This is a genomic window from Actinophytocola sp. KF-1, assembly GCF_054661535.1.
In genome coordinates, this window is sequence record NZ_BAAFVK010000003.1 from 173,015 (window position 1) to 288,357 (window position 115,343).

At 73.3% G+C, this 115,343-nt stretch carries 86 protein-coding genes and 1 pseudogene (2 of these 87 running past the window's edge); 48 read left to right on the top strand and 39 right to left on the bottom strand.

What is annotated here, in order from left to right:
• The 5 genes in view from ACYQ77_RS10795 to ACYQ77_RS10815 are tightly spaced (at most 36 nt apart) and all read right to left on the bottom strand, a layout consistent with a single transcriptional unit that may run on beyond the window.
• On the bottom strand, nucleotides 1-1,006 hold the 5' portion of the coding sequence (locus ACYQ77_RS10795; RefSeq protein WP_459709955.1) for an MFS transporter. The gene continues 242 nt to the left of window position 1, outside the view; 1,006 of the gene's 1,248 nt are visible here — the first part of the coding sequence; it begins with the start codon at nucleotides 1,004-1,006; its stop codon lies beyond the left edge, outside the window.
• Nucleotides 1,003-2,217: a phenylacetate--CoA ligase family protein gene (locus tag ACYQ77_RS10800; RefSeq protein ID WP_459709957.1), complete on the bottom strand. Its 1,215-nt coding sequence runs from the start codon at nucleotides 2,215-2,217 to the stop codon at nucleotides 1,003-1,005. The genes ACYQ77_RS10795 and ACYQ77_RS10800 overlap by 4 nt, the downstream gene beginning before the upstream one ends.
• A complete protein-coding gene (locus ACYQ77_RS10805) occupies nucleotides 2,217-3,242 on the bottom strand; it encodes an ATP-grasp domain-containing protein (protein ID WP_459709958.1) in 1,026 nt (341 codons plus the stop codon). Before ACYQ77_RS10805 ends, ACYQ77_RS10800 begins: the two co-directional genes overlap by 1 nt.
• A complete protein-coding gene (gene paaI / locus ACYQ77_RS10810; protein ID WP_459709960.1) occupies nucleotides 3,239-3,679 on the bottom strand; it encodes a hydroxyphenylacetyl-CoA thioesterase PaaI in 441 nt (146 codons plus the stop codon). The genes ACYQ77_RS10805 and paaI overlap by 4 nt, the downstream gene beginning before the upstream one ends.
• A 36-nt stretch (nucleotides 3,680-3,715) precedes the next feature.
• On the bottom strand, nucleotides 3,716-5,512 hold the full coding sequence (locus ACYQ77_RS10815; protein WP_459709962.1) for an AfsR/SARP family transcriptional regulator: 1,797 nt from the start codon (nucleotides 5,510-5,512) through the stop codon (nucleotides 3,716-3,718).
• 254 nt (nucleotides 5,513-5,766) lie between these two features.
• On the opposite strand from ACYQ77_RS10815, the gene ACYQ77_RS10820 reads away from it, so the two are divergent.
• The 5 genes from ACYQ77_RS10820 to ACYQ77_RS10840 all read left to right on the top strand — a co-directional run bounded on the left by ACYQ77_RS10820 (nucleotide 5,767) and on the right by ACYQ77_RS10840 (nucleotide 10,118).
• Nucleotides 5,767-6,114 (top strand): RidA family protein, encoded by a 348-nt coding sequence (locus tag ACYQ77_RS10820; protein ID WP_459709964.1) that lies wholly within the window; start codon nucleotides 5,767-5,769, stop codon nucleotides 6,112-6,114.
• A 137-nt stretch (nucleotides 6,115-6,251) separates the two neighbouring features.
• The gene (locus ACYQ77_RS10825) at nucleotides 6,252-7,511 is read left to right on the top strand and encodes a glucarate dehydratase family protein (protein ID WP_459709966.1); all 1,260 of its coding nucleotides are present in this window, start codon (nucleotides 6,252-6,254) and stop codon (nucleotides 7,509-7,511) included.
• Nucleotides 7,512-7,601: 90 nt separating this feature from the next.
• Complete coding sequence (locus ACYQ77_RS10830; RefSeq protein ID WP_459709968.1) at nucleotides 7,602-7,904, top strand: DUF6403 family protein; 303 nt, start codon at nucleotides 7,602-7,604, stop codon at nucleotides 7,902-7,904.
• A complete protein-coding gene (locus ACYQ77_RS10835) occupies nucleotides 7,897-9,225 on the top strand; it encodes a hypothetical protein (protein WP_459709970.1) in 1,329 nt (442 codons plus the stop codon). The genes ACYQ77_RS10830 and ACYQ77_RS10835 overlap by 8 nt, the downstream gene beginning before the upstream one ends.
• Complete coding sequence (locus ACYQ77_RS10840; RefSeq protein WP_459709972.1) at nucleotides 9,222-10,118, top strand: hypothetical protein; 897 nt, start codon at nucleotides 9,222-9,224, stop codon at nucleotides 10,116-10,118. Before ACYQ77_RS10835 ends, ACYQ77_RS10840 begins: the two co-directional genes overlap by 4 nt.
• Nucleotides 10,119-10,729: 611 nt before the next feature.
• Here the strand turns inward: ACYQ77_RS10840 and ACYQ77_RS10845 are convergent.
• Entirely contained in the window at nucleotides 10,730-11,446 is a 717-nt protein-coding gene (locus ACYQ77_RS10845; RefSeq protein ID WP_459709974.1) for a sulfite exporter TauE/SafE family protein, read from the bottom strand.
• 29 nt (nucleotides 11,447-11,475) lie between these two features.
• The gene (locus ACYQ77_RS10850) at nucleotides 11,476-12,381 is read right to left on the bottom strand and encodes a LysR substrate-binding domain-containing protein (protein WP_459709976.1); all 906 of its coding nucleotides are present in this window, start codon (nucleotides 12,379-12,381) and stop codon (nucleotides 11,476-11,478) included.
• 70 nt (nucleotides 12,382-12,451) lie between these two features.
• Between ACYQ77_RS10850 and kdgD the strand changes: the two genes are divergently transcribed.
• Genes kdgD through ACYQ77_RS10870 form a run of 4 tightly spaced genes read left to right on the top strand, consistent with a single transcriptional unit; the run spans nucleotide 12,452 to nucleotide 17,158 of the window.
• Nucleotides 12,452-13,366 carry a 5-dehydro-4-deoxyglucarate dehydratase gene (gene kdgD, locus ACYQ77_RS10855; RefSeq protein ID WP_459709977.1) on the top strand — a complete coding sequence of 305 codons (915 nt, stop codon included), beginning with the start codon at nucleotides 12,452-12,454 and terminating at the stop codon, nucleotides 13,364-13,366.
• Nucleotides 13,363-14,946: an aldehyde dehydrogenase (NADP(+)) gene (locus ACYQ77_RS10860; RefSeq protein ID WP_459709979.1), complete on the top strand. Its 1,584-nt coding sequence runs from the start codon at nucleotides 13,363-13,365 to the stop codon at nucleotides 14,944-14,946. Before kdgD ends, ACYQ77_RS10860 begins: the two co-directional genes overlap by 4 nt.
• Nucleotides 14,943-16,265, top strand: coding sequence for an enolase C-terminal domain-like protein (locus ACYQ77_RS10865; protein WP_459709981.1), 1,323 nt, complete (start codon nucleotides 14,943-14,945; stop codon nucleotides 16,263-16,265). The genes ACYQ77_RS10860 and ACYQ77_RS10865 overlap by 4 nt, the downstream gene beginning before the upstream one ends.
• Nucleotides 16,262-17,158, top strand: coding sequence for a 2-hydroxyacid dehydrogenase (locus ACYQ77_RS10870; RefSeq protein ID WP_459709983.1), 897 nt, complete (start codon nucleotides 16,262-16,264; stop codon nucleotides 17,156-17,158). Before ACYQ77_RS10865 ends, ACYQ77_RS10870 begins: the two co-directional genes overlap by 4 nt.
• Here the strand turns inward: ACYQ77_RS10870 and ACYQ77_RS10875 are convergent.
• Nucleotides 17,142-17,756 carry a DoxX family protein gene (locus ACYQ77_RS10875; RefSeq protein WP_459709985.1) on the bottom strand — a complete coding sequence of 205 codons (615 nt, stop codon included), beginning with the start codon at nucleotides 17,754-17,756 and terminating at the stop codon, nucleotides 17,142-17,144. The two genes, ACYQ77_RS10870 and ACYQ77_RS10875, sit on opposite strands and share 17 nt — an antisense overlap.
• A 33-nt stretch (nucleotides 17,757-17,789) precedes the next feature.
• Nucleotides 17,790-17,936: a hypothetical protein gene (locus ACYQ77_RS10880; RefSeq protein ID WP_459709987.1), complete on the bottom strand. Its 147-nt coding sequence runs from the start codon at nucleotides 17,934-17,936 to the stop codon at nucleotides 17,790-17,792.
• A gap of 323 nt (nucleotides 17,937-18,259) precedes the next feature.
• On the opposite strand from ACYQ77_RS10880, the gene ACYQ77_RS10885 reads away from it, so the two are divergent.
• Genes ACYQ77_RS10885 through ACYQ77_RS10895 form a run of 3 tightly spaced genes read left to right on the top strand, consistent with a single transcriptional unit; the run spans nucleotide 18,260 to nucleotide 20,099 of the window.
• Nucleotides 18,260-18,598: a YciI family protein gene (locus ACYQ77_RS10885; protein WP_459709989.1), complete on the top strand. Its 339-nt coding sequence runs from the start codon at nucleotides 18,260-18,262 to the stop codon at nucleotides 18,596-18,598.
• Nucleotides 18,595-18,927: a YnfA family protein gene (locus ACYQ77_RS10890; protein WP_459709991.1), complete on the top strand. Its 333-nt coding sequence runs from the start codon at nucleotides 18,595-18,597 to the stop codon at nucleotides 18,925-18,927. Before ACYQ77_RS10885 ends, ACYQ77_RS10890 begins: the two co-directional genes overlap by 4 nt.
• Nucleotides 18,924-20,099 carry an RNA polymerase sigma factor gene (locus ACYQ77_RS10895; RefSeq protein WP_459709993.1) on the top strand — a complete coding sequence of 392 codons (1,176 nt, stop codon included), beginning with the start codon at nucleotides 18,924-18,926 and terminating at the stop codon, nucleotides 20,097-20,099. Before ACYQ77_RS10890 ends, ACYQ77_RS10895 begins: the two co-directional genes overlap by 4 nt.
• A 1-nt stretch (nucleotide 20,100) precedes the next feature.
• On the opposite strand, the gene ACYQ77_RS10900 is transcribed toward ACYQ77_RS10895, so the two are convergent.
• From ACYQ77_RS10900 to ACYQ77_RS10910, 3 genes are read right to left on the bottom strand one after another with little or no spacing between them, the layout of a single operon-like run.
• On the bottom strand, nucleotides 20,101-20,436 hold the full coding sequence (locus ACYQ77_RS10900; protein ID WP_459709995.1) for an STAS domain-containing protein: 336 nt from the start codon (nucleotides 20,434-20,436) through the stop codon (nucleotides 20,101-20,103).
• A complete protein-coding gene (locus ACYQ77_RS10905) occupies nucleotides 20,433-21,494 on the bottom strand; it encodes a cobalamin B12-binding domain-containing protein (protein WP_459709997.1) in 1,062 nt (353 codons plus the stop codon). Before ACYQ77_RS10905 ends, ACYQ77_RS10900 begins: the two co-directional genes overlap by 4 nt.
• On the bottom strand, nucleotides 21,491-23,086 hold the full coding sequence (locus tag ACYQ77_RS10910) for a PP2C family protein-serine/threonine phosphatase (RefSeq protein ID WP_459709999.1): 1,596 nt from the start codon (nucleotides 23,084-23,086) through the stop codon (nucleotides 21,491-21,493). The genes ACYQ77_RS10905 and ACYQ77_RS10910 overlap by 4 nt, the downstream gene beginning before the upstream one ends.
• A 368-nt stretch (nucleotides 23,087-23,454) precedes the next feature.
• On the opposite strand from ACYQ77_RS10910, the gene ACYQ77_RS10915 reads away from it, so the two are divergent.
• Genes ACYQ77_RS10915 through ACYQ77_RS10960 form a run of 10 tightly spaced genes read left to right on the top strand, consistent with a single transcriptional unit; the run spans nucleotide 23,455 to nucleotide 50,739 of the window.
• Nucleotides 23,455-26,880, top strand: coding sequence for an AMP-binding protein (locus ACYQ77_RS10915; RefSeq protein ID WP_459710000.1), 3,426 nt, complete (start codon nucleotides 23,455-23,457; stop codon nucleotides 26,878-26,880).
• Nucleotides 26,877-27,632, top strand: coding sequence for a thioesterase II family protein (locus ACYQ77_RS10920; RefSeq protein WP_459710002.1), 756 nt, complete (start codon nucleotides 26,877-26,879; stop codon nucleotides 27,630-27,632). The genes ACYQ77_RS10915 and ACYQ77_RS10920 overlap by 4 nt, the downstream gene beginning before the upstream one ends.
• Nucleotides 27,629-29,968, top strand: coding sequence for a lantibiotic dehydratase (locus tag ACYQ77_RS10925; protein ID WP_459710003.1), 2,340 nt, complete (start codon nucleotides 27,629-27,631; stop codon nucleotides 29,966-29,968). The genes ACYQ77_RS10920 and ACYQ77_RS10925 overlap by 4 nt, the downstream gene beginning before the upstream one ends.
• Nucleotides 29,965-32,226, top strand: coding sequence for a lantibiotic dehydratase (locus ACYQ77_RS10930; protein WP_459710005.1), 2,262 nt, complete (start codon nucleotides 29,965-29,967; stop codon nucleotides 32,224-32,226). Before ACYQ77_RS10925 ends, ACYQ77_RS10930 begins: the two co-directional genes overlap by 4 nt.
• Nucleotides 32,223-35,666, top strand: coding sequence for an amino acid adenylation domain-containing protein (locus ACYQ77_RS10935; protein ID WP_459710007.1), 3,444 nt, complete (start codon nucleotides 32,223-32,225; stop codon nucleotides 35,664-35,666). Before ACYQ77_RS10930 ends, ACYQ77_RS10935 begins: the two co-directional genes overlap by 4 nt.
• 20 nt (nucleotides 35,667-35,686) lie before the next feature.
• Nucleotides 35,687-41,065, top strand: coding sequence for a type I polyketide synthase (locus tag ACYQ77_RS10940; protein ID WP_459710008.1), 5,379 nt, complete (start codon nucleotides 35,687-35,689; stop codon nucleotides 41,063-41,065).
• A 24-nt stretch (nucleotides 41,066-41,089) separates the two neighbouring features.
• A complete protein-coding gene (locus ACYQ77_RS10945; protein ID WP_459710010.1) occupies nucleotides 41,090-42,043 on the top strand; it encodes a TauD/TfdA family dioxygenase in 954 nt (317 codons plus the stop codon).
• On the top strand, nucleotides 42,043-42,225 hold the full coding sequence (locus tag ACYQ77_RS10950) for an MbtH family protein (protein WP_459710012.1): 183 nt from the start codon (nucleotides 42,043-42,045) through the stop codon (nucleotides 42,223-42,225). The genes ACYQ77_RS10945 and ACYQ77_RS10950 overlap by 1 nt, the downstream gene beginning before the upstream one ends.
• Nucleotides 42,222-45,263 (top strand): non-ribosomal peptide synthetase, encoded by a 3,042-nt coding sequence (locus ACYQ77_RS10955; protein ID WP_459710013.1) that lies wholly within the window; start codon nucleotides 42,222-42,224, stop codon nucleotides 45,261-45,263. The genes ACYQ77_RS10950 and ACYQ77_RS10955 overlap by 4 nt, the downstream gene beginning before the upstream one ends.
• A gap of 4 nt (nucleotides 45,264-45,267) precedes the next feature.
• Complete coding sequence (locus tag ACYQ77_RS10960) at nucleotides 45,268-50,739, top strand: amino acid adenylation domain-containing protein (protein ID WP_459710015.1); 5,472 nt, start codon at nucleotides 45,268-45,270, stop codon at nucleotides 50,737-50,739.
• 99 nt (nucleotides 50,740-50,838) lie between these two features.
• On the opposite strand, the gene ACYQ77_RS10965 is transcribed toward ACYQ77_RS10960, so the two are convergent.
• Nucleotides 50,839-51,444: a class I SAM-dependent methyltransferase gene (locus ACYQ77_RS10965; protein ID WP_459710016.1), complete on the bottom strand. Its 606-nt coding sequence runs from the start codon at nucleotides 51,442-51,444 to the stop codon at nucleotides 50,839-50,841.
• 111 nt (nucleotides 51,445-51,555) lie between these two features.
• Between ACYQ77_RS10965 and ACYQ77_RS10970 the strand changes: the two genes are divergently transcribed.
• The 7 genes from ACYQ77_RS10970 to ACYQ77_RS11000 all read left to right on the top strand — a co-directional run bounded on the left by ACYQ77_RS10970 (nucleotide 51,556) and on the right by ACYQ77_RS11000 (nucleotide 59,732).
• Nucleotides 51,556-51,984: a DoxX family protein gene (locus tag ACYQ77_RS10970; protein WP_459710018.1), complete on the top strand. Its 429-nt coding sequence runs from the start codon at nucleotides 51,556-51,558 to the stop codon at nucleotides 51,982-51,984.
• A 169-nt stretch (nucleotides 51,985-52,153) separates the two neighbouring features.
• Nucleotides 52,154-52,891 carry an AfsR/SARP family transcriptional regulator gene (locus ACYQ77_RS10975; protein ID WP_459710019.1) on the top strand — a complete coding sequence of 246 codons (738 nt, stop codon included), beginning with the start codon at nucleotides 52,154-52,156 and terminating at the stop codon, nucleotides 52,889-52,891.
• 72 nt (nucleotides 52,892-52,963) lie between these two features.
• Complete coding sequence (locus ACYQ77_RS10980; protein ID WP_459710021.1) at nucleotides 52,964-53,161, top strand: DUF6229 family protein; 198 nt, start codon at nucleotides 52,964-52,966, stop codon at nucleotides 53,159-53,161.
• An 11-nt stretch (nucleotides 53,162-53,172) separates the two neighbouring features.
• On the top strand, nucleotides 53,173-55,968 hold the full coding sequence (locus tag ACYQ77_RS10985) for a type 2 lanthipeptide synthetase LanM family protein (protein WP_459710023.1): 2,796 nt from the start codon (nucleotides 53,173-53,175) through the stop codon (nucleotides 55,966-55,968).
• Nucleotides 55,969-56,291: 323 nt separating this feature from the next.
• Nucleotides 56,292-56,504: a hypothetical protein gene (locus tag ACYQ77_RS10990; protein WP_459710024.1), complete on the top strand. Its 213-nt coding sequence runs from the start codon at nucleotides 56,292-56,294 to the stop codon at nucleotides 56,502-56,504.
• Nucleotides 56,501-58,387 (top strand): ABC transporter ATP-binding protein, encoded by a 1,887-nt coding sequence (locus ACYQ77_RS10995; protein ID WP_459710026.1) that lies wholly within the window; start codon nucleotides 56,501-56,503, stop codon nucleotides 58,385-58,387. The genes ACYQ77_RS10990 and ACYQ77_RS10995 overlap by 4 nt, the downstream gene beginning before the upstream one ends.
• Nucleotides 58,380-59,732 carry an FAD-binding oxidoreductase gene (locus ACYQ77_RS11000; RefSeq protein ID WP_459710028.1) on the top strand — a complete coding sequence of 451 codons (1,353 nt, stop codon included), beginning with the start codon at nucleotides 58,380-58,382 and terminating at the stop codon, nucleotides 59,730-59,732. Before ACYQ77_RS10995 ends, ACYQ77_RS11000 begins: the two co-directional genes overlap by 8 nt.
• Before the next feature lie 250 nt (nucleotides 59,733-59,982).
• Here ACYQ77_RS11000 and ligA read toward each other — a convergent pair whose 3' ends face one another.
• A complete protein-coding gene (gene ligA / locus ACYQ77_RS11005; protein WP_459710029.1) occupies nucleotides 59,983-61,974 on the bottom strand; it encodes an NAD-dependent DNA ligase LigA in 1,992 nt (663 codons plus the stop codon).
• A gap of 97 nt (nucleotides 61,975-62,071) precedes the next feature.
• Between ligA and ACYQ77_RS11010 the strand changes: the two genes are divergently transcribed.
• Both ACYQ77_RS11010 and ACYQ77_RS11015 read left to right on the top strand, forming a co-directional pair.
• Nucleotides 62,072-62,947 (top strand): bile acid:sodium symporter family protein, encoded by an 876-nt coding sequence (locus tag ACYQ77_RS11010; protein WP_459710031.1) that lies wholly within the window; start codon nucleotides 62,072-62,074, stop codon nucleotides 62,945-62,947.
• 88 nt (nucleotides 62,948-63,035) lie between these two features.
• Nucleotides 63,036-63,527 (top strand): SRPBCC family protein, encoded by a 492-nt coding sequence (locus tag ACYQ77_RS11015; protein WP_459710032.1) that lies wholly within the window; start codon nucleotides 63,036-63,038, stop codon nucleotides 63,525-63,527.
• A 16-nt stretch (nucleotides 63,528-63,543) separates the two neighbouring features.
• Here the strand turns inward: ACYQ77_RS11015 and ACYQ77_RS11020 are convergent, their stop codons facing one another.
• The 3 genes from ACYQ77_RS11020 to ACYQ77_RS11030 form a co-directional block, all read right to left on the bottom strand.
• A complete protein-coding gene (locus tag ACYQ77_RS11020; protein WP_459710034.1) occupies nucleotides 63,544-64,068 on the bottom strand; it encodes a DUF742 domain-containing protein in 525 nt (174 codons plus the stop codon).
• 20 nt (nucleotides 64,069-64,088) lie between these two features.
• Entirely contained in the window at nucleotides 64,089-65,603 is a 1,515-nt protein-coding gene (locus tag ACYQ77_RS11025; RefSeq protein ID WP_459710035.1) for an NCS2 family permease, read from the bottom strand.
• A gap of 161 nt (nucleotides 65,604-65,764) precedes the next feature.
• Nucleotides 65,765-66,811, bottom strand: coding sequence for a DUF2330 domain-containing protein (locus ACYQ77_RS11030; protein WP_459710037.1), 1,047 nt, complete (start codon nucleotides 66,809-66,811; stop codon nucleotides 65,765-65,767).
• Between the two features lie 124 nt (nucleotides 66,812-66,935).
• Between ACYQ77_RS11030 and ACYQ77_RS11035 the strand changes: the two genes are divergently transcribed.
• Nucleotides 66,936-67,886 carry a TIGR03885 family FMN-dependent LLM class oxidoreductase gene (locus tag ACYQ77_RS11035; RefSeq protein ID WP_459710039.1) on the top strand — a complete coding sequence of 317 codons (951 nt, stop codon included), beginning with the start codon at nucleotides 66,936-66,938 and terminating at the stop codon, nucleotides 67,884-67,886.
• Nucleotides 67,883-69,496, top strand: coding sequence for an alpha-amylase family protein (locus ACYQ77_RS11040; protein ID WP_459710040.1), 1,614 nt, complete (start codon nucleotides 67,883-67,885; stop codon nucleotides 69,494-69,496). Before ACYQ77_RS11035 ends, ACYQ77_RS11040 begins: the two co-directional genes overlap by 4 nt.
• Here ACYQ77_RS11040 and ACYQ77_RS11045 read toward each other — a convergent pair.
• Nucleotides 69,486-71,090, bottom strand: coding sequence for an ankyrin repeat domain-containing protein (locus ACYQ77_RS11045; RefSeq protein ID WP_459710042.1), 1,605 nt, complete (start codon nucleotides 71,088-71,090; stop codon nucleotides 69,486-69,488). The two genes, ACYQ77_RS11040 and ACYQ77_RS11045, sit on opposite strands and share 11 nt — an antisense overlap.
• A 216-nt stretch (nucleotides 71,091-71,306) precedes the next feature.
• Here ACYQ77_RS11045 and ACYQ77_RS11050 point away from each other — a divergent pair, with 216 nt between their 5' ends.
• Nucleotides 71,307-72,380: a M23 family metallopeptidase gene (locus ACYQ77_RS11050; protein ID WP_459710044.1), complete on the top strand. Its 1,074-nt coding sequence runs from the start codon at nucleotides 71,307-71,309 to the stop codon at nucleotides 72,378-72,380.
• Here ACYQ77_RS11050 and ACYQ77_RS11055 read toward each other — a convergent pair whose 3' ends face one another.
• Both ACYQ77_RS11055 and ACYQ77_RS11060 read right to left on the bottom strand, forming a co-directional pair.
• Nucleotides 72,381-73,604, bottom strand: a complete 1,224-nt coding sequence (locus ACYQ77_RS11055) for a serpin family protein (RefSeq protein WP_459710045.1) — start codon at nucleotides 73,602-73,604, stop codon at nucleotides 72,381-72,383.
• Nucleotides 73,605-73,646: 42 nt separating this feature from the next.
• Nucleotides 73,647-75,014 (bottom strand): hypothetical protein, encoded by a 1,368-nt coding sequence (locus tag ACYQ77_RS11060; RefSeq protein ID WP_459710047.1) that lies wholly within the window; start codon nucleotides 75,012-75,014, stop codon nucleotides 73,647-73,649.
• A 153-nt stretch (nucleotides 75,015-75,167) separates the two neighbouring features.
• On the opposite strand from ACYQ77_RS11060, the gene ACYQ77_RS11065 reads away from it, so the two are divergent.
• From ACYQ77_RS11065 to ACYQ77_RS11085, 5 genes are read left to right on the top strand one after another with little or no spacing between them, the layout of a single operon-like run.
• Nucleotides 75,168-75,620: a hypothetical protein gene (locus ACYQ77_RS11065; RefSeq protein WP_459710048.1), complete on the top strand. Its 453-nt coding sequence runs from the start codon at nucleotides 75,168-75,170 to the stop codon at nucleotides 75,618-75,620.
• Nucleotides 75,620-76,999: a hypothetical protein gene (locus ACYQ77_RS11070; protein WP_459710050.1), complete on the top strand. Its 1,380-nt coding sequence runs from the start codon at nucleotides 75,620-75,622 to the stop codon at nucleotides 76,997-76,999. Before ACYQ77_RS11065 ends, ACYQ77_RS11070 begins: the two co-directional genes overlap by 1 nt.
• A complete protein-coding gene (locus ACYQ77_RS11075) occupies nucleotides 76,996-78,345 on the top strand; it encodes a VWA domain-containing protein (protein WP_459710051.1) in 1,350 nt (449 codons plus the stop codon). The genes ACYQ77_RS11070 and ACYQ77_RS11075 overlap by 4 nt, the downstream gene beginning before the upstream one ends.
• Before the next feature lie 11 nt (nucleotides 78,346-78,356).
• Nucleotides 78,357-79,478: an ATP-binding protein gene (locus ACYQ77_RS11080; RefSeq protein ID WP_459710053.1), complete on the top strand. Its 1,122-nt coding sequence runs from the start codon at nucleotides 78,357-78,359 to the stop codon at nucleotides 79,476-79,478.
• Complete coding sequence (locus ACYQ77_RS11085) at nucleotides 79,475-82,225, top strand: DUF5682 family protein (protein ID WP_459710055.1); 2,751 nt, start codon at nucleotides 79,475-79,477, stop codon at nucleotides 82,223-82,225. The genes ACYQ77_RS11080 and ACYQ77_RS11085 overlap by 4 nt, the downstream gene beginning before the upstream one ends.
• A 91-nt stretch (nucleotides 82,226-82,316) precedes the next feature.
• On the opposite strand, the gene ACYQ77_RS11090 is transcribed toward ACYQ77_RS11085, so the two are convergent.
• The 3 genes from ACYQ77_RS11090 to ACYQ77_RS11100 form a co-directional block, all read right to left on the bottom strand.
• Complete coding sequence (locus ACYQ77_RS11090; protein WP_459710056.1) at nucleotides 82,317-83,219, bottom strand: glycoside hydrolase family 11 protein; 903 nt, start codon at nucleotides 83,217-83,219, stop codon at nucleotides 82,317-82,319.
• Nucleotides 83,220-83,445: 226 nt separating this feature from the next.
• Nucleotides 83,446-84,603 carry a hypothetical protein gene (locus tag ACYQ77_RS11095; RefSeq protein WP_459710058.1) on the bottom strand — a complete coding sequence of 386 codons (1,158 nt, stop codon included), beginning with the start codon at nucleotides 84,601-84,603 and terminating at the stop codon, nucleotides 83,446-83,448.
• An 11-nt stretch (nucleotides 84,604-84,614) separates the two neighbouring features.
• On the bottom strand, nucleotides 84,615-85,712 hold the full coding sequence (locus tag ACYQ77_RS11100) for a hypothetical protein (RefSeq protein ID WP_459710060.1): 1,098 nt from the start codon (nucleotides 85,710-85,712) through the stop codon (nucleotides 84,615-84,617).
• A gap of 89 nt (nucleotides 85,713-85,801) precedes the next feature.
• Here ACYQ77_RS11100 and ACYQ77_RS11105 point away from each other — a divergent pair, with 89 nt between their 5' ends.
• Nucleotides 85,802-87,271: an outer membrane protein assembly factor BamB family protein gene (locus ACYQ77_RS11105; RefSeq protein ID WP_459710062.1), complete on the top strand. Its 1,470-nt coding sequence runs from the start codon at nucleotides 85,802-85,804 to the stop codon at nucleotides 87,269-87,271.
• Between the two features lie 18 nt (nucleotides 87,272-87,289).
• Here ACYQ77_RS11105 and ACYQ77_RS11110 read toward each other — a convergent pair whose 3' ends face one another.
• Complete coding sequence (locus tag ACYQ77_RS11110; RefSeq protein WP_459710064.1) at nucleotides 87,290-88,189, bottom strand: MBL fold metallo-hydrolase; 900 nt, start codon at nucleotides 88,187-88,189, stop codon at nucleotides 87,290-87,292.
• 92 nt (nucleotides 88,190-88,281) lie between these two features.
• On the opposite strand from ACYQ77_RS11110, the gene ACYQ77_RS11115 reads away from it, so the two are divergent.
• The 4 genes from ACYQ77_RS11115 to ACYQ77_RS11130 all read left to right on the top strand — a co-directional run bounded on the left by ACYQ77_RS11115 (nucleotide 88,282) and on the right by ACYQ77_RS11130 (nucleotide 94,179).
• Nucleotides 88,282-89,271 (top strand): helix-turn-helix domain-containing protein, encoded by a 990-nt coding sequence (locus ACYQ77_RS11115; RefSeq protein WP_459710065.1) that lies wholly within the window; start codon nucleotides 88,282-88,284, stop codon nucleotides 89,269-89,271.
• A 90-nt stretch (nucleotides 89,272-89,361) separates the two neighbouring features.
• Nucleotides 89,362-90,951: a S8 family peptidase gene (locus tag ACYQ77_RS11120; RefSeq protein ID WP_459710066.1), complete on the top strand. Its 1,590-nt coding sequence runs from the start codon at nucleotides 89,362-89,364 to the stop codon at nucleotides 90,949-90,951.
• A 93-nt stretch (nucleotides 90,952-91,044) separates the two neighbouring features.
• The gene (locus tag ACYQ77_RS11125) at nucleotides 91,045-91,527 is read left to right on the top strand and encodes a hypothetical protein (protein ID WP_459710068.1); all 483 of its coding nucleotides are present in this window, start codon (nucleotides 91,045-91,047) and stop codon (nucleotides 91,525-91,527) included.
• Between the two features lie 132 nt (nucleotides 91,528-91,659).
• Entirely contained in the window at nucleotides 91,660-94,179 is a 2,520-nt protein-coding gene (locus ACYQ77_RS11130) for a CHAT domain-containing protein (protein ID WP_459710070.1), read from the top strand.
• Here ACYQ77_RS11130 and ACYQ77_RS11135 read toward each other — a convergent pair.
• Nucleotides 94,136-97,117 carry a hypothetical protein gene (locus tag ACYQ77_RS11135; protein ID WP_459710072.1) on the bottom strand — a complete coding sequence of 994 codons (2,982 nt, stop codon included), beginning with the start codon at nucleotides 97,115-97,117 and terminating at the stop codon, nucleotides 94,136-94,138. The two genes, ACYQ77_RS11130 and ACYQ77_RS11135, sit on opposite strands and share 44 nt — an antisense overlap.
• Nucleotides 97,118-97,272: 155 nt before the next feature.
• On the opposite strand from ACYQ77_RS11135, the gene ACYQ77_RS11140 reads away from it, so the two are divergent.
• Nucleotides 97,273-98,319: an MASE1 domain-containing protein gene (locus ACYQ77_RS11140; RefSeq protein WP_459710074.1), complete on the top strand. Its 1,047-nt coding sequence runs from the start codon at nucleotides 97,273-97,275 to the stop codon at nucleotides 98,317-98,319.
• Between the two features lie 6 nt (nucleotides 98,320-98,325).
• On the opposite strand, the gene ACYQ77_RS11145 is transcribed toward ACYQ77_RS11140, so the two are convergent.
• The gene (locus ACYQ77_RS11145; RefSeq protein WP_459710076.1) at nucleotides 98,326-99,273 is read right to left on the bottom strand and encodes an aldo/keto reductase; all 948 of its coding nucleotides are present in this window, start codon (nucleotides 99,271-99,273) and stop codon (nucleotides 98,326-98,328) included.
• On the opposite strand from ACYQ77_RS11145, the gene pdxR reads away from it, so the two are divergent.
• Nucleotides 99,272-100,714, top strand: coding sequence for a MocR-like pyridoxine biosynthesis transcription factor PdxR (gene pdxR / locus ACYQ77_RS11150; RefSeq protein ID WP_459710078.1), 1,443 nt, complete (start codon nucleotides 99,272-99,274; stop codon nucleotides 100,712-100,714). The two genes, ACYQ77_RS11145 and pdxR, sit on opposite strands and share 2 nt — an antisense overlap.
• A 71-nt stretch (nucleotides 100,715-100,785) precedes the next feature.
• Here pdxR and ACYQ77_RS11155 read toward each other — a convergent pair.
• The 4 genes and pseudogenes from ACYQ77_RS11155 to ACYQ77_RS11170 form a co-directional block, all read right to left on the bottom strand.
• Nucleotides 100,786-101,209: pseudogene (locus tag ACYQ77_RS11155) on the bottom strand (leucine zipper domain-containing protein); the annotation flags it as partial.
• A 108-nt stretch (nucleotides 101,210-101,317) separates the two neighbouring features.
• Nucleotides 101,318-102,475, bottom strand: coding sequence for a tyrosine-type recombinase/integrase (locus ACYQ77_RS11160; RefSeq protein ID WP_459710080.1), 1,158 nt, complete (start codon nucleotides 102,473-102,475; stop codon nucleotides 101,318-101,320).
• A gap of 23 nt (nucleotides 102,476-102,498) precedes the next feature.
• Entirely contained in the window at nucleotides 102,499-104,454 is a 1,956-nt protein-coding gene (locus ACYQ77_RS11165) for an SGNH/GDSL hydrolase family protein (protein ID WP_459710082.1), read from the bottom strand.
• Nucleotides 104,451-104,960 carry a hypothetical protein gene (locus ACYQ77_RS11170; protein ID WP_459710084.1) on the bottom strand — a complete coding sequence of 170 codons (510 nt, stop codon included), beginning with the start codon at nucleotides 104,958-104,960 and terminating at the stop codon, nucleotides 104,451-104,453. The genes ACYQ77_RS11165 and ACYQ77_RS11170 overlap by 4 nt, the downstream gene beginning before the upstream one ends.
• 195 nt (nucleotides 104,961-105,155) lie before the next feature.
• Here ACYQ77_RS11170 and ACYQ77_RS11175 point away from each other — a divergent pair, with 195 nt between their 5' ends.
• Complete coding sequence (locus ACYQ77_RS11175; RefSeq protein ID WP_459710086.1) at nucleotides 105,156-106,226, top strand: response regulator receiver protein; 1,071 nt, start codon at nucleotides 105,156-105,158, stop codon at nucleotides 106,224-106,226.
• 54 nt (nucleotides 106,227-106,280) lie between these two features.
• Entirely contained in the window at nucleotides 106,281-107,360 is a 1,080-nt protein-coding gene (locus ACYQ77_RS11180) for a monodechloroaminopyrrolnitrin synthase PrnB family protein (RefSeq protein ID WP_459710088.1), read from the top strand.
• Here the strand turns inward: ACYQ77_RS11180 and ACYQ77_RS11185 are convergent.
• The 9 genes from ACYQ77_RS11185 to ACYQ77_RS11225 all read right to left on the bottom strand — a co-directional run.
• Nucleotides 107,347-107,985 (bottom strand): alpha/beta hydrolase family protein, encoded by a 639-nt coding sequence (locus ACYQ77_RS11185; protein WP_459710089.1) that lies wholly within the window; start codon nucleotides 107,983-107,985, stop codon nucleotides 107,347-107,349. The genes ACYQ77_RS11180 and ACYQ77_RS11185 overlap by 14 nt on opposite strands.
• A gap of 11 nt (nucleotides 107,986-107,996) precedes the next feature.
• A complete protein-coding gene (locus ACYQ77_RS11190; protein ID WP_459710091.1) occupies nucleotides 107,997-110,048 on the bottom strand; it encodes a xanthine dehydrogenase family protein molybdopterin-binding subunit in 2,052 nt (683 codons plus the stop codon).
• The gene (locus ACYQ77_RS11195) at nucleotides 110,045-111,034 is read right to left on the bottom strand and encodes an FAD binding domain-containing protein (protein ID WP_459710092.1); all 990 of its coding nucleotides are present in this window, start codon (nucleotides 111,032-111,034) and stop codon (nucleotides 110,045-110,047) included. Before ACYQ77_RS11195 ends, ACYQ77_RS11190 begins: the two co-directional genes overlap by 4 nt.
• Nucleotides 111,031-111,513 (bottom strand): 2Fe-2S iron-sulfur cluster-binding protein, encoded by a 483-nt coding sequence (locus ACYQ77_RS11200; protein ID WP_459710094.1) that lies wholly within the window; start codon nucleotides 111,511-111,513, stop codon nucleotides 111,031-111,033. Before ACYQ77_RS11200 ends, ACYQ77_RS11195 begins: the two co-directional genes overlap by 4 nt.
• 36 nt (nucleotides 111,514-111,549) lie before the next feature.
• Nucleotides 111,550-112,545: an inorganic phosphate transporter gene (locus ACYQ77_RS11205; protein ID WP_459710096.1), complete on the bottom strand. Its 996-nt coding sequence runs from the start codon at nucleotides 112,543-112,545 to the stop codon at nucleotides 111,550-111,552.
• A gap of 4 nt (nucleotides 112,546-112,549) precedes the next feature.
• Nucleotides 112,550-113,170: a DUF47 domain-containing protein gene (locus tag ACYQ77_RS11210; RefSeq protein WP_459710098.1), complete on the bottom strand. Its 621-nt coding sequence runs from the start codon at nucleotides 113,168-113,170 to the stop codon at nucleotides 112,550-112,552.
• 105 nt (nucleotides 113,171-113,275) lie between these two features.
• On the bottom strand, nucleotides 113,276-114,376 hold the full coding sequence (locus ACYQ77_RS11215) for a helix-turn-helix domain-containing protein (protein WP_459710100.1): 1,101 nt from the start codon (nucleotides 114,374-114,376) through the stop codon (nucleotides 113,276-113,278).
• Between the two features lie 78 nt (nucleotides 114,377-114,454).
• Complete coding sequence (locus tag ACYQ77_RS11220; RefSeq protein ID WP_459710102.1) at nucleotides 114,455-115,102, bottom strand: hypothetical protein; 648 nt, start codon at nucleotides 115,100-115,102, stop codon at nucleotides 114,455-114,457.
• A gap of 98 nt (nucleotides 115,103-115,200) precedes the next feature.
• Nucleotides 115,201-115,343, bottom strand: the end of a protein-coding gene (locus ACYQ77_RS11225; protein ID WP_459710104.1) for an ATP-binding protein. It continues 2,773 nt past the right edge of the window; the window shows 143 of its 2,916 coding nt (coding positions 2,774-2,916); the start codon falls outside the window, past its right edge — the gene reads right to left on this strand; its stop codon occupies nucleotides 115,201-115,203.

Genomic DNA, 115,343 nt, shown 5'->3' on the forward strand with positions numbered 1-115,343 from the left:
TGTGTTCCTGCCGCACGGCCGCGCTGCAGATGTTGTACCAGGCGAAGAACCAGCCGTACGACGCCATCGTCAGCGCCAGCACCACCGGCGCGGGCGCGGCCGTCGCGAACAGCACGCCCAGCCCGGACGCCGAGTGCAGCACCATCGACCACGCCAGGATCCGGCCCTTGCCGTACCGGGCGCTGACCCGCGGCGCGAGCACCGCCCCGACGACCGACCCGACCGCCGCCACCGACATCACCGTGCCGTACGTGCCCGCCGACAGGTGCAGCCCCTGGTAGGCCAGCACCGGCAGCTGCGTCACGAAGATCGGGCCGCCGATGTTCGCGAGCAGCGTGCCCGCGGTCGACTTGCGCAGCACCGGGTTCCGCAGGTTCGCGCGGATCCCCACCGCCAGCCGCGACCACAGGGTCTGCCCGCTGCCGCCGCGGCCACCGCACGGCTTCATCAACCGGAGACAGGTCGCCGAGAACAGGTACGTCGCCGCGTCCACCAGCAACGACACCGCGCCGAACGCGTTGTACAGCCAGCCCGCGAGCGCCGGGCCGCCCAGCTCCGCGGTCGTCCGGCTCGCCTCCAGCCGCGAGTTCGCCCGCACCAGGTCGGCGGTCGGCACGATCGCCGTCACCGCCGGGATGTACCCGGTCGTGAAGAACACCGTCGCCGCGCTCACCACCACCACGCAGCCGAACAGCAGCGGCACCGACAGGAACCCGAGCCACCACGCGACCGGCACCAGCGCGATCGCGGCGAACCGGACCAGGTCGCACACGATCAGCAGACCCCGCAGGTCCCACCGGTCCACCAGCCCGCCCGCGACCAGGGCGAGCACCGGGATCGCCAGGTACTGCGCCATGCTGACGAGCCCCACCTCGAACGCGGACGCGTCCAGCAGGAAGATCATCAGCGTCGGGACGACCAGCAGCGTGATCCGGTCACCGACGTTCGACACCGACTGCCCGGCCCACAGGAGGGTGAACTCCCTGCCGAGCGAGGGTCCCTTCATGAATGAAGCCGCGTCACGAGGTTCGCGGTCTTGCCCGTGCGGTCGTTGCTGATCAACGCGTCGGTGACGGTGACCCGCAGCGACTCCGGCACCCGCTGGAACACGATGCTCGGCCCGAACGCGGACGCCAGGACGTGGTCCCGCACCCGCTGCGCCACGTCGGCCGCGTCCCGCGCCGCCAGCAGCAGCACCTCCAGCACCGAGCCGCGGTCGGCGTACTCGTGCACGACCAGCTGCGCCCGCTGCACGCCGTCCACACCGGACACCTGCGCGATCAGGTCGGCCACGTTCACCAGGTGCCCGCGGAACTTCACGAGCCCGTCCCGGCGGCCCAGCACCCGCAGCCCGTCCGACCCGCACGGGCACGGCACGACCCGGCCCGCGTCCCCGGTCCGGTACCGCAGCACCGGGTTGAGCCCGTCCGGCTTCAGCGACGTGAAGTCCATCAGCTCGTCCTCGCCGAAGTGCACCAGCTGCGACGGCATGAGGTGCCACACGTCCGCGGCGCAGTCCGGTGTGTTGGTGGCCATCACCCACGTCTCGGTGCTGCCGAACATGCCCCACCGCCGCGCGTCCGGCGCCACGGCCGCGATGTCCTCGTCCAGCCGCGCGTCCCACGCCTCGCCGAGGAACAGCACCTTGCGCAGCGACGGCAGCCGGTGCCCGTGTTCGCGGGCGTGCGCGAACAGCAGCCGCAGCACGCTCGGCGTGCCGCCGATCGCGGTCACCCCGCGCGCGGCGAAGAAGTCGAACCAGGCGCTGTACTCCTCCTGCACGATGGCGCCGAGCGACATCGCGACGCAACCGGCCAGGTCGACCAGCTCGTTGAACAGGTAGTGCGCGCCCCACATCTTCCCGGCGCTCCACGCGTTCACGACCACGTCGTCGGCGTCGAGCGCGCCCCAGTGCTCGTGCACCTCACGCATGTAGAGGCCGGTCGGCGCGTAGCCGACCATGGGGGAGCCGGTGCTGCCGCCGCTCTGGAACACCCAGGTGGTGCCGGTGGCGGCGCGGGGTTCCAGGTGCCGCAGCGCGGCCTGCAGGTCGTCCTTCAGCATGACCGGCACCTTCTCGAGGTCGGCCACGTCGGTGACCGTGTCGAGGTGCGCGTAGCGCTCGGCGAGGGCGGGGACGGAGCGGACGTCGGCGAGCAGCTTCCGCAGCGCCGCCAGGTGCTCGTCGCCGATCGTGGGCAGAGTGGTGTGGTGCATCAGACGCTGACCTCCGTCAGGTGTGCCGCGTGTGCCTTCCGGTAGGCGCGGAACCGCGCCGCGACGAGGTCGCGTTGCCCGCGGACGGACTCGGGGTCGGACGGGTCGGGGCAGGCGATCGCGCCGTCCAGCTCCATCTCGGAGAACCAGTACCGCTCGCCGTCGAACAGGAAGTCGAGGCAGAAGTAGGGCACCGGCATCCGCTCGGCGAAGTACGCGACCGCGGCCGCCAGCTCGTCGGGCAGCGCGCCGAACGCGTAGTTGCCGGTCCCGTAGTTCGCGGTCAGCGACCCCGCCTTGGGGGTGCGGCGCACCACCAGGTGCGGCTCGCCCTCGACGACGGTCACGCGGTAGTCGACGAGCCGCTCGCCGAGGTAGGGCTGCACGACCACCGGCGTGTCCCCGCCCTGCGCCAGGCTCAGCAGGTTGCGCAGGTCCTCCTCGGACCGGGCGAGGCAGACGCCCCAGCCGGAGCACCAGCCGACCGGCTTGACGATCGCCGGGTAGGTGACGCCGGCGAGCGCGGGCTCGTACAGCCGCGACCCGAGGTCCGGGCCGGTGGCGATGCGCACGCTGGGGATCGGCGGGACCGGCGAGTCCTTCAGGAACAGCACGGTCGCGAGCTTGTCGTTGTTGACCGCCGCCCACTTCGGCGGCGCGGGCAGGTAGAAGCCGCACTGCTCCAGCACCGCGTAGATCGCGTACTGGCCGAACACGTCCGCCGACTGGTAGGGCAGCGTGTAGGGCACGGTGACGAACAGCGAGTCGGCAGGCGTCGCGCGCTCGCCGTGCACGTACACCTTCGGGTCGGCGAGGTCGCTCGCGTCGACCGCGATCGCGTCGGGCGGCGCCGGCACCCAGCGCATGCCCAGCTCCTCGGCGACCGAGGCGTAGCAGTCCCAGAACGCCGCGCCCCACATCGTGCGCCTGCGCGTGGACTCCCGGTCGGGGAACACCCAGTACATGCTGCGCAGCCCGGACCGTCCCTCCCGGACGTCCACGGGCCGTTCGCTGACCGCGGTCATGAGATCTCCTTGCTGGGCCGGGTCCTGCCGGGCAGCAGGACGCTGTGGCCGCGGAACTCGGCGACGACGTCGCCGCCGGAGTGGATGGTCACGTCGTAGATGCCGGACAGGCCGTGCCGCGCCCGTTCGGTGGCCTCGGCCACCAGCTCGTCGCCCACGGCGACCGGCCGGAGGAAGGTCACCTGCGCGGCCTGCGCGACCGCGACCGGCTCGTGGGTGTTGGCCGCGAACGAGAACGCCGCGTCGGCGAGCAGGAACAGGTAGCCGCCGTGGCCGGTGCCCAGCCCGTTGACCATCGAGTCGGTCACCGTCATCCGCGCCGTCGCGCGGCCGGGCGCGACGGCGCCGAGGCGGATGCCGAGTGCGCGGCATGTGCGGTCGGCGTCGTGGAGCGCGCTCGCGCGGCGCTCGGCCGCCGTCGCCTCGGTCGTGGTCATGCGCGGAATGCTGGCCGCGGCCGCTGCGAACGCGCTTCAGATCCGCTGGGAATCCACCACAGGACCCGCGGTGACCAGCTCGCGGACGTCCGGCGCCGGCTCGGCCGCGAACCGGCGCACCACGTCGTGGCAGCGGAACCGGCCGGACGCGTCCTCGACGACCAGGTGCGTGGCGACCAGCTCGTCCAGCAGCACACGGGCCTCGTGCGGTGGCAGGTCGGCGGCGACCGTGGTGATCGGCACGCCGTCGGCCGACGTGCGCAGCCGCCCGAACAACCGCGCGGCGGCCGGGCTGACGCACCGCAGCGTGTCGGTCAGGACACTGTGGACGGTGCGGTCGTCGCCGTCGACGACGAGCCGGGCGGCGGCGCGGAGCTCGGCGAGGAACGAGGCGACCGGCTGGCCGGGGCGGGCGGCGAGCTTCGTCGCGACGTGCCGCAGCGCGAGCGGCCAGCCGCCGCACCAGTGCAGGACCTCGTCGAGCGCGGGGTCGCGCAGCCGGCCCTGGCCGAGGACGCGGCGCAGCAGGTCGCGGGCGTCGTCGCGGGGGAGCGGTTCGACCGTCAGCTCGCGCACCGCGTGCTGTGCGGACAGCCCGGGCAGGCGGCGGCGTCCCGTCACGACGAGCCTGCTGCCCGGGGTGGGCGGCACGAGCGCCGCGACCTGCGCGACCGTGCCCGCGTTGTCGGCGACCACCAGCACGCTCCTGCCGTTCAGCACGGTGCGGTAGCGGGCGAGCAGGTCCGGCAGCGTCGCGGGCATCCGCTTGGTGCTGGTGCCGAGCGCGGTGAGCAGGCCGGTGAGCGCGGCCTCCGGCGGCAGCGCCTGCCGGGGGTCGTGGCCGCCGAGGTCGACGAACAGCTGGCCGTCGGGGAAGCGGCACGCCACCGAGTGCGCCCAGCGCACCACGAGCGCGGTCTTGCCGAGCCCGGCGGCCGACGTGACCACCAGGACGCGGGGCTCGCCGGTCTCCTCGGCGATGGCGTCGGTCAGCGCCCGCAGCTCCGCGTCGCGCCCGGTGAAGTGGCCCGCGCCGGGCGGGAGCTGGGCGGGCGCGTTCTTGCGTCGTCTCGTGCCGCGGCGCGGTGGCGCCGGGTCGTCGTCCGGTGCGGGGGCCGCGTCGGCGCCGCGCAGGATCGAGGTGTGGAGGGCCCGCAGGTCGTGGCACGGGTCGCTGCCCAGCTCGTCGGCGAGGCGTTCGCGCAGGGCCTGGTAGGCGAGGAGGGCGTCGGCGCGCCGGTTGGCCCGGTACAGGGCGGTCATGTGCTGGCCCGCGAGGCGTTCCCGGAGCGGGTGCTCGGCGACCGCGGCCGCGAGTTCCGCGACCACCTCCGCGTGCCTGCCCAGCTCCAGCTCGGCGTCGAAACGGGCCTCGAGCAGGCCGACGCGCAGTTCCGCGAGCCGGGTGCGGTCGGCGTCCGCGCCGGGCGCGGTCACCCCGTCGAGCGGCTCGCCGCGCCACACCGCGAGCGCGCGCCGCAGCAGTTCCGCCGCCTCGTTCGTGCTGCCCGCGGTGGACGCCTGGAATGCGAACTTCTCGCATTTCTCGATGTCCACGACGAGCTGTGTGCGGTCGAGCAGATAACCGGGGTGGCGGGTGACCAGCACGTCGCCGATTTTGCGGCGCAGCGACGAGATCAACCCCTGCACCCGGGATCGCGGGGAGGCGGGGAGGCGGTCGCCCCACAGCTGGTCGATGATGCGTTCGGTCGACAGTGCGATGCCCTGCGTGAGGGCCAGCAAGGTCAACAGGTTGCGTTCCAAGGGGGAAAGTGCGACGTCCACATCCGACACCCGGACCTCGACCGGTCCGAGTAAGTCGACCTCAAGCACCCGTGCTCCTTCGCTGAGTTGTCCGGCCGGGGCGGCTCGCAGACAACCCGAGCGCACATACGTGAACAAGCGGAGTGACCGTACGGATATCTTTCCGAGTCCGTGGCGTGATTGACCGCAATTCGTTGAAGAAGTGTTGAACGCGCGTTGAGCGAGGGGCCGGGATGAGTAATTCCACGTTGACGTTTGCCGTTCGGAAGCGGATGGTGATGGCCCCGGCACACCCGCATGACACTCCGTGAGAGGGTCAGCTCATGACTGATCCACAGCACCCGTACAGCGATGCCGTCGTCGCGAACGGGCTCGTGTTCGTGTCAGGGTCGCTGCCGCTGGCCGAGGACGGCTCGGTGGTCGCCGGCGGCCGGGCCGCGGTGGACGCGGCGATGGCACAGCTCGAGCAGCGCATGGCGACCGTCGGCGCCGGGCTCGCCGACGTCGTGAAGCTGACCTACTTCGTCACCGACATGGCGCTGCGCGACCAGGCGAACGAACAGTTCATCGAGCTGTGGCCCGAACCGAGGCCCGCGCGCACGGTCGTCGGCGTGGCCGAACTGCCCCGCGGCGCGGTGGTGGAGATCGACGCGATCGCACAGCTGCCGTGACCCGCGCCCCCAGCCCTCGCGAGTCTCGCGCTCAGGCATAGCGAGTTGGCGGTTTCGTGCAGGTGCGCTGGGCCGGCATGTGCACGAAACCGGCAACTCGGTGTGCGTGCGAGCGTGACTCGCGATGGGATGGGGTGGTGCACCGTGTTCAGGGGGTTCGTGTCACGCCCGTCGCGTTCCGGGATCCGCCGCTGCTCAACACCGTCGGGGTGCACGAGCCGTACGCGTTGCGGGCCGTCGTTGAGGTGGTCACCGACTCCGGGCTCCACGGGCTCGGCGAGACCTACGGCGACGCCAAGCACGTCGCCCGCCTGCGGGCCGCCGCCGCGGCGCTGACCGGGGTCGACGTCTGGCACACCCACGAGATCGCGCGCCGGGTCCGCGGCAGCCTCGACGACGGCGAAGGCGGGCACGGCATGTCGGGCATGGTCACCGGCAGCAGCACCGCCGACCGCGTCCTGTCGCCGTTCGAGGTCGCCTGCCTCGACATCCAGGGCAAGGCCCTCGGCAGACCCGTCAGCGACCTGCTCGGCGGCGCCGTCCGCGACCGCGTCGACTACAGCGCCTACCTCTTCTACAAGTGGGCCGGCCACCCCGGCGCCGAACCCGACGCGTACGGCGAGGCGCTCGACCCCGGTCAGCTCGTCGCGCAGGCGCGGCGCATCGTCGACGAGTACGGGTTCTCCGCCATCAAGCTCAAGGGCGGCGTGTTCCCGCCCGAGGAGGAGGTCGCGGCGATCACCGCGCTGCGCGAGGAGTTCCCGGACCACCCGCTGCGCCTCGACCCCAACGGCGCGTGGCGCGTCGCCACGTCCATCAGGGTCGCCCGGGAACTGGACGGGGTGCTCGAGTACCTGGAGGACCCGACCACCGGCATCGCCGGCATGGCCCGCGTCGCCCGGGAGTCGCCGATGCCGCTCGCCACCAACATGTGCGTGGTCGCCTTCGAGCACCTGCGGCCCGCCGTCGAGGAGGACGCCGTGCAGGTGATCCTCTCCGACCACCACTTCTGGGGCGGCCTGCGCCGCTCCCAGTCCCTCGCGAACACGTGCGACACGTTCGGCCTGTCGCTGTCGATGCACTCCAACTCGCACCTCGGCATCAGCCTCGCCGCCATGACCCACCTCGCGGCCGCGACCCCCAACCTCACCTACGCGTGCGACACGCACTGGCCGTGGAAGGCCGCCGAGGACGACGTGATCGTCCCGGGCGCGCTGCGGTTCGAGAACGGCGCCGTGCCCGTGCCCACCGGCCCCGGCCTCGGCGTCGAACTGGACCGCGACGCCCTCGCACGCCTGCACGAGCAGTACCTCGCGTGCGGCATCACCGAACGCGACGACACCGGCTACTACCGCCGCACCCACCCCGGCTTCGACCCGACGGCGCCCCGGTGGTGACCGTCCCACGCCACCGTCACGTCCGGACTGTCCACGTCGGACAACGTGGTCCGTGCCGGCCGCTGATCGCCATCAGGCAGAATCGGACACGTGATCTGGGTGTGGGTGGTGGGCGTGGTGCTGATCGTGGCGGCCGGGTTCGCCGTCGCGTACCTACCCAGGGTGCGGGCGCGATCACTCAGCACACGCACCGCCTGGTCGGCGGCCAGGGCCGCCATCGACAGCGCGGCCATCAGCCGGGACGCCGCACCCGCCGACGTACCCGAGGCCGACGACCTGTTCGCCCGCGCGGAGCTCCTCGCCGCGGGCAGGGGAGGGGTGACCGCCGCGCAGGAGGCCACCGACTGCGCGGAACGGGCCGACCGGCTGTGGCGGGCGGCCGCCGATGAGTGAGCGCCTGCAGCGGCTGCGGTGGGTCTTCCTCGCCGCCGCCGTCGTGATGATCGTCGTGTTCCTGGTGGCGCAGCGGCAGACCGTCGACGTCAGCTACGCGCAGTCGCCGTCCGGAAAGGACACCGTCGACGAGGGCGACGCGGGCGAGCTGACCGACACCGACCTCCCGTCGGTCGACGAGCTGACCGCGATGCTCGACGAGGACCCGGTGGTGCGGCTGCCCGGCTCGATCGCGCACTGGGACGAGAAGATGGTCACCGACGCGATCGGCGACGCCGACATCCGCATCCTGGTCACCCCGCCCGGCCTGACGGAGAAGCAGCAGGACCAGCTCGACGAGGTCGAGAACGCGACCGTCCAGGTGATCGGCACCGAGATCACCGGCACCCTGTACGGGGTCAGCGCCGACGACAACGCGGGCTGGCGCGCGCAGTTCGCCACCGGTGACGTCACGAGCCTCCTGCTGACGATCATCGCGAGTGAACGCGACCAGGAGCTGCCGCCGGACGTCGACCTGTTCCGCTGGCGCGCGCCGACCGCCGCCGAGCTGGCGCCGGTGCTCGCGGACCTGCGTGCCGACCGCCTCCACGTCGCCGACGGCGCGACGCTGACGTCCATTCCGGACCGCGCCGACACGGCTTTTCCCGACGAGGAACCGCTGTTCGCCGCGTTCCCGCAACAGCCGTACGGCGAACCGGTGCCGGAGTACGGCGCCGCGCTCGCGGCGGAGTTCCCCGGCAGGCCGATCGTCGTGATGTACGGGAACTGGGCCGAGTACCACGGCCCGCACGCGGAGTCGTTCGCCGACGTCGTCGCCGCCGGGGTGTACAACCGGTTCGCCGACCGGCTCGCCACCTACGCGTACCCGCAGGACAACGTGCTCGGCGTGTACCTCGACCAGGTCACGGACGTGCGGTACGCGGGGCTGTTCGACCGGCCGCTGCCGTACCAGCCGTTCGACCCGCTGCGGGTCGCCCTGCCGGTGCTGCCGTGGCTGTTCGCGGCGTGCGTGCTGGCGTTCCTCGGGCTGTCCGTGCGCAGGGTGCTCGGCCCCGGCGTCGGGCCGCCGCGCCGACCGCCCGCGCGGCTCGCCGGGCTGACCACGCTCGCGATCGAGATGTCGGCCCTGTCCCGGGACGCGGCGCTCGCCAGGGCGCTCAGCAAACTGGCGGAGGCACGCGCCTCGGTGGCGGACGACCTGCCGGACCGGCACGTCCGGCGCCTGCTCGACAGCGCGGAGTCCGAACTGGACACCGCGGCCCGCGCGCTCGGCCGCGCCGACTACCGGCCGGCGAACTACCTGGCGGGTGGGATCTCGTGAACCGCGTGCAGAAGTTCCTCGCCACCCCGTTCGGGCTCGCGACGGCCGGGTTGCTCGTGCTGGCCGGGTGGGCGTCGTGGTCCGCCGGGATCCTCGACGGGCCGGTCGCGCGCGAGGTGCGGTCGTCGTCGGTGTACGTGGCGTCCGGCATCGACCTGGACGAGGCGGCGGCCGAGCGGATCATCGGCAACCGCAGGCTGGTCGTGGCGTTCCTCGAGCCGGGCGCGGACCTGTCCGAGGGCTGCGACGACGTGTCCGGCGCCGCCGACGGCACGCTGGTGCTGCTGCTCAGCCCCGGCGATGACGAGTTCGAGACGTACGGGTGCGCACAGTTCCCCGGCGGCGACGACGAGAACTTCGGCAAGGCGTTCGTCGCGGAGAGCAGGATCGCCGGGGGAGCGGACCAGTTCGTCGACCGCCCGCTGGAGGCGCTGCGGGTGATCGCGGTGAACTACGACGGGCTCGTGAAGGCGGGCATCGTGCCGGACGGGGCGCGGACGATCAGCCCGTCGCTGCCGAGGTACCTGGTGGCGATCGCCGCGGTCGCGGCCGTGCTCGGCGGCGCGCTCACCCTGTACGTGGCCGGGCGCCGGGCAGGCAGGCTCGCGGCGACCCACCGCGCGGACCGCGAGGCGGCGACCGATGCGCGCGGCTCACTGAACGCGAAGGCCGCCGTGCTGGCGAAGCACATCATCGCGCTCGACGGGCGGGCGGGCAGCTCGGGGCAGGGTTTCCGGCGGAAGTACCGCGAGCTGGCGGCGGACTACGCCGAGCTGGCCGCGGACCTCACTGACGGGGAGGTCCAGCCGGAGCTGCGCGAGAAGGTCGACGCGCTCACGGCACGGGCGGAGCAGCTGACGGCGAGCCGCCCCAAGCGACGCCGCAAGAACTGACGGTTGCCTTCGCGATGGCCACTCCCCTGGTCGACTACAACAATCAAATAGTGACTATATATATGTCCGATTATTGCGCCACGGACAAGGGTGAGGTGGGGCCCGGGGCTCGGCTCGAAAACGGCTGCGGAGGGGGAGGGGTTCGCGCTCCGGTAGCGATTCGGCCGACCGGGGAGGAGGAGGGGGTCGCACTCCGGTAGCGATTCGGCCCACTGGGGAGGGGGAGGGGTCTCGCACCGGTCGTGATCGGCCCACTGGGGAGGTGTGCAGGTGGAGCCCGGAGCATCGGTTTGCTGGCGGAGCCGAATGCGGCGCGGGCCGCGAGTCGGCGCGATCCGCGCCGCGGCACTTTCGCCCGCTTGCTCGCGGCGAAATGGCTGTCGGGTCGCCTCGAAAGACCCCGCGCGAATCCGGTCGAGCCGCTGAACCTCCGCGGGCGGCCCGGGTCGCGCCAGCTCTCGTGTGTTTGCTCCCGGCTCGCGGCGTCCGAGCCGCCTCTCCCCTTTCTTTCATCATCAAATATAAGCTATATAGATGTCCAATTTTAGTGTCAGGTCGCAGTGAGCAGCACCGCGCACCACGCACCCTTCAAACAGCCAGGAAGGGAGGGGTCAGGCGAACTGCCGCACGAGCAAGATCGTCGCGCCCGCCAGTGCGACGCCCATCGCGGCGAAGCGGGTGCGCCGCACGTCGAGGTGTTTGCCGATCGGGCGGGCGAGCAGGAACCCTGCCGCGGCGGCGGGGGACAGGAGCAGGGCGTAGCGCAGGTTGTGCAGGTCGACGGACCCGGAGACGGTCAACGCGGCGAGGCTCATCGCGGACCCGGCGAGGAAGAACGCGCCCATGGTGCTGCGGAGCCTCGGCCCGGCGAACTGTTGCCACACCATGGCCATCGGGGGTCCGCCGATGGAGGTGGTGGTGCCCATGAGGCCGGACATGGCGCCGGCGACGACCACGGCTCGGCGGGTCGGTCGTGGCCGGAAGCCCCACACGGTGGCGACGACGCCGAACACGACCACGGCGACGACGAGGAAGGCGAGTGGGCGTGCGGGCAGGAGTGCGACGAGGGTGGCGCCGGCGAGGGTGCCGGGGACGCGGCCCGCGAGTGCCCATCCGGTGCCGCGGAGGTCGAGGTGTGCGCGGTCCTGGACGAGGACCGCGGCGGTGATGCCGACGGCGAGGAGCAGGTTCACGACGGGCACGAGTGGCGGGGCGACGATGGCGAGCACGGGTGCGGCGACGAGGCCGAGTCCGAAGCCGATGGACACCTGCAGCAGTGTGCCGAGCAGGACGACCACGCTGAGTACGACGAACCCCCATACGGTCACAGTGGATGGTGGCACAGTCGGCCGGAGGGTCAGGAACCTGTCGACGGGGTGTCCGGGTCGGTGAGCCGGAGGAGCGCGTCGAGTGCCGGGTTGTTGTGTGCGGTGCGCCAGACGCAGTGGGTTTCGACGATGTCGGGGCGCAGGCCGGCGATCTCGGTGAACGCGAGGTTGGGCAGGTGGAGCCGGGCCGCGGACCGGGGTACGAGGCCGACGCCGATGCCGGCGTCGACGAGGGCGAGGAGGCTGTGGACCTGTCCGACCTGCTGGACGTAGCGGGGTTCGACGCCGGCGCCGTGGAAGCAGCTGATCACGAGTTCTTGGAGGTAGCGGGCGGTGACGGGGGCGTAGTTGACGACGTCGTGGCGGCCGATGTCGATCAGTGCGGGTGGGTGGCCGAGTTCGGTGAGGGCGTGGCCGCGTGGGCAGGCGAGGATGAGGCTCTCGGTGTGCACGCGGCGGGTCGACAGGATCTCGGAGGCGGGTACGCCTCGGGCGAGGCCGACGTGGATGTCGCCTGCGAGGAGGGCGTCGACCTGGTCGCGGGAGACCATTTCGGTGAGGGTGAGGTCGACGGCGGGGAGGTGCTGGGCGATGGTGCGGATCCACGTGCCGAGGACGGTCAGCGCGGAGATGGCGGTGAACCCGATCCGGAGTGTGCCCGCGGTGCCGCGGGCGGCGTTGCGTGCGGTGATGGGTGCGGCGGCGGCGAGGGAGAGCATGCGTCGTGCTTCGGGCAGGAACGCTTCGCCTGCGGGGGTGAGCAGGACGGCGCGTGGGGTTCGGACGAGGAGTTCCACTTCGAGTGCGCGTTCGAGCTTCTGCACCTGGCGGGAGAGGGGCGGCTGGGTGATGCGCAGGCGGGCGGCGGCGCGGCCGAAGTTGCCCTCCTCGGCGACGGCGACGAAGCCGCGGAGCTGCTCGAGGGTGAAGGACATGCCGGAAAGGTATCGGAGGATGCGCTCTTGGACTTAGACAGGTATCGCGGGCGGTCATACGCTCGGACGCATGACCCTCAGTCCGGAATCCCTGCGCGACACACTCGGTACCGGGTTGCTGTCGTTCCCCGTCACGCACGCCACGGCGGAGTTGAGCTTCGACGAGGACGCGTATCGCGAGCACGTGGCGTGGCAGGCCTCGTACGCGGCCGCGGGGTTGTTCGCGGCGGGTGGCACGGGCGAGTTCTTCTCGTTGACGCCGGACGAGGTGGCGCGTGTGGTCCGGGCGGCGGTCGCGGCCGCGGGTGACACGCCGGTGCTGGCGCCTGCCGGGTATGGCACCGCGCAGGCCGTGGCGATGGCCCGGGATGCCGAGGCCGCGGGCGCGTCCGGTGTTCTGCTGCTGCCGCCGTACCTGACCGAGGTGCCGCAGGAGGGGTTGTACGCGCACGTCCGGGCGGTGTGCGCGGCGACGTCGCTGGGTGTGATCGTCTACCACCGCGCCAACGGGAAGCTCACGTTCGAGACCACGGCGCGGCTCGCCGACGAGTGCGCGAACCTGGTCGGGTTCAAGGACGGCGTGGGCAACGTGGACCTGATGACGAAGGTGTACGCGCGGTTGGGGGAGCGGTTGTTGTCGATCGGTGGTCTGCCGACCGCGGAGACCTACGCGTTGCCGTATCTGGAGATGGGGGTCACGACCTACTCCTCGGCCATCTACAACTTCGCGCCGAGCTGGGCGCTGGAGTTCTTCGCGGCGGTGCGGGCGCGCGACGCGGCGGCCGTGTACCGCAAACTGGACGAGTTCGTGCTGCCGTACATCGAGATCCGCGATCGGCGTGCCGGGTACGCCGTGTCCATCGTGAAGGCCGGGCTGCGTGCGGTCGGGCGCGATCCCGGGCCGGTGCGGCCGCCGTTGGCCGATCTGACGTCCGGCGAGTTCGACGAGCTGAAGACCCTGGTGGAGAAGGTGAACCTGGCATGACCGCCACAGTGGCCCTGACCGGATCGATGCTGATCGGCGCTGCCGACGTGCGGGGGAGCGCGGGTGCGGTGCGGGGTGTGAACCCGGCCACCGGTGCGGAGCTCGATCCGGTTTACGGGCTCGGTGATGCCGGCGACGTGGACCGCGCTGTCGCGCTCGCGTGGGACGCGTTCGGTACCTACCGCGCGACGTCGCTGACGGCGCGCGCGGCGTTCCTGAACACGGTGGCCGGCAACGTCGACGCGCTGGGCGACACGTTGGTCGCGCGTGTGGTCGCCGAGACCGGCATCCCCGGCCCGCGTGTGCGGGGTGAGCTGGCCCGCACCACGAACCAGCTGCGGTTGTTCGCGTCGGTGGTCGCGGCGGGCCGGTTCCTCGGTGTCCGGCTCGACACGCCGAACCCGGATCGCACTCCGTTGCCGAAGCCCGATCTGCGGCAGCGGAAGATCCCGCTGGGGCCGGTCGCGGTGTTCTCGGCGTCGAACTTCCCGCTCGCGTTCTCCGTGGCGGGTGGTGACACGGCGTCCGCGCTCGCCGCGGGCGCGCCGGTGGTGGTGAAGGCGCACAGCGCGCACCCTGGCACGTCCGAGCTGGTCGGCCGCGCGATCCGGGCCGCGGTCGCCGAGCACGGGTTGCCGGAGGGGGTGTTCTCGCTGTTGTTCGGTGACGGCCGGGACCTGGGGACCGCTCTGGTCACGCATCCCAGGATCGCGGCGGTCGGGTTCACCGGTTCGCGTTCGGGCGGGCTCGCGCTCGTGGCGGCTGCCGCGTCCCGGCCGGTGCCGATCCCGGTGTACGCGGAGATGTCGTCGGTCAACCCGGTGATCCTGTTGCCGGGGGCGCTGGCGGAACAGGGCGCGTCGCTGGGTGCGGCGTTCGTCGCGTCGCTCACCACGTCCGCGGGGCAGTTGTGCACGAACCCAGGTCTGGTGTTCGCGCTCGGTGACGCGACGGAGTTCCTGGCCGCGGCGGGTGCGGCGGTCGGGGCCGCGCCGGGTGCGGCGATGCTCAACGCGAACATCCAGCGGTCGTACGTGGCGGGAACGGACCGGTTGGCGTCGGCGAAGAACGTCACGGAGGTCGCCGCGGGCGGGATCGACGACGCGATCGGCGCGTGCGGGCAGGCCAGGTTGTTCGCCACCGACGGTGACACGTTCCTCGCCGACAAGGACCTGCAGGACGAGGTGTTCGGCGCCGCGTCGCTGGTCGTGCGGGTGCGGGACGTGGCGCAGCTGGAGCAGATCCTGGACACCCTGGAGGGTCAGCTGACCGCGACCGTGCACGCCGCGCGGTCCGACCGGGACACCGCAGCCGCGTTGCTGCCGCGCCTGGAACTGCTCGCAGGCCGGGTGCTGTTCGGTGGCTGGCCGACGGGTGTCGAGGTGGGGCACGCGGTCGTCCACGGTGGACCGTTCCCGGCCACGTCCAACCCCGCGACCACCTCCGTCGGCACGCTCGCGATCGAACGGTGGCTGCGGCCGGTGTCGTACCAGAACGTGCCGGACGCGCTGCTGCCGGACGAACTGCGTGCGGACAACCCGCTCGGCGTGCCGAGGTTGCGGGACGGGGCCGCCGAGTGACACCGCCCGTCGTCGCCGGTTACCGGGTGGTCCCCGTCGCCGGGCAGGACAGCATGCTGCTCAACCTGTCCGGTGCGCACGGCCCGTACTTCACGCGCAACCTGTTGGTCCTCACCGACACCGACGGTCGCACCGGGGTCGGTGAGGTGCCCGGCGGGCCTGCCATCACCGACACGCTCACCGAGGCCCGCGACCTCGTGGTCGGCGCGAAGGTGGGTGACCACAACGCCGTGCTCGCGGCCGTGCAGGGCCGGTTCGGGGCCCGTGACGCGGGCGGGCGCGGGCCGCAGACGTTCGACCTGCGGGTGACCGTGCACGTCCGCACCGCTGTCGAGGCCGCCATGCTCGACCTCCTCGGGCAGCACCTCGAGGTGCCGGTGGCCGCGCTGCTCGGCGAAGGGCGGCAACGGGACCGGGTCCGCGCGCTCGGGTACCTGTTCTTCGTGGGCGACCGCACGAGGACCGACCTCGCCTACCGGGCGGGGGAGGGGGACGACTGGTTCGGTGTCCGTGACCGGGAGGCGCTCGACCCCGCAGGCATCGTGGCCCAGGCCGAGGCCGCGCAGGCCCGCTACGGGTTCACCGACTTCAAGCTCAAGGGCGGCGTGCTGCCGGGCGAGCAGGAGGTGGAGGTGATGCGGGCGCTGGCGGACCGCTTCCCGGGCGCCGACCTCACCCTCGACCCCAACGGCGGCTGGCTCCTGGCCGATGCCGTCCGGCACGGCCGTGCCCTGCGGGACGTCCTGGCCTACGCGGAGGATCCCTGCGGCGCCGAACACGGCTATTCCGGGCGGGAGACCCTCGCCGAGTTCCGGCGCGCCACCGGTCTGCGGACCGCCACCAACATGGTGGCCACGGACTGGCGGCAGCTCGGGCACGCCGTGCGGCAGTCCGCTGTGGACATCCCGCTCGCCGACCCGCACTTCTGGACCATGCAGGGTTCCGTGCGGGTCGCGCAGCTGTGCGAGGCGTGGGGTCTGACGTGGGGGTCGCACTCGAACAACCACTTCGACGTCTCGCTCGCCATGTTCACCCACGTCGCGGCCGCGGCGCCCGGTGACATCACGGCCATCGACACCCACTGGATCTGGCAGGACGGGCAGCGGCTCACCACCGCCCCGATCCCGCTGACCGACGGGCACCTCGCCGTGCCGGACGCGCCCGGGCTCGGCGTCACCCTCGACCTCGACCAGGTCGAGGCGGCACACGAGCTGTACCTCAGGGAGGCGCTCGGCGCGCGCGACGACGCCGTCGCCATGCGGTACCTCGTGCCGGGATGGCGGTTCGACCCGAAACGACCCGCGTTGGAGACCGCGTGACCGTGCTGCAGGTCTGCCCGCTGCTGCCGTCGCTGGAGGAACGGCTGCGGGCGAACTACACGGTCGTGGCCGAGCCGTCGGACGACGTGGTCGCCGCGATCACCTCCTCGCGGTACGGCGTGACCAACGACCAGATCGACGCCATGCCGTCGCTGCGGGCGATCGTCCACTTCGGAGTGGGCTACGAGACGACGGACGTCGCCCATGCCCGTGCGCGGGGCATCGCGGTGTCCAACACCCCGGACGTGCTCACCGACTGTGTCGCCGACCTCGCCGTCGGCGGCATGATCGACGTGCTGCGCGGGCTCACCGCCGCGGACCGGTTCGTCCGCCGCGGCGACTGGCGGCGCGGCCAGTTCCCGCTCGCCACGAAGGTCACCGGCCGCCGTGTCGGCATCCTGGGTCTCGGCCGCATCGGACGGGCGATCGCGCGGCGGCTCGCCGCGTTCGACGCCGACCTGAGCTACCACTCCCGCCACCGCGTCCCGGACGTGCCGTACCGGTACGCGGAGTCCCCGGTCGCGCTCGCGGCCGGCGCCGAGGTGCTGGTGGTCGCGACCTCGGGCGGGCAGGCGACCGCGGGCCTCGTGTCCGCGGCGGTGCTCACCGCGCTCGGCCCGGCGGGTTACCTGGTGAACATCGCGCGGGGGAGCGTCGTGGACGAGCCCGCGCTGGTGACCGCGCTGACCACCGGCGGCATCGCGGGCGCGGCGCTCGACGTGTTCGCCGAGGAACCGGACGTGCCGGCGGCGTTGCTGGGACTGGACAACGTCGTGCTGCTCCCGCACATCGCGAGCGCCACCACGGAAACCCGCGAGGCCATGGGGGACCTGGCGTTTCGCAACCTGGCGCGGTTCCTCACCGACGGCACCCTGCTCACACCGGTGCCGTGACCACCACTCCGGCCGCCGGCAGGAGGAACCCGAGCGGCAACCCGATCATCAGGTCCCGCGCCCGCAGGTGAACGCCGACCGCGATGGCGAAGAACACCACCAGCCCGGCCGCGGCCGCCACCGCCGACCACGGCTCGGCCAACCCGACGAGCAACCCGACCACGGCGATCGTTTCGGCACGCCCAGCCACGGGAGCAGCCGCGCCGGGACGCCCACCCGCGCCATTCCCGCCAGGATCCGAGGCACGCGGAGCAAATCCGCGACCGCGGAAAACGAGTTGGCGGCGGCAGCGGCCAGCACGAACCCGACGTGCACGCCGGTCACCGGAACACCGCCGACCGGTAGACGATGGCTGCGGCGCCCGCGCGCACGGCCGACCGACGCGAACGCGGCTTGCGGGGCGATGTGGGCGAGTGGGCCTACCTGCCCGGCCGCACACGCTGGGCAGGAGCACCACCTCGAGGTCGCCGACCGCGTCGGTGCGCGGAGTGCGGGGCGCGCCTTGCCCACCATCCCGGCCCCCACATCCTCCGCAAGACCCCCACCTCGAGGTCGCCGACCGCAGCGCGGCGCGGGCGCGGCCTGCCAGTCCAGGCATGGCGGCGTGCTTGAGCAGGACCGCGGCGTGCGGTCATGACGTGCGCTCGAACGAGCTCGCGTGGCCGGCCACCCACTCCGCGAACGTGCGCGCCGGGCGGCCCAGCACCGTCGCGACGTCGCCGCTGACCAGCGCCGGTCTGCCGTCCTCCCGGGCGTACCGTGCCATCAGCGCGGCCACGCCGTGCCGCACCATCCCCGCCGTCGCGGCCTCGGCCGGGACCGCCTCGAACCCACTCCAGCCCGCTGTCGATCGCGGCCGCCTCGACCTCCTTGTTGTGGTCGCCGTCGACGCGGGACGGCTGCTCGGCGGGCGGGTCGTCGGCGTCCGTCGCGGCGAGGACCACCACCCGCCGTACCCCGGCGGCGGTCGCGCCGGTGATCGGGAACATGCCCCCTCCATATGACTTCGAGAAGATATGGAAATCATAGTACATCGGGTGTCGATGTGGGCCGGACGTGTTCGTGTGGGAGATGAGGACCCGCTGCGGAAGGATCAGCGCCATGAAGCAGTACCTGCTGAGCATCTACCAGCCGGAAGGCACGCCGGCCCCGGAAGTCCTGGAGCCGATCATGCGGAACCTGGACGCGCTCAACCAGGAGATGCGCGCCGCGGGCGCGTGGGTGTTCGCGGGCGGCCTGCACCCGCCTGCCAGTGCGACCGTCCTGCGCGCCACCGGCGACGACGTCCTCGTCACCGACGGCCCGTTCATCGAGGCCAAGGAGTTCCTCGGCGGGTTCACGGTCGTCCAGGCCGAGGACCTCGACGCCGCGCTCGGGTGGGGGCGCAAGCTCGCCGCCGTGCTCGCGCCGCTCGCGATCGAGGTGCGCCCGTTCCAGTGAGCGTTGCCAAGTCACTCGTGTTGTTCGTGCTGGCGGCGCTCGCCGAGATCGGCGGCGCCTGGCTGGTCTGGCAGGGCTGGCGCGAGGACCGCGGCCTCTGGTGGATCGCCGCCGGCGTGCTCGCGCTCGGCGCCTACGGCTTCGTCGCCACCTTCCAGCCCGACCCGCACTTCGGGCGGATCCTCGCCGCCTACGGCGGGGTGTTCGTCGCCGGGTCCCTCGCCTGGGGTGTCGTCGTCGACAAGTTCCGCCCCGACCGGTGGGACTACCTCGGCGCCGCCCTCTGCCTCGCCGGTGTCGCCGTGATCATGTACGCGCCGCGCCGATGAGCATCGACGAGATCTACCGCCGCGAGTACGGGCGAGCCGTGTCCGTGCTCGTCCGGGCCCTGGGCGACATCGGCCTCGCCGAGGAGGCCGTGCAGGACGCGTTCGTCGAGGCCGTCCGCCGCTGGCCGGCCGACGGCGTCCCGCCCAGCCCCGCGGGCTGGCTCATCACCACCGCCCGCAACCGCGCCATCGACCGCCTGCGCCGCGAAGCCACCCGCGAGGAACGCCACCGCCAGGCACTCGACCTGCTGACCACCGAACCCGAGGAGGAGGGCGTGGTGCGCGACGACCGGCTGCGCCTCATCTTCACCTGCTGCCACCCCGCGCTCGCCATGGGCGTGCGGGTCGCCCTCACCCTGCGGCTGCTCGGCGGTCTCACCACCGCCGAGGTCGCCCGCGCGTTCCTCGTCCCGGAAGCCACCATGGCGCAGCGCCTCGTCCGCGCCAAGAACAAGATCCGCGACGCCGGCATCCCCTACCGCGTCCCCGCCGAGGCCGACCTCCCCGGCCGGCTCGCGGGCGTCCTCGCCGTCGTCTACCTGATCTTCAACGAGGGCCACTCGACCGTCGACCGCCCCGACCTGTCCGCCGAGGCGATCCGGCTCGGCCGCGTACTGGCCGCGCTCATGCCCGACGAACCCGAGGTCACCGGCTTGCTCGCGCTCATGCTGCTCAGCGAGTCCCGCCGCCCCGCCCGCGTCACCGCCACCGGCGAGCTCGTGCTGCTCGCCGACCAGGACCGCACACGCTGGGACCGCGCCATGATCGACGAAGGCCAGGAACTCGTGCGCCGCTGCCTGCGCCGCAACCAGCCCGGCCCCTACCAGATCCAGGCCGCCATCAACGCCGTCCACAGCGACGCCCCCACCACCGGCGACACCGACTGGGCCCAGATCGTCGCCCTCTACGACCAGCTCATGGCCGTCGCACCCACGCCGGTCGTCGCGCTCAACCGCGCCGTCGCGCTCGCCGAACTCCGCGGCCCCGCCGAAGCGCTCGCGATCGTCGACGCGCTACCGCTGCGGCGCTACCACCTCTACCACTCGGTGCGCGGCAACCTGCTCCGCCGCCTCGGCAGACCCGGCGAAGCCGCCACCGCCTACGAAACCGCGCTCGCCCACGCCACCACCGACGCCGACCGCACCGTCCTGCGCGGCCTCCTCGACCGCTGACCTACCGGGACTCACCCGTCAGGTACTCCGCCGTGCCCGTCCGCTCCATCAACCGGTCCAGCATCGTCGTCCGGTTCACCACCGACATCGCGATCCCCAGCGACTCCGTGCGGCGGCGGATCATCAACAGCACCGACAGGCCCCGCGAGTCGCACACGTCCAGCCCCGCGCAGTCGATCCGCAGCTCCCGCAGCTCGTCGTGGGCCGCGAGCCGCTCACCGACCGCGCCCAGCAACTGCTCCGCGTTGCGGTGCACCAGGTCGCCGGACAGCGTGACGCACCCCGTGCGCGCGTCCGGCCGCGCCCAGGTCCAGGTGAACGCCGAGGCGTCGGTCATGCGCCGATCCGTTCGAGGTGGCCGAGCCCGGCGGCGAGGAGCGCGCTCGCTCTCGGGAACTCCCGCAGCTCCGCCGCCAGCAGCTCCACCCCCGCACGCAGCACGGCGGGCGGCACGCCCCGCGCCGCGAGGATCTCCGCGGTCCACCCCAGGAACCCGGTGAGCACCTCGCCGTCCCCCACGTACAAGGCGGTCGCCAGGAAGTCCACGATGTGCGCCAGGTCCTCGGCCGTGTGCTGCCGCTGCTGCTCCGAGTAGCCGCCCATGGCGGGCACCCGCTCCGCCAGCGCCGCGAACACCGAGCCGACCAGCGACGACGCCGACCGCGCCACCATCGCGTACTCCTGGTCGGCGAGGTGGGGCAGGTCGTCGACCGGGTGGTTCACCGGACCGGGGTGGGGGAGCGGCCCCGCCGCGAGCCGGTCCGCGGCCGCCCGGGCGTCCGGCGCCCACGCCTGCGCACCCAGCAACCGCGCGTACCGGCCGTCCGGCCCGAACGCCGCGCCCCCGACGATCACCGGCACCCCCGCCGCCTGGCACGCCGTGATCGTCGCGTGCGCCGCGGGCAGCCGGGTCGGGATCGAGCTCGACAACGCCACCGCGTCCGGCGCCGTGCGGTGCAGGTGCGCGATCAGGTGCGGCGCCGGGACCTGCGCACCCAGGTAGTCCACCGCGAACCCGCGCAACGTCAGCGTCTCCGCCAGCAGCCGCGCGGGCAGCGCGTGCCACTCACCGTCCACGCACGCCACCGCGATCCGGCCCGGCCGGGCCGCGGGCCTGCCCGCCCGGTCCGACAACGTCGCGATCACCCGCTCGTTGATCGCCGTCGCCGCGTGCTCCTGCGCCACGTTGATCCGCGCCGCCGCCCACTCCGCGCCGACCCGCCGCTGCACCGCGCCGATCACGTCCAGCAGCACCGACTCGGCGGGCACCCCCTCCTCCAAGGCCTGTGTCACCACGTCCCGCGCCGCGTACTCGTCGCCCGCCATCACCGCGGCCCACAACCGCTCGACGTGCCGCGCGTGCGTGCCGCTGCTGAGCACCCGGTTACCGGTCACGACCCGCCCCGTCCGCGCGGCGCCGAGATCGCCAGCACCGCCATGTCGTCGTGCGAGCGGGTACCCGCCCACTGCATCGCCAGCATCTGGATCCGCTCCACGATCGCCTCCGCCGGCAGGCCCCCGCACTCCGCCAGCACCGTCCGCAGCCGCGGCTCCCCGAACATCTCCGCGCCCAGCGGCCCGCCGGGCGCCTCGGTGATCCCGTCCGTGTACAGCAGGCACGTGTCCCCGGCCGACAACGTCACCTCCGCCGACGTCGACCGCATCGACGGCAGCACCCCGACCAGCGTGCCCTTCGTCGCGACCTCCTCGACCGCACCGTCCGCCCGCACCACCAGCGGCGGCAGGTGCCCCGCCGCGGTCAGCCGCAACCGCACCACCGCGCCGTCACGGACCGCCGAGGCCAGCACCAGCGTCGCGAACCGCGTGCTGTGCGCGGTGAGCAGCGCGTTGTTCAGCAGCCGCAGCAGCCGCTGGTGGTCGTCGGCCATCGGCAGCAGCGCACGCAGTGTCGTGCGGATCTTGCCGGTCAGCACCGCCGCCTCCAGGCCCTTCCCGCACACGTCGCCGAGCACCGCCAGCGTCTCGGCGCGCTCGTCGTCCGGCGGGTGCACGTCGTAGAAGTCACCGCCGACCCGGTCGGTGTCGAACGCCGCCCGGTACCTGCCCGCGAACTCGATGCCCGCGACCGCGCGCGGCGTCGGCGGCAGCAGGTCCCGCATCAGCAGCTCGGTGATCGCGGACTGCTCGGCGTAGACGTGCGCCGCGGACATCGCGACCCCCGCCCGCGCCGCGAACAGCCGCGCGAACAGCTCCTCGTCCTCCTGGAACGCCGCCTTGGCGGACCGCCGCAGCAACACCAGCGCGCCGGCGGGCACACCGTGCCCCGGCAGCGGCGTCACCACCACGGACCCCACCGGGCCGAACCCCGGCGGCGCCGCCCACCCGGGCGCCGCGGCTGGATCGATCCACCGCGACGGGACGGGCGGGAACCCCTGCAACGCCTCCGCGAGCCCCGGCACCTCCGCCGGGTCGAACGCCAGCCGGTCGTGCCGCGGCGTCCCGTCCGGCCCGCACGTCACCGTCGGGTACCAGCCCTGCCCGCCGGGCCCGATCACCACCGCCGCGTCGGCCAGGTAGGTCGCGGCGAGCCGTGCGGTCATCTCCATGCACCGGCCCGGGTGCAACGACGCCAGCAGCGCCGACGACGCCGTCGCGAGGAAATCGGTCCGCTTGCGCTCGAGCCGCAGCGCCTCCTCGGCCGTCGTGTCGACCAGCCACCACGCCACCCCGCCCGCGCCGTGCGGCACCGCGTGCGCGGCGAACCCCCGGTCACCGACCACACCGCGGCACACCGCACCGGCGCCGCCCCCGGCGACCACCCGGTCGTGGGCCTCCCGCAGCCACGCGGGCGCCACGTCCGCGAACCGGGCACCGGTCCGGACCGCGGGGAGGACGTCGCGGCACACGTCGGTCACGTCCTCGACCAGACCGTCCCAGCCCACGACGACCACCGGCAGCGGCGCGGCCCGCCAGCCCGGGGCGGCGGCCGCGCCCGGTCCGGTCGTGTGCAGCTCGCCGTGGGTCACACCCCCATCAAACAGGATCGGCGGGCCGCCCGGTTGACAGGCGCAGAGCCCCGTCCCGGCCGCCGCCGTTTTCCTTGACGCCGCAACCATTTCCCGTCCACAGGGGACGGTTCCGGGAATGGGCGAAATGCACGTGTTGACGCACCGTGGTTGACCGACTCGCTATAGTAGGTGGAGCATTTGGGCCTCTTGGCGCTGTTCGGTCGAAAATGTTGCGACGAACGGAATATCGCCGAAGATCGTTCGGTCTAACTGGTCCCGCGCGTAGCGAATCCGCGCGCGCTCCGATTTAGCCTGTCGTGACCCCGAGCCCGAGCACGTCAGAGGAGCGCGTTGTCCCGCCGGTTTCGTTGTGTGTTTCGCGTGCGATGACGCTCGTGCCGACCATCCACCGCTTCGCTGACATCGCGGAGCGCCTACCCGATCATCACGCCGTTGTGGACGATCACGACCGCGTCGTGACCTACGCCGAACTCGCCGCCCTCGCCGGCGGACGGGCCCGCGCGCTCACCGCCGCCGGCGTGCGCCCCGGCAGCCGCGTCGGACTCGTCACCGGCCACGGACTGCCCGCCATCGCCGGCATCCTCGGCACCCTCGCCGCGGGCTGCGCCTACGTGCCGCTCGACCCCTCCTTCCCGCACGCCCGGCTGTCCACGATGGTCACCGACGCCGGCGTCACCACCGTGCTGGCCGACCCCGAGCACGCCGGCCTCGCCGCTCGCCTCGGTGACCACACGGTCATCGCGCGTGACGACACCGCGCCCCTCGGCCCCGCCGACCGCACCGCCGCCGGCCTCGACGACGTCGCCTACGTGCTGTTCACGTCCGGCTCCACCGGCAGGCCCAAGGCCGTCGCGCAGACCCACCGCAACCTGCTCCACGTCGTGGACAACCAGATCGCGAGCCTGCGCGTCACCGCAGCCGACCGGCTCAGCCTGCTCGCCTCCTTCAGCTTCGACGCCGCCATCCCCGACCTCTACCCGGCACTGCTCACCGGCGCCGCCGTCGTCCCCCTCGACGTCCGCACCCACGGCCTCGCGCACGTCGCCGCCGGCCTCGCCCGCCACCGTGTAACGATCTTCCACGCGACGCCGACGGTGTACCGGTATCTCCTCGACACCCTGGGGCCTGCTCGGTTGGACACAGTGCGCACGGTGCTGCTCGGCGGCGAGCAGTCCACCTACGCCGACGTCCGGCGTGGCCGCGACTCCTTCGCGCCGGACGTCGAGTTCGTCAACGGCTACGGCGCCACCGAGGTCACCTTCGCCGCGCAGCACCGCATCCGGCCGTCCGAAGTGGACGAAACGGCCACCGGGCCGCTGCCCATCGGCACCCCGCTGCCCGGCTACCGCATCGAACTCGGCGACGGCACCGGCGACCACGGCGAGCTCACCGTCCACAGCGACCACCTCGTCACCGGATACGCCAATGTGGACAGTCCGGCGTTCGGGCCCGGCCACTACCGCACCGGCGACCTCGGCGAACGGCTGCCCGACGGCACCCTCGTCTGCCTCGGCCGGCTCGACCGGCAGGTCAACGTCCGCGGCTTCCGCGTCGAACCCGCCGAGGTCGAAGCCGCGCTGCGCGCCCAGCCCGGCGTCACCGCCGCCCGCGCCATCGCCCGCGACGAGACCCTCCTCGGCTACGTCACCGGCACCGGGCTCGACCCCCGCGCCCTGCGCGCCGCCCTCGCCGACCAGCTACCCGGCCACGCCGTGCCCCGCGCCGTCGTCGTCGTCGACGAGTTCCCGTTGACCGTCACCGGCAAGGTCGACGAACGCGCGCTGCCCGACCCGCCCATCACCACCACCGCCACCACCCCCGGCATGACCGGCACCGAGACCCGCGTCCACGCCATCTGGTGCGCGGTCCTGCGCGCCGACTGGATCGCCCCCGACGCCGCCTTCTTCGACGTCGGCGGCCACTCACTGCTGCTCGGCCAGGTCCAGCAACGCCTCAGCGCCGAGTTCGGCACCGACGTGCCGCTCCTCGCGCTGTTCACCCACACCACCATCGCCGCACAGGCCGCCTACCTCGACGGCGGCCACGAACGCACCGGCACCAGGACCGCGCCCCGCGACACCACCACCCCCGCCGACCCCGGCCACACCGGCGACGAGATCGCCGTCATCGGCATGGCCGGCCGGTTCCCCGGCGCCGCCGACCTCGACGCCTTCTGGTGGAACCTCTGCGCGGGCACCGACGCCGTCCACGACTACACCGACGACGAACTCGCCGCACTCGGCATCGGCCCCGCGCTGCGCGCCGACCCCGCACACGTGCGCGCGGGCGGCCGCCTCGACGGCATCACCGACTTCGACGCCCGGTTCTTCTCCTTCACCGCCGACGAAGCCGCCCGCACCGACCCCCAGCACCGGATCCTCCTCGAAACCGCCTGGGAGGCCATGGAAAACGCCGGGCACGTCCCCGGCGGCGAACCCGACCTGTCCGTCGGCGTCTTCGCCTCCGCGTCGGCCAACCGGTACTTCCTGTTCCACCTCTTCGGCAACCCCGCCGTCACCGACGCCGACCCCGACGACTGGGAAGCGCAGCTCCTCGCCCGCCAGTTCCCCGACCACCTCCCCGGCCAGATCGCCTACCGCCTCGGGCTCACCGGACCCGCGCTCGCCGTGCAGAGCGCCTGCTCCAGCTCACTCGCCGCCGTGTGCCTCGCCGCGCAGAGCCTCACCGACTACCGCTGCGACATCGCGCTCGCGGGCGGCGTCAGCGTCACCTGGCCCCGCCACCGCCACACCCCCGGCGGCATGACCTCCCCCGACGGGCGCTGCCGCGCCTTCGACGAAGCCGCCGCCGGGTCCGGGTTCGGCTCCGGCGCCGGGATCGTCGTCCTGCGCAGGCTCGCCGACGCGCTCGCCGACGGCGACCACATCTACGCCGTCCTGCCCGGCTGGGGCATGACCAACGACGGCGCCGACCGCGCGGGCTACGCCGTGCCCAGCCCCGCGGGGCAGGCCGCCGCCGTCGCCGACGCGCTCGCCGCCGCCGAGCTCGCCCCCGAGGACGTCCAGTACGTCGAAGCCCACGGCTCCGGCACCCCGCTCGGCGACGCCATCGAGGTCGCCGCACTCAACGACGTCCTCGCGGGCGCCGCACCCGAATCCGTGGCACTCGGCTCCGTCAAGACCAACATCGGCCACCTCGACGCCGCCGCCGGCATCGCCGGGCTCGTCAAGGCCGTGCTCGCCGTGCACACCGGCGTCATCCCGCCCAACCTGCACTTCACCCGCCCCCACCCCGAAGTCGAACTCGCCGCAGGCCCCCTCTACGTGCCCACCAAGGTCCGCGACTGGCCCGACACCGGCCGCCGCGTCGCCGGCGTCAGCTCCTTCGGCATGGGCGGCACCAACGTCCACCTGCTCGTCGCCCAGGCACCCCGCACCGGCATCGAACCCGCACCCGGCCCCGTCGTCCTGCCGCTGTCCGCACACGACGAGACCGCGCTGCGCGCCGCCGCCACCCGGCTGCGCGACCACCTCGCCACCCGCAGACCCGCCCTCGCCGACGTGGCACACACCCTCGCCACCGGAAGGCGCGCCTTCCCCTGCCGCGCCGCCGTCGTCGCCACCACCGTCGACGACGCCGTCGCCGCACTCGACGCACTCACCCCCGGAACCGTGCTGGGCACCGGCCCCGCACGCGCCGACGCGGAACTCTGGGTCGCGGGCGCCGACCGACTGCCCGCCACCCGAGGGCGGCGCATCCCGCTGCCCACCTACCCCTTCCAGCGCGAACGGCACTGGATCGAGCCCACGAGGCGAGGAGGCCAGGCGTGAACTGGTTCGTGATCCCGCAACCGAGGCCCGACGCGGCCGTGCGGCTGTTCTGCCTGCCGTACGCGGGCGCCGGCGCCAGCGCCTACCGCCGCTGGCCCGCCGCCGTCGGACCCGACGTCGAGGTCGTCGCCGTCCAGCTGCCCGGCCGGGAGAACCGCATCATCGAGGACCCCGAGTTCGACGACACCCGGGTCGCCGAACTCGCCGACGCCATCCAGGCCCACCACGACGGCCCCTACGCCATCTACGGCCACTCCCTCGGCGGCTGGCACGCCTACGAGGTCATCCGCCACCTCCACCACACCGGCGGCCGCCTCCCCGTCAAGCTCTACGTCGGCGGCTGCCGCGCCCCGCACCTCCCCGCCACCGGCACCTTCGCCGGGCTGTCCACACTGGACGACGACGCCCTGCTCGCCCGCGTCGCCGAGGGCGGCGGCCTGTCCGCCGACGTGCTCGCCGAACCCGAACTCCTCGAACTGCTGCTCCCCGTGCTGCGCGCCGACTTCACCTACCTCGACCAGTACCTCCACACCGACGGCGAACCACTGCCCGTGCCCGTCATCGCCTACGCCGGCCGCGCCGACACCGCCGTCACCCTCGCCCACATCCAGGCGTGGGACCGGCACACCACCGCCGGGTTCACCGTCCAGGAGGTCGACGGCGACCACTTCTTCCTCCACGACGACGCCAGCCGCGTCACCGAACTGCTCACCAAGGACCTGCTCTCCGCCCTGCCGGGAAGAACGTCATGACGGGGGAGCACCGCGTCCCGCTCGGCGACACCGGATGGTCGGTGTGGCGCGACGCGCTGCTGCGCTCGGCCGGGTTCCCCGCCGACGGCCTCACCGCCCTGTCCGCACCGGCCGCCGCCGCGAGCGCCGACGCCTGCCTGCGCGGCGAGCACAACACCTTCGACACCGACTTCGGCGCCGCCGTCGCCGCCGGCGCGCGACGCCTGCGCGCCATGGCCGCCGACCCGCTCTTCCGCGAAGCCGTCACCTGGCAGAACACCAACGCCCTCCACGCGCTCGACGGGCTCGTCGCCGCCGGCGACGACGCCCCCCGCAACGTCCGCTACCGCGACCGCGAACGCGCCGTCCTCAAGTACTGGCAGCGCTACTGCGGCAAGAACGAGACCGTCGGGTTCTTCGGCCCCAGCTGCTGGGTCACCGTCGACGACCAGCACCCCGCCGCCGCGACCGCCACCGCGGGCCCCGGCCTCACCCGCCGCCGCTGGGTCGTCCTCGAAGCCTGGGTCGTGCAGGCCTACGCCGACGCCATCAGCGCCGACCCCGCCGTCCGCCGCTGGTGGCCGCCGCTGCTCGCACCACACCTCACCCTCGACGGCAGGCAGGTCCACCGCCCCGGCCGCCCACCCGTGACCCTCACCGCCGCCGAAGCGGCACTCCTCGCCGCCTGCGACGGCAAACAACCCGCCGCCGCCGTGGTCGCCGACCCCGCCATCGGGCTGCGCCGCGACGACGACGGCTACACCATCCTCACCAACCTCGTCGAGCGCGAACTCGTCACCTGGGACGCCTGCCTGCCCAACACCTCCGCCGCCGAAGCCGTGCTGCGCAGGCGCATCGCAGGCATCGGCGACGACGACACCCGCGCCGCCGCGAGCGCGGGCCTCGACCGGCTCACCGCGGCCCGCGACGCCGTCGCCGCCGCCGCGGGCGACCCGCACGCACTGCGCACCGCACTGTCCACCTTGGACACAGTGTTCACCGGGCTCACCGGCGCGGCACCCCGCCGCCGCGGCGGGCAGACCTACGCCGGGCGCACCCTCTGCTACGAGGACACCGCCCGCGACCTCGACGTCACCGTCGGCCGCCCGCTCCTCGACACCATCGCCGGCCCGCTCGACCTGCTCCTGCGCGCCGCCCGCTGGCTCTCCGCCGAACTCGCCGCCGCCTACGACACCGCGCTGCGCGACCTCCACACCGAACTGCGCGCCGACGCCGGTGACGGCCCCGTCCGCCTGTCCGACCTGTGGTTCCTCGCCCAGGGCCTGTTCTGGGGCACCACCGGCGACCGGCCCGTCGACACCGTCGCCGACGAGTTCGCCCGCCGCTGGGCCGGCGTGTTCGACCTCGACCACGCCGACGGCCCCGTCCACACCACCACCGCCGCGCTCACCGACCGCGTCGACACCGCCTTCCCCGCCAACCCCACCACCTGGCGCGCCGCCCGCCTCCACAGCCCCGACCTCCAGGTGTGCGCGGCGGGCCCCGACGCGCTCGCCCGCGGCGAGTTCACCGTCGTCCTCGGCGAACTGCACACCGCGTGGGCCTCGTTCGACTGCGACGTGTTCACCCCCGCCCACCCCGACCCCGAACGCCTCCGCGCCGCACTCGCCGAGGACCTCGGCACCCGCCGCGTCCGTCCCCTGTTCCCGTCCGACTGGCCCCGCCGCACCAGCCGCGTCGCCGAGAGCCTCGCCGGCCCCACCGACGTGCGGCTCGCGTTCGCCCAGGCCCCCGGCGCCGACCTCGACCACGTCCTCGCCACCACCGGCCTCGTCGTGTCCGAAGTGGACGGAGAGCTCGTCGCGACCGACCCCGACGGCGCGCGCTGGCCGCTGCTCGAGGTGTTCTCCCAGCTCATCGCCATCCACGCGGTCGACGCGTTCAAACTCACCTCACCCGCGCCGCACACCCCGCGGATCACCGTCGACGGCCTCGTCGTCAGCCGCGAGACCTGGCGCACCACCGCCGCCGCCACCGGCCTCGCCACCGCGAAGGGGGAGCGGGACCGCTACCTCGCCGTCCGCCGCTGGCGGCTCGCCGAGGGCCTGCCCGACGCCGTGTTCGTCAAACTCGGCACCGAGACCAAACCCTGCTACGCCGACCTCACCAGCCCCCACTACGCCGCGCTGCTCTGCACCATGATCCGCGCCGCCATCGCCGACGGCGGCCCCGACGTGCCCGTCGTCGTCAGCGAACTGCTCCCCGGACCCGGTCAGGCGTGGGTGCCCGACGCGGCGGGCAACCGCTACGTCAGCGAACTCCGCCTCCACATCGTCGACACCGTCGACACCACCGACACCGCCGACACCGCGGACCGCCCGGAGGCCGCGCGATGACCCACCTCGTACCGCTCGGCGACACCGGGTGGTCGGTATGGCGTGACGTCCTGCTGCGCTCCGCCGGCTTCCCCGCCGCCCGCCTCGACCGGTTCACCGCACCCGAAGCGGCCGCCGCCGCCGACGCCCTCAACGCGGGCGACGAACCGGCGGACCTGTTCGACAAGGCGTTCGCCGAAGCACTCCACGCCGGCGCCGCCGCCATCGGCGACGTCGCCGCCGACCCGCTCCTGCGCGAAGCCGTCGCCTGGCAGAACCCCGCCGTGCTGTCCACACTGGACAAACTGGTCGCCGGCGGCCCGGACGCGCCGAGGACCGTGCGCCGCCGCGACCGCGAGAAGGCGCTGCTGCGCTACTGGCAGCGCTACTGCGCCAAGAGCGAGACCATCGGGTTCTTCGGCCCCGTCTCCTGGGGCACCGTCGACCCGGAAGCGGCCACCGCGATCCGGCTCGGACCGGGACTCGTGCGCGACCGGGCCGTGTTCTTCGAAGCCTGGGCGCTCATCGAGTACGGCACCGCGCTCGCCGCCGACCTCGCCGTCCGCCGCTGGTGGCCACCCGTCCCGCGGCCACACCTCACCGTCGACGGCCGGTGGCTGCGCAAACCGCTCACCGACCCGGTCGAACTGTCCGCCGTGGACGCCCAGCTGCTGTCCCGCTGCGACGGGCACACCCCCGCCCACGAGGTCGTCGCCGGCGTCGGACGCGGCGACCAGGACGGCTACCTGCTGCTCGACCGGCTCGTCGACCGCGGCATCCTGCGCTGGGACGCCAACCTGCCGCTCTCCCACGAAGCGGAAACCGTGCTGCGCGAACGGATCGCCGCCATCGGCGACGACGCCGTCCGCGCCCGCGTCACCGCCGCGTTCGACCGGCTCAGCGCCGCACGCGACGCCGCCACCGCCGACCCCGCCGCACTGCCCGCCGTGGACGCCGAGTTCACCGCCGTCACCGGCAGCGCCGCGACCCGCCGCAGCGGGCAGATGTACGCCGGCCGCACCCTCACCTACCTCGACACCACCCGCGACGCCGACCTCGTCGTCGGCGGCGGCCTGCTCGGCTCCGTCGCCGCGCCCCTCGACATCGTCCTGCGCGCCGCCCGGTGGCTGTCCGCGCGGTTCGGTGACGCCTGCGAACGCATCGCCGCCGACCTGCACAGCGGACAAGCGGGCCCGGTGTACCTGTCCGACCTGTGGTACCCGATGCAGGAGGAACTGTTCGACACCGCGGGCGGCGCGGGCGCGGCCATCGGCGCCGAGTTCACCGCCCGCTGGTCACGGCTGTTCCGGCTCGCCGAACACGCAGGCGCCGCCGAGGTCCGGCTCACCGCCGCCGAACTCGCCGCCGAAGCCGCGGAACTGTTCGCCGCACCCGGTCCCGGCTGGCCCTCCGCACGCGTGCACAGCGTCGACCTGCAGGTGTGCGCCGCCGACGTCGCCGCCCTCGACGACCCGGACACGCTCGTGGTGCTCGGCGAACTGCACCCCGCCTACAACCCGTTCGACAGCGCCCTGTTCTCGCCGTGGCACCCCGACCAGGAGGCGCTGCGGGCCGCGCACCACGCCGACTTCGGGCCCCGCATCCGCATGCTGTTCCCCGACGACGCGCCCCGCAACACCGGCCGCGCCCGGCACGGCCTCAACACCCCCGGCGACTGCGAACTGGGCGTCGTCGACGCCCGCGGCGCGTCCCCGCACCTCGTGCCCGCCACCTCGATCCTCGTCGAGGACCGCGACGGCGAACTCACCGCCGTCCTGCCCGACGGCCGCACCTGGCCGCTGGTCGAGGCGTTCGGGCACGTGCTCACCGTCGTGCTGCTCGACAGCTTCAAACTCGTCGGCCCCGCCGCCGCGAGCCCGCGCATCGTGATCGACCGGCTCGTCGTCGCCCGCCGCACCTGGCGCACCACCGTCGCCGCCACCGGCCTCGCCGACGTCACCGGCGAACGCGCCCGGTTCCTCGCCACCCGCGCGTTCCGGCAGCGGCTGGGGCTGCCGGAACGCGTCTTCGTCAAACTCGGCACGGAAACCAAACCGACCTACGTCGACCTCGCGAGCCCCGGCTTCGCGCAGGTCCTCTGCACGATGCTGCGCACCGCGCGGCAGACCGGCCCCGACGTCTCCGTGACCATCACCGAACAACTGCCGTCCACAGCGGACTCGTGGCTGCCGGACGCGCACGGCGGGCGGTACGTGAGCGAACTGCGGTTCCAGCTCACCGACCCCGCCCCGTACACACCCCGTGGAGCACGACGATGACCGTCCCCGACCGGATCCTCGCCCAGGCCGCCCGCACCCCCGACGCCGTCGCCGTGCGGCAGTGGGACACCCGGCTCACCTACCGGGAACTGACCGAACGCGCCGCCGCCGTCGCCGACGCCCTCCGCGACCTCGGCGCCGGCCCCGGCACCAGGGTCGGGATCTGCGCCACCCGCGACGCGGGCCACGTCGTCACCGTCCTCGGCGTGCTGCTCTCCGGCGCCTGCTACGTGCCCATGGACCCCGGCGGCCCCCGCAAGCGGCTGCTGGAGATCGCCGCCGACGCGGGCGTCACCACCGTCGTCGGCGACGCCGCGGCCACCGAGTTCGGCGACGTGCCCGGCATCCGCACCCTCGCCCCGGAAGGCACCGCGCGGCCCCGGCCCTGCCCGGCCACCGAACACGACACCTTCCACGTGCTCTACACCTCCGGCTCCACCGGCCGCCCCAAAGGCGTGCTCACCACCCACCGCAACGTCGCCGCCTACGTCGCCGGCTGGCAGGAGCTGTACCCGCTCGAACCCGGCACCCGCACCCTCGCCGCCTCCTCGCTCGGCTTCGACGCCATCACCATCGACCTGTTCGTGACCCTCACCGCGGGCGCCGAAGTGCAGTTCGTGCCCGCCGACGACCGCGCCGACCCCGAACGGCTGCGCCGCTTCCTCGTCGCCCACGACGTCGAATGGGGCCTGCTCACCCCCACCATGCTGGCCACGGTGGACCCCGCGGACGTGCCGTCCTGGCGGCGCGTGTTCGCCGGCGGGGAACCCCTGCCCGCCGACCTCGTCGCCCGCTGGGCGCCCGGCAGGCAGTTCGTCAACGTCTACGGCCCCACCGAGACCACCGTCTCCGTCGTCACCGGCCCGGTCACCGTCGGCCAGGACCCCGTGCCCATCGGCCGCGTCACCCCCGGCCACCGCCTGTACGTCGTGGACGACCGGCTGCGGCCCGTCCCCGACGGCGAACCCGGCGAACTGCTCGTCGGCGGCCCCGGCGTCGCCGACGGCTACCTCGACCGGCCCGCGCTCACCGCGGAACGGTTCCTCCCCGACCCCTTCGGCACCCACCCCGGCGAACGGCTCTACCGCACCGGCGACCGCGTCCGCCGCGCCCCCGACGGCACGATCGTCCACCTCGGCCGCATCGACCGCCAGGTCAAGGTCCGCGGCCAGCGCATCGAACTCGGCGAGGTCGAAGCCGTCCTCGCCGAACACCCCGCCGTCCGCCACGCCGCCGTCGAAGCCGTCCCCGGCGCCGACGGCACCCGCCTCGTCGCGTTCCTCGCCCCCGCCACCGCACCCGACGACACCGCGCTCGCCGAGTTCACCGCCACCCGGCTCACCAGCGCCATGCGGCCCACCATCGTGCTGCGCCGCGACGAACTGCCCGCCGACCCGCGCACCGGCAAACTCGACCGCGCCACCCTCCGCGCGCTCGCCGCGCAGGCCGTCGCCGACCTCGCCGCCGACACCCCCGAGTTCGACGGCACCCCGCTCGAACAGGAGATCGCCCGCGTCTGGGCGAGCGTCCTCGGCCAGACGCCCGGCCGCGACACCGACTTCGTCACCGGCGGCGGCAACTCCATCGCCGCCATGCGCCTCGTCGCCGCGCTCCGCGACCGGCTCGGCAGGAAGCTCTCCGTCCGGGACCTGTTCACCGCACCCACCGTGCCCGGCCTCGCCGCCGTGCTCGCCACCGCCGACCCGCTGCCCGGCCGCGAACTCACCACCGGCAACCCGCCCACCCTCTCCCCGCCCCAGACCCGGCTCTGGTTCACCGACCAGCTCGCCCCCGACGACGCGCCCTACAACATCGCGCTCGCCCAGCGGCTCACCGGCCCGCTCGACCTCCACGCGCTCCGCGCCGCGCTGCGCGCCGTCGCCGACCGGCACGACGTGCTGCGCTGGCGCATCAAGCAGACCGCGGGCGCGCCCTACGCCGAACGCACCCCGCCCGCCGACGTGCCCCTCCACGTCGTCGACGTCACCGACCACGCCGACCTCGAACGCAGGCTCGCCGCGGGCGCCCGGCACGTGTTCGACCTCGCCACCGGCCCCGCCTGGCACGTCACCCTCTACCGGCTCGGCGACCACGACCACGTCCTCGCGATCACCGTCCACCACGCCGTGTTCGACGGCTGGTCACAGGCACCCCTCTACACCGACCTCGCCGACGCCTACCGGCAGGCACGCACCGGCGCCACCCCGCAGCTGCCGCCACTGCGCGCCGGCTACGCCGACTACGCCGTCTGGCGCGACCGCCGCGACCGCGCCAACGGCGCCGCCGACCTCGCCTGGTGGACCGGCCACCTCGCGGGCGCGCCCACCGTGCTCGACCTGCCCCGCGACCGGCCCCGCCCCGCCGTCCAGACCTACACCGGCGCCGAGACCACCGTCACCCTCCCGTCCCACGTGGACACCGCGGTCCGTGCCGCCGCCGCGAAACTCGGCGCCACCACCGCCGGGGTGCTGCTCGCCGGGTTCGCCGAACTGCTCCGCAGGATCACCGGCCAACCCGACCACGTGCTCGGCGCCATCGTCGCCGACCGCACCCACGCCGAGTTCGACGACGCCATCGGGTTCTTCATCGACACCGTGCCCGTGCGGCTGCGGGCGGGCACCGGCACCTTCGCCGACACCGTCCACACCAACGCCGCCGGACTCCGCGACGCCACCGCACACCCCGCCGCGCCGCTCGACCGGATCGTCGACGCGCTCGGCGTCCCGCGCGACACCTCACGCGCACCGCTCGTGCAGGTGCTGTTCAACGTGCTGAACTTCCACGAACCCCGGCTGCGGCTGTCCGGAGTGGACACCACGCCGATCGCCGTGCCCAAACCCGGCTCGCCGTTCGACCTCACCGTCTACGTCGTCGAACGCGACGGCAGGCTCGCGTTCGACACCGTCCACAACCCCGACCTGTTCGACACCGACCGGATCGTCGCCCTGCTCACCGACCTCGCCGAACTCGTCGGCGCGCTCGCCGACGCCCCCGGCGCCGACCCCGCACAGGTCGCACCCCACCTGCCCAGGGCAGCGGTCCGCACCCCCGCACCCGGCGCCATGACCGTCGCCGCACCCGAGATCGTCACCGTGACCGTGCCCGTCCCCAGCGGGGACACCTCGGACATGGAAGAGCTCCTCGCCGGCATCTGGCGGGAAGTGCTCGGCCGCGACACCGTCGGCCTCGCCGACAACTTCTTCGACATCGGCGGCCACTCCATGGCCATGGCCGCCGTCCACGGCAGGCTCACCGCCGCCACCGGCCGCCAGATCAAGATGCTCGACCTCTTCCGGTTCCCCAACATCCGCGCGCTCGCCGCGCACCTGTCGGGACCGGAGGACAAGCCGCTGCTCGCGGCAGCGGCCAACCGCGCCGCGGCCCGGCGCAACCGCGCCAGACGCAACCCACCGCGCCGCACCACAGGCAGCGCGCAGTGACCAGAGGGGATCTAGCAGAGATGGACCAGCCGTACGAGATCGGCACACCGGACGACCACGACGGTGCCGAGCCGATCGCGATCGTCGGCATCGCCGCCCGGGTGCCCGGCGCGAGCGACGTGCACCAGTTCTGGCGCAACCTCGTCGACGGCGTCGAGTCGGTCACCGCGTTCACCCGCGAGGAACAACTCGCCCGCGGCGCGCTCGAAGCCGAGGTCGACGACCCCGGCTGGGTCAGCGCCGCACCCGTCGTCGACGGCTTCGACCAGCTCGACGCCGGCCTGTTCGGCATGTCCGACCGCGAAGCCGCGCTCACCAACCCGCAGCACCGGCTGTTCCTCGAAAGCTGCTACACCGTCCTCCAGGACGCCGGCTACGACCCCGCCCGTTACCCGGGCGCCATCGGCGTCTACGCGGGCAGCGGCGGCAACGCCTACTTCTGGGAGAACATCAAGCAGAACGCGGCCGCCAGCGGCTCCCCGCACAACGCCGTGTCGCTCGCCACCGGCAACCAGCCGAACTACGTGGCCACCAGCCCCTCCTACAAGCTCGACCTGCGCGGCCCCAGCATGACCGTCGCCACCGCCTGCTCCACCTCGCTGGTCGCGCTGCACCTCGCCTGCGAGGCACTGCGCAACGGCGAGTGCGACATGGCCATCGCGGGCGGCGTCAACATCGAGCACCCCCACGGCGTCGGCTACCTCGGCATGGAGGGCTTCACCTCACCCGACGCCCACGTCCGGCCCTTCGACGCGGGCGCCAACGGCACCGTGTGGGGGAGCGGTGTCGGCACCGTCCTCGTCAAGCGGCTCTCCGACGCCATCGCCGACGGCGACACCATCCGCGCCGTCGTCCTCGGCAACGCCATCAACAACGACGGCGGCAACAAGGTCGGCTTCACCGCCCCCAGCGTCGACGGCCAGGCAGAAGCCGTCGCCTCCGCCGTCGCCATGGCCGGCATCGACCCCCGCGAGATCACCTACGTCGAAGCCCACGGGACCGGCACCGCCATGGGCGACCCCATCGAGGTCACCGCCCTGTCCATGGTCTACGGCGAGGGCACCGACGAACGCGAGTGGTGCGGCATCGGGTCGGTCAAGGCCAACATCGGCCACCTGTCCCAGTCCGCGGGCATCATCTCCGTCATCAAGGCCGTGCTCGCCATCGAACACGGCATGATCCCGCCGTCGATCAACTACGAGCAGCCCAACCCGGCCATCGACTTCCCCGCCACCCCCTTCTACGTCACCTCCACCCTCACCAAGTGGGACCCCGACGGGCTGCCCCGCACCGCGGGCGTCAGCTCCTTCGGCATCGGCGGCACCAACGCCCACGTCATCCTGCGCGAAGCACCCGCGAACACCCGCGCCCGCCGGGAAGCCGCCGGACCGCAGCTGCTCGCGCTGTCCGCACGCACCGAGAACGCGCTCGGCAACGCGATCACCCAGCTCGCCGACCACCTCGAGGCCACCACCGCGGCCGGCCCCGAATACCTCGCCGACGTCGCGCACACCCTGCGCGTCGGCCGCCCCGAGTACAGCCACCGCGCCGCCGTCGTCGCCACCGACCTGCCCGACGCCATCACCGCGCTGCGCACCAAGCGGCGCCGCGTCACCGGTGTCGCCGACACCCCGCGCGTGGCGTTCCTGTTCTCCGGGCAGGGCGCCCAGTACGCCGGGATGGGCGCCGAGCTGTACGAGACGCGGCCGGTGTTCGCCGCCGCCGTCGACGAGTGCGCCGAACTCCTCACCCCCGAACTCGGCACCGACATCCGCGACCTCATCCTCGGCCGCGACCCCGACGCCGACGCCAAGCTCCGCGAGACCCGGTACACCCAGCCCGCGCTGTTCGTCGTCGAGTACGCCCTCGCGCTGCTCTGGCACAGCATGGGCGTGCGGCCCGCCGCCATGGTCGGCCACTCGATCGGCGAGTACGTCGCCGCCACCGTCGCAGGCGTGTTCACGCTGCCCGACGCGCTGCGCGTCGTCGCCGCCCGCGGCAGGCTCATGCAGTCCGTGCCGACCGGCGCCATGCTCGCCGTCCAGCTCGACGAAACCGCCGTGACCCTGCCCGACGGCCTCGAGATCGCGACCGTCAACGGCCCCGGCACCTGCGTCGTCGCAGGCCCTGCCGACCAGGTCGCCGCCTACGCCGAACAGCTCAAGGCCGACGGCGTCAAGGCCAAGGAACTGCGCACCTCCCACGCGTTCCACTCCGCCATGATGGAACCGGTCCTCGCCGAGTTCACCGACCTCATGCGGACCGTGCCGCTCTCGGCGCCCAAGACCCGGTTCCTGTCCAACGTGTCCGGCGACTGGATCACCGACGCGCAGGCCACCGACCCCGCCTACTGGGCCGCGCACCTGCGCAACCCCGTCCGGTTCGGCGCGAACATCGCCACCCTGCTGGCCGAGGGCCGCTGGGCGCTCCTCGAGTGCGGCCCCGGCCGCCAGCTCACCGGCCTGGCCCGCATGCAGGTCGCCAAGGCCGGGCCCGAGCAGCGCGCGCTCACGCCGCTCGCCACCCTCCCCGGCCAGGGCGAACCCGGCGGTGACCGCGCCATGCTCACCGCCACCGCCGCCGCGCTGTGGGTCACCGGTGTGCCCGTGCGCGTCGAGTCCGACGTGGACGCCCAGCGGGTGCCGCTGCCGGTGTACCCGTTCGAACGCAAGCGGCACTGGATCGCACCCGACCCCGTCACCGCCACGGCCGCGAAACCGGCCCGCCGCGGACCCCAGCCGCTGACCGACTGGTTCGCGGTGCCCACGTGGCGGCAGGTCGCCACCGGCCCCCAGAACGTCCCCTTCGGACCGACCGTCGTGGTCGCCGACGGGCCGCGCGGCACCGCGCTCGCCGAGGCGCTCACCGCCGCGGGCGCCGACGTCGAACTCCGCGGCCCGGACACCGACCCCGCCACCCTCGGCACCCCGTCGCGGATCGTGCACGCCCTCGCCCTCGACGGCGACCCGGCAGGCACCGACATCGACGCCGCGTGGGCCGCGCAGGACCGCGGGTTCTTCCACGTCCTGTCCCTCGTGCAGGCACTCGCCGGCGCGGGCGCCACCGACGGCGTGCACCTGGACCTCGTGTCCTCGGGCACCGCCGACGTCACCGGCACCGACCTCACCCGCCCCGAGCACGCCACCCTCGCCGGACTCGCCCGCGTCCTGCCGACCGAGATCCCCGGCCTCACCGTCCGCCGCGTCGACGCCGACGCGGCCACCACCGACGTCCGGGCGATCGTCGCCGAACTGGCCCGGCCGGTCGACGCCGACCGCACCGAGGTCGTGCTCCGCGCGGGCCGCGCCTGGGTCGGCGGCTACGAACAGGTGTCGCTCCCGGCCGCCGACAGCCCCGTCCGCGACGGCGGCCGCTACCTCATCACCGGTGGCCTCGGCGGCGTCGGCATCACCCTCGCCGAGGACTTCGCCGTGCGCGCCAAGGCCAAGCTCGTCCTCACCGCCCGCTCCGGGCTGCCACCACGCGAGGAATGGGACACCTACCTCGCCGTGCACGGCAGCGCACCCACCGACCGCGTCGGCCGCGGCATCGCCGCCATCCGCCGCATGGAAGCCGCGGGCGCCCAGGTGCTCGTGCTCGCCGCGGACGTCACCGACCCCGCCGACGTCCGCCGCGTCCGCGCCGCCGCCCACGAGGCGTTCGGCGGGCTCGACGGCATCGTCCACGCCGCCGGGCTCCCCGGCGGCGGCATGGCCGAGGTCAAGGAACGCGCCGAAGCCGAGAAGGTCCTCGCCCCCAAGCTCGCGGGCACGCTCGCGCTCGCCGACGTGTTCGGCGACGACGACCTCGACTTCGTCGTGCTCTGCTCGTCCATCACCGCCGTCGCGGGCGGCTTCGGGCAGGTCGACTACTGCGCCGCCAACAACTTCCTCGACGCCTACGCCCGCACCGGCACCGGGTTCCGCGCCCCCGTGCTGAGCCAGAACTGGGGCGGCTGGGCCGAGGTCGGCATGGCCGTCGAGACCGCGGCACCCGCCGCGTTCCGCGCCCTCACCCACGACGGCGCCAGCCGCTCGCTCGACCACCCCGTCCTCACCACCGTCGTCGAGGGCGCCGAGCACACCGTCGCGCGCGGCCTCGTGTCCGCGGGCACCCACTGGATCCTCGACGAGCACCGCATCGGCGGCGTCCCCGTCGTCCCCGGCACCGGGCACCTCGAGTGCGCGCGGGCCGCCACCGCCGCGATCCTGCCCGGCCCCGCCGGTGCCGCGCTCGAACTGCGCGACGTCGCGTTCCTCGAACCGTTCGCCGTCCCGGACGGCACGCTCGCCCAGTACCAGGTCGTCACCACCCCGGCCGACGACGGCCTCGACCTGGAGATCCAGAGCGTCGCCGCGGGCGTCACCCGCGGCCACGTCCGCGGCTCCGCCGGCTGGACCGCCGACGCGCCCGGCCCCGACCTCGACGTCAACGGCACCATCGCCCGCTGCCGCCGCATCGACGACGACAACTCGTTCGGCCGCGGCCGCACCAGCATGCTCACGTTCGGGCCGCGCTGGCACGCACTGCGCGAACACCACCTCGGCGACGGCGAGGAACTCGCCCACATCGTCGCGCCTGCCGACGAACCGGGCTGGGGACTGCAGCCCGCGCTCCTCGACGTCGCGACCGCGTTCGGCCGCGGCCGCGGCGAAGGCACCTACCTGCCGCTGTCCTACGGCCGGATCGTCGTGCGGGCACCGCTGCCGAACGAGTTCTACAGCCACCTCACCTACCGCGACGCCGACACCGACGACGTGGTGACCGCCGACCTCCGGCTCGTCGACGTGCACGGCCGCGAACTCGTCGCCATCAGCGAGTTCGTGCTCCGCAAGGTCGACCAGGACGCCGTCACCGGCGGCCTGACCGACGGCACGACCGCCGACGCCCCCGTGGTGGCGACCGACGACATCACCCCCGCCGACGGCGCCGAGGCGTTCCACCGCAGCCTCGGCGCGAACCTCGGGCACCAGGTCGTCATCACCACCCACGCGGTCGAGGACATCATGGCCCGCGCCCGCGAGGTCACCACCGACACCATCGCCACCGACCTCGACCAGGCCACCGACGCCCCGGCGGCGGGCGGCGACATGTCCACCCCGCCACGCACCGAACTGGAGAAGGCCGTCGCCCAGGTGTGGCGGGAAGCGCTCGGCGTCGACGTCGTCGGCATCGACGACGACTTCTTCGGCCTCGGCGGCAACTCCCTCGTCGCCGTCCAGCTGATCGCCGCGCTGCGCAAGGCCGTCGGCGTCCGGCTGCCCATGCGCAGCCTGTTCGAACTGCCGACCGTCGCCGGGCTCGCCGCACGCATCGAGGAGATCAAGGCCGAGCAAGCCGCCGCGCCGGAACCCGCGGCCCCCGCCGCCACCACCATCCCCCGGCTGCCCCGGGCCTGACACCGTCCAAAGGAGACGAACACCATGAGTACCCCGACCGCCACCACCCTGGCGCACGTCGTGGCGAGTGACGGCGAGACCGGCGTGCTGGAGCTGATCGCCCAGCGCCGCGAGGAACTGCGGGCAGCACTGGTCGAACACGGCGGACTGCTGCTGCGCGGCTTCGACATCGGCGGCGTCGACGGCTTCAACGAGGTCGTCCGCGCGCTCGCGGGCGAACCGCTCACCTACACCGAGCGGTCCTCACCCCGCCACTCGATCAAGGGCAAGGTCTACACCTCCACCGACTACCCGCCGGAGGAGGAGATCTTCCTCCACAACGAGAACTCCTACCAGGCCGCGTGGCCGCTGACGCTGTTCTTCTACTGCGTCACCCCGCCCGAGACGCTCGGCGCCACCCCGCTCGCCGACATCCGCAAGGTCTACCGCGAACTCGACCCGGGCGTCCGCGACGAGTTCGAGAACCGCGGCTGGCGGCTCGTCCGCAACTTCCACCCCGACTTCGGCACCACCTGGCAGCACGTGTTCAACACCGAGAGCCGCGACGAGGTCGCCGAGTACTGCGCGAACAACGGCATCGAGATCGAATGGCGCGGCAAGAACGGGCTGCGCACCACCGCCGTCCGCAAGGCCGTCCACTACCGGCCCGGCAGCGACGTGCCCCGCTGGTTCAACCACGCCACGTTCTTCCACGTGACCACCCTCCCGAAGGACCTGCAGGAAGGGCTGCTCGCCATGTTCGGCGAGGACGACCTGCCCACCAACACCTACTACGGCGACGGCGAACCCATCCCGGACGACGTCATGGACCACCTCCGCGCCACCTACCGCGCCGCGAGCACCCGCTTCGACTACCACCGCGACGACGTGCTCGTCGTCGACAACATGACCGCGGCCCACGCCCGCGAACCGTTCACCGGCGCCCGCAAGATCGCCGTCGCCATGGCGGAAGCCCACAAGCCGGGGGAGGCCCAGTGATGACCGAGTTCTCCGTGGTGCGCAACGACGAGGAGCAGTACTCGATCTGGCCGCACGACCGCGACCTGCCCGCAGGCTGGCACCACGCCGGGTTCACCGGCAGCCGCGAGGAATGCCTCGCGCACGTCGAGACCGTGTGGACCGACATGCGGCCCAAATCCCTGCGCGAGGTGTCGTCGTGAGCCAAGAGTGGACGTTCCCGGCCTCCTACGCCCAGGAACGGGTGTGGCTGGCCAACCAGCTCGACCCCGGCTCGCCGGTCTACAACGTCTCCCTGCCCGAGACGCTGCCCGCCGGCACCACCGTCGAGCAGGCCACCGACGCGCTGCGGCAGGTCGTCGCCCGCCACGAGGCGCTGCGCACCCACCTGCGCACCGACGACGACAAGCTCGTCCAGGTCGTGCACGCCGCCGAGCCGTTCACCCTCGACGTCGTCGACCTGACCGGCGCCGACGACCCGACGGCACGCACCCTCGCCGTCGCCGGGGAACTCGCCCGCACCCCGATCCCGCTCGACGCGCCGCCGCTGTGGCGGGCCAGGATCGCCCGCCTGCCCGGCGACCGCGTCGCCCTGCTGTTCGTCGCCCACCACGCCGTGTTCGACAGCCACTCCATCCTCGCGCTGCGCCAGGAACTGGTCGAGCTGTGCCGGGCCGCCGTCGATGGCCGCGAACCCCGGCTGCCCGAGCTGGCCATCCAGTACGCCGACTACTCGGCCTGGCAACGCGACCAGCTCAGCGACCTCGACCAGCAGCTCGCGTTCTGGCGCGGACAGCTGGCCGGCGCGCCGCCCGTGATCGGGCTCCCCACCGACCGGCCCCGCCCGTCCCAGCCCACCTTCGCGGGCGACGAGGTGTGGTTCGACATGCCGTCCGGGCTGCCCGCCCGCGTCGCCGACCTCGGCCGCCAGGCCTCGGCCACCCCGCAGATGGTGCTGCTGTCCGCCTACGCCGCGCTCCTGGCCCGGCTCTCCGGCTCCGACGACGTCGTGCTCGGCCTCTCCACCAGCGGCCGCGACCTGCCCGAACTCGCGCCGCTGATCGGCATGTTCGTCAACCCCGTCGCACTGCGCGTCGACGTCAGCGGCGACCCCACCTTCGCCGAGCTCCTGGCACGCGTGCGCGGCGCGCTGCTCGACGTCATGGAGCACTGGCACACCCCGTTCCAGAAGATCGTCGAGGAGATCGCCCCGCAGCGCGACCCCGCCGTGCAACCGGTGTTCCAGGTCGCGTTCAACTACATCCCGGACACCGGGTTCGACGGGATCGTCCTGGGCACCACCAAGGACGACCTCGCGTTCGACGTCACCGACGGCCGCAGCAGGCTGCTCTACCGCACCGCCCTGTTCGACCGCGCCACCGCACAGTCCACCGTGGACCGCTACGTGCGGCTCCTCGACGCCGCGGTCACCGCACCGGACACCCGCGTCACCGACCTGCCGCTGCTCGACGAGACCGAACTGGCGCTCGTCACCGGCACCTGGGCGACCGGACCGGAACTCGACGTGCCGCGGGCGTCCGTGGTGGCACTGGTCGAACAGCAGGCCGCCGCCCACCCCGACCGCACCGCACTGGTCGCCGCGGACCGGAGCCTCACCTACGCCGAACTGAACGCCGCCGCCAACCGGCTCGCCCGCACCCTCGTCGACCAGGGCGCCGCACCGGGGTCGCTCGTGGCGCTGAAACTCCCACGCGGCGCGGACCTCGTCGTCGCGATCCTCGCGGTCCTCAAGTCCGGCGCCGGCTACCTGCCCGTCGACACCGCCTACCCGGCCGACCGCATCGCGTTCATGCTCGACGACGCCGCACCGGCACTCGAACTCGGCCTGCCGCTGCCCGACGGGACCGGCCCGGACACGGACCTGACCGACGCCGACCGCCGCGCACCCCTGCGCGACGAGCACCCGGCCTTCGTCATCTACACCTCCGGGTCCACCGGCCGCCCCAAGGGCGTCGTCGTCGAACACCGCAACCTCACGGCGTACCTGGCCTACGCACGCGCCGCGTACCCGAGCCTGTCCGGCACCGTGCTCATGCACTCGCCGGTCTCGTTCGACCTCACCGTCACCGCCCTGCTCGGCCCCCTCACCGCCGGCGGCACCATCCGCGTCGCGGGCCTCGACGAACCCGCGGCCCGCGACGGCGGCGCCCCCGCGTTCCTCAAGGCCACCCCGGGCCAGCTGCCGCTGCTCGACAACGCGCTGTCGCCCACCGGGGACCTCGTGCTCGGCGGCGAGGGGTTCACCGCCGAACAGCTCGCGCCATGGCGTGCCGCCAACCCCGGCGCCACCGTCGTCAACGAGTACGGCCCCACCGAGGCCACCGTCGGCTGCGTCGCCGCCCGCATCGCGCCGGGGGCGGAACTGCCCGCCGGGCCCGTCACCATCGGCACCCCCATCCCCGGCATGCGTGCCTACGTCCTCGACAGCGCGCTGCGGCCCGTGCCGCCCGGCGTGGTCGGCGAGCTGTACGTCGCGGGCCCGCAGGTCGCCCGCGGCTACCTCAACCGGCCCGCCCTCACCGCCGACCGGTTCCTCCCCGACCCGTACACGGCGGGGGAGCGGATGTACCGCACCGGCGACCTCGTCCGCTGGCGCCGCGACGGGACACTCGACTACCTCGGCCGCACCGACCACCAGGTCAAGGTCCGCGGCATGCGCGTCGAGCTGGAGGAGATCTCCGCCGCCATGCTCGCCAACCCCGACGTCCGCGAGGCCGTCGTCCTCCTGCGCGACGAGGCACTCGTCGGGTACCTGGTCGGCAGCCCCGACCTCGAGGTGCTCGCCGGTGAACTCGCCCGCACCCTGCCCGAGCACATGGTGCCGACCGCGTTCGTCACGCTCGACGCGCTCCCGCTGACCCCCAACGGGAAGCTCGACCGCGACGCGCTGCCCGAACCCGAGGCGCAGGAAGGCCCCGCCTACCTCGCGCCCCGCACCGACGCCGAAGTGCTCGTCGCCGAGGTGTTCGCCGAGATCCTCGGCGTCGACAAGGTCGGCGCGCACGACAACTTCCTCGAACTGGGCGGCAACTCGCTGCGCGGCATGCGTGCCATGGCACAGATCCGCAACCGCGTCGACGTCGACGTGCCCATGCGCGCCCTGTTCAGCTTCCCGGTGGTCGCCGACCTCGCCGCCGAGATCGAACGCATCCTCGACGCCGAACTGGCCGAGATGTCCGACGACGAGGTCGCCGCCCTGCTGGCCAAGGAGAACGAGTAACCCGATGACTGCCCTGCCGGAGGCCGCCGACCGCAGCGCGGCGAGAGCAGCCCTGCTCGCCAAACGGCTCCGCAAACGCGAAGCCGAGACCGCACGGCGCATCCAGCCCCGCCCCGACGGCACGACCGTGCCGCTGTCCTACGCCCAGGAACGCGTCTGGTTCATGGACCAGATCGCGCCCGGCGAGGCCGCGTACCACATCGCCGTGCCCCTGCGGATCCGCGGCCCGCTGGACCGCACCGCGCTGCGGGCGGCCCTGGCCGGGCTCGTCGCACGGCACGAGTCGCTGCGCACCCGGTTCCCCGCCGACGCCGACGGCAGGCCCACCGTCGTGCTCGAGGACCACGTCGAGGTGCCGCTGCGCATCGAGTCCGCCGACAGCGAGGCCGACGCGCAACGGCTCGTCGACGAGGCCGCCGTCGAACCGTTCGACCTCGCGAACGGGCCGCTGCTGCGGGCGCTGCTCGTCGAACTGCCCGACCGCGACGGACCAGGCGACCACGTCCTGCTGCTGTCCAAGCACCACATCGTCGGCGACGGCTGGTCCGTCGACGTCATGCTCCGCGACGTCATCACCCTCTACCGCGGCGGCGCCCTGCCCACCATGCCCATCCAGTACGGCGACTTCGCCGTCTGGGAGGCCGAACGCCTGACCGGGCCCGAGGCCGCCGGGCACGTCGCGTACTGGAAGGACCGGCTCGCCGGCATCGAACCACTCGAACTGCCCGCCGACCGGCCCCGCCCCGCCACCCAGACCTACCACGGCGACTACGTCGAGCTCACCGTCGACCGCGACACCACCGACGCGCTCGCCGACCTGTCCCGGCAGGCAGGCGGCACCCTGTTCATGACCCTGCTGGCCGCCTACCAGGTCTTCCTGTCCCGGCACGCACGCCAGCACGACTTCGCCGTCGGCGCGTCCGTCGCGGGCCGGTCCGCACCGGAACTGGAAGACGTCGTCGGCATGTTCATCAACATGCTGCCGCTGCGCGCCGACCTGTCGGCCGACCCCACCTTCACCGAACTGCTCGCCGCCACCCAGCGCAGCGTCCTCGACGCGTTCGAACACGCCGACGTGCCGTTCGCCAAGGTCGTCCAGGAACTCGGCCTGCCCCGCGACGTGTCCCGCTCGCCGGTGTTCCAGGCCATGTTCGTGCTGCAGAACTACGAGATGGGCCGCTTCTCGGCCGCCGCGTCCGCATCGGACACCGAGTTCCGGTGGACCCCGATGGAGCTGCGCGCCACCCGGTTCGACTTCGAACTGCACCTCGTCGAGGTCCCCGACGGCCTGTGGGGCAAGCTCGTATACAACACCGACCTGTTCGACCGGTCCACAGTGGAACGCATGGCCGACCGGTTCGGCGCGCTCGTCCGGTCCATCGTCGCCACGCCGCACCGCCCGGTGTCCGAACTGGACATCATGGACGCCGCCGAGACCGCGCTCGTCGTCGGCACGTGGAACGACACCGCCGCGGGCTTCCCCGACGCCGCCACCCTCCACGGCATCATCGAGCAGCAGGTCGCCGCCACCCCCGACGCCACCGCCGTCACCTTCGAGGGCGAGAGCCTCAACTACGCGCAGCTCAACGCGATGGCCAACCGCATCGCCCACCGCCTGCGCGGGGTCGGCGTCGGCCCCGAGACCCTCGTCGGCGTCTGCGCGGAACGCTCACTCGAACTCGTCGCCGGACTGCTCGGCGTCCTCAAGGCAGGCGCCGCGTACCTGCCGCTCGACCCCGAGTACCCCGCCGACCGGCTCGCGTTCATGGTCGCCGACGCGGCCGCGCCCGTCGTGCTCGTCCAGAGCCACCTGCGCGACGACCTGCCCACCACCGACGCCACCGTCCTCGTCCTCGACCACGAGCAGGAATGGGCGGGCCAGCCCATCCACAACCCGCCGCCCACCACCGCCGACCACCTCGCCTACGTCATCTACACCTCCGGCTCCACCGGCAGGCCCAAGGGCGTCCCCAACACCCACCGCGGCATCGTCAACCGCCTCGACTGGATGCAGAAGCGCTACGGGCTCACCGCCGCCGACGCCGTGCTGCAGAAAACCCCGGCGAGCTTCGACGTGTCCGTGTGGGAGTTCTTCTGGCCCCTGCAGACCGGCGCCCGGCTCGTGCTCGCCAAACCCGGCGGCCACAAGGACGCCGGCTACCTGCGCGACCTGCTCGTCGACGAGCGCGTCACCACCGCCCACTTCGTGCCGTCCATGCTCACCGTGTTCCTCGGCGAGGACGGCATCGAGGCCGCCACCGCGCTGCGCCGGGTCATCTGCTCCGGCGAGGAACTCCCGCACACCGCGGCCGTCGAGTTCACCACCCGGTTCCCGCACTGCGAACTGCACAACCTGTACGGGCCAACCGAAGCCGCGATCGACGTCAGCTCCTGGCACTGCGACCCGGCCGCGCTCGCGCAGGTGACCAGCGTGCCCATCGGCGCCCCCATCGCGAACCTGCGGCTCTACGTGCTCGACGAACGCGGCAACCCGGCACCCGTCGGCGTCGCGGGGGAGCTGCACATCGGCGGCGTCGGCCTCGCCCGCGGCTACCACCGCCGCCCCGCCCTCACCGCGGAACGGTTCGTGCCCGACCCGTTCGCAGGCGACCCCGGCAGCCGCCTCTACCGCACCGGCGACCTCGCGCGGTGGCGTCCGGACGGCACGATCGACTTCCTCGGCCGCATCGACCACCAGGTCAAACTCCGCGGCCTGCGCATCGAGCTCGGCGAGATCGAAGCCGCGCTGCGCGACCAGGACGGTGTCACCGAGGCCGCCGTGATCGTCCGCGAGGACAACCCCGGCGACAAACGCCTCGTCGCCTACACCGTCGGCCCGGTGTCCGGCGCAGGACCCGACATGAAGGCCGCGCTCAAGGAGACGCTGCCCGAGTACATGGTGCCCGCCGCGTTCGTCGAACTCGACGCGCTCCCGTTGACCCCCAACGGGAAACTCGACCGCAAGGCACTCCCGGCGCCCGTCGTCACCCGCGACGCCGGCGCCGAACTGGTCGAGCCGCGCAACGACACCGAACGCCTGCTCGCCGTGATCTGGAAGGAGATCCTCGGCGTCGAGACCCTCGGCATCGACGACGACTTCTTCGACCTCGGCGGCCACTCCATGCTCGCCACCCAGGTCGTCGCCCGCGTCCGCAAGGAAAGCAGCGGCACCCGCGCCGTCGGCGTCATGGACCTGTTCACCCACCGCACCATCCGCGACCTCGCGGCGTTCATGGCCGGTGACGTCACCGACGACGGCCCGCGCAAACTGCTCTACGAACTGACGAAACCCGGGCGGGGCAAGAAGAAGCTCAGCTACGTCTGCGTGCCCTACGGCGGCGGCAGCGCCATCGTCTACCAGCCGCTCGCCGACGCGCTGCCCGACGGCTACGCGCTCTGGTCCGTCGCCATCCCCGGCCACGACGTCGGCCTCGACGAGGACGCGCTCCCGTTCGACGAGCTCACCACCCGGCTCGCCGACGAGGTCCTGGAACGCGTCGAGGGCCCGCTCGCGCTGTACGGCCACTGCGGCGTCGGCTCCGCCATCACCGCCGAGGTCGCCCGCAAGCTCGAGGCCGCGGGCCGGGAGATCGAGGTCGTCTACATCGGCGCGATGTTCCCGTTCGCCCGCCCCAAGGGCGCGTTCGCGGCCCTGCGCAACCGGCTCGAGAAGCTCAAGAGCAACCGGCACTACGGCGCCTGGCTCAAGAGCATGGGCGTCGACACCGACGAACTCGACCCCGAGCAGGCCGACCGCATCATCTCCAACATGCGCGCCGACTCCCGCGCGTCGGAGGACTACTTCACCGGCCTGCTCGACCGCAACGCGCAGAAGCTCAACGCGCCGATCGTGTCCATCGTCGGCTCCGAGGACCCGGTCACCGACTACTACACCGAGCGGTACGCCGAGTGGCGGTTCCTGTCCGACACGCTCGGCCTCGTCGTGCTCGACCAGGCCGGGCACTTCTTCCTCAAGTACCGCGCCGACGAGCTCGCCGAGATCGTCACCACCGTCCACCCCGCGATCGCGCGGAACGAGACCGAGCCGCTCGAACGCGCCTCCCGCGGCGAGGACGCGCCGTGGGACCTGCGGGCCTGGCAGACCACCGGCGCGGGCACCCCCGAACCGGCGGTCAAGCCGACCATGAGCCGGTTCGTCGCCGTCACCGTCGGCCAGCTCGTGTCCACGACCGGGTCCATGCTGACGGCGTTCGCGCTGCCGATCTGGCTCTACACCCGCACCGGCTCGGTCACCGACCTCGGCCTGCTGTGGGCGCTCGCGCTGCTGTTCGGCGTCCTCACCCTCCCGGTCGCCGGCGCCATCACCGACCGCGTCGACCGGCGGCGCGTGATGATGCTGGCGAGCTGCGTGTCCGGCAGCATCCAGCTCGGCCTCGCCGCGCTGCTGTTCACCGACTCCCTGGCGCTGTGGCACATCTACGTGCTCGTGTCACTGTCGCAAGTGGCCGGTTCGTTCCAGCGGATCGCGTTCCAGTCCGCCGTGCCACAACTCGTGCCGAAACGGTTCCTCGGGCACGCCATGGGCATCGTGCAGCTGTCCACCGGCACCGCGCAGCTGCTCATGCCGGTGCTCGCCGCCGGCCTGTACGCGGCCATCGACCTCAAGGGCATCCTGCTCATCGACGTCGCCAGCTACGTGTTCGCCATCGTCGCCCTGGCACTCGTCCGGTTCCCCGACCTGCTCGGCTGGCGGCCACGCGAACCGCTGATGGTCGCGATCCTCAACGGGCTGCGGTACTCGTGGAACCACCGCGGGTTCCGCACCATGCTCGCGTACTTCGCGCTGGGCAACGTGTTCCTCGCGCCCGCGCTCGTGCTGGTCACCCCGCTGGTCCTGTCGTTCGCCACCACCACGCAGGTCGCGCAGGTCGCGTTCGCCGAGGCCGCGGGCGCCATCACCGGCGGCATCGTGATGTCGGTGTGGGGCGGGCCGAAGAAGCGCCGCATGCTCGGCGTGCTGATCTTCAACCTCGGCACCGCCGTCGGGTGCCTCGTGATCGGCCTGCACGCGTCACTCGTCGTCGTGTTCTGCGGCATGTTCTTCATGGCCGGCTCCATGGCCACCGCCCAGGGCATCTACGCGACGCTCGTGCAGGTCAAGGTGCCGCAGCGCTACCACGGCCGCGTGTTCGCGCTGAACCAGACGATCACGTGGTCCACCCTGCCGATCGGGTTCGCGCTGCTCGCACCGGGCGCCACCGCCCTGTTCGAACCGATGATGGCCCCCGACGGTGCCCTGGCCGGCACGGTCGGCGCGCTGATCGGCACGGGGGAGGGCCGCGGCATCGGCCTCGCGTACGTCGTGTTCGGCATCGCGCTCATCGCGGTCACCGCGGGTGGTTTCGCCCTCCGGCTGCTGCGCCGCTTCGACACCGAGATCGAGGACTCCCTGCCCGACGACCTCATCGGCGCCCAGGAACGCGAGAACCGCGCGAAGGCCAAGGTCGCGGCCTGACCCGTCGCCGCGGCGGCGGGCTCAGCTCGCCGCCGCGGCCGACCCGCGGTGACCGCGCCTGGCGATCCACGCGGGCGAGGTCGTCCGGACCGACCGCGGCTACGCCGGTCGCAGGACCGCCACCAGGAAGTCCGCGTCCTCGGTGAACGGGCGCAGGTCCCACGTCGACAGGAGCAGGTCCGCGGCGAACCCGGCCGTCTTCGCGTCGGCCAGGAACTCGTCGAACCCGTAGCCGCGGCCCGCGCCGTACCCGATCGCCGCGCGGCCGTCCTCCCGCAGGTGCGCGCGGAACCGCCGCAGCACCTCCAGCCGCGTGCTCGGCGCCAGGAACGCCATCACGTTCCCCGCGCACACGATCGCGTCGAACGGCTCCCCGACACCCCGCGCGGGCAGGTCGAGCTCGGCGAGGTCACCCACCAGCCACCGCGGGCCGGGGTGGTCCTCCTCGGCGGCCGCGATCAGCGCCGGGTCGACGTCCACGCCGACCACGTCGTGGCCTGCGGCCGCCAGCGCGCCGCCCACCCGGCCCGGGCCGCACCCCGCGTCCAGGACGCGGGCGCCCCGCCGGACCATCGCGTCCACGAACCGCGCCTCCCCGGCCAGGTCGTCGCCGTTGCGGGCCATGGTCCGGAACCGCTCGACGTACCACGTGGAGTGCCCGGGATCGTCCGCGACCTTCCGCATCCAGATGCTCTGCTCGACCATGACCGCCATTATCCGCTCCCGGAAAAATCTCGGCCGGGGCTGTCGATCCCGCCGCGGGCCGTTCGACGTCGTGGTGAAGGGACACCACACCGCTGGAAGGGAGCCCCAACCATGACCACCACGCTCGAGACCACCGCCGCGACCCCGATCGTCACCAGGGTCCAGGCCCCCGTCCTCGCCGCCACCCGCGTCGTCGTCTCGTTCCTGTTCGTCCTCCACGGGTTCGTCGGCCTGTTCGGCGCCTTCGGCGGCACCGACGGCATGGGCGGCACCATCAGCCTGTTCAGCTGGCCGGGCGGCCCCGCGTCGCTGATCCACCTCGTCGCGGGCACGCTCGTCCTGGTCGGCCTCTACACCCGGCCCGCGGCGCTGCTCTGCTCCGGCGCCATGGCCTACGCCTACTTCACCGTCCACCAGCCCATCGCGCTGCTGCCCATCCCCAACGGCGGCGAGCCCGCCGCGCTCTACGCCTGGATCTTCCTGCTGATCGGCGTGCTCGGACCGGGCGCGTTCGCGCTCGACCGGCTCCGCCGCCGCTGACCGCACCGCCGGACGGGCCGGGTGACCACGTCACCCGGCCCGTCGCGCTTCGACCACTCGGCGCAACACGCACCGGCAGCTCGACGCCGAAAATCCGCGTTGTTCGTGAAAAGGTGCCGGGCCGCCCGCGCCTCCACCACCATCGGGAGCCACTGGTGGGAGGTGCTCGATGCCGGTACTGGTGCTGGGATCCCCGGTGGTGGCGGGCGATCCGCTGGTCCTGCGGCCGTCACGCCGCGGGACCAGCGCACTGCTGGGGATCTTCGCGCTGCGAGCCAACCGGCGCCTCGCCGTCGACTGGCTCGTCGGCGCGCTCTGGCCGCACCGCCCACCACCCTCCGCGGCCGCCAACCTCCGCACCCACATCGCCGAGCTGCGCAGACTGCTGCGCACCGGCGCGGGCCCGCGCATCGAGACCACCGACGACGGGTACCGCCTCGCCGCCGACCCCGCCGACGTCGACGCCGCCCTGTTCCTGCACCTCCTGCACCAGGGCAGGCGCTGCCGCGACACCGGCGCAGACACCCGCGCGGCCGCCCTGCTCACCGAGGCGCTCGCGCTGTGGCGCGGCCCGGTCCTCGAAGGCGTCACCGTGCCGGAAGCCGTGCAACCGCAGGCCACCCTCCTCGACGAGGAACGGCTCGCCGCGATCGAGGAACTCGTCGACGTCCGCCTCGACCTCGGCCAGCACCGCACCCTCGTCCCGGAGCTCAAGGCGCTCGTGCGGGAACACCCGCTGCGCGAACGGCTCTGGCACCAGCTGCTGATCGCCCTCGCCGCCACCGGCCGCCGCACCGAGGTCCTCGACAGCTACCGGCGGCTCGTCCACGTCCTCGAGACCGAGCTCGGGGTGCCGCCGAGCAGAGCCGTCACCGCACTGCACGACCGGGTCCGGCGCGGCGGCTGAGGTCGATGTGTGCGGACGTGTGTACGCCCGGTTCCTACTGTCGCCTGGACCCCCACCAGGAAGGAGAAACACATGGCACACGGGGCAGTCCTCGACGCGGAGGAGATCGTGACGCGCTGGCTCGAGGGCATCGACCTGCCCGGCATGGAGAACCCGGCCGGACCGGTGTTCGCCAGCGGTGAGTTCGCGGAGGGCGACATCGTCGCCTGCGACCCGCCGGGCAGCCGCTGCTCGTCCTGCACGGCGTCCGCCCGAGTCTTCTGCTGCTGACGGGGCCCACGGTGACTGACGAGGCCGGTGACCTGGACCGCACGCTGGACTGGCTTGTCGACCCCGCGCTGGCACGGCTCGCCCGCCGGCTCGACCGGGTCGCCGGGCTCGTCGCCACCGAGGCCGCCGCCGTGCTCGACGCGACCAAGGTCGCGCTCCGGGACTCGTTGCGGCGCAAGGTGAACCGGGTGCTCGTGCTCGAACTCAACGCCGCCAGGATGACGGGCAGGCTCACCGCCGGAGACCCGCGCGGCCGCTGGACCGAGTTCGTCGACGCGGCCGCCCGCGAGGAGTTCTGGCACGGCCTCCACGGCCGCTACCCGGGCCTCGTCGACCGCCTCCGGGTCGTCGTCGACAACCGGTGCGCCGCCGCGGGCGTGTTCGCGGCACGGTTCGCCGCCGACCGCGACGCCCTCCGCACCCTGCTCGACGCCGAACCCGGGGAGCTGCGCAAGGCCGACATCGGCGCAGGCGACAGCCACCGCGGCGGGCACGCCGTCACCGCGGTCCACTGCGCGGGCGGCACCGTCATGTACAAACCGCGGCCCACCGCCGTCGACGCCCGGCTCGCCGAACTCGTCGCCGCGCTCACCGACGGACCCGACGCCATCCGGGTGCCGCGCGTGCTGGTCCGCGACGGCTACGGCTGGGCGGAACACGTCACCCACCGCCACTGCGCCGACGACACCGAACTCCGCACCTTCTACCGCGGCCTCGGCCACTGGCTCGCCGTCATGCGCCTGGTCGCGGGCACCGACCTGCACGCGGAGAACATCATCGCCGCAGGCCCCGTGCCGGTCGTCGTCGACTGCGAGAGCGTCTTCACGCCCCGGCCCCCGTTCCCGCCCACCGGCGCGGGCGAGGCCACCGACATCGCCGCCGAACTGCTCAACGGCACCGTCCTGCGCACCGGGCTCCTGCCCGGCCGCGGCGCGGGCCTCGCGTGGCGCGGCGTCGACGGGTCCGGCATGGGCATGCTCCCCGGCGAGCAACCCGAGATCGGGCTCCCCGAACTCGAGGGCGCGGGCACCGACACCGCACGCGTCGTCATCCGCCCCCAGCCGCTCCCGCCCACCGAGAACCTGCCCAGCCCCCGCCCCCACCTGCACCGCTACTGGGGCGAGGTGCTCACCGGCTTCGAGGAGATGGCAGGCCGGATCACCGCCCTCGACCGGGCGGGCGGGCTCGCGCCGCTGCTGTCCCGGTTCGCCGACTGCGTCGTCCGCGTCGTCGTGCGGGACTCCGAGGCCTACGCCGAGCTCGCCAGGATGCTGTGGCACCCCGTCGGCCTGCACGACCCGGCCGCCGCCGAGGCCAAGGCCGTCGCGCTGCTCGCCCAGCACTCCGCCAACACCCGCGGCCCAGCCGGCCACGAGGTGTACACCGCCGAGGTCGCCGACCTGTGGGCGGGCGACATCCCCGTGTTCACCTCCACCCCGGCCGAGGGCTGGCTGCACACACCGGCGGGCACCGTCTGCGGACCGCGCACCGACCAGGTGGCGCTCGCGCTGGACCGGTGGCGCGCGGGCGACCTCGACCTCGAACGCCGCGTCACCCGCGCCGCGCTCGTCAGCGCCTACCTCAACCAGGGCGCCGAACCCGACCTGCACCGCATGCCCGCGACCGAACCGGACACCCGCGACCTCGACCGCCGCCGGCGCGCACTGGCCGCCGGGCTCGTCCGCGAACTGGCCGCCCACGCCGTGCACGGCGGCGACGGCACCGTCACCTGGTTCGCGCCGGTGCTCGCCCGGTCCGGGTGGCAGACCACGCCGCTCCCACCCGACCTCTACGGCGGCACCCTCGGCGTGGCGCTCCTCCTCGCCGGCTACCGCACCGAGGCCGCCGCGGGCCGCGCCGACGACGTCCCAGAGGTGGCCGGGCTCCTCGACGGCACCATCGCGACCGCCCGCCGCACCCAGCGGTACTGGCTCGACCAGGCCACCACCACCAAGCGCAGACCCGACCCGGTCGGCGGCTACATCGGCCTCGGCGCCCAGATCTGGTGCTGGCTGGCCCTCGGTCACCTCGGCGAGGCGCTCGAACTGGCGGAGCAGGTCCCCGCCGCACTGGACGCGAGCGAGGCACCGGACATCGTGACCGGCACCGCGGGCGTCGTCGTGCCGCTGCTGACGCTCGCCACCCACACCGGCGACGACCGCTGGACCGACCTCGCCGCCCGCGCGGGCGACCGCCTGGCCGCCGAAGCGCTCCACCCCGCCGACGGCCACGCGTGCTGGCCGGTCCTCAACTGGCGCGACGGCATCGGCGGCTTCGGCCACGGCGCCACCGGCATCGCGTGGGCACTGGCCCGCCTCGCGGCGGCGACCGGCGACACCCGCCACGACAAGCTCGTCGCCGCCGCCCTCGCCTACGAGGAGACCTGGTACGACACCCGGCAGGGCGGCTGGCGCGACCCACGCGACCCGGGCGCGCTCGTCGCCGCGTGGTGCCACGGCGCGGTCGGCGTCGGCCTGGCAGCCGCCGACCTGCACGCGCACGACCTCCTGACCCGAGCGGCAGCGGCCACCGAACGCGGTGGGTTCGGCTGGACCCACACCCTCTGCCACGGCGACATGGGCGCGTGGGAACTCCTCGCCACGGCCCGCCCCGCCGACCGGGCAGAACTCACCGCGATGGTGGTGACCAGCCTGGAGCGCAACGGCCTCACCACAGGCCTCGCCCGCGACGTGTACTCGCCCAGCATCATGTCCGGCTCCGGCGGCGTTGCCTACCAACTACTGCGCATGCACCCCGACTGCACACTGCCGTCGGTCCTGCTCCCCGGCGAGGTGACGGCGCGATGACCGCGACCAACGCCCTCGAACCGAGACCGACCGCCCTCCACCCGCGGCACACACCCACCCGGCGCACTGCCCGCCTCCACCCACGCCGCACACCAACAGCGGCGCCCGCACCCCGCCCGCGCCCTGCCGCCGGTCCCGCCCGGCAACCCGGAGGCACGATGACCGCGACCAACGCCCTCGAACCGCCGAGACAGACCGCCCTCCACCCGCGGCACACACCCACCCGGCGCACTGCCCGCCTTCACCGACGCCGCACATCAACAGCGGCGCCCGCACCCCGCCCGCGCCCTGCCGCCGGTCCCGCCCGGCGAGGTGAGGGCACCGTGACCGAGACCGGCGCGTGCCCGCCCAGCGCGCTGCCCACCCGCGGCGACACCGCCCGCCGACCGCCGCGGCCCGCGGCACCGGAGGCACCGGAAGCGAAACCGACCTCCGCGAGCGTCCGCTGTGGACCGCCGGTGACGTGCACGCGTCCTGCCCACCACCCGTCGGACCCCGACGGCACGCCGCGGTCCGGCGACCCGGAGGCACGATGACCGAGACCGACCCCCGTGAGGACGCGCTGCAGACCCCCCATTGGCAGATCGACCAGGACGCGGGCCGGGACGTGCCGCGCCGGGTCGTGCGCCGGCTGCCCGCCGTCACCTGGCCCGTCCTCTCGATGATCTGGCAGGCGGCCCCGCGCTCCGCGGTCGCCGTCGCCGTCATGCAGGTCGTCTCCGGGCTCTCCGCCGCGTTCGGGCTCTTCGCCACCAGCGAGGTGCTCACCCAGCTGCTCGCGAGCGGCCCGACGCCCGACCGGCTCGTCGCCGCCCTGCCGTCGCTGGTGCTGGTCGGGGGCGCGTTCGCGGCGCGCGGCGCCATGGACGTCGGTGTCGCGCTCGCCCACGCGCGGATCACCCCGTCGGTCCGGCGGCTCGCCGAGGAACGGCTCTACGCCGCCAGCCTCGGCGCCGACCTCGCCGCCTTCGACGACGCCCGCTTCCACGACCGCATGCACCGCGCCCGCGACCGCGGCCTCTTCTACCTCGAACGCGCTACCAACAACCTCATCGAGCTGATCGGGTCCGTCCTCGGCATCGTCGCCGCGGCGGGCAGCCTCAGCGTCCTGCACCCCCTGCTCCTGCCGGTGCTGGTGCTCGCCGTGCTGCCCGACGCGTGGGCCGTGCAGCGGTCCGCCATGCTCGCCTACGCCAGCGTCGCCCGCGCCGTCACCCTCGACCGGCGCGTGCAGATGGTGTCCGAGCTCGCCACCGAACGCGAACCCGCCGCCGAGATCCGCGCCTGCCAGGCCGAACCGTTCGTGCTGCAGGAGTACCGGCTCGTCGCCGACCCGCTGCGTGACGAGGACGTCCGGCGCGGCGTCGCGCAGGCACGGGTCCGCGGCCTCGGCCGCGCGCTCACCGGCGTCGGCCTCGCCGTCACCTACGTCGTGCTCGGCCTGCTCGTGCACGCCGGCTGGGTGCCGCTCGCCGTCGCCGGCACCGCCGTCATCGCCATCCGCGTCGCGACCACCGCGCTCAACCGGCTCGTGCTCGCCGCGAACCAGCTCATCGAGCAGGGCATGTACGTCAACGACTACCTCGCGTTCCTCGACGAGGCCGCCGCCGCGCCCGCCACCACCGGCGACGACGTGACCGACCCCGAACGCATCCACGTCGACCACGTCAGCTTCGCCTACCCGGAAAGCCCCGGCCGCGCGCTCGCGCTGCGCGACGTCACGTTCACCATCGAACGCGGCCAGACCATCGCGCTGGTCGGGGAGAACGGCTCCGGCAAGACCACACTCGCCAAGCTCATCGCCGGCCTCTACGCACCGACGTCCGGGCAGGTCCGCTGGGACGGCCGCGACATCCGCGAACTCGACCGGGCCGCCGTCGCCCGCCGCGTCATGATGGTGCTGCAGGACCCCGTGCGCTGGCCGCACACCGCATGGGCGAACGTCCGCGTCGGCCGCCACGACCGCCCCGACCCCGACGGGCTCGCCCTGCGCGACGCCGCCGGGCAGTCCGGCGCCGACCACGTCGTCGGCAGGCTCCCCGCCGGCTGGAACACGTTGCTGTCCAAGCAGTTCCGCGGCGGCGTCGAACTCTCCGGCGGCCAGTGGCAGCGCCTCGCCGTCGCCCGCGGCCTCTACCGCGACGCGCCACTGCTGATCTGGGACGAACCCACCGCGCCACTCGACGCCAAGGCCGAGTTCGCCGTCTACGAGTCGCTGCGGATGCTCGCCCGCGAACGGACCGTCGTCCTGATCACCCACCGGCTCGCCAGCGTCCGCCACGCCGACCGGATCTTCCTGATGCACGAAGGAGAACTCGCCGAACACGGCACCCACGACGACCTCATGCGGCTCGGCGGGCGGTACGCCGAACTGTACGAACTGCAGGCCCGCATGCACTCGGTGACCGCCGATGCTTGACCTCGTGCACCCCGGCGACGACCGCTACGACCTGTCCCGCAACCAGTTCATCGGCAGGCCCGAGGAAACACTGCCGCGCGCCGTCGCCCGGTGCGGGGGAGCGGCGGACGTGGTGGCGGCGCTCGCCTTGGCACGGCAACGAGGTTGGCCGTTCGCCATCCGCGGTGGCGGGCACAGCAACGCGTGCCACTCCTCGTCCGACGGGCTCGTGCTCGACCTGACTCCCGCCGACGCGATCACGGTGACCGGGGACAGGGTGACTGTCGGCGCCGGCGTACGCGTCGGGCAGCTGGCCGCCGCACTGGCGCCGGGGGAGCGGCTCGTGCCTGCCGGGTCCTGCCCATCGGTCGGGGTCGTCGGGGCCGCGCTGGGCGGCGGGTTCGGTGCGCACGGCAGGCGGCACGGGCTGACCTGCGACCGGTTGGTGTCCGCGGAGGTGGTGCTCGCCGACGGTCAGGTCGTGCACCTCGACGCCGATCACGAGCCGGACCTGTTCTGGGCGTTGCGCGGCGCCGGGGGCGGGAACTTCGGGGTGGTCACCGCCGCCACGTTCGCGACGGTGCCGTCGGTGCCGCGTACCCACGTCCGCCACGCCTGGGACATCGCGGTCGCGCCCGCCCTCCTGCGCCACTGGCTCGACTGGACGCCCACCGCACCCGACGACGTGTCCGTGGAGCTGGTGCTCGTCTGCAGTGATCAGCTCGACGAGGAACCCGAGGTCATGCTCGTCGGCGCCGTGCCCGACGTCGGCGCTCTGGACGAGCTGCTCGACCGGGTGGGCGAGCCGCGGCTGAGTGAGGTCGCGCGGCTCGGCCCTGCCGACGCCGCCCTGTTGCACGCCACTCCGGCTTCCGCCGTTGCTCACGACCCCGTGGGCATTCCCCTCACCCAGCACCGGCCCGGCATGATGAGCGCCAAGACGGAGTTCTTCGCCCGGCCCCTGCCTGACGATGCCCTCGCGGATCTGGTCCGGCATGTCGCCGCCGGGCGCGTGTTCGGCGAGTTCCGGCAGGTCGCGTTCACGCCGTGGGGTGGCGCCTACGGCCGGACCGCGCCGCACGACACCGCGTTCGTCCACCGCACCGCCGACTACCTCGTCAAGCACACGGTGATCCTCGGGCCCAACGGGGCCGCTCGTCGTGGCGGGGAGGCGTTGGCGTGGCTCGCCGAGGGGTGGCGGCTGTTGCGTCCGTGGGGCACGGGCGGCGTTTATCCGAACTTTCCCGATCCCGCGCTGGCCGACTGGATGACCGCCTATTACGGGTCCAACGCCGATCGGCTCCGGGTGGTCAAGGCCAAGTACGACCCGGACGGGTTCTTCCGGTTCGCTCAGGCGATCCGGTGAGAGGGGTGGCCGCGGAGGTGGTGCCGCGGCCACCCCGTCCTTGTGGGTCCGGGTGGTGTCCGCTTCCGATCACGCAGGCTGCCGCCTGCCCGGCCCATTGCCCGCCGCCACCACCGAACCTTTCCGGGGTATCCCGTGTGTGGCGGTTCCCGAAGGGGTGGTTCATGGCGCCTTCCGACGGGGTGGCGTCCGCGTTGATGAGGGGTCCTTCACCAACGCGAGCCGGGGCCTTCCTCGGTCGCGCGCCGGGTCAGGCGATGCCCGCCGCGATCAGTTGTTGCCACACCTGGCCCTGGTCCACGACCTCCACGCCGAGCTTCTCCGCCTTCGTCAGTTTGCTCGCGCCCACGTCCGCGCCTGTGATCAGGAAGTCCGTGTTCGTCGACACCGATGACGCCGGCGTCGCGCCCGCCTTCTCGCACAGGCGCTGGAACGTCGGGCGCGGGACCTTCTCACCGGAGCGGGGGTCGCTGATCGTGCCCGTGATGACCACCGTCTTGCCTGCCAGTGGGGCGTCCGACGCCACCTCCGGCGGCAGGTCCTCCGCGCGCACGTCCAGGGACACGCCGTACTCGCGCAGCCGCGCCAGCTCCGGGCGCAGGCGGGTCAGGTGCTCCGTCAACGACGCCGCCACCTTCGGGCCGATGTCCTCCACCGCCACCAGGCGGTCCTCGCCCGCGTCGGCCACCTCCTCCAGCGAACCGAAGCCCGCTCGGCACAGGCGGGCCGCCGTGCCTTCCGATGCCATCGGGATCGCGAGGCCGATCAGCGCACGGCGCAGCCCCACGCCGCGGCTCGCGTCGATCGACTCGATCATGCGCACCGCCGACACCTCGCCGATGCGGTCGAACTCCAGCAGCTGCTCCTTCGTCAGGCGGTAGAAGTCCGACGGGTTCTCCAGGATCCCCGCCTCCGCCAGCCGCTCGATCCACACCGGGCCCACCGCCTCGATGTCCGCCGCCGCTCGCGACGCCCAGTGCACCAGGCGGCGCACCGTCTGCGCGGGGCAGGACACGTTGGTGCAGAACAGTTCCCTGCTGTTGCCCTGCTCGGTCAGCGGCTGCGCGCACGACGGGCACGCCGACGGCGGCACGATCGCCCGCTCCGCGCCCGTGCGCTTCGACTCGTCCAGCACGCCCGCCACGAACGGGATCACGTCGCCCGCCCTGCGGACCAGCACCGTGTCGCCGATCATGATGCCGCGTGCCCGGATGACCTCCTGGTTCGCGAGCGTCGCGCGGGTGACCGTCGTGCCACCGACGAACACCGGCTCCAGCTGCGCCACCGGGGCGATCTTGCCGGTCTTGCCCACGTCCCACACCACGTCCGCCAGGACCGTCGTCTTCTCCTCGGCCGCGAACTTGTACGCCAGCGCCCCGCGCGGCGAGTTCGACCGCGTGCCCGCCGCCGCGTACGCGTCCCGGTCGGCCAGCCGCAGCACGGCGCCGTCCAGGTCGTAGTCCAGCTCCGCCCGCCGCTCCTCGATCGACGCGATCTCCGCCTGCGCCGACGCCGGGTCCGCGCAGTGCCGCATGTCCGCCACCGTGAAACCCAGCGCCCGCAGGCCGTTCTCCACGTCGGTCTCCGCCGCGTCGGGGTCGGTGTCCAGGTCGAACGCGAAGAACCGCAGCCTGCGCTCGGCGACCGTCGCCGGGTCCTTCGCCCGCAACGTGCCCGCCGCGGCGCCGCGCGGGTTGATCAGCGGGCGGTCCGGGTGCGCCGTGTTGTACGCGGCGAACGTGGACCGCAGCATCACCGCCTCGCCGCGGACCTCCACCCGCCCCGGTGCGGGCACCCGCGACGGCACCCCGTCCACGAGCGCGCGCACCAGCACCGTCACGTCGTCGCCCGTGGTGCCGTCGCCCCGCGTGACCGCCCGCGCCAGCCTGCCCTCCTCGTACACCAGCGCCAGCGACAGCCCGTCCAGCTTCGGCATCACCACCACCGGCTGGCCGGGGAAACGCGCGAAGAACGCCTCGACCTGCTCCGGCCGCGTCGCCTTCTCCAGCGACAGCATCGGCCGCGAGTGCCGCACCGGCGCGTGCAGCACCGCGGGCGCACCCACCTGGTCCAGCGGGTTCGGCTCCGGCGTCCACTCCGGATGCGCCTCGATCAGCGCGCGCAGCTCGTCCTCGATCGCGTCGTACTCCGCGTCCGCCACCAGCGGCGAGCCCCGGTAGTAGGCGTCACGCAGCACGACGACGCGGTCGGCGAGTTCCTGGATGCGTTCCCGAGCGTTCACGAGGCACAACCTACCGGCGACCACCGACAAGAACGGTGACGTCGAGTCCGCACGGTGGAGGAAGCAACCGGACCAATCGGTCACCGACACTGCGGGGATGGGACCGCTCATCACCGTGCTCCTGCCCGCCACGCTCGCCGTCGTCATGCTCGGCCTCGGCCTCGCGCTCACCACCGCCGACTTCACGCGCGTGCTCACCGCGCCGAAGGCCGTGCTCGTCGCGCTGACCTGCCAGCTGGTCGTGCTCCCGCTGCTCTGCTTCGCGATGGTCGAACTCGCCGGGGTCGCCCCCGTGTTCGCGGTCGGCATGATGATCCTGGTCGCGTCGCCGGGCGGGACCATGGCCAACCTGTTCAGCCACCTCGCCCGCGGCGACGTCGCGCTGAACGTCACGCTCACCGCCATCAACTCGGTCGTCGCCGTCGTGACCCTGCCGGTCGTCGTCGGGCTGTCGGCCACGCACTTCCTCGGCGACGGCGCCGACGTCGGCCCGCAACTCGACAAGCTCGCGCAGGTGTTCGCCATCGTGCTCGTGCCGGTCGCCGTCGGCATGTGGTGCAACCGCGCCTACCCGCGGTTCGCCGCGCGGATGCGGGGGCCGGTGAAGAAGACGTCGGTGGTCGTCCTCGTCGTCATGCTCGTCGGCACGGTCGCGCAGAACCGGGCGACGATCTTCACCAACATGGGCACCGTCGGCGGTGTCGCGCTCGCGCTCACCGTCCTCAGCTTCACCGTCGGCTACTGGGCGCCGCGGCTCGCCGGGGTGAACCGCGAGCAGTCGATCGCGTCCGCCATGGAGATCGGCGTCCACAACGCCGTGCTCGCGATGACCGTCGCGTCCTCGGTGTTCGGGAACATGGACATGGTCGTGCCCGCCGCGGTCTACGGCACGCTGATGTTCGTCCCCGCCGGGCTGGCCGCGATCCACTTCGCGCGCCGGGGCGCACGGCTCCCTGAGGCGGCGGTCCGCTGACGCTTGTCCGGTTCTGTAGCCACCTTGACCCCGTCCCCGGCCGCTGGTGGGGTGGAGGAAAAGGGCGACCGGGAGGTGCGGTGTGACGGTGACGAACCCCAGGGACAAGCTGACCTACACCGCACCGCTCGCCTCCGGCGAGGTGACCGTCGACGCCCCGCCGGAGGCGGTGTACCGGTTGGTCAGCGACCCCATCGCGATGGCGGCGTTCGCCGAGGAGTTCTACAAGGCGAAGTGGCTGCGCGGCGCGAAGGAGGCCGCCGTCGGGAACTGGTTCTCCGGCAGCAACCGCAACGGGTGGCGCCGCTGGGTCACCCACGCGGAGATCGTCGAGGCCGAGCCGGGCCGCCGGTTCGCCTACCGCGTGCGCACCCCGTTCTTCGTGCCGATCTCCCGCTGGGAGTACGACATCACATCCGAGGGCGCGGGCTCCCGGCTCACCGTCACGAACTGGCTGCGCGTGCCCGGCTGGTTCGTGCCGATCGCCATCTTCATCACCGGCCAGCCCGACCGCGCGGCCACCAACAGCGGCAACATCGCCACCACGCTCGCCAGGCTCAAGGCCCACCTCGAACGCTGACGTCCACACCGGACGGTCAGAGGCGGTGCAGGCCCTCCAGCACGCGCTGCATCAGGTCCATGGTCGGGGCGCCCGCGGTCACCGGCCCCGCCGTCGCCACCAGCCCGTACTCGAGCAGGTCGGAGATGATGACGCGGGCCGCGCCGATCGGCAGCGACCGGTAGCCCGCCACCTCGGCGACCGAGATCGGCCGCAGGCACAGCTCCGCCACCGCGTAGTGGTCCGGCGGCAGGTCGGCGGGCACCTCGGGCACCGTCAGCGACAGCATCGTCTCCAGCTCCAGACCGGCGGCCGACCTGGTGCGGCCGCCGGTGCGGGCGTAGGGGCGGACGATCTGCCCGTCGAACTCGACGCCGTCCATCGACTCGATGAAGGCCTGGACCGCGTCCTCCTTGGCCGAGACCACCCGCTCGATCGGGGCGGTCTCCTCCTCGGGCTCCGGCGGCGGTGGCTCCGGCGGCTGTTCGGCGGGCGGTTCGGGTTCGGGCGCACGGGCGACCTCGTCGTCGGAACGCGAGCCGTACATCCCGAAGATGTCCATACCGTCCGCCTGTGCGGTCGTCAGCCGATGCCCAGTGCCACCCGGATCGGATGTGCTGCGAAGTACAGCGCGAACAGGGCGGCGACGCCCCACAGTAGCGGGTGCACCTCACGTGCTCGTCCCTGGAAGGTCCGCAGCACCACGTAGGTGATCATGCCGGCGCCCAGGCCCACCGCGATGGAGAACGAGAACGGCATCAGCACGGCCGTGAGCAGGCACGGGATGACGATGGCGACGTCGGTGAAGTCGATGCGCCGGATCTGCGCCATCATCGCCAGACCCACGATCACGAGGGCGGGCGTGGCCGCCTCGAACGGCACGATCGACACCAGTGGCGCGATGAACATGGCGAGGAGGAACAGACCGCCCGTGACGATGTTCGCGAAGCCGGTCCGCGCGCCCTCACCGATACCGGCCGCCGACTCGATGTAGGTGGTGTTCGACGAGGTCGACATCGCGCCACCGCTCGCCGCGGCCAGCGAGTCGACCAGCAGGACGCGGCCGACCCCCGGCACCTGGCCGTCCTTGTCGAGCAGCCGCGCCTCGGCGGACAGGCCCACCACGGTGCCCATGGTGTCGAAGAAGTCCGACAGCATCAGCGTGAACACGATCATCAGCGCGGCGAGCACCCCGACCCGCGCGAACCCGCCGAACGGGTCCACGTCGCCGATCAGCGACAGGTCCGGCACCGCGACGATGTCGGACGGCAGCGTCGGGACGTTCAGCTGCCAGCCGGTCGGCACCGGCTTGCCGTCCACCAGCGACGGGCCCGGCTTGAACACCGCCTCGATGATGATCGCGAGGACCGTGCTCGTCGCCATGCCGATGATGATCGCGCCGCGCACCTTCCGCATGACCAGGATCGCGGTGAGGATCAGCCCGGTCAGGAACACGACGATCGGCCAGCCGGTGAGCGTGCCGCCCACGCCGAGGCCGACCGGCACCGTGGTGCCCGCCTCGTCCGGGACACGCCGGATGAAGCCGGAGTCCACGAGACCGATGAACGCGATGAACAACCCGATGCCGACGCTCATCGCCGTCTTCAGGTCCGCCGGTATGGCGTGCAGGACCGCCACCCGGACCTTGGTGATCACGAGCAGCGTGATGACCACGCCCTCGATCAGCACCAGGCCCATGGCCTCCTGCCACGACATCTGCGAGGCGACGGACACCGCGAGGAACGAGTTGAGGCCGAGCCCGACCGCGATCGCGAACGGGTACCGGCCGACCACACCCATGAGGATCGTCAGCAGGCCCGCGGCCAGCGAGGTGACGCTGCCGACCATCGCGATGCTCTCCGGCACGCTCCCGGCGCCGCCGAGCAGGTTGCCGTCGGCGTCCGCGACCGTGCCGATGATCAGCGGGTTGAGCACGACGATGTAGGACATCGCGAAGAACGTGGCGAAGCCGCCGCGGATCTCGCGCCCGAAGTTCGACTCGCGCTCGGATATGCCGAAATACCGGTCGATGGCACCCGGGGCTCTGCGGCCCTCCGCAGTGTCGCGCGGAACCCGTGGGATGCGATCGGTGACCATTCGGTTGTCTCCCTGACGTGACCTTCACGCTGATCAAGTGGCGTGCCGCGCTCACGGTAGCGAGCTGCGATCCACGGTCAATAGGCCGTTCAGGGCATCTGTGCGCGCGACCTCGGAGTGAAACGATTCACCGTGTTCCCGTTCGCACAGTCCACTGAGGACTACGCGGCGCCGCCCCGCCGTGCGCGCCCGCGCCGGACGGCCACGGCGCCCGCGACCGTCCCGACGGCGAGCAGGGCCAGGGCGGCCGGCGGCAACCCGGGCAGCGGCCACGCCGAGCTGACGTACTCGGTCACCACGACGACCGCGCGGTACGGCTCGTCGGTCGCGGCGGTGGTGATCCGGATGTCGCGCTCGATCAGGCCCGGGGCGAACTCGCCGTCGTAGCGGGTGAGGTAGCGGGGCCCGGACATGGCCGCCGACAGCACCGGGTGCCCGGGGCCCGGCTCGACCCGGCCCGCGAACGTCAGCTCCGGCCCGGCGCCCGCCGGCGCCGGGTTGCTGATGTCGGCGCGGTGGTCGGCGAGCACGTACAGGCGCAGCGGCTGGCTGGCCTCGGCCGCCGCGGACAACCGCATCGGGTACACCGGCGTGTCGGTCGCGAAGGACACCCGCATCGCCGGCAGTCCGCCGGCGAGGCTCCCGGACGACGGCGCCAGCCGCACCGCGACCACGAGCCAGCCCTCGGCGAGGTAGGCCGAGAGCGGCCCGGACAGGTCGGCGGGCATGGTGAAACCGTTGTCCGCCAACCAGGTCGTCACCGCCGTGGCGTCGTCCCCGGCGAGCTGCGCGACCTCGAACGGCCCCACCTCGACGTGGTCGACGACCGTGGCGCCCGCCCCCGGCCCGGGTGACCCGCCGGCCCCGTCGCCGTCGACGACGACCTCCTCCACCCGCACGTCCGGCCTGCTGATCTCGTCCAGCTCGGCGAACAGGTCCGCGTCGGCGACCTCGAACCGCGCCCGGGACGGCACCGGCATCAGGAACGCCGCCTCGTCCGCCGCCGACCGCGCCAGCACCGACAGCGTGATCGACTCCGTGAGCCCGTCCAGGGCGACCAGCGCCGTCTCCTGCTGCGCGGAGAGCTTGTCGTCGGCGACGAAGGCGCCACAGGCGCAGGCCCCCGACTCGGCGGGACCGGACACCACCAGCGTCGCGGCCACCGCCGACACGAACGCGGCCCTGGCCGCCACACCACCGATCGACATGGCGATCGGACGTCGCGACCGGGTGACGGGTTCCGGCGCCGGGCCGCCACCCTCCGTGAGATTGTTTCGTCTTGGCCCGTCCGGGGAAGCTCCTGTCGAACAGACGTCGACTGGAGGACGGACGATGCCTGCCCTCGGATGGCACGCCTCGCACGAACAGATCCCGCCGAGCCGTCTGCTGCGGGACGCCCGCCACGCGGAGGAGGCCGGGTTCGCCGCGGCCTGGTCCTCGGACCACTTCTCCCCGTGGAGCCGGGCGCAGGGCGAGTCGGGGTTCGCCTTCGCGTGGCTCGGCGCGGCGCTCGCGACCACCCGGTTCCCGATCGGGATGGTCAACGCCCCGGGCCAGCGCTACCACCCGGCCGTCGTCGCGCAGGCCGCCGCGACGCTCGCCGAGATGTACCCCGGGCGGCTGTCGGTGGCGCTCGGCACCGGCGAGTTCTCCAACGAGCACATCACCGGCGACCCGTGGCCGGACAAGGCGACCCGCAACGCCCGGCTCCGCGAGTGCGTGGACGTCATCCGCGCGCTGCTCGCCGGCGAAGAGGTCACCCACCACGGCCTCGTGCGGGTCGACCGGGCCCGCCTGTGGACCCTCCCGGAGCGGCCGCCCCGGCTCCTCGCCACCGCGGTCAGCGACGCGACCGCCCGCTGGGCCGCCGAGTGGGCCGAGGGGCTCATCACCATCTGGCAGCCCGAGGACGTGCTGCGGCGGGTCGCCGAACCCTTCCGCGCACAGGGCAAACCCCTCGCGCTGCAGGTCCACGTCAGCTGGGCGCCCGACGAGGACGAGGCGCTGCGCATCGCGCACGAACAGTGGCGCACCAACATCTTCCCCGCGCCGCTGTGCTGGGACATCGCCACGCCCGAGGAGTTCGAGCAGGCCGCGACGCACGTGCGGCCCGAGGACATGCACGGCGCCGTCCTGATCGCCAGCGAACCGAAGCGGTTCGTCGAGTGGCTGCACAAGGCCGCCGACCTTGGCTTCGACGAGATCTACGTCCACCACGTCGGCCAGGAGCAGGAGGCCTTCATCGACTGCTTCGGCGAACACGTCCTCCCGGAGCTCGCATGACCGGCAAGCGCACCGCGACCAGCGACCTCTGGTGGAAGAACGCGGTCATCTACTGCCTCGACGTCCAGACCTTCCTCGACTCCGACGGTGACGGCTGCGGCGACCTCGTCGGGCTGACCGAACGCATCGACTACCTCGCCGGGCTCGGCGTCACCTGCCTGTGGCTGATGCCGTGCTACCCGTCGCCGGAACGCGACGACGGCTACGACATCAGCGACTTCTACGGCATCGACGAACGGCTCGGCACCCTCGGCGACTTCGCCGAGATGCTGCGCACCGCGCAGGACCGCGGCATCCGGGTGATCATCGACCTGGTCGTCAACCACACCTCGCACCGGCACCGCTGGTTCGAGTCGGGGCGCAAGGGCAAGGACGCCCCGTTCCACGACTACTACGTGTGGGCCGACGAGAAACCGGACACGCCGGAGCAGCTCGTCTTCCCCGGCGAGGAGAAGTCGAACTGGGCGTGGTGCGAGGAGTCCGGGCAGTGGTACTTCCACCGGTTCTACGCCGAGCAGCCCGACCTCGACACCGCCAACCCGGCCGTGCGGGACGAGATCGCCAAGATCGGCGCGTTCTGGCTCGCGCTCGGCGTCACCGGCTACCGCATCGACGCGGTGCCGTTCCTGCTGGAGGAGGTCAGCGGGCCGGAGGGCGAGCACAAGGACCCGCACACGCTGGTGCGCGAGCTGAGCAGGTTCCTCACCCGCCGCCGCGGTGACGCCGTGCTGCTCGGCGAGGTCAACCTGCCGTACGAACAGGCGGTCGAGTTCTTCGGCGACGCGGGCGACGAGCTCAACATGATGTTCAACTTCCCGCTCAACCAGGCCATGTACCTCGCACTCGCCCGCCAGGACGTGAAACCCATCGTCAAGGCGCTCAAGGCCATGCCGGAGATCCCGTCCGAGTGCCAGTGGGCCAACTTCGTCCGCAACCACGACGAGCTCTCGCTCGACAAGCTGTCCGACAAGGAACGCGCGGAGGTGTTCGAGGCGTTCGGGCCGTCCGAGGACGTGCAGATCTACGGCCGCGGCCTGCGCCTGCGGCTGCCGACCATGCTCGACGGGGACCAGGCCAGGATCCGGCTCGTGTACTCCCTGATGTTCTCGATGCCCGGCACGCCGACGCTGTTCTACGGCGAGGAGATCGGCATGGCCGAGAACCTCGCCATCCCCGGCAGGCTCAGCTCCCGCTCACCCATGCAGTGGTCGGCCGGGCCGCACGCGGGCTTCTCACCCGCGCCCGAGGGCGCCCGGCTGAGCAGGCCGGTGCCCGACGACGTCAGCGCGAACGTGGCCGACCAGCGCCGCGACCCCGACTCGCTGCTGAACTGGATGGAGCGGCTGATCCGCCAGCGCAAGGAGTGCCCGGAACTCGGGTGGGGCGAGGTCACCGTCCTGCACGCGGAGGGGCCGCTGCTGGCGCACCGCTGCGAGTGGGACGGCGTCGCGGTCGTCGCCGTCCACAACCTGTCCGGCGAGGACGCGAAGCTCACGCTGGACCTGGACTGCGACCGGCTGCAGGGCCTCCTCGGCGCCGAGGACCACACGCCCGGCGAGCAGCTGACCATCGGACCGTACGGCTACCGCTGGTACCGCATCACCCGGTGAGCCCGCGCAGCCCGTGCGCGGTGGCGGCGACGACGCCGACGGCCGGGTGCGCGGCGAGCGCCCGCACACCGCCGGTGGTGTGGTCGTGGCCGGCGGGCGCGCCGGTCGCGGCGTCCAGCCACAGGACACCGGTGTCGAGGCCGACCGCCACGCGACCGCCGTCCGGGGTGAAGCACAGCGCCGCCGACCACGTGCTGCCCGCCGCGCCCGCGACGTCGTCGTCCACGGGCCGGTGCCACGCGACCGCGCCCGAGTCCGCCCTGGTCACGACGACGTACCCGCGGTAGCCGCCGTCCCGGGAGCGGCCGTGGTCCGGCCGGACCCACGCCGCGACGACCCGCCCGTCCGGGGAGAACGCCACGTCGGACACGATCTCCGCGCCGCCTCCCGTGGGCAACTCGTCACAGGACCAGCGCTTGCGCGGGCCGCCGGCCATGTCGAGGCCGGTGAGCCGGCAGGCGCCCTGCGTCGAGTTGCCCACCACGACCGTCCGGCCGTCGGGGGAGAACCGCGGCACGACGCTCCAGTCGCCGAAGCCGCCGACCTCGGCGACGACCGACTGCCGCTCGAGGTCGATCACGTGCAGGACCTCGCACGACGGCACCAGCAGCACCCTGCCGTCGGGGGAGAGGACCGGGTGGGCGTACAGGTCGTCGGGCAGCAGCTCGTCGGCGACCGCGCGGGCCTGGCGCAGGTCGGTCCAGTCGCGCAGCCACACCGAGTCGCGGTCGGCGAAGGCGAGCCCGTCGTACGGGCCCCATGCGGGCCTGCGCCTGCCGAGGCGGACGACCTCCACCGGCTCGACCGCCGGGGTGAGCCGCCACCGCACCAGGACGTTGCCGGAGAACATGCCGGTCACCGCCGCCGTCCCCGACGGGGCGAGCGCGACCTGGTCCTGCGGGAAGCGTGCCACCTCGGCCGGACCGAGGTCCGGGGCGGGCATGCGGTCCCGCAGCGGGTGCTCGCCGAGCAGGTCGGCGGGCAGCGCGCCGAACTCGTCCCGCGCCCCGGCGTCGGCGCCGAGGTCGAGGAGCCGCTCGGCCACCGCGAGCCAGCCCGCGTCGCGGGCGGCCCGGCGGCACGCGTCGTGCAGCGGCGTGCTCGGTGCGCGGGTCCTGAGCGGTGCGCCCGCGTCGACCAGCAGCAACGCGACGCCCGGGGTGTCGGCCAGGTCGAGCGGGGTGTCCCCGTTCCTGTCGACCACGCCAGGGTCGGCGCCCGCGGCCAGGAACGCCCGCACCACGTCCGCCCGGCCCTCCGACGCGGCCACGTGCAGGGGTGTCTGGTCGAACAGGTACCGCGCCGCGAGCCCGGCCGGGCCCGCGGCCCGCGCCAGCGCGTCGGCGACCGCGCCGCTCGCGGTCCAGTGCAGCGCGTTGTCCCCGCGTTCCCGCGCCGCGAGCGGGTCCGCGCCCCTGGCCAGCAGGAACCGCACCACCTCGGCCGAGTCGGCCCGCCACGCGGCCGCGATCAACGGGGTGATGCCCATCCAGCCCCGGACGTGCACCAGCCCGGGTTCGGCGTCGAGCAGTTCGGTCACCCGGGCGAGGTCGCCCGCCTGGGCCGCCTGGATGAGCGGGTGATCATGTGGCACGGGCACAGCAAACCAGCTGCCCGTGCGTCGCCGCACCTTAGATCGCTTGTCAAGACCCTTGGCGGTTCCGTGTCGCGGACGTGACCTGAATGTTGTGATTCATGTCGCGTCGGGTGGCGTCCCGGCGCGATCGTGACGCATAGTCGCGGACGCCCCGCCCCCTTGGCGTGCCATGGCGTTCCCCCGCGCCGCGCGCCGACGACCCATGGAGCTGCCATGGGTGCGCGTCACAGCCGGACGCGAACCGCCGCCGCGACCATGCTCACCACGCTGCTGGCCACGACGCTGCTGGTCAGCCCGTCCGCCGCGGCCGCGCAGCCGTCGCTCGCGGACGAGATCGCGGCCGCCGACGCCGAGCTGAAGGCCGCACAGGCGAAGCTCGCGTCCACCTTCGCGAGGTTCACCGCGGCCGAGGACCGGCACAAGAAGGCGAGCGCGGCGGCCAAGGCCGCGTCCGACAAGGCGGCGCAGGCCGAGGCGGCCGCCGCCACGGCCGAGGAGGACGAGCGGGAGCTGCGCCAGGAGTTCGACCGGTTCGCGTCCGCGAGCTACCGGCAGGGCACCGACTTCACCGTGAGCGCCTACCTCAACGCGGAGAGCGCCGGCGACCTGCTCGACAAGGAGTCCCTGCTCAGCGCGATCTCCGGCGAGTACGGCGAGGTGCTCGACGCCACCCAGGCGGCCGTCGACCGCAAGTCGGCGACCGCGCGCGCGGCGCGGACCACGAAGGACCGGGCCGTCCGCGACCGCGACGCCGCCGCGAAGGCCAAGACCGACGCCGAGGCCGCGTACAAGACCGCGGTGTCCGTGCAGGACAGGGCGAAGGCGGAGACCGCGCGGCTCGCCGCCCGCCGGGCCGCCCTCGCGGGCCGGAGCACCGGCGACGACGCGACCGGCCAGGTGACCGGCGGCGTCGCCCGGCCCGCGGCGGGCACGCTCACCTCCACCTACGGCGCGCGGTGGGGCACCATCCACTACGGCATCGACATCGCGAACAGCATCGGCACCCCCATCTTCTCCGCCATGGCGGGCGAGGTGATCGACTCCGGCCCCGCGAGCGGCTTCGGCCTGTGGGTCCGCGTCGGCCACGACAACGGCCTCATCACCGTCTACGGCCACATCAACGAGTCGCTCGTGAGCGTCGGCCAGCGCGTCGCCGCGGGCGAGCAGATCGCGACCATGGGCAACCGCGGTCAGTCCACCGGGCCGCACCTGCACTTCGAGGTGCACGAGGGCGGCAACAAGATCGACCCGCTGCCCTGGCTGCGCAGCCACGGCGTCGCCATCTGATCAGTCGTCCGGCCCCTCGGCCGGGTCGCCGATCCGGCCGAGGAACAGCGGCGCGCCGTTCGCGGTGTCGGTGATGACGAAGATGAACGGCCGGTCCACGGTCACCGTGTGCGGCACCGGCGCGGAGACGGCCTTCGCGCCCGCGCCCGACGCGGCCGCCGCCTCGGTGCCCTCCTCGTCGACGCGGACGTACGTCTTGTGCCGCACGGTGTCGAGGTAGAGCACCTCGTCGTCGGTGATGCCGCTGAAGTCGGCGGCGGTGGAGAACGCCTCGGTCATCCCGGCCGCCCGCAGCGTCTCCCGCAGGTCCAGGGCCGACCCCGCCGTGAACCGCGGCATCGCGAGCACGACGTGCGCGGGCGCCACCTCGTCGAGCAGCGCTGAGAGCCCCTTGCCCCGCAACGCGTCGGGGGCGGCGGGCACGATCACCGTGAAGGCGAGCTTCCCGCCCCGGTACGGCACCGTCACCACCTGGTAGCCGGGACCCTCCGCGTACCCGAGCACGCCCGTGCCATCGGTGTCCGGCTCGTTGTGCATCATCGGCACCGTGACCGTCGAGCCGTCGGCACGCGTGAACGGCGCGTCCTCGGTCCGCTCACGCGGGAACGCCCGCGCCCACGCCGCCTTCAGGTACAACGCGTTGGTCAGCACCAACCTGTTGTCGCCGTCGATCGTGCCGGGCGGGAACAGGTCGGTGATCCTGCCCGCCGTCTCGTCCGCGACGGTCTGGTTGATCCGGCGGCGCACCCCCTCCGCGTCACCGGTGAAGTCCGCCGCACGCATGGTCGTGCGGAACCGGGAACGCAGCGTGTCGCGGAAGGCAGGTTTCAGGTCGAGCCCCCGCTGCGCCCACGCCGCGTTCGACACCCGCAGCGCGTCCCCGTCGAACTCGGGCAACCGCGGCCGCACCCCGGCCGGCAGGTGCAGGACCGCCCGCATCTGGTCGGCCGTCGTGCCCGCCGCCCCCGCGCCGATCATCTGCAGCACGAGGGAAACACTCACCGGTGACACGACGAGGTTGGGCCGGTCCGCCAACGTCGGCGCGGTCAGCAGGTCGAGCCCGAACGCGTCCGCCGCGGCCACCAGTGCCGCGACGTCCGCGGGCACCCGTTGCGCCACCGGCACCGGCGACGGCGGTCGTCCCGGCGCCGGCGCCGGCGCCGCACCGCACGCCGTGACCAGGAGTACGAGACCGAGCGCCGCCCACCGCGTCGAGAACCTCATGCCCGTCAGACGGAACCGGCCACCGAACAGGTTGCGGCGACCTCAGTGGTCCGGGAACGCGACCGTGACGCGGTGACCCGTCGACGGCCAGTCCGGCACGGCCACCGCGTCGCGGTCGCCGCCACCACGCGGGTCCATCACCAGCACGACGGTCCCCTTCCCGCCCCGCCGGGCCCGCACGAACACGTCCGCCGCCGACAGGAACGTCAGGTTGTCGAACGGGAACAGCTGCCCCTTCCCCAGATCGGTGCGCTGGTCCGGGTCCGCGTACCCCGTCGCGGTCCGCGCACCCACGTCCGTCAGGAACAGCGCGTTCACCTCACCGGTGTTCCCGCCGGCCCCGCCGGGACTGGACCTCGGCGCCACCAGCGGCGTGAGCACGTTCCGCCCGCCGACGGTCAGCACGTCGCTGTCCGGCTGGTCGCCCCACATCTCGCGGCTGCGGACGACGGTCAGGTTGACATGCCTCGGGTCCTGCTTCGTGTACACCTCCAGGCCCTGCCCTGGCCGTCCGGTGTTGAGCCGCAGGAAGTGGTCGTCGCGCACGAACGGGGGCTGGTAGAAGTGGTGCACCGAACCGTCTTCGCGCGTCACCGCGAACTCGTAGGACGTGTGCCGCCGCACGGGGAGCGGGCCGAAGTCGCCGGTCGCGTCGATGGCGTACGTGGCCACGTGGCGACGGCGGTGGCCTGCCGGCGTCAGCTGCCACACGTCCAGCGTGGCCCCCGCGTACCCGGTGTTCGCCGGGAACAGCACGACCCGGCCGCTGACCGAGACGTGCCGCGACGGCAGCACCGCCGTCGTGCGCGGCGCACGGCCGAACCAGAACCGGTACATGTCGGCGAACGTCTTCGCCGACGACGCCGTCTCCGTGTGTCCCAGCTGCCGGTTGTAGACGTTCTCCGCGCCGCCGATCACCCCGACCACGCCACGCACCGGGTCCGGCGGCGACTGCCACTCGCCCCACTCCGCGAGCGTCGGCACACCACCCGGCGGCGACGCCGCGCCGCGGCCGTCGAGGTTGACGTACTTCGCGACGTCCTCGGCGTGCTCGGCCAGGTACGCGTGGCTGACGGCCGTGCCGCGGGAATGCGCGGCCAGCAGGACCTGCCGCGCGCCCGTGCGCGCCAGGACGTCGTCGACGAACGGCGTCAGCCCGGCGACGGCGGCGGTGTTGTCGGGCACGCTCGTGTCGTACTCGTAGGCGAACAGCAGTTCCTGCGGGTACCCGTTGGCGGCGAACCGCTGGAACTGCGTCTCGAACTGCTGGGCCGAACCCGAGTTGCCGTGGACGAACACGATCGGGAGGCGGGGCGGATGCCGGTCCGCCTGCGCTGACGGGGTCGTGAGCAACGTGACGGTGAGAGCGGCGACGGTGCCGGCACCGGCCGCTCGCAGGAGTCGGCGCATGCCCGGCGATGCTACCGACGGCCGGGGTGCGCGGACAGGTGCGCGGCGCCCAAAAACGGCCGTTCACCTGCCCGGACGGAAATTGTCGGTGGGCACCGGTACGTTCTGCGCGTCCCGCGACGGCGGGGGAGGGATCACAGGGGAGATGGTGCGTTGCCGGAGTGGGAGAGGTCGAGCACGGCACGGGTGGTACCGCCCGCCCGGCCGAGGAAGCTCGCCAAGGTGCCGTTCGTCGAGCTGGCCGACGGACGGTTGCAGGGGGTGGTGTCCAGCGGCTCGGACATCGGCCGCGTGTACGTCTCGTCGGTCGCCGTGGGCACCTTCGCCTTTGCCTGCAACCACATCCTGGCGCTGGTCACCGAGGCGGTCCTGCAGTACGGCGCCGAGCGGGTCGCCCGGTATCTGCGGGTCGAGCCCGGCGACGAGGTGACCGCGCAGACCATCACCGCGGAGATGCTCCGCACGCGGCCCGCGCAGGGGGACACCAGCGCCGCGGCCACCGTGTTCAGCCAGTTCCTGCGCCACCTCGCGTACCTCGAGTTCGGCGCGACCACCACGCCACTGCCGGAGATGCAGTGGTTCCCGCCGGCCAGGGCGGTGGTGTGATGCGCGCCGACCTGCTCACCGAGCCCGTCGACGGGCTCGCAGAAGCCATCGCCGCGGTCGACGCCGCCGACGAGGCGCTCACCACCGGGCTGCTCCGCCCGCGGACCACCGGCCTCGCACGGCTCGCGGACGCGGTGGCGGGCAGCCCGCTCGCGACCAGGGTCGCCGAAGCGGTCGAGAAAGCCGCCGCGGGCGCCGCGGGTGAGGACCACTTCCTCGCCATCGCCGCCGCGCGCACCGCACTGCTCGGCTCGGTCCACGACGCGCTGATGAGCCGGGTCGAGGCGGCCACCGGCCGACCGGTCACAGTGGACACCGCAGCACCCTCGGGCGGGCAGCACGCGGCGAACCTCCTTGCCGCGGCCCGTTCCTGGCTCGCGGACGTCGCGCGTGCCGGGTGGCGCGGCATCGACCACGACATCGTCGCCGGAGCCGCGCCCGTGATCTCCGCGCTGCTGCCCGATCCGGCACTGCGCCGCCTCGCGGCCCTTCTCGACGGGTTCGCGGCCGAACTCGCCGCGTCCTGCCCGGGAGCCGCCCTCGCGCATGTCCCCACACGGCGCTGGGGCGACCTGTGGTCGCGGGCCATGGTGCTGACCGTGCCGGGCGCGGCCGACGCGCCGGTCACGGGCACCGCCACCGGCCGTCTCCTGCCGCTGGGCGTGGACCTGCACGAACACGCCACCGCCGCGCAGGCACAGGTGCACGCCGTGCTCGAACCAGAAGACGGCGGCACCCCGAGCCTCGTGCGCGCCAGCGTGTCCGTGCCCAAGCCCGACACCGTGCTCGGCGCGGGCATCTGGCAGCTGCTCCGCCCGCACCTGTCGCTCCTCGCCGCCGTCGGCGAGGGCCGCTCGGTGGACATCGCCGGCATGCCGGTCACCGCCGAGGGCGACCTGGTCTGGGACGACGAGCACGCCAGGACCGGTGCGCCCGCCGACGCCTTCGCCACCGCCCGCGTGGTCCTGCCCACCGCGACCGTCCCGGCCACCGCGCCCCTCGACCGGCACCCGGCACACATCGCCGTCCCCGTGTTCCTGGAGGGCTACACGACCGGCACCGTCGACGGCACAACGGTTGTCGACCTCGCCGGGCACACGCTGGCCGTCGACGTCGACCGCGTGCCCGCCGCCGGACCGCTCACGCCGGAGGCGGTCGCCGCGTCGCACGCGTGCATCGGCCTGCTGCGCTGGGACGCGGGGGAGTTCCGCCTGCAGCCGCTCGCCGTCGAGACCACGGTCCGCAAGAAGCCCGTCGCGGTGCACGCCGGGGCGTGGGCGGGCGGCACGACCGACAAGGCGGGGGTCAAGGCGGAGAAGGCGGCCACCGACGCCGTGGCGGTGCTGCGGGAGCGAGCGGGAAGGTTGCTGCGCAAGTGACCGCCGAGGACAACCGCCGCCAGGTCCTCTACTGGCGGCTGCTCGCACGGCTCTTCGACCACGAGGAACAGGCGACGCTGGAATCGGCGAGCCTCGCCGTGGTCGAGGACGCCGGGCTGCCGCCCGCGCTGCTCGACCCGTACACGTCCGTCGACTCGATCGTGCAGCGGCACCCCGGTCTCGCAGCCGAGTTCGACGGCCTGATGGTGCCGGAACGGGACGGCGACCGGGACGGGGCGGCCGAGGTGCGGCGCGCGGCGCTGGTGTCGAAGGTGCTGCTCAACGTCTTCAGCACCGGCGCGGGCAACGTCACCGCGGAGCAGCTGTCCCGCTGGCAGGCCGACGCGGGCTGGCTGGAACGGGCACTCGGGTGTCAACCGGGTGAGCTGCGCGGCCGCTCCGGGCGGGGCACCAGCGGCACCGCGCCCGGCCCCGACCTGAGCACGCTGCTCCCGGAGATCGGCCCCGACCTCGCCGACCTCGAAGCTGACCTCGTCAACCGCATGCAACTGCGCGAGGTGCTCGCCGATCCCGCGCTCGCCGCGCGGCTGACCCCGAGCATGTCGCTGATCGAACAGTTGCTGCGGGACAAGAACAACCTCTCCGGGGTGGCGCTCGCCAACGCGAAGTCGTTGATCCGCCGGTACGTCGACGAGGTCACCGAGGTGCTGCGCACGCACGTGGAGAAGGCGACCGCCGGCGAGCCGGACCGGTCCGTGCCGCCGAAGCGGGTGTTCCGCAACCTCGACCTCGACCGCACGATCTGGAAGAACCTCGTCAACTGGAACCCCGACGAGGAGCGGCTGTACGTCGACCGCCTGTACTACCGGCAGACCGCGCGCAAGACCACGCCGCAGCGGCTGATCGCGGTCGTCGACCAGTCCGGTTCGATGGTCGACTCGATGGTCAACTGCGCGATCCTGGCGTCGATCTTCGCGGGCCTGCCGAAGGTGGACGTGCACCTGATCGCCTACGACACGCAGGCGCTCGACCTCACGCCGTGGGTGCACGACCCGTTCGAGACGCTGCTGCGCACCAACCTCGGCGGCGGCAACGACGGCATGGTCGCCATGGGGCTGACCCAGCCGAAGATCGCCGAGCCGAGGAACACCGTCGTGGTGTGGATCTCCGACTTCTACGAGACCAGGATCGAGCAGCTCTTCGAGTCGATGGCCGCCATCCACCGCTCCGGCGCGAAGTTCATCCCCGTCGGGTCGGTCACCAGCTCCGGCCGCGGCAGCGTCAACCCGTGGTTCCGGGAGCGCTTCAAGGACCTCGGCACACCGGTGATCTCCGGCCACATCAGCAAGCTCGTCCACGAACTCAAGACTTTCCTCACCGCGTAGAAAGGCATTCCATGTCCGACCTGTTGCGCGCCCCCGCCGAGATCAAGTACGCGGAGGAGCTGGACTGGCTGGAGTCGGTCGACGACAACCCCAAACCGTTCGCGTGGCGGCTGTCGCCGAAGATGGTCCGGCTGTTCATCCTCGGCGCGGAACGCGCGGACGGCCTCGACCGGGATATCTCCCAGAAGTGGTTCGGCGACCGCGGTTTCGTCGAACGGGCCATCGTCACGCTCGCGTCCGACCGCGGCCTGCTGCTGATCGGCGACCCCGGCACGGGCAAGAGCTGGCTCGCCGAACTGCTCGCCGCCGCGATCAGCCGCAACTCGACGCTCGTGGTGCAGGGCACGGCCGGGACCACCGAGGACCACATCAAGTACTCGTGGAACGTGTCCATGGTCATCGCGAAGGGCCAGTCGCGGGAGTCGATGATCCCGTCGCCGATCATGACCGCGATGGAACGGGGCGCGATCGGCCGGTTCGAGGAGCTGACCCGCTCGACGAGCGACGTGCAGGACGCGCTCATCTCCATCCTGTCGGAGAAGTACATCTCCGTCCCCGAACTGGGCGGTGACGACGGCGACAACATCGTGTTCGCCAAGCCAGGCTTCTCGATCATCGCCACCGCCAACAGCCGCGACCGGGGCGTCAACGACCTGTCGTCCGCGCTGAAGCGGCGCTTCAACTTCGTGCGCATCCCCGTGGTGACCAACAAGAAGAGCGAGACCGAGATCGTCCGGTTCCGCACCGAGGAGCTGCTGCGCCGCCACCAGATCGAGCTGGACGTGCCGCCGACCCTGCTGGACGTGCTGCTGCGCAGCTTCGGCGACCTGCGTGCCGCCGCGGCCTCGGCCGGCAGCGACGACGAGAAGCTGGAGTCCGCGCTGTCCACCGCCGAGCAGATCGGCGTGCTGGAGGACGCGATCCTGCACAGCAACTTCTTCGGCCGGCGGGCGCTGACCGCACGCACGCTCGCGTCGTCGCTCGTCGGGTCGCTCGCCCGGCGCGCACCAGAGGACCTCGCGATCCTCAACAAGTACCTGCACGGCGTGGTCGAGCCGCGCAGCAAGGACGAGGGCGGCGACTGGCCGGAGTTCCTGGCGGGCGGCCGCGACGCGATCGCCACCCTGTCGTGACCCGGTTCGACGCGCTGCGCACGCAGCTGCGGGACGCGGCGGCGGCGTTCGCCGACGGACCTGACGCGCTCGAGGGCATCCTGCTCGGCATCGTCGACGACGTCGACCGCGCAGTGCGGGAGCCCCTCGAGATCTTCCCGGTCTGCCACCACTCGCCCGCGTCGGCCATCGCGATGGCGCGGCGGCTGCGGGAGAAGCAGCCGACGGTGATCTACCTGGAGCTGTGCGAGGACATGGCGCCGCTGCTGACCGAGCTGCGCAACTGCAGGCTCCCCGTCGCGGTGCAGGCGTTCGCGACCGAGGTCCACGGGTTCCCGGCCGAGTGGGCGCCGCTGTCGGTGGTCGCGCCGATCACCGAGGCGTCCGCGGAGTACCAGGCGATCGCGTACGCGCTGGACACCCCCGGCGTGGAGCTGGTGCTCGTGGACCGGTCCGCCGACCACGTGTTCCAGTGGGAGCACCGCGACACCGGCCCCGCCGACCCGGACGCGCCGCCGCCCGAGGAGGAGGCGGCGCTGCACGGCGACGCGGTCGGCGTGGAGATCGGCGACCTGCGGCCGCGGTTCGCGGAGCTGGAGGAGCACCTGCTGCGCCACGGCAAGGTGCGGCACTGGTCGGAGTGGTGGCACCAGTACGTCGAGCTGCCGCTCGGCGACGCCGACCACGACACCTACCGGCAGGTCATGTTCCTGGTTGGCAGCCTGTTCCGGCGGCTGGCGCCCGGCGACGCCACGCACGTCCGGGTGGACGAGGACCGGGAGCGGTACATGTGGACGCGGATGCGCGAACACCTCGCCGCGACCGGCGCCGACCCCGCCGGCTGCCTGTACGTCTGCGGCGCGTTCCACGCCGCCAGCCACGTGGCCGAGTTCGGCGTCGACGGCACGGGCACCTTCGAGATCAGCCCGCGCACGGCCAGCAAGTGGCAGCACGGCCTGATCCCGTCGAGCCACGCCGCGATCGAGGCGCAGTTCGGCCTGGCCGCCGGCTCGGTGTCGATCGCGGCCACGGAGTGGGCGAAGAACGTCAAGCGGACGCGCGTGCAGCCGTTCCGGCTCGCCGGGCAGGCCGGTGGCGCGAAGCGGACGAAGGCCACGCCACTGCCGGACCCCGTGCCCGCCACGACCCCGGCGGACCAGCTCACCGGCTTCCTGCGGCGGCCACCCGTGCTCGACCGGCTCGACGAGGCGGAGCTGCTCGGCTGGTCGGTGGAGATCGTCCGTGCCGCGCGCCGCAACGGCTACCTCGCGTCCACAGCGGACGCGATCGCGGTGTTCGAGACGTCGATCCTGCTGGCAGGCATGCGGGACCGGGCCAAGCCGACCCCGTACGACTTCCAGGACGCGGCGGTCACCTGCATCGAGAAGGACACCGTGCCCGGCAGGCGGGACGTGCGCCGTCTCGTCGAGATCATGATGGGCGGCGACCGGATCGGCCAGGTCGGCTACGACGCGCTGCCGCCGCTGGCCCGCGACGTGCACGACCGGCTCGCGCCGCTGGCACTGAAACTCCAGCAGCGCGGCGTGCAGCGGGCGCTGCTCGACATCGCGGCCCGCCCGGAGCTCGGGCCGTGCTCGGACGTGCTGTGGATGCTGCGCTACCTCATGCCGCACGGCGCGGCCCGGCCGATCATGGGGGAGCGGCGGCTCGGGGAACGGCCCATCCAGGAGTCGTGGGACCTGGCGCTCGGCACGCACCAGCGGGCGCTCATCGAGCTGGGCTACGAGGGCGTCAGCATCGAGCAGGTGCTGGAGCAGCGGCTGCGGCGCGCCGCGTACGGCACGGACGCGACCGCCGCGACAGTGCTGGCGGCGGTCGAGGACGCGACGCTGTACCTGCGCAGCCACCGCCTCGCCGGCGAGCTGGGCACCCGCGCGCTGGAGGTGCTGGCGACCGAACGCGGTGTCGACGGCGCCCCGGAGGTGCTGCGCCGGGTGCGGCGGCTGCTCGCGTTCTACCGCACCAGCGAGCCCGCGCTGCCGTCGTGGATCGAGCAGTTCGTCACGACCGGCTACGCGCACTACTGCACGCTGCTGCCGACCGCGTTCACCGACGACGACGCGAACGTCGGCCAGGTCGCCGCGATGCTGGGTTTCCTGTTCAGCATGGAGGGGCTCGCGCTGTCGCTGGGCTGCGACCGGACCCAGCTGGAACTGGCGATCGCGCAGTCGCACCCCGAGGAGCCTGCGAAGCTCGCGCTGCTGTGGGCCGCGAAGGCGCACCTCGGGTTGCTGACGCGGGCGGAACTCCGCGCCCGGTGCGACGAGCTGCTGGGCAACCCCCTGGTCCTGCCCGCCTACCCGCGCTACCTCAGCGGGTTCCTGCACGCGCTCGAACCCGTGCCGGGGCTCGTGGACTTCGTGGTGGAGGCGGTGTCGAACGCGTTCGCTCGGCTGCCGGACCCGGTGCTGCTGCCGTGGCTGCCTGCGCTGATCACGACGCTGCGGGCGGGCGGCGCCGAACTGGCCCCGCTGCTGATCCGCGAGGCGGGCCGGATCTTCCCCGGGCGTCTCGCGGCGCTGGACGAGTGGGTCCCGCCGTGGCTCGGCCAACCCGGACCGGCGCCCGTGCGGACGTCCGCCGGTGGTGGCGTCGCGTTGCTGGCGGCACACCCGGCGACGTGCGACGCGGTGGCCGTGCTGCTCGGCTGCGACGAGCCGTGGGCGGCGGCCGGTGCCCCGCACGGGGTGGCGTTGCTCGACGAGCACCCGGCGACCGCGCACGCTCTGGAGTCGCTGTTGGCATGATCAAGTAGCTCGATCGTGGGTCGAGGGACGTTCGATCGAATGTCGACGGTGACCCTCGACCGGTTGTCGAGGGTCACCGTCGATGCGCGGGCTAGCCGCTGCTGCAGGAGACGGTCGGCCAGGTCCAGTTGCCGTTGTGCTGGATGGTGACGCCCCAGTTGTTGCCGTTGCCGTTGGGTCTGGCGACGAGCTGCTGGGCCGACGGGTACGAGGCGCTGATGTTCCACGTCGCGATGATCTGCGCGGGCGACGGGACGTTCATCGTCACGGTCCAGTTGTCCGAGCCGGACACCGCGACGTTGAGGTTGTAGCGGTCGCTCCACTGCTGGCCGGCCGACAGCGTCGCGGTGCAGCCACCACCGCCACCTCCGCCGCCCCCGCCACCGCCGCCGGATCCGCCGACGGTGATGTTGGAGCTGCCGCTGCTCTGGTAGCCCTCGGTCGCCAGGATCATGTAGTCGTTGGTGCCGAGGTTCATGCCGTACCGCGCCCACGCGTCGAAGTGGTTGCCGCTGGTGATGGTGCCACCGGTCCGCTTCGACTGGCGGACGCTCCAGTACTGGTTGAACGTCCTGGTGCCGTCGATGGACGGCGCGTTGTAGCGGGTGGTCTGGTAGACGTCGTAGGTGCCGCCGTCGCTGGTGACCGTGCCCTTGTACGTGCCGGTGGGCCGGTAGGTCCCCCAGTTGTCGACGATGTAGTACTCGACGAGCGGGTTCCTGGTCCAGCCGTAGAGCGTCAGGTACGCGTTGCCGGACGGGTTGAAACTACCGGAGTAGTTCACGCTCATCCGCCCGCCGGTCCGCCAGCCCTTGCCCGCCACGAAGTTCCCGGTGTTGCGCCACGACGTGGAGTAGTTCCCGCCGTTGCCGAGGTCCATCGAGACGGTGCCCTGGCTGTCGGTCCAGAATGAATAGAAGTAACCGTTGTGGGTGCCGGTTTGATTTGTCGATATCGCGTTGGCGATACCGGACGGCAGTAACGTCGTCGCCACCAGCGCCAATATGGTGGCGCCGACGGCGATCAGACTGGACCTGCGTCTTTTCCGGCGCGCGAAAGTTACGTTCATCTGCGGTGCTTCCTCTTCGTCGAGGTGCGTCGCTGAAAAAGTATGAGTACGTCGCCGATGACCTGTCAATAATTTTCGGAAATGTTTCGGAGGCGCATTCCGAAACATTTCGGCGCCGGGAAAGACGTGTGCGCCTTTCCCGGCCCCCCGGTCAGAAGCAGTTGGTGTTCTGCTCCGCCGCGTAGGGCCTGCCGGTGGCCCGGGTCGCGGTCACCCCGTCGACGCTCACCGCGACGGCCAGGTTGTCGACACCGAACTCACAGGTCGTCGAGAACGGCACGGGAGCGGCGCCCTCCGGTTCGTACGGGACGCCGCGGCCGGAGAGCGTGAGCGTGCCCGGCTTGCGGAGGATGAGCTGCAGCGTGCCGTCGGGCGACGGGGCGAAGCGCGCCTCCGGCAGGGTGGTGACCGCCCACGTCACGTCGACGACGTCGGAGTACCGGTAGAGCGCCCGTTCGTCCTCGACGCTGAAGGGGCAGCCGTCGGGGGACAGGTCGCGCATCGACGCGCACTCCTCGACCCGGGCGGCGATCGCCCGGTTCGCGTCGGCCGTGCCCGTGTCGGTCAGGGTGTAGGTCGCGGTGACCCGCTCGGTGTCGTCGACGGACGGCTGCGGGGCCGCGACGAGGAACCCGGGCTCGAACGTGACGCGGTCGCCGAGGCTGGGGAAGAGGTCGTAGACACCGGGGAACAGCAGCAGCGAGACGGTGGTGCCCGGGTCGCTGCCCGCGACGGTCTGGCGCACCTTCCCCAGTTCGATGGTGCCGAGGCCGCCGACGACGAGGTCCACCCGTACGAACGGGGACTCGATGGTCCAGCCGTCGTCGCCGTGCACGAGGTGGAAACGGCCCTGGCCGGTGGTGTCCCCGGTGGTGATGGTGACGTCGACGTCGGTTTCCTCGTCGCGGCGGTGCCGTTCCACGACGGAGGTGACGGTCCACTCGTCGGCGAGCGCGTCCGCGGCGAGGAACCGCAGCCGGCCGTCGTCCTCCGGCTCACCGGCCATGTCGAGCGCGGCCCGCGTGTCGCCGGACCGGATGGCGTCCATGTAGGACCGGACGACGTCCTTGGGGCCCGGTGTGACAAGGGAAACGGTCACGACCGTGGCCACGACGGCGATGACGACCAGCCCCGCGACGATGGCCACCGGCTTGGGGTGGGCGGCCACCCAGGACCACCACGCGGGGGTGGTGGCGCCCACGGTCGCCGGCCGGTCCGATGTGGACGACTCAGGTCCGGGCTCTGCGGTGTCCGGCGTGGGCAGGTCCGTGTCGCCGGGCTTGTCGTCGGGCTTGTCGTCGTCGGCCATGGGTGGCTCCGTCATGCGTTGCGCCGGCAGGTGTTGAACGGGTCGACGGCCCGGCGTCCCGTCGGGGACAACTCCACCGCCACCGCGCCCTCGGCGGTGACGGTGGCCTGGAAACCGGTCAGGTCGATGTCGCACGTGACCGTGAACGTCACCGGCTCGTCCTCGGTGTCGACGCCGCTGCCCGACAGGGTCACCCTGCCCGGCTCGGTGGTCCGCAGCGCGAGGGTCGCGTCGGTCAGCGCGATCGCCGGGTAGCTCTCCACCCGCCACGTGAGGCCGTGCAGGCCGGTCACCCGGACGCCGGCGGGCGTGTCGATCTCGCCGTCGGTCGCGAAAGGACAGTCCACCGGTTGCGGGGTGGCGAAGCCCGCGCAGTCGTCGATACGGTCCTCGATCGCGGTCTGCGCCTTCGCGACGACGTCCGCGCTCGCGGCGAGGCCGCGCGGGAAGATCTCCATCGGGTCGTACGGGCTGTCGTCCGCCCGGGGGAACACCGCGACCACGTCCGCCTTCTCCGTCGCCACCACACCGGGAACGGACTCGTAGAACCGGTACGTGCCGGGGAACAGCGCGTACGACCGCACGTCGTCGGTGCGCCGGGGCACGATCCGGTCGTTCACCCGGACGTACGACAGCGGTGACGCGGGGAACCGGACCTCGAGGAACGGGTCCTCCAGCTGCCACTCGTCGTCGACCTCCTGCACGACGAACGTGCCCTTCGCGGTGCCGCCCGGGCCCGCCAGCACGGCCTCGACGCGGGCTTCGCCGTAGTCGCGGTCGACCTCGGTCACCGACACGACCCACCAGTCGTCGCGGATGGCGTCCGGGGTGAGGAACGCCGCCTTCTCGCCGTACGGCACGCCGTAGCCGTAGCGGGTGACGAGGGCGAGCGCCCCGTCGACGTCCTTCTCCGCGATCGCCTCCAGGTACGCCTCGACCGTCTCCTCCGGATCGTGGTGGATCGTGACGGCCACCGTGATCCACACCGCGACCACGGCCACGACCACGCCGAGCACGACCGCCCCGACCGGGAACCGGCGGTCAGCGCCACCGGGCCGCGACGACTCCACTTCGGACTCCTCCACCGTCAGGTCTGCTGTGCCCCGCACGGCGGGATGCCCGGCATCGTATTCGGCCGTTCCCCGTTCGCGCGGCCGATCGGGCGAATATCCTCCGGGCACCCAGGGAGGAGCCACCGATGACCGACCCGCTCGACCCGCCGGAGCGCCCCGACGGCGCGGCGCAGGCCGAAGTGGACGCCACCCGGCCGCGGCGCCGCCGGCTGGTGCTCGCCGCCGCCGCGCTCGTGGTGGCGGCGGCGGTGGTCGCGACCGTCGTCGTGATCACGACCGGCGACGGCCGGCCGGTGCCGGGCGGCAGCATGCCGACGCTCGGCACCCAGTACGCCGCCCCGTCGGTCGGCGCCCCGACGTCGCGGCCCGGGGAGCCCGCGGCCCCGCCCGCCTACGCCGGGGCTCCACTGTGGAACGTGCGGTTGCCGGGCGAGGAGAACGAGTACGGCGCGCCGACGTTCGCGGTCAGCGACCACGGCTTCGTGGTCCAGAACGACAAGGCGCTGCTGGGGCTCGACCGGTCGGGCGCGGAGGTGTGGCGCTTCACGCCGCCCGAGGTCGACTACTACACGGTGCGGGTGACGGGGCCGCAGGTGCTGGTCGGCTACGCCTCCGACGAGGACCGCTGGCCGCAGCCGCAGGTGATCGTCGCTCTCGACGCGGCGAACGGGAAGGAGCTGTGGCGCGAGACCGAGGCGTCGCTGTGGACGGCGACCACCGACACCGCCTACCTGTCGGTCTGCCACGGCGGCCAGAACAACCGCGTCGGCGACTGCACGCTGAGCGCCCGCGATCCGCGGACCAACACGATCCGGTGGCGCGTCCAGACCTACGCCAGCTCCCGGGTGATCAACGACAGCGGGAGCATCCAGGCCGCGCCGACACCGTCGCGCCTGCTGGTCGCGGCGTACCCGACCGGAGCGGACAGCCTGTTCATCTCCGCCCACGACCCGGCGACCGGTGCCACGCTCGGTAGCGGTTACGAGGGCTCGGACGACCGGATCGGGCAGATCGACGTCGCGACCGAGCGGACCGTGGTCACCGTCGATGACGACGACGACAACCCCGCGAACGGCTGCTCGGCCACCATCAGCGGCTTCGCCCTGTCCGGCGCCGAGCGCTGGCACCACACCGCCCGCACCGCGAAGGAACACGACGGCAAGCGGTGCGGACGTGTGCCGGTCTCGTACCACGGCGGCCGGATGGCGTTCACGGCCACCGACGGCGCACCGAGCGTGCTGAACCTGGACACCGGCGCGGTCGAGTGGGCCGCCCCACCCGGCGGGCAGGCCGTCGCCGCCGCCGGCACGACGCTGCTCGTGGTCGACCGCCCCGCGGAGGGCGCCGACGGCGAGCTGGTCGCGTACCGGATCGGGAGCGGCACACCGATCTGGCGGGTCCCGTTCGCGGGGAACTACGACCACGACCCGGACCTCGTCACCGGCGACCAGGTCGTGTTCACCGGCCAGGAGGCGGTCCGCTTCGACCTGAAGACGGGCAAGTCGTGGTCGTACGGCGGCACGGTGGCGCAGACGGGACCGACGTGGTTCGCCGTCTGCGCCACGGCGTCCTGCCGTGCCTTCGCGACCGGGTGACCATGACGATCGCGTGGGCTACCGGCACGGCACGAACGGGCGGGTGAGGTGCGCGGTCGCGAGCCAGGTCGGGCGGCGTCCGGCGTCGTCGAGCAGCGCGTGGCGGGTGCGGCGGGCGGCGGCCTGGTCGGCTTCGTACCGGTAGGCGACGTCGGGGTCGACCAGCTGCACGGCGTGGACGAGCACGTCACCGGTGATCACCACCTGCCGCGCGGGGTCGCGGACCACGACCGACTGGTGGCCCGGGGTGTGGCCGGGGGTGGGGATCGCGGTGACGGTGCCGGCGCGGTGGCCCGCGAGCCGCGCCGGGCCGTCGACGACGTGCAGCTGACCGGTGTGCCGCAGCGGCTCGACCACGTACCCCAGCACCACCTCGTCGCCGGCCTCCTCCAGCGCGGCGATCTCGGTCCGCTGGACCACGTACCGCGCGTTCGGGAAGTTCGGCACCCCCTCCGGTGACACCGACCAGCCGAAGTGGTCCTCGTGCAGGTGGGTCAGGACGACGAGCCGCACGTCCGCGCGGTCGATGCCCGCCGCCTCGAGGCGGGCGGGCAGGTGGCCGGGGACGGGCGCCCACGACGACGCGGGGCTCTCGGCGGGCCCGACGCCGGCGTCGACGAGCGCGACGCCGCCCGTGGGCAGGCGGATCGCGAAGCAGCGGAAGTCGAGCCGCCAGGCGCCGTCCGGGCCGAAGGCACCCGGGTCCACGCGTCGCGCGCGGTCCCAGTCCGCCTCGGTCGCGCCGGTGAACGCGTCGGCGGCGGGCAGGAAGAACGGCCCGCTCGCGTCCAGCAGGGCGAGGACCTCGAAGGGGCCCGTCCGCATGGTCGCGGCACCGGCGAACGAGGTGCCTGTCACCATCACCCCCGCGGTCAGCCCGCCGATGAGGAACGTGCGCCGCCGCACCTGGTTGGTCATGATCGTCCCCGTTCCGTCGTCGTTTTGCGATACTCCGGGCAGTCGACCAGGGGTGGTGTCGTGGGACGAGGCATTCGAAGGACGTCGAATCCGTGCTGACGGTGCGGGTCGACGCCGAGCGGCTGGTCCGCTCCCGGTTCGCGCTGTCCCGGCTCGCCGAGCTGTCGTGCGCGCTGGAGGTGCTCACCCACCCGGACCGCGCGCCGTTCGCCCGCGCGTGGGTGGCGGAGACCCGGCCGCGTCTCGACGTCGGCGCGGTCGCGCTGGTACACGCGCTGGTCGAGCACGATTCGCCGTACGTGCCGGACTTCCTGGTGCCGCTCCCGCCGGGCTACGAGCCGGACCTGGACACCGAACTGGCCGCGGTCGCGGCCGCGCCGGCGGACACCGTGCTGCGGCAGCTGGCGCGGACGTTCCCGGCCGGTCCGCCGCCCGCGGTCACGGCCGTGCTCGACCGCGGCGGCGCGCGGGCCGTGGCCGAGGTCGCCGCCGCGCAGCTGCGCCACTGCTGGGACGTGACCCTCGCGGACACGTGGCCAGCGCTGCGCCGGGTCCTCGACGAGGACGTGCGCCACCGCGCCACGCAGGCGGCACGCACCGGCTTCGACGGCCTCCTCGCCGACCTGCACCCGATGCTCGGCTGGGACGGCGCCCGCCTGACGAAACCCGCCGCCGTCGACGTCACGCTGGACCCCGCGCCCGGGGTGGTCCTCACGCCGTCGGTGTTCCTGCCGTGGCCCGCCGTGTGGGCGGGCACCCCGGCGGACGTGCTCGTCGGCTACCCGGCGCGCGGGCGGGGCAGCGTCTGGGCGGGACCGGCGCGGGTGCTGGGCCCGCCGGTCCTGGGTGCGCGGCGCGTCGCCCTGCTGGCCGACCTCGGCACGCCGCGGTCGACGGCGGAGCTGGCGTCCCGGCACCGGCTCAGCCCCGCCACGGTGTCCTACCACCTGCGGCGGCTGTTCACGGACGGGCTGGTCACACGCCGTCAGGACGGGCACAGCGTCCGGTACGCCGCCACCGACGGGGCGGGTGAGTTGCTCAAAGCAATGGGTCAGACGAGCGTTCGCATGCGACGGTCGTGACCGACTCGTTATGTTCTGGATGTATTTCCGAGGCGTCGTCCGGCACCGGCTGTGTGGACGAATCCGTGCCGAGAGATGGGGGAGCCGGCCATGCACTTCTACATCCGTCGCAATCCGGACGACGACGGGCTCGGCAGCGACGTGCCCGAGGTCCCGGGCAGGCTCCTGAGCAAGCACGGCGCGCGGGTGCTGCGGCCCCCGGAGGCGCGGCCGGTCGCCGCGCTGCCCACCGCGACCGCCTACCGGTCCGACGTCCTGCGGGTACCGCGCGCGGTCGACCGGTCCGTGGTGGACCGGACGCTCGCCGACATCAACCTCAGGCTGCTGGACACGGACGTCGCCGAGACCGGGCACCGGCCGCCGGTGATGCGGCTGGCGCCACGCGACCCGGACAAGCCGGCCACGGTCGACGCGGGCCGGGCGCTCGCGCACCTGCGGGAGGCGGCCGACAAGGACGGTGAGCTGGCGGGCGCCCTCGCCGCCCCGGGCCCGGTGACGCTGGAGCACCTGCTGTTCCTGGGGCTCGACCCGGCGCCGTGGGACTCGCACGGTCTCGGGCCCGCGCCGTGGGACTCGCACGGCCTGTACGGCAGGGACTCCTACCTGCGGTCGGCCCGCGGCGGCCCGGTGCCGGTCAGCCTGTCCGTCCGGCCCCCGCGGGCACGGCCGCTGGTGCCCGGCAGCGGGTTCGACCGCAGGCCGGTGATCGCGGTGCTCGACACCGGCATCTCGGCGCACGAGTGGTTCGGCACGACCGACCGCGACACGGGCCTGCCGCCGGGCGGGTTCGTGCGCGTGCTCAAGGAGGTGCAGGACGCCATCTCCGCGAGCAGCCGGGAGGCGGGCACCGGGGCGCGGGTCATCGAGGACTACTGGGACGACGACGTGCCTGCCAACCCGCTGACGGGTGAGCTGGACCGGCACGCGGGGCACGGCACGTTCATCACCGGCATCATCCGGCAGGTCGCGCCGGACGCCGAGGTCGCCGTCGCCAGGGTGATGGCGGGTGACGGCGTGGCGTACGAGAGCGACGTGCTCGCCGGGCTGGAGCGGCTGGTGCAGCAGGTCGAGGAGGCGCAGGCGCCGGGCGGCAACCCCGCCGACATGGTCGACATCGTCTCGATCTCCATCGGCTACTACTGCGAGACCGTCGAGGACGAGGCGGAGACCAGCGAGTTCGCGCGACTGCTCGGCAGGCTCGCCGACCTCGGCGTGCTGGTCGTGGCCGCCGCGGGCAACGACGCGACGACCCGCCCGTTCTTCCCGGCGGCGCTCGCCACGATGCCGCCGTCGGGTGGTGGACAGCCGGTGCTCAGCGTCGGCGCGCTCAACCCCAACGGCACCAGGGCGTTCTTCAGCAACCAGGCGCCGTGGGTGCACGCGTGGGCGACCGGCGCCGCGGTCGTGAGCACGTTCCCGAAGGTGCGCGGCAGCACCGGGCCGGCCAGCGCGATCCGCGACCTCGACCGCGAGTCGCTCGACCCCGACGACTTCACCAGCGGGTTCGCGATGTGGCACGGCACGTCGTTCGCGGGCCCGCACGCCGCGGCCGCACTGGCGAACCGGCTCGTCGAGCACGCGGACGCCGATCCGGGCACGCTGCGCATGGGCCTGGTGAGCCGCGAGGCCATGCTGGCACGCGCCCGCCGCGCGGTCGACGCGTGCACGGCGGGCGACTGAGTACGTGATCACCGTGGAACGAGAGGAGGTCGGCGCGCTGTTGCTCGCCACGATGAGCCGGGTGCAGAGGTCCGGCAGGACGGGGGTCCGGCCGTGAGCCAGGACGAAGCCAGTGCCGGGGACGTGTCGCTGCCCGAGCACGACGCCGAGTTGCTCGACGTCGTGCGGCAGCTGCTGGACGCCGCCGACCCGATGCCGCCCGACCTGGTCGAACGCGTGCGCTTCGCGATCGACCTGGACGACATCGACGTCGAGGTGTCCCGGCTCGTCGAGATGCCGGTGCTGGCGGCCGCCCGGTCCGAGGAGTTCGCGCGGCTCGTCACGTTCCAGAGCGACAGCCTCACGATCATGGTGACCCTGGAACCGGGCGCCGACGGCACCACCCGCATCGACGGGTGGCTCACGCCCGCCGCGTGCAGGCGGATCGAGGTGCGCTGCACGAGCGGCCCGCTGTCCACCGAGTCCGACGACACCGGCCGGTTCTCCCTCGACGCCGTGCCCGCGGGCAACGTGCGGCTGGTCGTCCACGACGCGGCCAGCACGGTACGGGTGATCACCCCGACGATCGAGGTCTGACCGCAGCCGGGCGGCCGCCGGTACCCGTGGCGGAGCGCGGTCCGGTCATCGGCGCCCACGCAGGGTGCAGGCCACAATCCCCTGGCCTGCCGCTCCGGCACGCTCGATACTGGCCAGATGTCCCGGGGTGGTGTGGCCAGTGCGACTCGCGCGCGCGAGTTGCACCGCCGTGGGCTGGAGGCGCTCAACCGGGGCAGGCCGCTGCTCGGTGCCCGCTCACTGCGCTCGGGCCTGCGGCTGCTCGGGTGGCCGGCCGCCGACGGGGCGTGGCGGTCGCACCGGGAGCTGACCTTCCGGCTCCTGGGCACGCTCGCCGCCGCCGAGGTCGCGTGCGGTCACAGCGACCGCGGGTTCGCCCTGCTCGACGACATGGAACCGCTGATCACCGGCGGCAACCGCGGGGTGCTGATGCTCCAGCGCGGGCTGCTGCTCACCATGATCGGCCGGGTCGACGACGCGGTCCGCAGCTTCGACGCGGCCGTGCCGCTGCTCGAGCGTGCCGACGAGCGGGTCGCGCTCGCCCGCACGCTGCTCAACCGGGCGTTCATCCACCAGATCGCGGGTCAGGTCCGGCCCGCGCTCGCCGACCTCGCGCGCAGCGAGGAGATCAGCCGTGAGCTGGGCATGACCGTGCAGGTCGCGAAGGCGTTCCACGGCCGCGGTTCGTGCCTGCTGCTCGCCGGGGACATCCCGGGCGCGCTGCGCGCGTTCGACGACGCCGAGCGCGGCTACGCGGCGGACGCCGACGGCATGCTCGTGGTGCTCGCCGTGGAGAAGGCGCGGGCGCTGCTCGCGGCCGGGCTGGCGGTCGACGCGGCGGGCGTGCTCGACCAGGCGATGCCGCGGTTCGGCGGTCTCGGCATGAACCAGGAGCACGCCGAGGCCGAGCTGACCCGTGCGCAGATCGCGCTCGCGGTCGGCGACCACGCCGCGGCGCGGCGCTGGGCGGGCCAGGCCGAGCGCCGGTTTCGCCGCAGGCGCAACGAGACGTGGGCGGCGGTCGCCGCGCTGACCAGGCTGCGTGCCGAGTTCGCCACCAGCAGCCGCGCGGTCCGGGTCGCCACTACCGCGGCCGGGCTCGCGGACCGGCTCCGCCGGCTGGGGCTGGACAACGACGCCGAGGCGGCCGAGCTGCTCGCCGCGAGCGCGCACCTGCGCCGCGGCGCGGTCGACCACGCGCAGCGGCAGGTCCGCGCCCAGCCCGGCCGGCGGTCCACACTGGACACCCGGTTGCGCAGGCACGTCGTGCGCGCCCGGATCGCGGCGGCGCGGGGCGACCACAGCGCCACCTTCCGGCAGGCGCGCGCCGGTCTCGCGCGGCTCGCCGCGCACCGCAGCCACTTCGGCAGCATCGACCTGCAGACCGGGGCCGCCGCGCTCGGCGCGGAACTCGCGCGCGCCGGACTGGACGCCGCGCTCGCGGAAGGCAGGCCCGCGACCGTGTTCCGCTGGCTGGAGCACTCGCGGGCGCAGGCGTTCCGGTCCCGCGCGGTGCACCCGCTCGACGACCCGGTGACCGCCGACGCGCTCGCCGAGCTGCGGCAGCGGTCCCGGGTGGCGCGGGCCAGCGAGCTGGAGGGCCGCCGGGACGCCGCGGCGGCACGCCGGTGCGCCGAGCTGGAACGGCAGATCCGCGCGCACAGCTGGCGGGCCAGCGGCACCGGCGAGCACCAGGACGGGGCGTCGCTGGCGGCGGTCCGGGCCGAGCTGTCGGCCGCGGGCGCCGCGCTGGCCAGCTACTTCACGGTCGGCACGCGGATACACGCCGTCCTCGTCACCGACCGCACGGCGCGGATCATCGAGCTGGGCGACCTGCGGCTGGCCACCGAGACGACCACCCGGCTCCGGGGTGACCTGGACGTGTTGTCGGGCAGGCGGCTGCCCGCCGCGCTCGACGCCGCCGTCCGCGGGTCCGCTCGGCACCTGCTGTCGGTGCTGGCCGAGCACCTCGTGGCCCCGATGCGGCCGCACCTCGGCGACAGCGAGCTGGTCGTGGTGCCGACCGGCCCGCTGACCGGCGTCCCGTGGGGGTTGCTGCCGGACCTGCGCGGCCGCCCGGTGACCGTGTCGCCGTCGGCGACGGTGTGGCTGAACGGCCGGACGCCGGCACGTGCGGTGGCGAACGGGACCACGCTGCTGGTCGCGGGCCCGAACCTCGAGTACGCGGCGGGCGAGGTCGAGCAGCTGGCCGCGATCTACCCGGACGGCGAGACGCTCACCGGCGCGGACGCCACGGTCGAGGCGACGATGAAGGCGCTCGACGGCTGCGACGTCGCGCACTTCGCCACCCACGGCCACCACGAGCAGGACAGCGTGCTGTTCTCCCGGCTCGACCTCGCCGACGGCCCGCTGATGGCCTACGACATCCACCGGCTCGGTGCGGCGCCCCGGCACGTGATCCTCGCGTCTTGTGACGTCGGCAAGGTGGTCGTGCGTGCGGGCGATGAGATCCTCGGCTTCACCGCCGCCCTGCTCTACAGCGGCACGCGCACCGTCGTGTCCAGCGTCGCCCGCATGGACGACCAGGCGGCGGTCGACGTCATGACCGCCTACCACCGCGGCCTGTCCCGCGGTGTCGCACCGGCGCGGGCGCTCGCCGACGCCGCGGTCACGGAGCCGATGACACCGCTGGTGTGCTTCGGAAGCGGCTGAGCACGGCCCCGGCGAGCACCAGCGCGGCACCCGCGCCCGCCACGACGACGGGCAGCACCGCCGGGATCTCCAGGTACACGGTGATGCCGAGGATCCTGGACAGCCCCCACGGCAGGAGCGCCAGCTGGTCGTTCCACAGGGTCATCGCCTGTTCGAGCCCGATCGCGGCGACCAGCCCGCCCAGCGCCAGCAGTGGCGTGCCCGCGGCGACCAGCACCCGCCCGGTCGCGGCACGACGGCCCATGCCCGTGCGCAGTGCCGTGTAAGCGACGACGAACACGCCGAGGAACACCGCGAACGCGACCGTGATGTAGAGGCTGCGCGCCGTGGGGTCGGTCCAGAAGTCGAACCAGTAGTGGCCCGGCCCGCGCAACGCGAGCGCCGCCAGCAGCAGCACCGTGCGCAGCAGCGCGAGCCCGCCGACCGCCGCGGCGAGCACGAACGGGTCGACGGGGCGGACCAGCAGCCGCAGGACGACGCCGAACAGCAGCCACGCGCCGAGCACCAGCACGAGGTGGGCGGGCGCGGCGAACCAGGTGAGCACGGCCCGGCTGAGCACGACCGCGACGGCAGGCACCACCCACACCAGCACCCGGTCCACGCGGGTCGGCGCGAGGTCGGCGCGGCCGAGCCGCCACGGCCGGGTCGCGCCGGTCCACAGTGCGCGCAGCGCCACGGACCGGCGCGACAGCGCGCCGACGGCGAGCGTGGCGAGGACCGCGGCGAGGAGCCCGCGCGCGAGCCAGGCCATGGGTTCGTCGCGCTCGGCGCGGTCGAGGCCGATCCCGGCGGCGGTCACGTTGTAGGCGGGCAGGTCGAGGTCGTCGCCGTGGCGGCGGACGTGGTCGGCGCTCGCCCGCGCGTAGCGGTCGGCGGCGGTGTGCCACGCCTCGCGGGCGGCGGCGTCGCCGGTGTCGAGCCACTGCGCGTGCCGCAGCACGGTGGTGCGGTAGGCGCCGAGCGTGGCGAACAGGTCGACCTGGTAGTCGAGCGTGGCCAGGAACCGTTGCCGCAGCTGGGGATCCCGCCACGTCGTCGGGTCGGTGCCCGCGACGATGTCCCGCATCCGGCGCGCGGTGCGGATCGCGTCGTCGCCCTCGCGGACGGCCTCGTCGACCCGGTCGCGGCCGACCGCGTAGATCGTGTCGAGCGCGGCGCTGTCGCCGGTGAGGATGTCCCACTCGAAGAGCCACATCATCGGCGGCGGTTCGAGCCCCAGCGCCCGCACGGCCTTGTCCGCGTACGGTCCGATGTAGAGGCCGGTGGTGATCGCGTGGCGGGACAGCGCCATCGCCTCACCGATCGCGGCGACCGTGTCCTGGTCGTCGGAGAACGTGCGGCGCGCCCAGTCGGCGGTCGCCTCGGCCGGGTCGAGGTCCGGGTCCCACGCGAGCCGCCCGGTGACGTAGGTGTTGAGGTCGTACAGCTGCCAGAACCCGGTGCGCGGGGTGAGCGTCCGCGGGCCCGCCAGCAGCGGACCGCCGCCCTGCGCCCACGTCCAGACGCCCTCGACGTGCGGGTTGCCTGCCAGGAAGGTGCGCAGCGCGCGCCGGTGGAGCACGCCGAGGTCGTTGGGCAGCGCCCCGAACCCCTCGAACTCCCTGCGGGACTGGAACTCCACGACGCGCCGGTGGTCGCCGACGAGCAGGGTGTCGTTGAGCGGCAGGTGGCTGTAGAAGTCGCCGAGCGAGTATTTCGTGGACACGATCAGCCGGTCGTCGTGGAGGTCGCCGAGCACCGCCAGGTAGGCGTCCCTGCTGGTGTGCAGTTCGCCGACGGCGCCGATGCCGACGCTCCAGCTGCGGAAGATCACCTCGGTGCCGGTGCGCTCGGCGACGGCGAGGAACGCGCGCAGCATCGCCCGCACGGCGGCGGGGGTGGTGACGGCGATCTCGGAGGTGTAGTCCCAGCCGGGCAGCCGGTAGACCGCGCCGCCCTCGCCGATCCTGACCATCAGGCCGTCCACGTAGGACAGCCGGTCGAACAGCTCGGTCAGCCCGGCCTGGTACACCTGCCACAGCCGGGGGTTCTCGGTGTCGAGGCCGCCGGTGGTGCGCTCGAGGTAGGCCCGCAGCGGCGGGGACAGCGCGAGCATGTCGGTGGACAGGTAGACCCGCATGCCCATGTCGTGGGCGTACCGCCAGACGGGTCCGAACGCGGCCGCCATGGCCTCGGCCCTGGCGACGTGCGAGTCGCCGTCGGGGTACACGCCGAGGCCGCGGAAGGTGACGTACTCGAGGAACCCGGGCACGACGACGGCGTTGTAGCCGAGCGCGAGCGAGTGGTCGACGTGCGCGCGGAACTGGCCCGCGATCCGCTCGACGGCCGCGGTGTCGACGTAGGGCGCGCCGGGGAGGATGGCGTCGCCGACGACGTCGGAGTTCAGCGAGTAGTCGTCGGTCCGGTAGCGGGCCGGGTCGTCGGGCAGGCCGACACCGCCGAGGTCGGTGAGGCGCAGCCCGAGCCGCGGCGCCGTGGTCCGGCCGTCGGCGACGACCTCGGCCCCGGACCGCACCCGGTCGGCGATCGCGTAGAGACCGGCGGCCGCCCCGGCGGGGGTGCTCGCCACGACCTCGATGCCGTCCGGTCCGCGATCGAGGCGGTAGGCCTCCGGCGCGAGACCCGTTTCGGTGCGCACCCGCAGCCCGGCGCCGGCGCCGACCGCAGGCCGGGGCGCGCCGCGGGCGACGTACGCGTCGGCCACCGCCTCGGCCGCCTTCCGCACCCGCGGGTCGCCGGGCACCGCGATGCCGCGCACGGGCGGCGGCGCGACCGCGGGACGCGGCGGTGCGGCGGTGAGCCGCTCCGCGGGCACGTCGACGTCCCGCACGGAGAGCCCGAGCGCGTCGTTCACCTGCCAGGCGACCACCGCGCCCAACCCGAGCAGCACCGCGACGACGACCGGCACCCGCCACCACCCGCGGTGATCACCACGCACCGCGACATCCTGGCACGGCGGCGGCCGTTCGCGGGAGTTCTCCCGCGAACGCGGCGGCACCCGGTGAATTCCCGCCGTGACCTGGCCGTTCATCCGGACGGGTACCGGCAGCGCGGCGCGTTGCCCAACCGCGTTCCGCCGCGCACACTTGCGCCGTGCCCCCGACGGCCCCACCCCGCCAGGCCCGCCGCCCCCTCGCCGCGGGCGGGCTGATCCTGGCGGTGGCCGTCGGGTACTTCCTCGCCGCCGAGATCGGGCTGGAGCTCGCGCTGGTCCGCGAGCAGGTGACCCCGCTGTGGCCGCCGACGGGCATCGCGGTGGCGTGCCTGCTGCTGTTCGGCATGCGGTGCTGGCCGGGCATCACGATCGGCGCGTTCGCCGCGAACGTGCTGGTGGGGCCCACACTGCCGGCGGTCGTCGCGATCTCGGCCGGCAACACGCTCGCCCCGGTCTGCGCGTGCCTCCTGCTCGCCAGGATGGGGTTCCGCAACGACCTGCGCAGGCTCAAGGACGCGCTCGCGCTCGTCTTCGTCGCCGCGCTCGGCGGCATGCTGCTGAGCGCCACGCTGGGCACCCTGACGCTCCTCGCGGCGGGCGCGCTGGACCCCGCCGACTTCTGGGCGACGTGGTCGGTGTGGTGGACCGGCGACGCGATGGGTGTCCTGGTGGTCGCGCCGGTGCTGCTCGTCGCCGCCACCCGGGAGTGGCAGTGGCGGGTGCCCGTCCTGCGCTGGGTGGAGGCCGTCGGGCTGGTCGTCGGCGTCACGGCGGTCACCCTGGTCGTGACCCGGTTGCCGATCACGATGCTGTTCCCGGTGTTCCCGCTGCTCATCTGGGCGGCGCTGCGGTTCCAGCACGCGGGTGTCGCGCCGTGCAACCTGTTCGTGTCGGTCACGGTGGTGCTCGCGGCCGCGGCCAGGCAGGGCCCGTTCGCCGGGCTCGACCTGCTGCCCACGATGATCACGCTGCAGGTGTTCAACGGGGCCGCGACGCTGACCGCGCTGCTGCTGGCGGCGATCATCAGCGAACGCGACGCGGCGGAACGTGCGCTGGAACGGGCCGCCGCCCAGCTGTCCGACGCCGTGCGGATGCTCGAGCCGTACAGCCTGCTGAGCAGCGGCCAGTTCCGGCGCGCCTTCCGGGGACGTGCCGCACCGGACGGCGCGGCGCCCTCACCGGAACCGACGAGCGGCACCGGCTGACGGTGCCTACACCGCGGCCTGCAGACGGGCGCGTTGCTCGCCGGTCAGCGCCAGCGCCACCCCGGCGACCGCGTCGTCGAGCTGCTCGGCGGTGCTGACCCCGACGATCGGGGCCGCGGCCGGGTGCCCGCCCGCCAGCCACGCGAGCACGACCTGGTTGCGGTTCGTGCCGGTCTCCTCGACGATCTCGTCGAGCACGGCGAGCCGGCGGGTGGTGCCCGGGTGGTCGAACTCGGGGGCGAGCGGCTTGTCGGCGCGCGTGTAGCTGCCGCTCAGCAGCGGCGTGTACGCCCACAGCGTCATGTCCGGGTTGTGCTGCAGGTAGTGCAGCACCTCGTCGGTGACCGGGCCGAACCGGGCGGGCGCGTCCGCGAGCGGTGGGTTCGCGGGCAGGGGCCGCAGGTAGGTGTGGTGCGACTGGAGCGCGGTGTAGCCGGTGCGGCCGTCCGCGCGGGCGATCTGCCTCGCCCGCTCGACCTGCCAGATCGCGTGGTTCGACGCGCCGAGCCTGCCCGCCTTGCCCGCGGTGACCTGCTCGTCGAACGCGGCGACGGTCTCCTCGAGCGGCGTGCCGTAGTCGGGCATGTGGGCCCAGTACATCTCGACGTGGTCGGTGCCGAGCCTGCTGAGGCTGCCGTCGATGGCGTCCTTGATGACGGCGGCGGACAGCCCTTCGGCGGTCTCCGGCCAGGTGCCGGTCCTGACCGGTTCGCAGCCCACCTTGGTGCTGAGGCGGACGCGGTCGCGCATGCCGGGACGGCTCGCCAGCCAGCGCCCGAGCACGGCCTCGCTCTGCTTGCCGAACCCGCTCGGGTGCACCCAGAACGCGTAGGAGTCGGAGGTGTCGATCCAGACGCCGCCCGCGTCGACGAAGCGGTCGAGGAGGTCGAAGGACGTGGCTTCGTCGGTGCGGGTGCCGAACCACATGGCACCCAGGACCAGGTTCTCGATCATGTCCGCGACCGTAGCCGACTTCGGCTCGGCACTACGCTCCAATTTCGTGGTGGTTTCCCAGACCAATTTCGCGTGGGCGACATTGCTGGACGTCGGTGCGCGGGAGCAGGGCAGGTTGCACGACCGGCTGGCACGGGCACTGCGCACGGCGATCCGGGACGGCAGGCTGCCGGAGGGGGCCGCGGTGCCGCCGAGCCGCGCGCTCGCCGAGGAGCTGGGCTGCTCGCGGTGGGTCGTGACGGAGGCCTACGGGCAGCTCACCGCCGAGGGTTACCTGTCGGGGCGGGTGGGCTCCGCGACCAGGGTGGCGTGGTCGCCGGACACCGTGCCGGCGGCGCAGCCGTCCCGGGCACCCGTGACGCCGCCGGTCCGGTACGACCTCTCGCCCGGGCTGCCCGAGGTGCGGGCGTTCCCGCGTCGCCGGTGGGCGGACGCGGTCCGGGCGGTGACCCGCGCGGTCCGGCACGACGACCTCGGCCTGCCCGACCCGGCGGGGCACGCGGCGGCACGCGCGACGATCGCGCAGTACCTGCGGCGTTCGCGTGGCGCGGACACGGGCGCCGCGTCGGTGTTCCTGTGCGCGGGCATCACGGACGGGCTGGTCCGCACGTGCCGCGCGCTGCGGATGCGCGGCATCACCGACGTCGCGGTGGAGGACCCGGGGTGGGGCCGGGTGCGGGACGCGGCGGCGAGCACGGGCATGCGCCTGCACGTCGTGCCGGTCGACCACGACGGTCTGCGCGTCGACGAGGTGGCAGGCACACCGGCGCGGGCGGTCGTGGTGAGCGCGGCGCACCAGTTCCCGACCGGCTCGGTGCTGTCCCCGGCCCGCCGGGCCGCGCTCGTGCGGTGGGCCCGCGCGGTCGACGGCTACGTCATCGAGGACGACTACGACGCCGAGTTCCGCTACGACCACCACCCGGTGGCGGTCATGCAGGGGATGGCGCCGGCCCGGGTGTTCCTCCTCGGCTCGGTGAGCAAGACGCTGACACCGGCGCTCGGCCTGGGCTGGCTGGTCGCCCCGGCCGCGCTGACCGACGCGCTGCGGTCGGCGAACCCGGTGGCGGCGGCGCCGCCGGTGCTGGACCAGCTGGCGCTCGCCACGTTCGTGGACCGCGGCTGGTACGACGCGCACCTGCGCGCGTCGCGGCGCCGCTACCGCGCACGCCGTGACCTGCTGGTCCGCGCGCTGGCGACGGCCGTGCCCGCGGGCCGCGTCGAGGGCACCGCCGCCGGCCTGCACGTCCTGCTGCACCTGCCGGACGGCACCGACACGGCACGCGTGGTCCACGCCGGCGCCGACGCGGGCCTGCTCCTCACCGACCTCGACGAGTACCGGACCCGGCCGTCGCCGGACCGCGCGCTCGTCCTCGGCTACGGCAACATCGGCGACACCGAGGTGCCCCACGCGGTCGCGATACTGCGTGACCTGCTGAGCTAGTTGTGATGTCCACGGAGGTTGGCCAGCGGGGTGATGGGCGGGTGTCAGCCCAGTCGTTGGTCAGTTCGGGTGTTCCGCCAGGTGTGGGAGCGGTAGCGGGAGCGGTTGTCGGAGAGCACGCGTTCGACGGTGCCGCCGTGGTCGGCGAACCATGTGACCGCTCGTGTGAGCACGCCCGTCGCGGTGACCGCGGTGTCGATCCGGCAGCGGACTAGCACCGCGTGCACCGTCGAGACCGGGATACCCAGCCGCCACCGCAACGCCACGATCCGCCGCACCACCGGCTCGGCGGTCTTGGCCGGGGTGTGAGGCGGCCGCGAGCTGCGATCAACCATCCCCGCCTCACCCTCGCGGTAACGGTCAGCCCTTTCCGGCGGTCTTCTCCGCGACCATGAACATCGTCGCCGCCTGCGCCGGGGGCCAGTCCTCCTCGACGACCAGACGAGCAAGACACAGCCGGGCACGCGGGGTCAACACAGCGTCAGGGCGGGACACGAAAGCCTCCGTGAAGCGGTTCCTGCGCAGCTCCACTTCGCAACGAGCGGCCTCCACCTGCCAGCACGGCAGACCGACATCACCCCACGAGAACAACGTCCCCGGACATCACACCTCACCGAGTTCCAGCACGTCGCCGACGAGGTCGACGGCGCTGCGGGACGGGTCGCGGGCGGCGTTGTTGTAGACCTGCTCGGTCGTGTCGATGCTGGTGTGGCCGACGTCGGCCTGGACGTGGACGAGCTGCGCGCCCGCCTCGACGGCGGTGGTGACGTAGAAGTGGCGCAGCGCGTGCGGGTGCAGCGGGGTGTCGGCGGACAGCCTGCGCAGCAGCTGCCACACGGCCTGGCGGCGGAACCGCAGACCGGTGCGGGTGACGAGCAGCGGCGCGTCGGCGGGCGCGCCGCGGCGGGCGACGGTCGTACCCGCGTCCGCGTCGCGTTCCCGCAGGTAGTCGGTGAGGGCCTGGTCGGCGGCGGTGTGCAGGTAGACGACGCGGGTCTTGCCGCCCTTGCCGTGGACGCGCAGGGCCCGGCGGCCGCGGGTGACGTGCAGGTCGCCGCGGTCGAGAGCGCACAGCTCGCTGACGCGGAGCCCGAGGGTGAACAGCGCGACGACCGCGGTGGCGCGGGCGGTGTCGAGCGCGCTCGCGCCGCGGCGGGGTGTGCCCGCGGCCGCGTACAGGGCACGGACCTGGTCGGTGGTGAGCACGACCGTGGCGCTCGTCGACGGGGTGGTCAGGCCCAGCCGCCTGCGGTTCAGGGCGGCCGGGTTGCCCGCGGCGAGGCCGGTGTCGGCGAGGTGGGTGTAGAGCGCCTTGACGGTGGCGAGCATCCGGTCGCGGGTGGCGGGCGCGGCGCCTGCGGTGGTGAGCGCGTCGAGCCACGCCTTGACGTGCGCGGAGGTCGCGGTGAGCGGGTCGACGGCGTGCGTGGCGCACCAGCGGAACCAGTGCAGGTGCCGGAACTTGCCGCGGGACGCCGGGGGCGGGGTGCGCCGGGCCTCGGTGGTGGCGGTGGCGCCGACGACGGCGGCGTACCTCCGGACTGCCTGCGCCCAGTCGACGTCGTCGCCCGCGAGCCAGTCCCGGACATCGGCGGCGGACGTGGGCAGCCCCAGCCCTTCCGCGTAGGTGCGTCTGGTGGCGCGGTTGCCGTAGCCGCCGAGCCAGTCGGCGATCTGTGCCAGCAGCTCGGCGGGCCGGTCGACGCCGGGCCACGGCCCGTCGAGCGGCCCGCCCACCGCGTGAAGCTCCTCCGACGCCATGGCGTGGATCTTGCCGGACGTGCCTAGAACCGCTCGTTCGCGGTGGGGGCGATCGCGAAGCCGTGGCCGGACTTCTCGTGCACGCAGCGCACCTCCGGCCCGCTGACCGAGCAGGTGAAGCCGTACGCCGACAGGGCATGCCCGTCGGGCAGCACGTCGCGATGGTCGGGGTTGCGGTCCGGCGGCCCGTACATCAGGCCGCCCGCGCACAGGAAGTCCGCGACGCCCGCGTTGTCCACGCCCATGCCGTACCCCCAGCCCTCGCGGCAGTCCGCGGGCTGGGGTGGCACCGGGGAGGTCTCGCCCTGGCACACGGCGTGTTCCTCGGCGATGCCGCAGACGTAGCCGTCGTGGGTGAAGAAGTAGAAGAAGTCGTGGAAGTACTGCGCGGCCGGCACGGGCTGGGGTCCGGTCGGCGCGCAGTCCAGTACCGGCCGGTCGCCGACCGTCAGCACGTCGGCGGTCCAGTCCGCGGCGTCGCTGACCGTGCCCTCGATGGGCGGGTCACCCAGTGCGGTGACGTCGCACCGGGTGTAGGCGTGCGTCCGCACGACCACGCCGCCGACGCGGCGGTTCTCCTCGGTGTAGGCGATCGCCGAGCCGGTGCCGAGCAGCAGCCGCCACGCCGGGCTGCCCGCCGTCACGCCGTCCACCGCGGTGATCGCGGGGTTGGCCTCGTGCTGGAGGTAGCCGGTGAACGTGCCGTCCCGCACGCACACCGTCAGCACCGGTGCACCACCGGCCCGCCACGTCATGCCGTCCGCCCAGCCGCACGCCTCCGGCACGACCGGCACCGCGTCCTCCGGGCCGGGCAGGCCGAACAGCTGCGTCAGCTGGTCGGCGACCGGCGCGACCGGCTGCCCGTACCGGTACTGGAGTGTCTCGTGCGGACCGACGCGCACGGAGAGCCCACCGTGGTACAGGTTCACCCGTTCGGGTTTGGTCGGTGCGTCGCCGATCGCCCGCCAGGACAGCACCCGCCGCGCGACCAGCAGGCTCTCGACCACGTGCCCGCACAGGTTGGGGTGGAACGAGTGCATGTACCGGCCGCGGGCCTCCAGGCCGAGGGAGATCCCGTTGACCCACTTCATGGTCAGGCACAGCGGGGTGAGTTCCAGGGGCAGCTGTTCCTTCGCCGCCCAGGCGATCAGGTCCTTCGCGGGGGCCTCGATCCCGCGGCCGCAGGCGTTGTGGCCCTCGAACACCGGGGCGACGTCCACGAAGTCGACGTCGTTCCGGGCGGCGACCTCGCGGATGGTGCTGTTGAGGGCGTCACCGACGTGGCGCAGCGTGGTGATGTCGGCGCGGGGGATGAAGCCGAAGCACGTGCCGCGCAGGAGCGGCCGGTCGAACAGCCGGGGGTAGCCGAGCACGATGACGCGGCCACCGGGCGCGAGTTTCTGCCGGATCTTGCGGTAGGCGGTGTCGAGCTTGGGGGCCACCTCGTCGCGGATGCGGGCGGTCATGGCGGCCTCGGTCTCGTCGCAGCCGTACGGCACGGGGTTGAGGCAGCCCTTGATGATGGGGGAGAACTGGGCGTCGTTGCCGCCGAAGGAGAACGTGATGACGTCGTAGGTGCCGGTGGCCTGGGCGAGTTGCTCGTCGAGGTCCTGGGCGGCGCCCGCCTCGACGGTCTGTGCGCCGGAGCAGGCGAGGAACGTCATGTCGATGTCGACCCGCGGCCTGCCCTCGTCGCTGTCGCCGCCGATGAGCTGCTGGAACGCGTCGAACATCATGCGCACGTCGGGGTTGTCGGCGGTCCTGACCCAGAGGGCGGCGAGCCGTGCCCACGCGTGGGCCGAACGCGCGCACTCGTCACCGCCGCCCACGACGCCCTTGCCGGTGCCGAGCACGCCTTCGCCGGAGGAGTAGGAGTCGCCGAGGGCGAGCCAGCGCAGGGTGACGGGCGCGGGCTGGGCGGCCGCACCCGGCGGGACCACCAGCAGCGCGGCGAGCAGGCAGGCGGCGAGGAACCTCACCTGGCCGCCTTGAGCTGGGCGATCCGCCGGCCGACCTGGGTGTGCGCGGTGTCGGCGTCGGCGAGGAAGTCGTCGGGCGGCTGGTGCCGGGTGCAGGCGTCGAGGGCGCCGAACGCCGAGCCGTAGTAGGTGCTGAGCCACTCGCCGAGGACGGGGTCGGGGATCGCGCGGAGCCGGTCGAGCACCGAGTCGGCCGGGTACCGCTCGGTGAGGTCGTCCGTCATGGCGGTGCACCCGGCCGCGTCGCCGTGCGCGGTGGGTCGTAGCCGGCCTGCGGTGCCGGTGATCTCGAGGAGCACGCGGCCGTCGCCGTCGAGGTAGCCGAGGGTGGCCCGTTCGGTGTCGGCGTCGACCTCCGGGAGTGCGGTGATCGGTGGCGCGCCCGCCGTCGGGACGCCGTCGGTGTTGTTGTCGCCGCCGAACAGCAGTCGGCCCGCCAGCAGTCCCGCCGCCGCGCCGAGCAGGATCCCGCCCACGACGACAGCCGGCCACGCGCCCGTCTTCACCGTTTCCCCCGTCCCCGCCGTTGATCAGCGCGAGCGTAGCCGGGGATAGCGCGGGTCACCGCCCGGAAAAGCACACGGGACGCACAGCACGAGAACTCGGCTACAAAAGCTCGGTTCTGTAGCGCAGCTGGGTTGTAGTTGTGTTATCTCTAACCGGTTTAGTTGGTTTCATGAGTTGATACTAGACTGCCGATCATGGTCGATGTTGTGGTCGAAACCCTCGAAACGGACTCCCTCTGTGGCTTCAGCCGCTGCCGCGCGCCGCTGCCGCCGCCCGGGCCGAGGGGAGGGCGGCCGTACGCGTACTGCCCGGACCGGACATGGCCGGGCGGCAAGACCTGCAAGCAGCTCGCGGCCGCGCAGGACGCGCTCGCGGAGGCGCTCGGGACCACCGCCGACACCGGACTCACCGCCGCGACCAGCGCGTTCACAACGGCGGCCGGGCGGCTCACCGAGCCACTGGCGGAAGTCCTCGCCGCCGCGACCGCGCTGCGCGACACGCTCGGCGCCGAACTCGACGCCGCCGCCGCGCGCGTGGCGGAAGCCGAGGAGACGGCCGCCCACGAACGCGGCCTCCGCCAGACCGCCGAGGACGCCGCCGGCGCCGCCGCGGCCGAAGCGCAGCGCGCCACCGACCACGCTGCCGAGGTTGTGCGCACCGCAACCCGGGAGGTGGAGCAGGCCAGGGCGGAACGCGACCGCGCGCTGGCCGCCGCCGAGGCCGCGGACGACGCCCGTGCCGCCGCCGAACGGGCGCAGGCCCGCGCGGAGGGCGTCGCCGCCACCGAACGGGAACGCGCGGACACCGTCGTCGGCGAGGAGCGCGCCAAGGCGGACGCGGCGGCGAAAGCCCTGGCCACGGCCACGGAGAAGCTGGCGGCCACCCGTGCGGAACGCGACGCGGCCCGCGCCGCGCTCGCCGACCTGCGCAGGTCCGTCGACGAGGAGCTGGCCCGCACGATGGCCCGGGTCGACGAGCTGTCCGCCGAACTCACCCGCGCCCGAGCGCGGGGCGACGAGCTGCACACCGAGCTGACCCGCGCCCGCACGCGCCTGGACGAGATGTCGGCGGAGCTGACGCAGGCACGGGCGCGGGCGGACCGCCTCACCGCCGACCTGACCGCCGCCACCACGGCCGCCCACCAGGCCGCTGACCTGCGCGCACGCACCAGCGCGCTGCGCACGGTCCTGCTGACGCCCGACCTCGACCCGGACCAGCTGCGCACCCGGCTGCTCGCGGAACTGCTCACCGACCGGTCCAGTTAGCCGACCGCGAGGTGGACCTGGCCGAACCGCGGCGCCGGGCCGGAGCATGGCGGCATGTCCGCGATCACCGACCTGAACCACTGGCTCGCGACCGACTTCGCCGACACGAACACGCACCTGGAGCAGGCCTACTTCGCCGCCCGCGCGGAGATCGTCTACGACGACACCGACCTCGACCAGCGCAAACGTGTCCTGCGGGACGACGGAGCCACCCTGGTCACCCGCATCGGGGACGTGGGCGGCGACCCGTACGACCTGCTCGGCGCGGTCGGTCTCTACCTGGCCGCCTGCCGCCGCCACGAGGTCGAGGCGCCGGAGTCCGCGCAGGCGGTCGCCGGACGGCTCGGGCTGGCGCTCGGCGTCGTGCCGCGGTTCGAGTTCGCGCACCTGTCCACCCACAACCCGGAGGCGCGCACGTTCACGCGGTTGCCGGACGAGCTGGCGTTCACCACCTGCAACGGGCTGGGGGTGCTGGCCTACGACCGGGCGGCCGCCGCGCTGCGCCGTGTCCCGGCCGTCACGGCGAGCCTCGCGGGCACCCTGTTCGACGAGGCACTGGCTGCGCTGGAGGCGGTGCTCGCCGCGAGCCGCGAGCTGGCCGCGACGCTCGACGTGGACCGGTTCTTCCTGAACGTGCGGCCGTACTTCAAACCGCACGTCGTGTGCGGCACCGAGTACCGCGGACCGAACGCGGGCGACTTCGCCGCCGTCACCGAGATCGACCTGGCGTTGGGGCTGTGCGACCCCGGCGACCCGTTCTACCAGCGGATCGTCGCCGAGAAGTACCCGTACGTGCCGCCGTACGAGCAGGCGCGGCTGCGGACCCCGCCCGCGAACCTGCTGGCGCTGGTCGAGGAGACCGGGGAGCACGCGGAGCGGTACCTCGCCGTCTGCCGGGCCCACGGCGCCGCGTACGCCTTCCACCACCACCGGCTGGTGCTGCCGTTCCTCGCGAAGCCCGCGGCGCACCTCCCACCGGAGCGCCTGGCCCGGCTCACGGCGAGCGGCCCGCCGCTGGACGTCGTGCTGGCGACCCTGTCCCGGCTGGTCGACCTGCGCGCGGCTCGCGACCGGCCCGGCACCGCCCACTCCCGCCTGGTGGCGCTGCGCACGCTCCAGCTCAGCGGGTCATGAACGCCAACCGGTCCGCACGCGCGTCCGGGCTGTCGACGGCGTGGCCGCAGTCGTACTCGGCCCACTCCGCGTCGGGGCCGGCCGCCGCGTGCAGGGCCTCGGCCTCGGCGCGCAGGACCTGGTCGTCGTGCCGTCCGTACTGCACGAGCACCCGCGCGGGGTGCCCACGGGCGAAGCTGTGGCGGGGGTCGAACCGCTCGAGCGCGGTCAGGTACGCCTCGGGCTGCGGGCTCGCGAGCCGGACGAGCGTCCCGGAGCCGTACCCGGCCAGCACGTACCGGGACACCCTCGGATCGGCCGCCACCAGCACCGTGCCCAGGAACGCACCCGCGCTGTGCCCGAAGAACCCGAGCCGGTCGGTGTGGACCGACAGCACGTCGAGCGCCCACCGGTAGGTCCGCACCGACCGTTCGATCGCGGTCGTCGACGCGTCGATGTCGCCGTGGTCCGGCAGCCGCGTCACCGGCAGCAGCACGGCGAAACCGTGCTCGGCGAACGCCCCGGCCTCCGCCAGGAAGAAGCGCCGGCCGTCGTCCTGACCGCCGTGTGCGATCACCACCCCGCCGCGGACGGTGCCGGGTGGCGTCAGCAGCGTGCCGACGTGCTCGCCTTCGCGCAGTTCCACGGGCGGCGAACCTACAGGAACCGGTCCGGGGTGATCGGCAGGTCGCGGACGCGCACACCGGTCGCGTGCCACGCCGCGTTGGCGATCGCCGCCGCGGTGCCCACGATGCCGATCTCGCCGATGCCCTTGGTGCCGAGCGGGTTGACGTGCTCGTCGGTCTCGTCGAGCCAGTGCGCCTCCAGCGACCGGACGTCCGCGCAGGTCGCGATGTGGTACTCCGCCAGGTCGTGGTTGATCACGTGCCCGTACCGGTGGTCCATCACGGACTGCTCGTGCAGTGCCATCGACAGCCCCATGGTCATGCCGCCGAGCAGCTGCGAGCGGGCGGTGCGCGGGTTGGCGATGCGGCCGGCGGCGAACACACCGAGCAGGCGCCGCAGTTCGACCTCCCCGGTGTCGGCGTGCACCGCGACCTCGGCGAACTGCGCCCCGAACGCCCGCATGGCGAACCGCTGCGACGGCTCCGGGGTCTCCCCGGACGCCTCGTCGCCCGCCGCCGGGTCCGTGCCGTACTTGTCGCGGAACGCGGCCGCGGCGGCGGTGATCGCCGAGCCCCAGGACGCGAGGCCGGACGAGCCGCCCGCGACGGTCGCGTTCGGCAGGTCCGTGTCCCCGATCCGCAGGTCGATCCGCTCCTCGGGCACGTCGAGCGCGTCGGCGGCGACCTGGGCGAGCACCGTCCACGTGCCGGTGCCGATGTCGGCCGCGCCGATCGCCACCTCGTAGCGGCCCTCGCCCGCGTGGCGGATGGTGGCGACGGAGCCGGGCATCGTGTTCACGGGGTAGGTGGAGGACGCGACGCCGGTGCCGATCCACCAGCCGTCCCGCAGCGTCGACCTCGGCGCCGCCTGCCGGTCCGCCCAGCCGAAGCGGCGGGCGCCGTCCTCGAGGCAGGCGATGAGGTTGCGGCTGGAGAACGGCTTCCCGGTGTCCGGGTCGACGTCCGGTTCGTTGCGGATCCGCAGGTCGACGGGGTCGACGCCGCACCGGTGCGCCAGCTCGTCCATCGCGACCTCGGGACCGAACATGCCGGGGCACTCGCCGGGCGCGCGCATCCACGACGGCACCGGCACGTCCAGTTTCGCGAGCCGGTGGCCGGTGCGGCGGTTCGGCGCCGCGTACATGGACCGGCTCGGTGTCGCGGTCTGTTCTGCGTACTCGACGATGCGGGAGGTCTGCTCGACGACGTCGACGGCGATGGCGGAGAGGATGCCCGCGTCGTCGGCGGCGAGCCGGACTCGCTGGATGGTCGGGGTGCGGTAGCCGACGAGGGAGAACATCTGCTGCCGGGTGACGGCGAGCTTCACCGGCCTGCCGAGCAGGTGCCGCGCGCACATGGCCGCGACCACCACGTGCGCGTGCGGTTTGCCCTTGCTGCCGAACCCGCCGCCGACGTACGGCGCCACCACCCGCACCCGGTCCTCGTCCAGGCCGAGCAGCGGGGCGATGGCGGTGCGCAGCGGGTGGACGCCCTGGGTGGAGTCGTGGAGGGTGAGCCGTTCGCCGTCCCAGGAGGCCACGGTCGTGTGCGGCTCCATCGGGTTGTTGTGCTCCATCGGCGTCGTGTAGACCGCGTCGACCGTGGCGGCGGCCGACGCGAACGCGGACTCGACGTCGCCCTTGGCGCTCTCGGCGTCCAGCGCGGGGTTGACGGTCTCCGGTGTGTACAGCCCCGCGCTGTCGGCACGCAGCTCGGTCTCGTGCGGTTCCTGGTCGTAGGTCACCTGTATGGCGCCGGCGGCGTGGCGGGCGATCTCGGGTGTCTCGGCGACGACCACCCCGATCACCTGACCGCGGAACGCGACGTCGGCGTCCTGCAGGACCATCAGCTCGGCGTTGCCGGTGTCGGTCAGGCGCGGCGCGTTCTCGTGGATGAGGACGGCGAGCACCCCGTCGAGTGCCAGCGCGGCGGCGGTGTCCATACGGGTGACCCGGCCGCGGGCGATCGTGGCCTGCACGAGGTGCGCGTGGGCGGGGTGCTCGACGGGGTGTTCGTAGGCGTAGGGCGCGGCGCCGAGCAGTTTGGCGTCGCCGTCGCGGCGGGGGAGCGCGGCGCCGATCACGCGGCACCCTCCCCGGTCAGCCCGCGGAGGGTGGCGACGAGCGCGCCACGCGCCATCGCGACCTTGAACGCGTTGTCCGGCATGGGCCGGGCACCGGCCAGTTCGGCGTCCGCGGCGCGGACGAACAGGTGCTCGGACGGTTCGGCGTCGCGCAGCACGGCCTCGGCCGCGTGTGCCCGCCACGGTTTGTGCGCCACCCCGCCGAACGCGATACGGCTGTCCTGGATCCGCCCGTCCCGCAGGTCGACGACGGCGGCGACGGACACCAGGGCGAACGCGTACGAGGACCGTTCGCGGACCTTCCGGTAGGCGGAGCGGGTCGACAGCGGCGCGGGCAGGTCGACGGCCGTGATCAGGTCGCCGTGCTCGAGCACGGTGTCGCGGTCGGGCCGGTCGCCGGGCAGCCGGTGCAGGCCGTCGACGGGGATGGTGCGTTCGCCGTCGGCGCCGAGGACCCGGACGGTCGCGTCGAGGGCGACGAGCGCGACGGCCATGTCGGACGGGTGGACGGCGACGCAGTCCGGGGAGGCGCCGAGGATCGCGTGGTAGCGGTGGTGGCCGTCGATCGCGGAGCAACCGCTGCCGGGCGCGCGTTTGTTGCAGGCGGTGGTGACGTCCTGGAAGTACGGGCAGCGGGTGCGCTGCAGCAGGTTCCCGCCGGTGGTGGCCATGTTGCGGAGCTGCCCGGACGCGCCCGCGAGCAGCGCCTGCGACAGGACCGGGTAGCGCTCGCGGACGACGGGGTCGGCGGCGAGGTCGCTGTTGCGGACGGTGGCGCCGACCCGCAGCCCGCCGTCGGCCCGGGGTTCGACGCGGTCGAACGGCAGCCCGGTGACGTCGACGAGGAGGTCAGGGCGGGCGATGTCGAGCTTGAGGTGGTCGACGAGGTTGGTGCCGCCCGCGAGGTACACGGCGTTCGGGTCGGCGGCCACGGTGGCGACCGCGCCTGCCGCGTCGTCGGCGCGGCGGTAGTCGAAGGGGATCACCGGCCGGCCTCCTGGATGGCGGCGACGATCCCGGTGTAGGCGCCGCAGCGGCACAGGTTGCCCGCCATGCGTTCGCGGATCTCGGGCGCCGACAGGGTGGGTTCGCCCTCGGTGACGGCGCTGGGCCTGCCTGCCTTCAGCTCGTCGAGCATCCCGGCGGCCGAGCACAGCTGGCCGGGCGTGCAGTACCCGCACTGGAACGCGTCGTGGTCGAGGAACGCGGCCCGCAGCCGGTCGTGGTCGAGCCCGGCGGCGGTGACCACGTCGGCCCCGTCGCTGGCGACGGCCAGCGCGAGGCACGACAGGACCCGCCGCCCGTCGAGCAGCACCGTGCACGAGCCGCACTGCCCGTGGTCACAGCCCTTCTTCGGTGCCATCACCGACAACCGGTCCCGCAACGCGTCGAGCACCGTGGTGCGGGTGTCGACCGTGACCGTGCGCTGCTCGCCGTCCACCGTGAGCGTGATCGTGGCTTCCACCCGCAGGGTATTGCCACCACCCACGAGGCGGAAACGTCAGAGCAGGCTCAGCAGGCCGAAGGTGAGGGCCGCGATCGACGCGGCGCCCGGGAACGTCAGCACCCAGCCGATGGCGATGTCGCCCGCCACCGACCAGCGGACCGCCTTGCGGCGCTGCGTCGCGCCGACGCCCATGACCGACGACGTCATGACGTGCGTGGTGGACACCGGGGCGGCGAACACGAACGCCGTCGCGTACAGCACGGACGCGGCGGAGATCTCGGCGGCGAACCCGTGCGGCGGGGTCAGGTGGAAGATCCGCCTGCCCAGGGTGCGCATGATCCGCAGCCCGCCGGACCAGGTGCCGGCCGCGAGCGCGGTCGCGCACAGCAGGATCACCCAGAACGGCACGTGGTAGTCGTCCTGGTGGCCGGTCACCACGAGGGCCAGCACGATCACGCCCATGCTCTTCTGCGCGTCCTGCAGGCCGTGGCCGAGCGCGAGGCTGGACGCGGACACGATCTGCGCGCGCCTGATCAGCCGGTTCGCGCGGTGCGGGTTGGCGCGGTGGAACGCCCACATCAGGCCGATCATCACCAGGTAGCCGAGGGTGAGGCCGACAAGCGGTGAGACGATCATCGGGATGACGACCTTGGCCAGCACGCCGCCCCAGTGCACGGTCGTGGCCGACGCGAGCGCGGCGCCGACCATGCCGCCGATCAGGGCGTGCGACGACGAGGACGGCAGCCCGAAGTACCAGGTGGTGATGTTCCACAGGATGGCGCCGACGAGCGCGGCGCCGACCACTTCCATGCCGTGCGACGAGTGCGGGGTGTCGATGATGCCCTTGGCGACGGTGACGGCGACGCCGGTGCCCGCGAGGGCGCCGATGAGGTTCATCACGGCGGCCAGCCCGAGCGCGCCCTTCAGCGACAGCGCCTTGGTGGACACCGCGCTCGCGATCGCGTTGGCCGCGTCGTGGAAGCCGTTGGTGTAGTCGAAGCCCACCACCAGGACGATGACGGTGATGAGCGCGAACCAGTCCCAGTCCACGGTGTCAGGACTCTTTCACCGCGATGCTGTGCACCACGTCGGCGACGTGCTCGAACGCGTCGGCCGCGAACTCGAGCTGGTCGACGATCTCCTTGAGCTTCATCACGGTGAGTGGGTCGTGGCTGCCGTTGAACAGGAACTGCAGCAGGCGCCGGTAGATCTGGTCGGCCTCGTTCTCCAGCTCGTTGATCTGCACCCAGAAGTCGGTGAGGTTCCGCAGCGTCGCGAGCCGCGGCATGGCGGCCGCGGTGAGCTGGGCGCACTTGTCGAGCACGTCGACCTGCAGCCGCACGTTCTCGGGCAGCGCCTCCGGGTTGTACAGGGTGGTGAGGTCGACCGCGGCGTCCATGTAGTCCACGACGTCGTCGAGGCGGACCGCGAGCCGGTAGATGTCCTCGCGGTCGAACGGCGTGATGAACGACCGGTCGAGCTGCTCGATGATCGCGTGGGTGGCGTCGTCGCCTGCGTGCTCGGCGGCGCGCATTCTCTCCGCCAGCTCGCCGCGCTCCTCGGTCGGCACGGTGACGAACTCACGCAGCACACCGGTGGCGGTGGCGATGTTCGTACCGGCCACGCTGAACAGGTCGAAGAACCTGGTGTCCCGTGGCTTCAGACGCAGGCGCATCCGGCCCTCCCTTCCGCGATCATGGCCAGAGTATTGACGGCCCGTGAACGGTGGCTGGACGGGGGTACCACCGACGATGGGCGTCACCCAGGCAAAACGGACTTCTCAGCCGTCGCCGTGGATCAGGCGCAGGCGGGGGCGCGGCGCGGGCATGCCCAGCAGCTCCCGCAGCCGGGGCAGCGGCAGGTGGAGCCGTTCGGCGAGCAGCGGCAGCGGCAGGCCGTGGCGTTCGGCGAGTTCGGCGGCGCGGACGAGCAGCTCTGGGCGCTCGCCGGGGTACCGGGAGCCGACGGGTTCGTCGGTGCGCCAGCCGAGCCTGGCCAGTGTCGCCATGACGCGGCGGAGGGTCGCGTCGCTGTAGACCCCGAGGTCCTTGCCGCGGTACGCGAGCGCGGCGACGGACACGCCGTAGCCGTCGGCGATCTCCTTGAGCTCGGTGATGTCGACCGGCGTGGGCAGCCGGTCGCGGATCTCGTCGCCGGGCATGAGCAGTTCGGCGGCGAACGCGTTGGCCTCGCGTTCGTGCCTGCTGTCGCCGGGCGCGGGTTCGGGGTGCAGGAGCAGGTGGCCGAGCTCGTGGGCGACGGAGAACCGCCGCCGCATCGGGTTTCCCTTGCGGGACAGCACGATGACCGGTCTGCCGTGCAGTGCGGCGGAGAACGCGTCGATGGTCTCGGCGTCCACGCCGGGCAGCTGGGTGAGCACGACGCCGCGGGTCTCGAGGGTGCGGACGAGGTGCGCGACGGGCCCGGTGGGCACGTCCCACAGGGTGCGGATCATGGCGGCGACGGCGGCCGGCCCGCCCGGGCGGGCGCCGAGCGGGAGCCCCAGGTCGAGCGCCGGCAGCTCGAGGACGTTGTCGAGCGCGTCGACGATCTCCCACAGCAGTTCGACGTGGGCGAGCGCCTGTTGCCGCTGGTGGGCGGAGGTGGAGCGCAGGGACCGGAAGTGGGCGCCCGCGGTGTCGAGGCGCAGGTGCGGGCGGCCCGCGGTGAAGAAGGAGACGGGCACGTCGAGCGCGGTGGCGCAGCGCCGCAGCGTCTCGCCGCTGGGCCGGGCCTGGCCGAGCTCGTACTGGGAGACGGCGGCCGCGGTGCGGTCGATGGCCTCGGCGAGGTCGCGTTTGCGCATGCCCGCCAGCTCGCGGGCCATCGTGAGCCGTGCCGGGGCGAACGCCTGCGTGACGGCGAAGGCATCCGGGTGCACGGGAGGGCTCCTTCGAGACGGACAGGAAGTGTTGCCGTGCATAGTGGTCCATGCACGGAGAGTGGGCCGCGCCGGGGGTCAGCCGGACTGGGCGCCCTCCTCGGGGTCCCGTGGCCGCAGGTCCAGCGTCGGCTCGAGCAGTTCGAAGATCGCCGGGTCGAGCGGGCCGGTCTGCCGGGGGATGCCGGCGGCGCCGGTGACGTCGTGCAGGGGGTGTTTCCACGACCAGTCGATGTGGTTGTCGACCAGTTCGCCCTGCCCGATCCACGCGCCGGTGAGACCGTCCTTCTCGGTGCCGGTCCACAGCAGCGTGAGCCGTTCCCGGTCGCCGAACAGGGCGTCGGGCCTGCTGAACAGCGCCTGGTGGTCGCGGCTGTTGAGCAGTTCCCTGCGCAGGTCGCTCGCGTCGGCGAGCGAGCCGTGAGGGCCGCCGTGCACCTGCATCTGGTAGATGCCGACCTTCGGCAGCTTCAGCGCGACGGTCTGGAAGGCGGTGTCGACCTGGAGCTCGGGGATCGCGGCGGTGAGCGAGGCCGCGGTGCGGACGAGGAACTGGTAGCGGTCGGTGCCGAAGCTCATCGGGTTGTTCCAGTTGCCCCGGGGACCGCTCAGGCGCACGCGCTGGAGGTCGGCCGCCGCGTCGTGCGCGTCCTGCAGCCACTCGCAGATGGCGGACGTGAAAGCGGGCACCGGTACGGGGTCGATCAGGTTCGCCAGCCGGTCCACACGGTCTCCTACTTGATCCGCCACTCGCGTTTCGAGTCGGGCCACTTGATTTTCCCGCACGATCCGCGCACGTGTGGGATGTCCGGCCCGGGCGTGTCTCAGGCGGGGTCGGCGGCCGTGACGGCGTACTCGGACAGCGCGATGCGGTTGGGCAGGCCGGTCTTGGTGATCAGGCTGGACACGTGCTTCTCGACGGTGCGGGGCGACAGGTGCAGGCGGTTGGCGATCTCGCGGTTGCCGA

What these genes read in the sequence shown, in the direction of transcription:
- ACYQ77_RS11120 (WP_459710066.1), top strand. Translation starts at nt 89,362, where the DNA reads ATGCACTTCTACATCCGTCGCAATCCGGACGACGACGGGCTCGGCAGC.
- ACYQ77_RS11055 (WP_459710045.1), bottom strand. Translation starts at nt 73,604, where the DNA reads ATGAGGTTCTCGACGCGGTGGGCGGCGCTCGGTCTCGTACTCCTGGTC.
- ACYQ77_RS10860 (WP_459709979.1), top strand. Translation starts at nt 13,363, where the DNA reads ATGACCGCCACAGTGGCCCTGACCGGATCGATGCTGATCGGCGCTGCC.
- ACYQ77_RS11000 (WP_459710028.1), top strand. Translation starts at nt 58,380, where the DNA reads ATGCTTGACCTCGTGCACCCCGGCGACGACCGCTACGACCTGTCCCGC.
- ACYQ77_RS11070 (WP_459710050.1), top strand. Translation starts at nt 75,620, where the DNA reads ATGCGCGCCGACCTGCTCACCGAGCCCGTCGACGGGCTCGCAGAAGCC.
- ACYQ77_RS10975 (WP_459710019.1), top strand. Translation starts at nt 52,154, where the DNA reads ATGCCGGTACTGGTGCTGGGATCCCCGGTGGTGGCGGGCGATCCGCTG.
- ACYQ77_RS11030 (WP_459710037.1), bottom strand. Translation starts at nt 66,811, where the DNA reads ATGTCGATCGGTGGTGTGGCGGCCAGGGCCGCGTTCGTGTCGGCGGTG.
- ACYQ77_RS11025 (WP_459710035.1), bottom strand. Translation starts at nt 65,603, where the DNA reads ATGGTCACCGATCGCATCCCACGGGTTCCGCGCGACACTGCGGAGGGC.
- ACYQ77_RS11010 (WP_459710031.1), top strand. Translation starts at nt 62,072, where the DNA reads ATGGGACCGCTCATCACCGTGCTCCTGCCCGCCACGCTCGCCGTCGTC.
- ACYQ77_RS11060 (WP_459710047.1), bottom strand. Translation starts at nt 75,014, where the DNA reads ATGCGCCGACTCCTGCGAGCGGCCGGTGCCGGCACCGTCGCCGCTCTC.
- ACYQ77_RS11210 (WP_459710098.1), bottom strand. Translation starts at nt 113,170, where the DNA reads ATGCGCCTGCGTCTGAAGCCACGGGACACCAGGTTCTTCGACCTGTTC.
- kdgD (WP_459709977.1), top strand. Translation starts at nt 12,452, where the DNA reads ATGACCCTCAGTCCGGAATCCCTGCGCGACACACTCGGTACCGGGTTG.
- ACYQ77_RS10895 (WP_459709993.1), top strand. Translation starts at nt 18,924, where the DNA reads ATGAGCATCGACGAGATCTACCGCCGCGAGTACGGGCGAGCCGTGTCC.
- ACYQ77_RS10930 (WP_459710005.1), top strand. Translation starts at nt 29,965, where the DNA reads ATGACCCACCTCGTACCGCTCGGCGACACCGGGTGGTCGGTATGGCGT.
- ACYQ77_RS10935 (WP_459710007.1), top strand. Translation starts at nt 32,223, where the DNA reads ATGACCGTCCCCGACCGGATCCTCGCCCAGGCCGCCCGCACCCCCGAC.
- ACYQ77_RS10945 (WP_459710010.1), top strand. Translation starts at nt 41,090, where the DNA reads ATGAGTACCCCGACCGCCACCACCCTGGCGCACGTCGTGGCGAGTGAC.
- ACYQ77_RS10960 (WP_459710015.1), top strand. Translation starts at nt 45,268, where the DNA reads ATGACTGCCCTGCCGGAGGCCGCCGACCGCAGCGCGGCGAGAGCAGCC.
- ACYQ77_RS11080 (WP_459710053.1), top strand. Translation starts at nt 78,357, where the DNA reads ATGTCCGACCTGTTGCGCGCCCCCGCCGAGATCAAGTACGCGGAGGAG.
- ACYQ77_RS10950 (WP_459710012.1), top strand. Translation starts at nt 42,043, where the DNA reads ATGACCGAGTTCTCCGTGGTGCGCAACGACGAGGAGCAGTACTCGATC.
- ACYQ77_RS11050 (WP_459710044.1), top strand. Translation starts at nt 71,307, where the DNA reads ATGGGTGCGCGTCACAGCCGGACGCGAACCGCCGCCGCGACCATGCTC.
- ACYQ77_RS11105 (WP_459710062.1), top strand. Translation starts at nt 85,802, where the DNA reads ATGACCGACCCGCTCGACCCGCCGGAGCGCCCCGACGGCGCGGCGCAG.
- ACYQ77_RS10820 (WP_459709964.1), top strand. Translation starts at nt 5,767, where the DNA reads ATGACTGATCCACAGCACCCGTACAGCGATGCCGTCGTCGCGAACGGG.
- ACYQ77_RS10925 (WP_459710003.1), top strand. Translation starts at nt 27,629, where the DNA reads ATGACGGGGGAGCACCGCGTCCCGCTCGGCGACACCGGATGGTCGGTG.
- ACYQ77_RS10970 (WP_459710018.1), top strand. Translation starts at nt 51,556, where the DNA reads ATGACCACCACGCTCGAGACCACCGCCGCGACCCCGATCGTCACCAGG.
- ACYQ77_RS10805 (WP_459709958.1), bottom strand. Translation starts at nt 3,242, where the DNA reads ATGACCGCGGTCAGCGAACGGCCCGTGGACGTCCGGGAGGGACGGTCC.
- ACYQ77_RS10835 (WP_459709970.1), top strand. Translation starts at nt 7,897, where the DNA reads ATGAGTGAGCGCCTGCAGCGGCTGCGGTGGGTCTTCCTCGCCGCCGCC.
- ACYQ77_RS10875 (WP_459709985.1), bottom strand. Translation starts at nt 17,756, where the DNA reads ATGCCTGGACTGGCAGGCCGCGCCCGCGCCGCGCTGCGGTCGGCGACC.
- ACYQ77_RS11110 (WP_459710064.1), bottom strand. Translation starts at nt 88,189, where the DNA reads ATGACCAACCAGGTGCGGCGGCGCACGTTCCTCATCGGCGGGCTGACC.
- pdxR (WP_459710078.1), top strand. Translation starts at nt 99,272, where the DNA reads ATGTCCGCGACCGTAGCCGACTTCGGCTCGGCACTACGCTCCAATTTC.
- ACYQ77_RS10800 (WP_459709957.1), bottom strand. Translation starts at nt 2,217, where the DNA reads ATGCACCACACCACTCTGCCCACGATCGGCGACGAGCACCTGGCGGCG.
- ACYQ77_RS11145 (WP_459710076.1), bottom strand. Translation starts at nt 99,273, where the DNA reads ATGATCGAGAACCTGGTCCTGGGTGCCATGTGGTTCGGCACCCGCACC.
- paaI (WP_459709960.1), bottom strand. Translation starts at nt 3,679, where the DNA reads ATGACCACGACCGAGGCGACGGCGGCCGAGCGCCGCGCGAGCGCGCTC.
- ACYQ77_RS11040 (WP_459710040.1), top strand. Translation starts at nt 67,883, where the DNA reads ATGACCGGCAAGCGCACCGCGACCAGCGACCTCTGGTGGAAGAACGCG.
- ACYQ77_RS10850 (WP_459709976.1), bottom strand. Translation starts at nt 12,381, where the DNA reads ATGTCCTTCACCCTCGAGCAGCTCCGCGGCTTCGTCGCCGTCGCCGAG.
- ACYQ77_RS11035 (WP_459710039.1), top strand. Translation starts at nt 66,936, where the DNA reads ATGCCTGCCCTCGGATGGCACGCCTCGCACGAACAGATCCCGCCGAGC.
- ACYQ77_RS11095 (WP_459710058.1), bottom strand. Translation starts at nt 84,603, where the DNA reads ATGGCCGACGACGACAAGCCCGACGACAAGCCCGGCGACACGGACCTG.
- ACYQ77_RS10995 (WP_459710026.1), top strand. Translation starts at nt 56,501, where the DNA reads ATGACCGAGACCGACCCCCGTGAGGACGCGCTGCAGACCCCCCATTGG.
- ACYQ77_RS11175 (WP_459710086.1), top strand. Translation starts at nt 105,156, where the DNA reads ATGGTCGATGTTGTGGTCGAAACCCTCGAAACGGACTCCCTCTGTGGC.
- ACYQ77_RS10915 (WP_459710000.1), top strand. Translation starts at nt 23,455, where the DNA reads ATGACGCTCGTGCCGACCATCCACCGCTTCGCTGACATCGCGGAGCGC.
- ACYQ77_RS10980 (WP_459710021.1), top strand. Translation starts at nt 52,964, where the DNA reads ATGGCACACGGGGCAGTCCTCGACGCGGAGGAGATCGTGACGCGCTGG.
- ACYQ77_RS10900 (WP_459709995.1), bottom strand. Translation starts at nt 20,436, where the DNA reads ATGACCGACGCCTCGGCGTTCACCTGGACCTGGGCGCGGCCGGACGCG.
- ACYQ77_RS11160 (WP_459710080.1), bottom strand. Translation starts at nt 102,475, where the DNA reads ATGGCGTCGGAGGAGCTTCACGCGGTGGGCGGGCCGCTCGACGGGCCG.
- ACYQ77_RS11180 (WP_459710088.1), top strand. Translation starts at nt 106,281, where the DNA reads ATGTCCGCGATCACCGACCTGAACCACTGGCTCGCGACCGACTTCGCC.
- ACYQ77_RS11020 (WP_459710034.1), bottom strand. Translation starts at nt 64,068, where the DNA reads ATGGACATCTTCGGGATGTACGGCTCGCGTTCCGACGACGAGGTCGCC.
- ACYQ77_RS10940 (WP_459710008.1), top strand. Translation starts at nt 35,687, where the DNA reads ATGGACCAGCCGTACGAGATCGGCACACCGGACGACCACGACGGTGCC.
- ACYQ77_RS10965 (WP_459710016.1), bottom strand. Translation starts at nt 51,444, where the DNA reads ATGGTCGAGCAGAGCATCTGGATGCGGAAGGTCGCGGACGATCCCGGG.
- ACYQ77_RS10885 (WP_459709989.1), top strand. Translation starts at nt 18,260, where the DNA reads ATGAAGCAGTACCTGCTGAGCATCTACCAGCCGGAAGGCACGCCGGCC.